Origin of the sequence: Micromonospora endolithica, assembly GCF_003626595.1 — a bacterium.
GTDB lineage: Bacteria > Actinomycetota > Actinomycetes > Mycobacteriales > Micromonosporaceae > Micromonospora > Micromonospora endolithica.
On record NZ_RBAK01000001.1, the window covers coordinates 1,141,582 to 1,254,455 of the forward strand.

Genomic DNA, 112,874 nt, shown 5'->3' on the forward strand with positions numbered 1-112,874 from the left:
AGACCGGCAAGAACGCCTACCGGTCCACCGAGATCAGCACCCCCAGCGCCGACGACAAGCAGACCGACAAGCTCCGCGACGACATCGTGCGCACCGTCGACGACGGCCGCGCCGTGGTCGCCAACATCGCCGGCACCGCCACCGACACCGACGGCACCACCCACGCCTTCGAAGGCGGCCACTACATCAGCGTCGTCGGCTACCGCGACAACGGCGAAACGGTCACCATCGCCGACTCCGCCAACCCCGACCAGGCCTCCTACCGGATGAGCATCGACAACCTCGCCGACTGGATCGCCACCCGCGGCTACATCTCCTGACCCACACCACCACCAAGGCCCGGCCCCCGATGGGGGCCGGGCCTTTCGGTGCCTCCGGGATGCCGGCCCGGACGCTCGGGTTCCTTGATATCGGGGTATCCGGGTGGGTGCGACACCCCGACATCACCGAAGGCGAGTCGATCTCCGACGGCCGGGGCCCCGGCCGTCCGGCGTGGCGCCGGGCGACCGGGGGTGTGCCGAGGCCGCCGGTCGGTGGTTCCCGATCAGGCCGGCAGGCCGCCGACCTGGGTGTTGATCCAGGACCGGATCGACGGCAGGTCGCCGTAGATGGACGGTCCGGTGGCGCAGGTCGAGTTGTTGTTGCCGGCGCGGCTGGTGGCGCCGATCAGGTTCCACACCCCGTTGATCCTGCGTACCTGCGGGCCGCCGGAGTCGCCGTAGCAGGCACCCGAGTTGCCGCCGGTGTTGTTCGTGCAGATCTCGTACGTGGCGTTGATGCCCGAGCAGCGGCTGTCCGACACGATCGAGGTGTCCAGCTCGTGCGCGGTCGTCGGCGCCGAGCCGCAGCCCCGGTAAGGGCAGGTGAGGCCCCAGCCGATGATCCGGGTGGCGGTGCCCACCGCGCCGGACGTGGTCGGGATCGGAGCCGGTGCGTACCCGACCGAGGTGGACAGTTGCAGCAGCTTGACGTCGATCGTGGGGTGGCTGACCGACCGGCTCACCCGGGCCACGGTGCCGCCGCTGGTGCGGTTGACGCTGCCGACGCGCACCGACGAGGGCGTGGAGCAGTGCCGGGCGGTGACCACCCAGTTGGCCTTGATCAGGGTGCCGGTGCAGCCGGAGGTGTAGACCAGCCACGGGTAGTTCTCGGTCGCCGGCCGGCCGCCGACCACCAGCGGGGTGACCTCGTCGTCCCACTCGTATGTCCCGGTGACCGTCGCCGACGCGGTCCGGCTGCCGGCGAACAGGGTGTTGACCCGGCTCGCCTCGGCGGCGCTGGGGTACGCGTTGCGGCACGAGACAGGTGCGCTGCTGCCGGACATCAGGTCGCTGCACAGCCCGGTGCGCCGGTCGGGCAGCCCGAGGATGTGCCCGATCTCGTGGGTGGCGATGCGGGTGCGGTCGTAACCCTGGTTGACGGCGGTCCAGCCCATCCAGACCCGGCCGGAGCCGAGGCCGGTGACCTGGGCCCGGGGCCACCCACTGTCGACGTAGATGGTGACGCTGCCCGGGGTGCGGGCGACCAGCCGGACGTTGCTGACCCGGCTGTTCCAGATCTGCGCGGCCTGGTCGAAGTTGGTGCGGAACTCGCCCGCGCGGCTCGCGTCGTAGTAGACGGTGCGGGCGGCGGAGGCGGGCGCTCCGGTGGCGACCTGCACCCCGGTCGCCGCCAGCACCGCCGCCAGCACGGCGCCGGCCGTACGCAGCAGTTGTCGTCGGATCATCACGCACTCCCCTGCGGTGATCGGCGGCACGGAACCGCCAGTCATTGATGTACATGGATATTAGATGGATGCTCCTCGATGTCCGACATCCCGGAACCGTCATAACTCCCCGGAACCCGTTCCGCTGACGGCGGTTACCCGACCGTTACCGGTCGGCGAAGCTCCGGTGCCACCACCGCCGGACGGTGGGCACACCACCGGGACACCGGGGGACGGACACGAGGAGGAGGACGACGATGCGGATCAGGAGTGTGGTGACGGTCCTGGCGATCGCGCTCGCCGGGCTGGTCGCCGGAAGCGGCACCGCGGGAGCCGGCACGGCGACGACCGGACCGGCCACGAGAGCCGGCGCGGCGTCGGCGTACTGCGGGATCACCTGGGGCAGCGCCGAGCGATCCGCCGGTGCGCTGAGCAGCGCCCCGCTGATCGCCGTACGCACCGGACGGCACGACTGCTTCGACCGGGTGGTGTTCGAGTTCGCCGGTCCGGTCGACGGTTGGTCGGTCGGCTACGGCGAGACCTGGACCGACGGCGAGGGGCTGGCCCTGTCGCCGTACACGGCCGGCGGTGCGCTGCTGCGGGTGTCGTTGCGGGCCCCGGCGTACGACGACGGGCACCTCGCGACCGTGCCGTACCGGGTCGGCGACCACGCGGTGAACGTGCTGCGGTACGACACGCTGCGCGACGTGGTGTTCGGCGGCAGCTTCGAGGGTTACACCACGTTCGCCGTCGGGGTGCGGGCCCGGTTGCCGTTCCGGGTGTTCGTCCTGGCCGGTCCGGGCACGCACAGTCGGATCGTCCTGGACGTGGCACACCGGTGGCAGGAGTGACCGACGCACCGGGCGGTCCCGCCACACCGGCCGTTCCGGCAGGTCACGGCGGGGCCGCCCGGGGCTACGCTGACGGCATGGACGGCCGCCTGCTGGTGGTCGAGGACGACGCCTCCATCCGGGAGGTCGCCGCCCTCGGATTGCGCCGGGCCGGGTTCCGGGTGGACACCGCCGTCGACGGGCGCGCCGGGCTGGCGGCGTGGCGGGCCCGGCCGGTCGACCTGGTCGTGCTCGACGTGATGCTGCCCGGCCTGGACGGCCTGGAGGTGTGCCGGGAGATCCGGCGCACCAGCCAGGTGCCGATCCTGATGCTCACCGCCCGCACCGACACCGTCGACGTGGTGGTGGGCCTGGAATGCGGCGCGGACGACTACCTGCGCAAGCCGTTCGACCTGCCGGAGCTGGTCGCCCGGGTCCGCTCGGTGTTACGCCGGGCCAGCGCGCCGGTGACCCGGACGACGATCGAGGTGGCCGGCCTGACCATCGACCCGGCGGGCTTCGTGGCCCACCGGCACGGCCGGGAGCTGTCCCTGACCGCCACCGAGTTCCGGTTGCTGCTGGAGCTGGCCCGCCGGCCGGGCCAGGTGTTCACCCGGGAGCTGCTGCTGGAGCTGGTGTGGCAGCACGGCTTCCTCGGCGACTCCCGGCTGGTCGACGTGGCGGTGCAGCGGCTGCGCGCGAAGGTCGAGGACGACCCGGCACGTCCCCGGCTGATCCGGACCGTGCGGGGCGCCGGCTACAAGCTGTCGCCGGTCTGAGCGGGGTGCCGGGGTGCGGGCGGCGGACGCGGTGGTGCCGGGCCGGCTGCGCCGCCGGCTGACCGTCGCGTTCCTCCTCGTCGCCGGCCTGTCCGCCGGGCTGCTCGCCGGCGGGTCGTACCTGCTGCTGCGGCAGGCCCGCTTCGACGGCTCGCTTGAGCGCGCCGCCGCCGACGCCCGCTACCAGCTCGTCCTGGCCGGGCAGTTCGTGCCGTTGACCGAGGGGCGGCGCACCGAGTTGCTGACCAGCTTCGAGGGCGGCGGCCGGCACGTGGTGCTGGTCGACGGCGAGGCGTACCCGTCGCACCCCGGGTACGCCCCGCCGCTGGGCGCGCGGTTGCGGGCGACGGTGGCCGCCGGCCAGCTCGGCTACGAGCGGACCGCACCGCCGGTCCGGCCCCGACTGCTCACCGTCGGCGGGCGGGTCCCCGGGTCGAGCGCCGAGCTGTACGTGGTCACCGTCGAGGACGACCTCGCCGCCGGCCTGGACCAGTTGCGCACCGCGCTGCTGGCCGGCTGGGCGCTGGTGATGCTGCTCGCCGGCGGGGTGGGACACCTGCTGGCCCGGCGGACGCTGGAACCGGTCGGCCGGGCCGGCCGGGCCGCCCGGGCGCTCACCGAGGGGCTGCTCGACACCCGGTTGCCGGTACGGGGCCGGGACGAGTTCAGCGCGTGGGCGGCCTCGTTCAACGAGATGGCCGAGGCGCTGGAGTCGAAGATCGAGGCGCTGTCCCGGGCCCGGGAACGGGAGCGACGGTTCACCGCCGACGTCGCGCACGAGCTGCGTACGCCGGTCACCGCCCTGGTGGGCGCGGCGTCGCTGCTGCGTGACCACCTGGACCGGCTGCCGGCCGACGCCCGGCGCCCGGCCGAGCTGCTGGTCGCCGACGTCATCCGGCTGCGTCGGCTGGTGGAGGACCTGATGGAGATCTCCCGGCTGGATGCCGGCCGGGAGGTCCTCGCGGTCGGCCCGGTGCGGGTCACCGACCTGCTGCGCGGCCTGGTCCGGCAGCGCGGCTGGGCGGACCGGGTCACGGTGGCCGGGCCGCCGGTCACGTTGTCCACCGACGCGCGCCGGTTGGAACGGGTCCTCGCGAACCTGGTCGCCAACGCCGTCGAGCACGGCGGCGGCGACGTCCGGGCCACGGTCACGCCGGCCGGGACGGGCGTCGCCGTCGCGGTCACCGACGAGGGGCCGGGTATCCCCGCCGACCAGTTGACCCGGATCTTCGACCGCTTCCACAAGGTGGACCCGGCCCGTTCCGGCCGGGGCAGCGGGCTGGGCCTGGCCATCGCCCGGGAGAACACCCGGCTGCTCGGTGGGTGGCTGCGGGTGCACAGCGAACTGGGCACCGGCACCCGGTTCACCCTGGAGCTGCCCGCCGCCGCGCCGGACCCGGGGGACGCGCCGTGAACCGCCGTACCGTCGCGGTGCTCGCGCTGCTCGCGCTGCTCGCGGGCTGTGCGCCGGACCGCGCCGGTTCGCTCGGTCCGGCGCCGACCGCCGCGCCGCCGACCGCCGCGAGCCCACCGGCCTCCTCGTCCGCGCCTCCGCCGGCCGCCACCGCGCCGTCGCGCACCGCTGCCCGCGCGACCCCGCCGGCACCGCCCACCGCCGGGCCGTCGCCGTCCCGGCCGGGCCCGGTCACGATCGAGCTGTGGTACGTCCGCGACGGGCGGATCACCCCGACCCGACGTACCCGACCGGCGACCGTGGCGACGTCGGCGCTGGCGCTGACCGAGCTGGCCCGTGGGCCGACGGCGGCCGAGGCGGCCGCCGGCCTGGCCACGTTCCTGCCGGCCGGCGTCGGCGTCACCCGGATCACCGACGGGGTGGCGGTGGTGGGCACGGTGCCGGTCGACGACGACCGGGCCCGCCGGCTCGCCGAGGCCCAGGTGGTGTGGACGCTGACCCAGTTCGCCACGGTCCGGTCGGTGCGGTTCGGCGCCGGCCCGGCGGTCGGCCGCGCCGGGTACGCCGACCTGCTGCCGCCGATCGTGGTGACCGCCCCGGCGATCGGCCAGCGGGTCGGCACGCCGGTCACGGTGACCGGCACCGCCGACGTGTTCGAGGCGACGGTCAGCGTGCGGGTGCTCGACGCCGCCGGTCGCGAGGTGGGCACCGCCTTCACCACCGCCACCTGCGGCACCGGCTGCCGGGGCGCGTTCCGGGTCGCGGTCGGATACCGGGTCGGCCGGGAGCAGCCCGGGACCGTCGAGGCGTACGAGGTGTCCCCCGCCGACGGATCCCGGACCAAGCTCGTCTCCGTCCCCGTGGTGCTGGGCGGGTGAGGCCGCCCCGCACGACCCCGTCCCGCCGCACCCACCACGTCGGCGACCACCACCCGTCGGACAGGGTGTCGGTCAACCCTTCACGCAGACCACCTGCTTGAGGTGGGCGACCACGTCGACCAGATCCTCCTGCTGCGCCATCACCTGGGTGATGTCCTTGTACGCGCCGGGGATCTCGTCGACCACCCCGGCGTCCTTGCGGCACTCCACCCCGGTGGTCTGCGCGGCCAGGTCAGCGGTGCTGTACGTCCGCTTCGCCTGCGCCCGGGACATCCGCCGCCCCGCGCCGTGCGACGCCGAGCAGTACGCGTCCGGGTTCCCCTTGCCCCGCACGATGTACGACCCGGTGCCCATCGAGCCGGGGATGATGCCCAGGTCACCGAGACCGGCCCGGATCGCCCCCTTGCGGGTGACCAGCACCTGCACCCCGTCGTAGGTCTCCTCGGCCACGTAGTTGTGGTGGCAGCTGATCGGCTCGTCGTAGGCCACCTGCGGGAACGCCTCCCGCACCACGCCGCACAGCAGGGCGAGCATGACCGCCCGGTTGCGCCGCGCGTACTCCTGCGCCCACCACAGGTCCCGGCGGTACGCCGCCATCTCCGGCGTGCCGGCGAGGAAGACCGCCAGGTCACGGTCGGGCAGGTCGGTGTTGTGCGGCAGCTGCCGCGCCACCGCCATGTGCCGCTCGGCCAGCTCCTTGCCGATGTTGCGGGAACCGGAGTGCAGCATCAGCCAGACCCGGCCGGCGTCCGGGCCGCCCTGCTCCAGGCAGACCTCGATGAAGTGGTTGCCGCCGCCGAGGGTGCCCATCTGGTGCTGGGCGCGGTGCTCCAGCTGGGCGACCCGGCGGTCCAGGGTGCCGAAGCGCCGCCAGAAGTCGTCCCAGCCGGCCTGCTCGAGTCCGCGTACCCGGCGCGGGTCGACCGGGTCGTCGCGCTTGGCGAAGCCGACCGGGATGGTCGCCTCGATCGCCGCGCGCAGGCCGGCCAGGTCGTCCGGCAGGTCGGCGGCGGTCAGCGAGGTACGCACCGCGGACATGCCGCAGCCGATGTCGACGCCCACCGCGGCCGGCGACACGGCCTGCCGCATCGCGATGACCGAGCCGACCGTGGCGCCCTTGCCGAAGTGCACGTCGGGCATGACGGCGACGCCCTCGACCCACGGCAGCGCGCCGATGTTGCGCAGCTGCCGCGCGGCCTGCGCCTCGATGGCGTACGGGTCGGTCCAGACCCGGACCGGCGCGCGGGTGCCCGCCAGTGGGGTGAAACCCATGGTCGTCTCCTCGTGTCGTCGGCGCGTCACCCGATTGTCGGGGCGCGACCGGAGATCATCGGCCCGTGCGGCGACAGCCGTGGCTACGGGCGGGTGGCGGAATCGGGGCGCGGGCGGGGTGACGCGGCACGGCGTCAGGCCGTCGCGTACCCCGGGCGCAAGAGCCGACCGCGTCGAGCGGCGCCCGGACAGGGGGCACCGGCGGGCACGGTCCGTGTGTCCGGCCTGCTGCTGCCTAGCGTCACGGCGTCCCTCCCCCGCGGCTCGTCGGTCGACGTGTGCCGACCACGCTAGGTCGGCCACCCGGTGACCGCAATGGATATTGGCGGCGGGCCCGGCGATAGGGTCGTGGCCATGCGGACCAAGCAGGAGCTGACCGAGGTCGTCCGACGGGACCGACGGGCCGCCCTGGTCATCAACGCCCGCTCCCGCCGGGGCCGCCACCTCTACGAACGCGCCCGCAAGCGGCTGGACGCGGCCGGTTTCGACCTGCTCGGGGAGTTCCCGGTGGACCGTCCCGGCCAGTTGGAGCGCACCCTCGCGACCGCGCTCGACCTGGGGCCGGACCTGCTCGTCGCGGGCGGCGGCGACGGCACGGTGAGCGCCGCGGCGCGGCTGCTCGCGCACACCGACGTCGCGCTGGGCCTGCTGCCGCTGGGCACCACGAACAACTTCGCGCGCACCGTCGGCGTCCCACTGGGCCTGGACGGCGCGGTGGCGGTGCTGACCGAGGGCAAGGTCATCGACGTCGACCTGGGGCTCGCCGGGGACGTGCCCTTCACCAACCACGTCGGGGTGGGCCTGTCGGCGGACATCATGCTCCGGACCCCGCCCCGGTTGAAGCGGGTGACCGGGCGGCTCGCCTACCCGGCGACCGCGCTGGCGCTGCTGACCCGGCACCGTCCGCTGCGGGCCACCGTGCGCGCCGGTGGTGGTGTGCACGAGTTCGTCACCCACCAGTTGTACGTGGCCAACGGCGGCTTCCACGCCGGCCGGCCGATCACCGCCGACGCGAACGCCGACGACCGCCTGCTGGTGGCGTACCCGGTGGGCGGGCCGACCCGGCGGGACCTGCTGCGGCACACGGCGCGCAACGTGGCGACCGGGCATCGGCGGACCCTCGGCGACGAGCCGTTCCTGGCCGTCGACGAGTTGTGGCTGGAGACCGACCGGCCGGCCGGGGTCGAGGTCGACGGCGAGCTGCACGGCCGTACGCCGGTGCACGTCGGGTTGGCCGCGAACGCGCTTCGGGTGATGGCACCGGTGGACAGCCCGGACCGCTGACCGGTCCGCCGGAGTCGCCGAGAGCGCTCCCATTCCTGCTCGGAGCGGATACCGGAAGAATGCTAAGACAAATAGACGGTCGACTATCTTTGATAGTCCACCGAAATTATCCGCGCGCAGTGGTGGCTAATGATTTCCGGGGGTAGTAGCAGACTCGACCGATTGATAGATCCACAAAGGATGGAGTGCATCATGTCAAGGTCAGTCCGCAACCTGACCCGGGCCCTGATCGCCACCGGCGCCACCGCCGCGACCGTGGCGGTGGCCGCCCCGCCGGCCAGCGCGGCCACCTACACCGGCTACAACCAGGGACCCTGCGCACAGGCCGCCGGCACGGCGTACCGCAGTCAGCTCAAGATTCCGGTCACCGAACTCAACGTGCCGCTGGTCAACTGGATCAACCAACCCGTCGGCTCGTTCAACGCGACCACCGCCTACATGACGATGAACGTCGAGTGGTGCACCAATGGCTCGCGGGTCACCTACGCGACCATCGCCCAGAGCAACGCCGACCGGACCACCGGCGGCGCGGCGTCCAACCTGGAGCGCAAGAGCTACCAGAAGGCCGGCACCCCGCCCACCGCGGTCGGGGGTCCCTACACGCTGGTCACGTCGGCGTCGTGGGGCCGCAACGCCACCGCGAACATCAGCGCCAACCCGTTCGGCATCGGCGGCCAGGCGAGTTTCGGCCTGGCCAACTTCACCTCGACGATGACCGTGAAGGTCTACCCGACCAACGGCACGGTGGAGTGCACCGGCACCTCCGGCGGCAACGCGGAGCCCTGCTCGCTGAACTACTGATCCGCCACCCGCGCGGCGCGCCCGGTTTCCGGCCGGGCGCGCCGCCCTCGGTGGGCAGGTGGGATCGCTGCGACAACGGGTATCCGGGGCGGATGAGGCCGGACCCGGACGCGGTGGACGTCGACCAGCCGCTGGCCGTGGACGTACCACCGGCGCCGCACGACGCCAGCGGCGAACGCGTACCGACGCGGGACCTGGCGGCGCTCGCGCCGGCCGCGCGGCCGGCGCGGCGCTGGACCCCGCGGCGGGTGGTGGCCACCCCGGCGGCGCTGGAGCATCCGCACGGCCGGCGGATCGTCGCCCGCGTCGAGGCCCTCGGCATCGAGGTCGAGCGGCTGCGCGCCAACCGCCTGACCGGTGTACGCGGGCAGACCGACCGGGAGACGTACGCGCGGGCGAAGTCCACCCTGGCGATCGTGGTGAGCCCACCCGCGCGGCGCACGCTGCAACCGATCGCCCCGAGCGCGGACTGGCGGTTCGACCTGGCCGAGGGGTGCCCGGCGCACTGCCAGTACTGCTATCTCGCCGGGTCGCTGACCGGCCCACCGGTCACCCGGGTCTACGCCGACCTGGACGGGATCCTCGCCGGCCTGGCCGACTACGCCGGCCGGGGCACGGTGACCAGCCGAAGCGCCGCGCGGGTCGAGGAGGGCACCACCTTCGAGGCGTCCTGCTACACCGACCCGCTGGCGCTTGAGCATCTGACCGGCAGCTGGCGGCGCGCGGTGGAGCACTTCGCCGCCTGGGACGCGCCGGTGCAACTGCGCTGGACCACCAAGTACGCCGACGTGGACACGTTCGTGGGGCTGCCGCACGCCGGGCGCACCCGGGTGCGGTTCAGCGTCAACGCCGCGCCGGTCAGCGAGCGGATGGAGGGTGGCACCGCCACCGTGCCGGACCGGCTCGCGGCGCTGCGCCGGCTGGCCCTGGACGGCTATCCGGTGGGGCTGACCGTCGCCCCGATCATCGCGGTGCCGGACTGGCGGCGCGAGTACGGCCTGCTCCTGGACCAGGTGGTGACGGCGGTCGCCGGGGTGCCGGAGCTGGACCTGACCGCCGAGCTGATCACCCACCGGTTCACTCCGGGCAGCAGGGAGGTGCTGCTCGGCTGGTATCCGCGTACCCGGCTGGAGATGGACGAGGCGACCCGCCGCCGCAAGTACGGCAAGTTCGGCGCGGTGAAGTACGTGTACCCGCGCGAGGTGATGACCGAGCTGCGCACCTGGTTCGAGCGGGAGCTCGTCGAGCGGGTGCCGGCCTGCCGGATCCTCTACTGGACCTGACCGGTGGCGTAGCATCGGCCGCCGTGGCCCTGATGCGTGTCGACTTCTTCTCCGAGGTGCTCGGTCTGAGCACGTCGATGACGGTGCTGCTGCCGCAGCGCACCTCGTCGCAGATCGGTCTCGCCGGCAACGCCCCGGCCGGCGACCCGCCGGTGCTCTACCTGCTGCACGGGCTCACCGACGACGACACCATCTGGCTGCGCCGCACCTCGATCGAGCGGTACGCGGCACCGCTCGGACTGGCCGTGGTCATGCCGCAGGCGGGCCGCAGCTTCTACTGCGACGAGGAGCACGGCAACCGGTACTGGACGTTCCTCAGCGAGGAACTGCCGGCGCTGTGCCACGACTTCTTCCGCCTCTCCGACGCCCGCGAGGACACCTTCGTCGCCGGCCTGTCGATGGGCGGCTACGGGGCGGTGAAGTGGGCGCTGCGCGATCCCGGCCGCTTCGCGGCGGCGGCCAGCCTCTCCGGCGCGCTGAACCTGGCGCACCGCCGGCACCACCCGGAGCGCCCGATCGACCCGGCGGTCTGGCACACCGTGTTCGGCGAGCGGAGTCCGGTCGGCACCGACGACGACACGGTGGCCCTGCTCGACCGGTACGGCGCGGACGGCGTCGAGGCGCCGGCGCTCTACGTCGCCTGCGGCACCGAGGACTTCCTGTACGACGACAACCAGCGCTTCGTGGAGGTCGCCCGGCGGCGGGGTGTCCCGGTCACCGTGGACTTCTCCCCCGGCGCGCACGACTGGGCGTACTGGGACGCCGGCATCCAGGACGTGCTGGCCTGGCTGCCGCTGCGACAGCGGCCGGCCGGCGGGACGTGAGTCCCGCCGGCCGGCCGTCGACCGTCAGCTCCGGCTGAGCAGCACCTTCAGCGCGCCGGTCTCCGCCGGGCTGGCGAACACGTCGTACGCCCGCATGATCTCGGCCAGCGGGAACCGGTGGGTCACCAGGTGCCCGGTGTCCAGCTGTCCGGCCACCAGCATGTCCAGCAGCCGGGGCGTCGTGTTCGTGTCCACCAGACCGGTGGTGATGGTGACGTTGCGGATCCACAGGTCCTCCAGGTGCAGCGTCGCCGGCCGGCCGTGCACGCCGACGTTGGCGACCCGACCGCCGGGGCGGACCAGCGTGGCGCACAGCTCGAAGGTGCCCGGTGTGCCGACCGCCTCGATCGCCACGTCAGCGCCGAGTCCGCCGGTCAGTTCGCGGACCACCGCGAGCGGGTCCTGCTCGGCGGCGACGGTGACGTCCGCGCCGAACTGCTTGGCCGCCTCCAGGCGGCTCGGCGCCTTGTCCACCACCACGATGTGCGCCGGCGAGAAGAGCTTCGCGGTCAGGATCGCGGCCAGCCCGATCGGCCCGGCCCCCACGATCACCACCGTGTCGCCGGGGGCGACCTGGCCGTTGCGCACGCCGACCTCGTACGAGGTGGGCAGGATGTCGGCGAGCAGCACCGCCGCCTCGTCGGACACCGAGGCCGGCAGCCGGTACGTGGACAGGTCGGCGAACGGGACCCGGGCGTACTCGGCCTGCACGCCGTCGACCGTGTGGCCGAGGATCCAGCCACCGCCGCCGAGGCACTGCCCGTAGCTGCCCTCCCGGCAGTAGCGGCACGTCCCGCACGCGGAGATGCAGGACACCAGGACGCGGTCACCGACGGACCGGTCGGTCACGCCGTCGCCGACCTCGACCACGGTGCCGACCGCCTCGTGGCCGAGCACCCGGCCGGGCCGCACCTCGGGCACGTCTCCACCGAGGATGTGCAGGTCGGTGCCGCAGATCGTCACGGCGTCCACCCGAATGATCGCGTCCCGGGGATCGAGGATGGTCGGGTGCGGGACCTCGGTCCAGGACCTCCTGCCGGGGCCGTCGTACACGAGTGCCTTCATGGCTGCTCCTTCCGCCGTCGTCACCCTTCACGCTGCCCCGCGACGGGGCGGGTGGGCAGGGTCGGACGGCCCGCCGGACCGGCCGGACGTCCCGGCGGGGCGTCAGCGGGGGTCAGCGGGCGGAGGCGCGGGCGACCGGCACGTCGAAGTAGGTGTCCGGGTAGGGCTCGTCGCGGTAGCGGTAGTGCCACCACTCGCGGTCGTAGTTGACGAACCCGGCCCCGGTCATCACCTCGCGCAGCAGGTCCCGGTTGGCGCGGGCGGTCGCGTCCACCGCCGGGCTGTCGGTGTGGGCCAGCGGGTCGAAGCAGTCGAAACCGGTGCCCATGTCGACGCTGTTGTCCGGGAACCGCCGCGCCCGGGGCGCGGTGCACGGCACGAGCGGTCGCGCCGGGTCGTACGCGGGCTGCTCGGGGGTGGGCACGTCGACCAGGGTCAGGTCGACGGTGCTGCCCCGGCTGTGCGCGGTCGGCGCGCCGAGGTAGCCCCGGTCGAACAGCTCCGACTTCGGCACCCGGGGGTAGAACTCGCCCTTGGTCTGCTCCTCGCCGGGACGCCGGCCCCACGCCACGAAGTCCTCGACGGCGCGCCGCGGGCGGTAGCAGTCGTACACCTTGAGGCCACGATCCCGGGCCAGCGCGGCGTCCTGCGCCCGGCGCAGCGCCGCCGCGGCGGGCCGGGTGAGCAGGCACAGCGGCTCGGCGTAGCCGGCGACGGGGCGGCCGACGAAGTTGTGCGCGGTGGCGTACCGGATGTCGGCGCGGATGCGCGGGTCGACGTCGGTGAGCACCACCAGGTCCGGGGCGGGGCCGGCGGTCGGCGCGGCGGTGGGCGTCGGTGCCGGCGGCGGATCCTGCTCCGACGCCGGGCGTGCGCAGCCGCCGCCGAGCGTGGCGAGCACGAGCAGCGCCGTGAGGTGGACTCCGGCCCCCGGCCGCCGCGTCGCCCGTAAACCGGCCATGAATCGATTTTACTCCGAAAGGTTTGCTTTTCCGGACAAGTCGGACGGTCGAGGTGAGACCAGAGAGGCGATCCCCTCGATCCGCTCGTCAGGGCCGGCCGTCGTACCGCCGCCGCGCCCGGTGCCGCATGACCAGGGCGAGCGCCAGCAGCAGCCCGCCGCCGGCCGCCGTGCCGAGCGCGGGCCAGGGCGACGTCCGGCGGCCGTCGAGCCGACCACTGGCGGCCGCCTGCCGGGCGTCGCCGGTGGCGGTCGGCAGCGGCGCGGCGGACGGGGAGGCGTCCAGCTCGCCGGGGTCGACCAGGCGGCCGACCGCCGCGGTGCGCGGCACCGAGAAGCCCCAGTCCAGCAACGCGGCGCCCTGCTCCCAACCCCGGGCCGGCCGCGGCTCCGCGCCGAGCAGCGTGACCACCAGGCGGCGGCCGTCGCGTTCGGCCGCCCCGACGTAGGTGTGCCGGGCGAGGTCGGTGAAGCCGGTCTTGCCGCCCAGCGCACCCGGGTAGCGGTCGACGAGCTGGTTCTCGTTCTGGATCTCGAAGCCCTTGGTGCGCTGCGCCGGCTGGGCGGGGATCCGGTGGGTCGCGGTCAGCGCGTACCGGCGGAACGTCGGGTCGGCGAAGCACTCCCGGGCGATCAACGCCAGGTCGTACGCGCTGGTGAACTGCCCCTCGCCGTCCAGCCCGGACGGGGTCACCGCGTGGGTCTGCCGCGCGCCCAGATGGCGCGCGTGCGCGTTCATCGCCCGGACCCCACCGGCCGCCCCGTCCGACCCGCCGCCGAGGCGGGCCAGCACGTTGGCCGCCTCGTTGCCGGACTGCAACAGCAGACCCAGCCAGACCGTCTCGACGCGGTAGCGGCCGCCGGCCACCAGCCCGACCGCCGAGGAGCCGGGTTCGATGTCCATGTCCTCGTCGGTGACCGTGACGACCTGGTTCGGGTCCAGCCGGGGCAGCATCGTCGCGGCGAGCAGCAGCTTCTGCACGCTGGCCGGCGTGCCGTACTCGTGTGGGCCGCACCCACCCAGCACCTGCCCGGTGTCCAGGTCCGCGACCAGCCACGACGTCGCGGTCACCCCGGGCGGCCGGGTGGCCCCGGCGGGGATGACCAGCCCGGCGGTGCCCAGTGCCGGACCGCCGACGACCCGCTCCGCCGGCACCGCCGGGGGCGGCGAGGGACGCGGCGGTCGGGACACCCGGGGTGCCGGCACGCGTGGGCACGGCGCGTCCGCCACGCGCGATCCCATCGGAGTACGCGCCGCCGGGTCCACCACGCCAGGCGCTCCGGGAGCCTTCGGGGACGTGGGCCGGTGCGTTCGCGCCGACGCCACGGCCGGGGTGACCGGGACCAGCAGGCCGGGCAGGAGAACGGCGGTCGCCGTGGCCGCCAGCAACCGAACTCTCATGCTCCTGACCCTAGTCGGCAAGATCGGCATGGTGGGCGTGGTTGGCCCGCCCGGCGATCCTCGCCGCGCCGCCCCGGTCGGCGTCGACAGGTCAGCGGGCGGGCCACCGGTCATGGATCGGCACAGATCCACCCTGAGGCGCCCGTCACCGGCCCACGGTCAGTGCCACCCCCTGGTGCCGGTTCAGCGTGCCGGGCGCGGTCAGGGCGACCCAGCCGCCTCGGATCAGGACCAGCTCGATCAGCTCGTCGACGGCGTCGTCGATCACGTCGGGGTGCTCGGCGTCAGTCGCCGGGACCAGGGTGTTCCCGTCGTCACTGAGCCGGGCCGGGTAGAACAGCGACTCGTCGACGGCGAGCATCTCCGGCCGGGCGGTCCGGGCGGCGAGCCAGGCGTCCGGCATGCCGGACGCGACCCTGCCCGCCGCGGCCCGTCGGTCGATCAGCGCGACCGCCTCGGCCTCCCGGCGGTGCAGATAGTCGTCGAGGGTTTCCCGGATCCGGGCCGACAGCACGGGCAGGGCGCTCGTCAGCAGGTTGCCCCGGACGACGCCCGCCAGCCGCCCACAGTTCACCGAGAGCTGCCGGAACGGACCGGTGACCCGGTCCTCCCCGACGATCACCAGCGGCGCCGGGTGCAGCCGGGCGTACGCGCCGAGCGCCGCATCGACCCGCCGGAGGTAGTCGGTGTCCGGGCCGGTCGGCCGGTCGGCCCGCCCGGGCCGGTCGGCCCGCCCCCGGCCGAGGGCCACCGGCCGCGCGGCACGAATCGGGAACGCGCGGGTGAGCGCGGGGAGCAGGCTGTCGGCCACGCCGTCGAAGAGACGGGCCTGTCCGGCGTTCAACGCGAGCACCAGGTGCCGGGGCGTCCGGTGCAGCGCCCGGACCAGGTCCCGGGTGGCGAAGGTGGGATCCACCACGGCCCGGTCCCGCACCGGCACCGGCAGCCGCACGAGGTCACCGGTGGACGCCGACGCGTACACGGCGAGCGCGGTGGCCGCCGGGCCCCGCCGCGCCTGGTCGACGAGGTCCCGCAACCGGCGTACGGCCGGCGCCGCCGCCTCCGGCCGCAACTCGGCGCGGACCCGCTCGACCGCCTGCCCGGCGAGGGCCTCCAGGCGCAGGAGGTCGGCGTGCGCCAGCTCGGCGGCCGGCGTGGTGGTCAGCAGCAGCGAGATCGCCGGGTACTCCCGGACGGCCTGCAGGGCGGTGATCTGGCCGGGGGATGGTACGGCGACCGCCGGGCGGCGCGGGGCGGAACGGATTCGGGTCGACATGTGCCCTCCTGTGGATCGGACCGGTCAGTAACCCCGCCAGGCCAGTTGCATGAGCAGGCGGCGGGCGTCGTCGGAGTGGGCGGCGGTGACGGTCACGTCGTAGCTGGCGGCGGCGAGGCGGCGGGTCGAGGTGAAGTCCCGTACGCCCCGGGTGGCGGCGTGAGCGACGCCGGCCGCGGCGGCGCCCCAGAGGGCGCCGGCCGCGGTGGTCACCGGCAGCACCAGCCACCACGCCTCGCGGGTGAACACGGACAGCAGCAGGCCGATGAGGACGCCGAGCCAGGCGCCGCTGGCCGCTCCGGCGGCGGCAGCCCGCGGGGTGGTCATCCGGCCGAGCACGGTCTCCACGAGCCGCAGGTCGGTGCCGACGATGGTGGCGTGCCGCACCGGGAAGCCGCTGTCGGAGAGGTGGTCCACGGCCCGCTGGGCGGCCGCGTACGTCGGGTAGGTGCCGACGGTTGCCCGGGCGGCGGTGTCCGGGTCCGTGGGCAGCGGCAGCTGGGTCATCGGATACCTCCGGGTGGCTCAGGAACCGACGGGCGTACGGGGGCCGGCGTCGCCGTCCGTCACCGGCGCGCGCCGGGTGGCGGCCAGGCTCCACACGATCGACACGGCGAGGGTGGCGACGATGACGCCGAGGGTGACCGGGATCGGCAGCTTCCCGACCGGCGTCTCCGACAGGATCAGCTTCACCCCGGCGAAGGCGAGCAGGACCGCCAGCCCGTAGTGCAGCTTGGTGAAGCGGCGCAGCAGCCCGGCCAGGCAGAAGTAGAGGCTGCGCAGGCCGAGCACGGCGAACGCGTTGGCGGTCCAGACGATGAACGTGCTGGTGGTGATCGCCAGCACGGCGGCCACCGAGTCGACGGCGAAGATCAGGTCGGTGGCCTCGACCGCGACCAGTACGACGAACAGCAGGGTGGCCACCCGTCGCCCGTCGCGGCGGACGAAGAACCGGTCGCCGTGGTAGCGGGCGTCGGTGGGGACGATCCGGCGGACCGCCCGGACCACCAGGTTCCGGTTGGGGTCGATCTCCTGGTCGTGCTGGAAGGCCATCTTCCAGCCGGTCCAGAGCAGGAAGGCACCGAAGACGTACGCGGTCCAGAAGAACGTCTCCAGCAGTTCCGCGCCGACGAAGATGAACACCAGGCGGAACAGCAGCGCGCCGACGACGCCCCAGAAGAGCACCTTGTGCTGGTACGCCGGGGGCACCGCGAAGTAGGTGAAGATCAGCGCGAAGACGAAGACGTTGTCGACCGAGAGCGCCTTCTCGATCAGGTATCCGGCGTAGTAGGTGCCGGCCGCCTCGTCGCCCTGCCACAGCCAGAGCACCACGCCGAAGGCGAGGCCGGCGGCGATCCAGACGGTCGACCAGATCGCGGCCTCGCGGAAGCCGATGACGTGGTTGTCGCGGTGCAGGAACAGGTCCACCGCGAGCATCAGGGCGATGGCGACGGTCAGCGCCACCCAGGCCCACCACGGGACAGGGAAGGACATCGGACTCCCTTCGACCGGCCGGCGTACGTCGCCGGCGAGCTGGCCGAAGGTCTCCCCGGACCGCCGTGGCGGCGGCCCGCACCGCCGGGACCCGGGTGGGTCCGTACTGACGGCGGCGCGTCCGGTGGCGGGTACTCCCCCTCGAACTACGCACCATTATTCACGAAGTGTGGTTCGCTTGTCTAGGGTCACGGTTCCCCGCGCCACCCCCGCGGCCGGGCAGCCGGGCGGTTGAACCTTTCCGCACCCGCCCCCGTATCCATCGACGCAAGCAGCGGACGGATCCGGATCGCCGTGGGAGCGATCCCGGGGATGTTCGCCGACGTTCCTCGGATGGACCGGCAAGGGTTCCACCGACCTGGCGCGGAGTCTCGCCGGCCCGCCGCCGTCGCCCTTCCACCCCCTCCGATCCGCACCGCGCCCGGGTACACCGACACCGTCGGTCCGCGCGCGGTCCCACCCCCAAAGGAGAGGTGCATGGTCACGCGTACACAGAAACAGGCCGTCCTCAAGCTCGGCGGTGTCGGCGCCGTCGCCGCCCTGCTGCTCGGGGCGGGACTACAGCTGGCCTCCGCCGGCGAGGACGACCGGGGTACGCGGGCCGCCACCGCGATCACGGTGAGCTGCCCGACGGTCGCCGACCGGCTCGGTGCGGTGCCGGCGGCCGCACGGGCGGGCGTGGACCAGGAGCTGCGCAACCTGGAACAGCAGATCGCCAACGTCAACGCCCGGCTGGCCCGGGAACCGGAGCAGGCCGCCAACCAGCTCAACGACATCGCCGGAAAACGCCGGGCGGTGCTCGACCGGATCCGGCTGAACATCACCCGGGTCGGCGGCACCGCCCCGGCCGGCCTGGAATCCCTCGCCGGCTGCGCGGCGAACGACGACGCCGGAAACGCCGGCAATGGAAACAACGCCGGCAACGGCGGCAATGGAAACGCCGACGCCGGTGGGAACGCGGGGAACGGCGACGCCGCCAACGGGAACCCCGCCGCCGTGCGTACGGTGAACTGCCCGAGCGTCAGCGACCGGCTGCCCGCGATCCCGGCCGGCGCGGCGGCCGGCGTCGAGCGGGAGTTGGCCAACCTGGACCGGGAGATCGCCAACGCCAACGCACGACTGGCCCGGCTGGCGGTCCGGCCGGAGGGCGGCCCGAACTTCGTCCAGAACGCCATTCTCGGGCCGCTGGCGAGCAAGCGGACCGCGGCCCTGGACCGCATCGAGATCAACATCAACCGGGCCGGTGGTCAGCGACCGAACCTGGACGCCCTGGCCACCTGCGGCCTGAACTGAAGATCCGTCAATACCCTGGGGACTTCCTCACAACCTGTTGTCCGCCACGTCACCGTCCGACTAGAACCGGAGCAACGATCGCCCGGATGTCCCGGCGTCGGTGGCGAGGTGATGACGGTGGCGCTGATCTCCTACGACGACGCCGACTCGGTGGCCTTCGCCGCCACCCGTGAGATACCCGCGCCCGGCCTGCACCACTGGCGGCGCGCGGTGCACCACCACCTGCGCGTCCGTGCCGGCACCACCCTGCTCGACCTCGGTGCCGGCACGGGCGTCTGGGCGTCGGCGTTCACCACCTGGTTCGGCGTACGGGTGGTGGCGGTGGAACCGGCGGTGGCCATGCGGGACCGCTGCGCGTACCGACCGCTGGTCGGCGGGGACGCGGGCGCGCTGCCCCTGGCCGATTCCAGCGTGGACGCGGCCTGGCTGTCCACCATGCTGCACCACGTGCCGGACCTCGACGCGGCGGCCCACGAGCTGCGCCGGGTGCTCCGGCCGGGCGCCCCGGTGCTGATCCGCTCGCCGTTTCCCGGCCGGCACCAGCGGATCGGGTTGTTCCACTGGTTCCCGGAGGCGGTGCGGGTGCTGCGCACCTACCCGGACCTGCCTCGGGTGCGCGCGGCGTTCGCCGCGGCCGGCTTCCCGGTCAGCAGCGTGGAGCCGGTCGCGCAGACCACCGCCCCGTCGCTGGCGGACTTCGCGCGGCACCTGGACCGGCGGGCCCACACGCCGCTGCAACTGATCAGCGACGACGAGTACGCCGCCGGGGTGGCCCGGCTGCACGCCGCCGCGCCGCACGCCACCGGGCCGGTCGTGGACCATCTCGACCTGCTCGTGCTGCGCTGAGCACGGCCGGAGCCTCCTCAGCCGGGCGGCGCCTCGCCCCGTTCCCGCAGGTAGTCGTAGAGCGCCGCCGAGGCGCGCAGCCGCCGTAGGCTGCGCCGGTGCAGGTCCTGCTCGCGCCGGGCCAGCTCGGCACGGACCCGCTGGGCGCTGCCGGTGGTGCGCAGCTCGTCCAGCACCGCCGCGACGATCTCCCACGGGTAGGCCCCCCGGCGCAGCAGGGTGACCACCTGCGCGGCGCGCAGCTCCGCCGCGTCGTACACCCGGTAGCCGGTGCCCGGCTCACGCACCGGACGCAGCAGGCCGCGCGCCTCCCACAGCCGCAACTGGGACGTTCGGACGCCGACCAGGTCGGCGACCGCGCCGATCCGCACTCCCCGGCGCGGCGCCGGTACGGCCACGGCCGGGCTGGCCACCACCGTCTCGAACGCGCCGAGCACACGCCGGATCTCGGCCCGCTCCCGGTCCAGTTCGGCATGGCCGCCGTCGAGCGCCGCCAGCGCCGCCGGCAGGTCACCCCGGTGCACCGCGGCCATGACCTCCCGGGTACGCGACCAGCCGTGCCCCTCGGCGAACCGGCGCGCGACGGTCAGCGCGCGGGCGTGCGCGGCGGTGAAGATCCGGTAGCCGGCCGGGGTCCGGGCGACCGGTGGCAGCACCCCGAGGTCCACGTAGTTGCGCACCTGCTGCACCGAGATCCCGACCGTGGCGGCCAGGTCGACCGCCCGCAGCCGATCGGGTTCCACCGTGCTCACCGGGCCACCCTACCGCTTCCATGTTCGTTTGAGACTTTCGGTTCACTTCCGGTCATCCCACGGTGCTGAGCGCGACCAAAGTCTCCACATGGGCGTGAATGAGAGAATTGAAAGTCGACCAGCTCACCGACGGCGGCGTCCGCCGCCCTGATCGCGAAGGGTCCGCATGCAGCAGCCAGCATCGTCCGCCGCCGACAGCCACGACATGATCGAGGTACGCGGCGCGCGGGAGAACAACCTCGACGCCGTCTCGGTCGACATCCCCAAGCGCCGGTTGACCGTCTTCACCGGGGTGTCCGGTTCCGGCAAGTCCTCGCTCGTCTTCGGCACCATCGCCGCGGAGTCCCAGCGGCTGATCAATGAGACCTACAGCGCCTTCCTCCAGACGTTCATGCCGAGCCTCGGTCGACCCGACGTCGACTCGCTGCGCAACCTCACCCCGGCGATCGTGGTCGACCAGGAGCGGATGGGGGCCAACTCCCGCTCGACGGTGGGCACCGCCACCGACGCGTACGCGATGCTGCGGATCGTCTTCAGCCGCCTCGGCCGGCCGCACGTCGGCGGGGCCGGCGCGTTCAGCTTCAACCTGGCCGAGGGCATGTGCCCGACCTGCGAGGGCCTCGGCCGGGTGTCCGACCTGGACGTGAACGAGCTGGTGGACGTGGAGCGCTCGCTCAACGACGGCGCGATCACGGTGCCCAACTTCGCCGTCGACTCGTGGTACTGGCAGACCATCGTCGGGTCCGGGCTCTTCGACCCGGACACGAAACTCCAGGACTACACCCCCGAGCAGTGGCAGGACCTCCTGCACAAGCCCGCCACGAAGATCAAGGTGGGCAGCAACAGCTGGACCTACGAGGGTCTGGTCGTCAAGGTGCGGCGGCTCTACCTGAGCAAGGACCGCGAGTCGATGCAGGGGCACATCCGCGCCTTCGTCGACCGGGCGGTCACGTTCACCACCTGCGCCGAGTGCGGGGGCACCCGGCTCAACGCCGCCGCCCGGTCCTCCCGCATCGCCGGCCGGAACATCGCCGACTGCGCGTCGATGCAGATCAGCGACCTGGCCGCGTTCGTCCGGGCGATCGCCGACCCGTCGGTGGCCCCGCTGGTGGAGTCACTGGGTGACCTGCTCGACTCGCTGGTGGAGATCGGCCTGGGCTACCTCAGCCTGGACCGCGAGTCGGCCACCCTGTCCGGCGGCGAGGCACAGCGGGTGAAGATGGTCCGGCACCTCGGCTCGCCGCTGAGCGACGTCACGTACGTCTTCGACGAGCCCACCGTCGGCCTGCACCCGCACGACATCGCCCGGATGAACGACCTGCTGCGGCGGCTGCGGGACAAGGGCAACACGGTGCTGGTGGTCGAGCACAAGCCGGAAACCATCGCCATCGCCGACCACGTGGTCGACCTGGGCCCCGGCGCGGGCAGCGCGGGCGGCCGGATCTGCTTCACCGGCGACGTGGCGGGGCTACGCCGCTCCGGGACGCTCACCGGCCGGCACCTGGACCACCGGGTCCGGCTGCGCGACCGGGTACGCCGGCCCACCGGCCAGCTGCCGATCCGCAACGCCGATCTGCACAACCTGCGCGACGTCAGCGTCGACCTGCCGCTGGGGGTGCTCACCGTGGTGACCGGGGTGGCCGGGTCGGGCAAGAGTTCACTCATCCACGGGTCGCTGCGCCGCCGCGAGGGGGTGGTCGTGGTCGACCAGTCCCCGATCCGGGGATCCCGGCGGAGCAACCCGGCCACCTACACCGGCCTGCTCGACCCGATTCGTACCGCCTTCGCCAAGGCCAACGGCGTGAAGGCCGCCCTGTTCAGCGCGAACTCGGAGGGCGCCTGCCCGACCTGCAAGGGCATCGGCCTGGTCTACACCGACCTGGCGATGACCGCCGGAGTCGCGTCGGTCTGCGAGCGCTGCGAGGGCCGTCGCTTCACCGACGAGGTGCTCACCTACCGGCTACGTGGCCGGAACATCAGCGAGGTGCTCGCGATGCCGGTCGACGCGGCCCGTGAATTCTTCCCCGGCGGCGCGGCGCGGGCGATCCTCGACCGGCTCGCCGACGTCGGGCTGAGCTACGTCACCCTCGGCCAGCCGCTGACCACCCTCTCCGGCGGTGAGCGGCAGCGGCTCAAGCTGGCCATCCAGATGGCCGAGAAGGCCAGCACGTACGTCCTCGACGAGCCCACCACCGGCCTGCACCTCGCCGACGTGGACCAGCTCCTCGCGCTGCTCGACCGCCTCGTCGACGGCGGCGACACGGTGATCGTCATCGAGCACCACCAGGCGGTGATGGCGCACGCGGACTGGCTGATCGACCTGGGCCCCGGAGCGGGGCACGACGGTGGCCGGGTCGTCTTCACCGGCACCCCGGCCGACCTGGTCGCACACGGCGACACGCTCACCGCCCAGCACCTGCGCGAGTACGTCCACCGCTGACGGGGCGGCGGGTCCCGGCGCCGGCCTGGTGGCACCGGGACCCGGCCCGCGCGGGAGGATCAGCCGAGGCGGCGCAGCCAGCGCCGCTGCCACGGTGTCTCCACCGCTCGCGGCCGGTAGTGCGCGCGTACCCACGGCACGGCCTGCGCGGCGGGCAGTCCGTCGAGGATGGCCAGCGCTGCCAGCGCCGTGCCGGTGCGGCCGGTGCCGCCCCGGCACGCCACCTCCACCCGTTCACCGTCGCGGGCCCGGTCCAGCGCCTCCCGCAGGGCGTCGAGCGCGTCGGCCCGGTCCAACGGGACCCAGAAGTCCGGCCACCGCACCCGCCGGTGCCGCCACGCCGGCACCGGGCCCTCCGCCAGCAGCAGGGTGAAGTCCGCCGGCCCGACCGGATCACCGAGGCGGCGTCCCCGCACGGCGGCACCACCGGGCAGCACGACCACCCCCGGCGAACCCGCCCATTCCTGTCCCTCAGCCACCGGTCACCCCTCCCGCTCCCGCCGTCGTCCCTCCCACCCTGCCAGGCCCGCCCCTCCCCCGCTCTCCCGTCCCCGCGATCTTGCACATTCGGTCGCCGGGTCGCCCCGACAAGCGCCTTTCGCGGAGACGACGACCGCAAGATCGCGGGAGCCTGGCGGGGCGGCGTGCTCAGTGGGCGCCGTCGTGGTCCCTTGGGGAGGGCGACGCGTCGGACCAGGCGCTGCGGTAGAGCGTGCCGCGGCCGGCCGGGTCGGGCACCCCGTGCGGGCCGGTGGGCGCCGGGTCCGACTCCACCGGGATGGCGGCGGCGCGCCGGGCGCGGATGACCCGGGACACCACGAACCAGCCGACGGCCGCGACGACGGCGAGGATCACCACCTTCTGGAGGGTGCCGGCGTACCCCTCGACCAGGTGCCAGTTGTCGCCGAGCAGGTAGCCGGCCATCACGAAGGTGGTGTTCCAGATCAGGCTGCCCAGCGTGGTGTAGAGGGCGAACGTGCGGATCGGCATCCGCTCCACCCCGGCCGGGATCGAGATGAGGCTGCGGAAGATCGGGATCATCCGCCCGAAGAACACCGCCTTGGTGCCGTGCCGCAGGAACCACTCCTCGGTGCGGTCGACGTCGCTGAGCTTCACCAGTGGCAGCCGCTCCACGATCGCCCGCGTCCGTTCCCGGCCCAGCGCGGCGCCGATCCAGTACAACGCGAGCGCGCCGACCAGCGACCCGAGCGTGGTCCAGAAGATCGCGCTGACCAGACTCATCCGGCCCTGGGCGGCGACGAAGCCGGCCAGCGGGAGGATCACCTCGCTGGGGATCGGCGGGAAGAGGTTCTCCAGGGCGACCGCCAGGCCCGCGCCGGGTCCACCCAACCGCTCGACCAGATCGGTGACGGCTCCGACCAGGCCGTCCTGGGGAGGCGCGGCCTCCCCGGTGGCGGTGCCGGCGGCGAGCAGCGCGTGCGCGGTACGAGACATGCCTACACGCTACGAACCGTTCCTGAGAGCCATTCACCAGGCCCACCGCCTAAGCTGCGGGGCATCGCGGGAGAGGAACCCATCGTGCGTACGCCATTGCGCCTCGTCGTCGCCCAGCCACCGTGCGTGGCGTACGACGTGGTCGCGAACGCGGCCCACCACGCCGCCGCGGTCCGGGCGGCGGGTGCCCGGGTGGTGGTGTTTCCCGAGCTGTCGCTGACCGGGTACGAGCTGGACGCCCCGGTCGTCGACGAGGACGACCCACGGTTGACCGCACTGGTCCGGGCGTGCGCCGACACCGGCACCCTCGCCCTGGCCGGCGCGCCGGTACGCGGCGACCACATCGCCACGCTCGCGGTGGACGGCACGGGAGCGCGGGTGGCGTACCGGAAGATGTTCCTCGGCGGGGCGGAGCCCGGCCGCTTCTCCCCCGGCACCGAGCCGGCGGTCCTGGACGTGGACGGTTGGCGCGTCGGCCTGGCGATCTGCAAGGACACCGGGGTGCCGGAGCAGGCGGCGCGGACGGTGGCCCTCGGCGTGGACGTGCTGGCCGCGTCCATGGTGGACGAGGCCCGGGACGCGGCGGTGCAGGACGATCGGGCGCGACTGATCGCCACCACCCACCGCGTGCACGTGGCGGTGGCGAGCTGCGCCGCGCCGACCGGAGGCGGCTTCGGCACGCCCGCCGGCCGGTCGGCGGTCTGGTCGCCGGAGGGAAGGGTCCTGGTACGGGCCGGTACCGAGCCGGGTGAGAGCGCCGGAGTCACCCTCGGCTGAGGACGGATCCGCCGCCGAGGGTGAGTGACCGCGATACCGGGGTCAGGTCGCCGGGACCTGCTGCTCGGCCCATTCGGCGACCCGCCGCGCGCTCTCCTCCTCGGAGAGGTCCTCGACCCGGGTCATGATCGACCACCGCACGCCGAACGGGTCCCGGATGCTGGCGTACCGGTCGCCGGACGCGAACGTGGACGGTGCCTCGCGAACGACGGCGCCGGCGGCCACCGCACGATCGACCACGGCGTCGACGTCCGGGCAGTAGAGGCCGATGGAGTAGCAGTCGCGATCCCCCTCGGGGGCGGCGACGAGCCCGAAGTCGGGCATCGGTTCCCCGAGTTGCAGCAGTCCGTGACCGAAGTCGAGGTCGGCGTGGGCCACCACACCACCCATCTCGGTCACCGCGACGACCCGCGCCCCGAAGATCTTGTGGTAGAAGTCGATGGCTCCGCGCGCGTCCGGGATGGCCAGGAAGGGAGTCAGGCTGGTGGCGCCGTGCGGCGTACCGTTCGTGGTGTGCTGGCCGTCGGCGGCTCGGCTGGTGGCAGTCATGGCCCGAATCGTAGGGACGCCCGGCGTGGACCGGCTTGAAGATTCGCGACAGGCGCCCGCCTGTTCCGGCCGCGCCGCCGGATCACCGCCGAACGGCCGGCGTTCTAGGATGTCCGGCGTGGCACTGCCCCCACCCCTCGCCTCCGGTCGGGACGCCGACGTCTACCCGCTCGACGACGACCGGGTCCTGCGCCGCTACCGCCTCGGCGGCGACGTCGCCGCCGAGGCGGCGGTGATGGACCACCTGCACGCGCGCGGCTACCCGGTTCCCCGCGTCCACCACGCGGCGGGTCCGGACCTCGTGCTCGACCGGTTGACCGGGCCGACGCTGGCCGAGGCGGTGCTCGGCGGCGCGGTGGACGCCGGACGGGCCGCCCGGATCCTGGCCGACCTGCACCGCCGGCTGCACGCCCTGCCCGCCCGTCGCGCGGCCGATCCCGCCGACCGGGTGCTGCACCTCGACCTGCATCCGCAGAACATCCTGCTCACCGCCGCCGGCCCGGTGGTCATCGACTGGGGCAACGCCACCGAGGGGCCACCCGGCCTGGACGTCGCGATGTCCGCGGTGATCCTCGCCGAGGTCGCCACCGAGGCCGACTCCCCGGTGTCCGGCCCGGCGCGGGACGTGCTCGTCGGCTACCTGGCGGAGACCGGGCCGCTGCCCCTGCTGGAGCGGAGCGTCGCGCTCCGGGCGGAGCTCGGACCCCTCGGTCCCGAGCGACTCGGGCAGGCGGCGGCCCTCGTCCGGCGGCTCGCCCCGACCGCCACCGGTGGACCGGCGTGACCGGCCCGCCGGTGCCGGGCCCGGCGGCGGGCGGACGTGGCCGGGTGGCCGGGCTGTGGCGGTACCCGGTGAAGTCGATGCGGGGTGAGCGGCTGACCGCCGTCGAGGTCGGCCCGGCCGGGCTGGCCGGAGACCGGACACTGGCCCTGCTCGACCGGCGCACCGGCCGGGTGGTCAGCGCGAAGGACCCGCGACGGTGGCGGTCCATGCTCGGCCTCCGGGCCACCGGCGGCGACCCGGTCCGGATCACCCTGCCGGACGGAAGCGTGGTGTCCGCCGCCGACGACGACCGGGACGAGCGGCTGTCCGCCGCGCTCGGCGCGCCGGTGACCGTGGTCGACACCCCGCCCGCCGGGGCCGTCCTGGACCGGGCCCGGCCCGAGGCGGTCCTGGCCGAGGGGATCACCGCCGAGGTGCCGGTGGAGGAGAGCCACCTCGGTGGGGCCGCACCGGGGACGTTCTTCGACTTCGCCCCGGTGCACCTGGTCACCTCCGCGAGCCTGGCCCGGGTGTCCGCGGAACTGCCCGGTGGGCCGGTCGACCCGATCCGGTACCGGCCGAACCTGCTGCTCGACGTGGACGCCGCCGCCGGGTTCGTGGAGAACGACTGGGTCGGGCGGGAGCTGCACGTCGGGCCGGAGCTGGTGCTGCGGGTGGTGGCGCCGACGCCGCGCTGTGCCGTACCGACGCTGGCGCACGGCACCCTGCCCGTCCAGGCCGACGCGCTCCGGGTGCCGGCCCGACTCAACCGGGTCGTCCCGGTGCCGCACCTTCCGGCGCAACCGTGCGTCGGCGCGTACGCGCTGGTGGTGCGGCCGGGGTGGGTGGAGCGGGGTGCGGTGGTGACGGTCGGCTGACCGTCGCTCAGTCGTCCCGGCCGCCGCGGGAGCCGGTGTCCACCCGGTCGAGCAGCGCGTCGAGCTGCGCCGCCACCGCCGGCGACAACCCCTCGTCCTCGACCGCCTCGACCACCTGCTCGCGCAGGTCCTCGAGCCGCTTGTCCCGGTCCTTCGGCCTGCTGCGGCTCAGGTCGACGAGGTCGTCGCGCAGCTTCTCGACCGTCTTCTGGTCGATCTCGCCGGTCTCCCGGGCCCGGGCCAGCAGGCCCACGAACTGCGCGGCCAGCTGCGGCAGGCTCACCTGCACCGGCCGACCGGTGACCGAAGGGGCGGGAGCGGCCGTGGTGGGTGCGGGCGGGGCGGAGCTGCGCGGGGTGCTGGCCGGCGCGCTGACCGTGGGGGTGGCCGGGCCGGCCGGACCGGCCGTGGTGGGCCGGTCGCCCAGGTCGCCGAGGGTCAGCGCCGCGACGAGCCCGACGATGAGCGCGAGGCCGGCCGCGACGAACACGGCGACCGGGCGGTCGGCGCGCCGACGCGCCGGTGACACCGGCACCGGGCGGGTGGCGCCGGGTGCCGGCGATGGGGCGACCCGGGCCGACCGGTCGACCAGGGTCGGCGGATGCGTCGCCCGGCCGGCCGGGATGCCGGCCGCCGGCCGGACGTCGGTGGGCGGTTCGACCGGCGGGACCGCGCCGAACCGGCTGGCGAGTCGGCCGGCGGTGGGCCGGCGCGCCGGATCGGCGTCGAGGCAGGCCAGGACGAGGTCGGCGACGGCGGCCGGGAGACCCGGCACGCGCGGCGGCGGCACCGGCGTGCGCCGGGCGTGCACGTCGAGGGCGTCCTCCCAGGTCTGCACCGGCAGCGGGGCCCGGCCGGTCAGGGCGCGGTAGAGCAGCGCGCCCAGGGCGTACACGTCGCTGGCCGGGTCGGGCGGGCCGGACCGCAGCCGTTCCGGCGCGAAGTAGGCGGGGGTGCCCATGAGCAGCTCACCGGTCTGCCCGGCGACCGGGTGGTGCGGCCCGGCGAGCGCGGCGATGCCGAAGTCGAGCACCTTCGCGCCGGTCCCGGTGAGCATGACGTTGCCCGGTTTGACGTCCCGGTGCACGACGCCGATGCGGTGGGCGGCGGCGAGGGCGTCGGCGACCTGCCCGGCCATCCGGACGGCCTCCGGCCAGGGCAGCGGACCGGCGTGGAGCCGGTCGGCGAGGTTGCGCCCGTCGACCAGTTCCATCACCAGGTAGGGCACCACGACGCCGCCGGCCAGGCTCGCTTCGCCGTAGTCGTACACCTGGGTGACGTGCGGGTGGCTCAGCCGGGCGGCGGCGCGGGCCTCGCGCCGGATGGTGGCCCGCAGCTGCGGGTCGGCGGCCAGTTCCCCGGCGAGGGCCTTCACCGCGACGGGCCGGCCCAGCACCTCGTCGTCGGCGCGCCAGACCTCGGACATCCCGCCGCGGCCGATGCGCTCGCGCAGGACGTACCGGTGGTGCAGCCGGAGGCTGGTGGTGAACGACGACATAGAGCCCCAGTGTGCCTGCCCCGCACCGCGGCCCACCACCCCGCCGGTCCGGTCTGCCACCCGGCGGCGCCGATGTCCCGGTTTCGACCGGCCTGCCGGGTGGCCGGGCTCACCCGGCGGGCCCGGCGATCGCGGTCAGGAGCAGCGTGGCGCGCGGGGCACCGGGGCGGGTTGGATGCGGTCCGCGACGCGTCGCAGGACGGCGGCGACGGCCAGGCGGGGCGCGGCGAGTGGCACGGCGCGCGGGCGTTCCGGCCGGACGGGGGCGTCCGGCCGCGCCGAGTTCACGTGCCGGAGCACCGCGTCGACGGCGAGGACGTAGCCGGTCGGCTGTTCCATGGTCATCTCCTCGGGACAGGTCCGGTGGAGGTCCGGACGACGAGTTCGGTGGGCAGCAGGACGTGTCCGGCGGCCGGGTCCTCGGGGGGGTCGAGCAGCAGTTCGGCCAGCCGTCGCCCCTTCTCCTCGGCGGGTTGGCGCACGGTGGTCAGACCCGCCTCGGCCGCCTCGGCGATGTCGTCGAAACCGGTCACCGCGCACGGTGGCCCGCCGGTCCCGGCGAGGGCGTCCAGGACGCCGAGGGCCAGCACGTCCGAGCAGGCCAGGATCGCCGTCGGACGATCGGGGCCGGCGAGGACCGCGGCGACCGCCGCGGCGGCGGCCGTCCGGCTGTTGCCGGCGGCGCTGAGCAGGGTCAGCTCCGGCCAGGCCACCCCGACCTCGGCGAACGCGTCGGCGAACCCGGCGAGCCGGCCGCGGGTGGTCGGGTGCGGCACGTCGGTGACGTCGGCGAGGCGCAGCTCCCCCGACGGGACGCCCGGCAGGACGGTGTCACCGAGCAGCGCGACCCGGCGGTGGCCGAGACCGACCACGTGCGCGGCGGCGGTGCGGGCGGCGGCCCGCTCGTCGATGCCGACGAACCGGTCCGCCGGGCCGGCGTCGGCCCGGGGGGCGGTGGTGACGAAGGGCAGGTTGCGGGCCCGGATCGCGTCCAGCGCCCAGCTCTCGTCGCCGGCGCAGTAGACGCAGAAGCCGTCGACGGCGGCGCTCTCCACGGCCCGCCGGGCACCGGGCGCGTCGTCCGGCAGCGGCACCAGCAGCAGGCTGGTGCCGTGCCGCTCGGCCGCGCCGGCGACGCCGGCCAGGAAGCGGACCGCGAAGGGGTCGGTGAAGGCGTACGACAGCTGCGAGGTGAACAGCACGCCGACCGCCCCGACGACGCCCCGGCGCAGGGACCGTGCGGTCGGGTCGGGGCCGGGGTAGCCGAGTTGCCGGGCGGCCTCCAGGATCCGCTCGCGGAGGGCGGTGGAGAGCTGGTCGGGCCGCGAGTAGGCGTTGGAGACGGTGCTCCGGGAGACGCCCACGGCATCGGCGACGGCCTGGAGTGTCGGCTTCACGGCACCCCCCTCTCGGCGTTCTGAATCGATTCAGTATCTGTATCGATTCAGAGACTAGCGGCAGTCACGGGGACCGGTCAATACCGGACGCCCGGCGGGAAACGCGGCACCCCGCCGGGCCGTGGGCCGGGCGGGGTGCGGTGGTGCGGCGTCAGCCCTTGCGGGCGACCGCTCCGTACATGCTGACCTCGGCCACCGAGGGACGCGGCTCGGGGGCGCCCTCCGCCCGCCACTCGGCGACCGAGGTGATGCCCGGCTCCACCACGTCCAACCCGTCGAAGAAGCGGGTGAACTCCGCCAGGCTGCGCAGATTGATCAGGCCGTGCGGGCCGCCGCCCCTGGCCGCCGCCTTCGCCTGCGCGGCCACCTCCGGGGGCAGGTAGTCGTGGGTGGCGTGTGAGGCGGCCAGGTAGCTGCCCGCGGGCAGCGCGTCGAGCAACCGGCGGACCACCGCGTAGGGGTCGTCGTCGTCCGGCACGAAGTGCAGGATCGCCACCAGCATCAACGCGACCGGCTGCGACGGGTCGATGGTGCGCAGCAGGTCGGGGTGGCCGAGGATCTTCTCCGGCTCCCGCAGGTCGGCGTCGATGTAGGAGGTGGCGCCCTCGGCGGAACTGGTCAGCAGCGCCCGGGCGTGCGCCAACACGATCGGGTCGTTGTCGACGTAGACCACCCGCGACTCGGGCGCGATCGACTGGGCGACCTCGTGGGTGTTGTCGGCGGTCGGGATGCCGGTGCCGATGTCGAGGAACTGCCGGATGCCCGCCTCCCGGGCCAGGTAGCCCACGGCCCGCTGGAGGAAACGGCGGTTCTCCAGGGCGGACGTGCGGATGGTCGGGAAGGCCGCCGCCATCGCGTCGCCGGACTCCCGGTCGGCCTGGAAGTTGTCCTTGCCGCCCAGCCAGTAGTTGTAGCGCCGGGCCGGATGGGCGACCGAGGTGTCGATGCGGTCGCTGGGGTGGGCCGGACCGGTCGTCTCCGGTGCATCGGTGGTCACAGCAGCCTCCACGGCTCTCGCGCCACCGCCGTCGGTGACGTCCGTCCACTGTCGCCGAACGCCAACATGCTAGCGCTCCGCCGCGCCGGATCGCGGCCCCCGAACCGGGTCACCGCGGGTAGAGGTCGTCCAGGACACGCTGGAGGATCTCCTGGGTACGCTCCGGAGGCTCGGCCTCCACGCAGAGCCGTTCCATCGCCACCGCGTAGTAGTCGAGGTCGTCGCGCTTGTCGAGGTAGAGCGCGCTGGTGAGCTGTTCGATGTAGACCACGTCGGGCAGCTCCGCGTCCCCGAAGCGCAGGATGGTGAACGCGCCGCCGGCGGCGGCGTGCCCGCCCGCGGCGAACGGGATGACCTGGAGGCGGATGTGTGGCGACTTGGTCGCCTCGATCAACGCCTGCACCTGACCGCGCATCACCTCGGGCCCGCCAATCGGCCGGCGCAGCGCGGCCTCGTCGAGCACCACCCACAGTTGCGGCGGGTTCTCCCGGCGCAGCAGGTGCTGACGCTGCATGCGCAGCTCGACCCGACGTTCGACCTCGCCGGGAGTGGCCCGGCCGTGACCGAGCAGCACCACCGCCCGCGCGTACTCCCGGGTCTGGAGCAGGCCCGGGACGAACTGGACCTCGTACGTGCGGACCAGGGCGGCGGCCGCCTCCAGCCCCAGGTATGCCTGGAACCAGCCGGGCAGCACGTCGCCGTACCGGTGCCACCAGCCCGGGCTGTTGGCGTCGCGGGCCAGCTTGAGTAGCGCCTCGCGCTCCTCGGGCGCGGTGACGCCGTAGAGGGTGAGCAGGTCGGCGACATCGCGTTCCTTGAAGCCGACCCGACCCAGCTCCATCCGGCTGATCTTGGACTCCGAGGAACGGATCTCCCAGCCGGCACCCTCCCGGGTGACCCCACTGGACTCGCGGAGCCGGCGCAGCTGGGCGCCGAGCAACATGCGCAGGACGGTCGGGCCGCTTGCCGGGGTGCCCTCGGCGGGAACCATCGTCACTGCCGCCCTCCGCACGCCGGTACCCACGCTGACCGGGTCACGACGACCCGGCCGACGTGTAAGCATGCCATGGACCGTCAGTGAGGTGAATGCCTTCCGGCCGGTGAATTGGTCCCGCGCACGGGACCGCAGGTCAGTCGAACAGGTGGTCGAAGTCGCCGTCGCGTGCGCCGAGGACGAAGGCCGCTATCTCGTCGACGGTGTAGATCAGCGCCGGCCCGTCCGGGTGCCGGGAGTTGCGCATCGCGATGCCGGCCCCGCCGGGCAGTTCGGCCAACTCGACGCAGTTGCCGCTCGGATTGCTCCGCCGGCTCTTCTGCCAGCGCAACGGAGGCAGCTGGTGGGTGGGTACGCCGTTCGGTGGCTGCTGCATGAGCGTCTTTCTCTTCGAGCACCCGCCGATGCCCCGGGGCCGCGGCTGGTGCCGGCGCGTCCGGGGTACGCATCGATGAAGCGCTTCCTGCACGTGCATCTGCTATTGCATCTGCATCGGACAGGGAGCATGATAACGCACGTGCGCGGTACCCATCCGTTCACTTTGAGTTACCTGAACCTGGCCTGCCACCAGGCAAAACACCGTTCGGCGCGGGGGCGTCGGCGGCCCCGGCGAGAACCGGGGACACCAGCTGACGGGAGGGGCTCGTGCCGGATCCGATGACCATCGCGTCCGGGATCTGTGCCGCGGGAGCCCTCGTCTCGACCTGGCAGCTACGTCGTCGCGCGGTCCGCGCCGAGACCGAGATCGGCCTGCTCCAGGCCGAGCTGGCCGCCGAGCGGCACGCCGCCAGCCACGACCCGCTCACCGGCCTGCCCAACCGCCGCGCCTTCTACCGCCTGGCGGCCACCCTGCTCGCCGACGCGGCCGACCGGCCGCTGATCGCGGTGGTGCTGGACCTCGACGACTTCAAGCAGATCAACGATCGCTACGGACACGCCGCCGGGGACCAGGTGCTGATCAGCGTGGCGGAACGGCTGGCCGCCTTCGCCGGGGACAACCTGGTGGCCCGGCTCGGCGGCGACGAGTTCGCCGGCCTGCTCACCAGCCCGACGGTCGACGGCCGGTGGTTGGAGCACGCCAGCCGCCGGCTCTGCGACACCCTCGCCGCGCCGATCCCGCTGGGCGGGTTCAGCCTCCGGGTGACCGCCTCGGTCGGCCTGGCGCCGGTGACCTGCCCGGGTCAGCTCACCGAGGCGCTCGACCGGGCGGACGCGGCCATGTACCGGGTCAAGAGCCTCGGGCCGGCGCGGTCCCGCCGGCAACTGGTCGACAGCTCCCCGCTGGTCGACTGACCGGCGGGGAGCTCACCGTCCGACCGGGACGGTACGGCTCAGCGCCAGCCGTAGCCGGCGCGCAGCGCCCGCCCCACCTTGTCGAACCGGGCCCGGTCGAGCACCGCGCCCTCCCGCCGGATGCTGTCCTCGCGCATCGTCAGCACCCGGTCCAGGCGTACCCAGCTGGGCCGGCTGTCCCGGTCCCACGATCCGGGCCCCAGGGCGAGCCAGTGCCGCTGGCCGTCCCGCTCGTCCTGGCTGGACAGCATCAACCCGAACAGGGTGCGGCTGTGCCGGCCGACCACCAGCACCGGCCGGTCCTTGCCCTGGCGCGGGTCGTCCTCGTAGGGCACCCAGGTCCAGACGACCTCACCGGGGTCCGCCTGCCCGTCCGGTTCCGGCGCGTACGTCAGCTCGCGCCGTTGCAGCCCGGCGACCTGGCGGCGCCGGGCGACCTGGGCCGGGGTGGGCCCGGTGCGCCGGGGCCGGGGGACGACCCCGCCGAGCCGTGCCGCCACGTTCCTCAGAAGACCTGCCACGCCGGGCAGCCTATCCGGCGTCCGGCGGGCATGATCGGCGGTATGACACCCGCCCTGCCGGACGACTTCCCGGTCATCGAGCGCCGCGCGGTACGGGTGGTGGTGCTCGACACCGACGACCGGGTGCTGCTCCTGCACACCCGGGACCCGGAGCACCCCCGGCTGGGCACCTGGTGGGAGCTGCCCGGCGGTGGCATGGACCCGGGCGAGACCTGTCTCGACACGGCGCTGCGGGAACTGCGCGAGGAAACCGGGATCGTGGCCCGGCCGGAGCAGGTGGGGCCGCCGACGTGGCGACGGCGGGCGAGCTTCGTGCACCGGCGGACCCGCCACCACCAGGACGAGGTGGTGGTCACGGTGCGGCTGGCCGGTCCGGGCCCGGAGGTGGACGAGGCGCACCGGCTGGCGTACGAGCAGGAGGACTACTTCGGCTTCCGCTGGTGGCCGCTCGCGGCGATCGTGCCCGGCCCGGAGCGGTTCTATCCCGGTCGCCTGCCGGAACTGCTGCCCGCGCTGCTGGCCGGGGAACCGGTCGACGAACCGTTCGAACTGTGGTCGTGACGCGCGGCGCGGCAGCGGGCACAGTGGGGCGATGACCGATCTCCGCTCCCCCGTAGCCCGGTACGCGTCCCGCCTGCACGCCGTCCTCGGCGACCGGCACCACGTCGCCTCCCCGCTCGGCGCCTGGCTGCTGTTGGCCCTGAGCGCTCCGGCGGCCACCGACCGGTCGCGCGACGACCTCGCCACGGTGCTCGGCATGGACGCCTCGGCCGCCGCCGACGCCGCCCGGGCGCTGCTGGACCGGCCGCACCCGCTGGTCGGCGCGGCGAGCGGCGTCTGGCACGGGACCGGGTGCGACGCCGGCCGGCTCGACGCGTGGCGGGCGACCCTGCCGGCCGGCACCGCCGTCGGTCCGCTGCCCGAGCCGGCCGAGTTGGACGCGTGGGCGCGGGAGCACAGCCTGGGCCTGATCGAGGAGTTCCCGATCCGGGTCGGGCCGGACCTGGTGCTGCTGCTGGCCAGCGCGCTGGCCACCCGGATCTCCTGGGCCGACCCGTTCGAGGTCGACGACGCGGCCGCGCTGGGCGCGGGCAGCCCGTGGGCCGGGCGTCTCGCCCGGGTGCTGCGTACGCCGCAGCGCGGGCACCACTGCTGGATCGCCAGCACACCGCGGGCCGGCGAGGTGATCGTGCACGCCGCGCCCGCCCGGCCGGCGGACGACGGCGCCGGACTCCTGGTGGTGTCGGTGGCCGCGCACCCGGACGTGCCGGCCGTGGACGTCCTGGCCGCCGCCCACGACATCGCCCTCCGGGCCGCCGACGCGCCGGACGGGCACCGCCCGGGATCGCTGTACGACCTGCCGCTCGGCGTCACTCCCCTGTGGACGTTGCGGGAGGAGGTCGTGCACACGAACGCTCCGGGCGGGCGCGACGAGCGGCTGGCGGCGGTGCTGCCGGCCTGGTCCGCCCGGGACACGCACGACCTGGCCACGGCGGAGCTGGGCTTCCCGGCCGCCGCCGAGGGTCTGGCCGACCTGCTCGGCGGGGGCCGGTTCGAGGTCGAGGTGAAGCAGGCGACCGCCGCCCGTTTCGGCCGGCACGGCTTCGAGGCAGCGGCCGTCACCGGCTTCGCGATGCGCACCAGCCTGCCCCCGGAGGGCGTGGTACGCGTCGCCGAGTTGCGCTTCGGCCACCCGTACGCGGCGGTCGCGGTGGCCACCGACCAGCCGTCCGACGCCCCGGCCGGCCCCTGGCACGGCGTCCCGGTCTTCTCGGCGTGGGTGGCCGAGCCGCAGGAGCTGACCGAGGCGGACCTGGCGGACCCGCCGACCGAGTGGTGAGCCGGGTCAGTCCTCGTACGGGGGCCGGGGTATCGGCTGGGTCATGCCGTCGAAGTCCCGGGGCAGCTGGGCCACCATCTCCCGGAACTCCTCGACGGTGACCGCCTCGCGGAGGGTGACGAGGACGGCCGCCGCGCCCACCCGGGCGGTCTCGTCGTCGACCCCCGCCCGCTCCCCCACCCGGCGCAGGAACTCCGTCGGTCCGCCGGCACCGGCCGGGCCGTCCAGGGCACCCGGACCCGGCTCGGCGAGGTAGGCACCGGTCTCGTCGGGCAGGTCTCCGGCCAGGTCGGCGACGTCACCGCCGGTCATCCGGTCGACCATGGTCTGCAACACGGCCCGGGAGACGACGGCCGCCTGCGCGGTCGGCAACCCGGAGCGGCGGGACACCGCGTCGACGAAAAGGGGAAACCGCACGTCACCCTCCAGTGGTCACCGGTGCCGCGCTTACCCAGGCCGGGTGCCGGCAAACGGCGACCGGCCGGCGGAGCGGTCCGCTCCGCCGGCCGGCCCCCCGGCGCTCCGACCGGGTGGTCAGCCGCCGGCCAGCGCGGCGGCCACGGAGCGCACCTGCTCGTAGCCGGTGGCCATGAGGAAGGTCGGCGCCCGGCCGTGGCTCTTCATCCCGACCGCGTGGTATCCCGGCTCCGGGTGGGTCAGCTCGGGCACGCCGTGCGGGGGCACGGTGCCGCAGGAGTGCTCGTTGGGGTCGATCAGCGGCGCCAGCGCACGGGTGGCGCCCAGCACCGGGTCCAGGTCCAGTCGCAGCTCGGCCGGTTGGGCGGCGGCGGCGAGACCGACCGGGCCGGCGCCGGTCACCACGACCGGAAGGTGTTCCATCGGTGTCTTCTCGTCGGGTTGGCAGGTACGGGTCAGTCGACGACGGTGCTGCGGCGTTCCAGCAGGACGACGTCCCGCCAGCCGCCGTGATGGCGGCCGACCCGCTCCCGTACGCCGACGGCGCGGAAGCCGGCGCGGCGGTGCAGCGCCAGGCTGGCGGTGTTCTCCGGGAAGACGCCGGACTGGATGGTCCAGATGCCGGCGGCCTCGGTGGTGGCGACCAGTTCGGCCAGCAGCAGCCGGGCGATCCCCTGGCCGCGTGCGGCCGGGTCGACGTAGACGGAGTGCTCGACCACCCCGGCGTACACCGGGCGGGTCGAGGTGGGCGAGACGGCGATCCAGCCGCGCACCGTGCCGGCGCCGTCCACGGCGACGAACCGGTGCTCGGGCAGCCGGGCGGCGTCGAAGGCGGCCCAGGTGGGCGCGGTGGTCTCGAAGCTGGCATGGCCGTCGTCCAGGCCGGTCTGGTAGATCGCCAGCACCCGGTCGGCGTCGGTGGGACGCATCGCCCGCAGGGAGATGTCGGCCATCGGTGCTCCGTTCTGCTCGGGCGGCGGGTGCGCCACTGTCTCGATGTCTCTCTAAGCAGACTTCCACGTTGATTCGACAAGTGCCACCTAGGCACATGTCGAAACAATCGTCGCCACTGTCGCTGGTCGACCTCACCGCGGACACCCCCTTGCTGTGCGCCGCTCGTCCGGCAACGCGTGCCGGCCGAGACGGTCGCCGTGCTCGCCCCCGCCTTCAAGGCCCTCGGCGACCCGGTCCGGCTCCGGCTGATGTCGATGATCGCTTCCGCCGAGGGCGGTGAGGCGTGCGTCTGCGACCTCACGCCGGCCTTCGGCCTGACCGGGCCGACCATCTCGCACCACCTTCGGCGACCCCTGCCCGGTGTTCCCCGGCAAGCGGTACGAGGACTGGAAGCTGACCGACCCGGCGGGCAAGGGCGTGGCGGTACGCCCGATCCGGGACGAGCTCCGGGCCCGGGTGGAGAAGCTGCTCGGTGAGTTGACGCCGGCGGGCGATCGCTGAGTCAGCCCGGCTCGGCCCCGTCCACGCCGTCGGCCCCGTCGTCGGGCTCGTTGTCGGCGAGGACGTCCAGCAGCAGGGCGGCGGTCCAGGCGAACGCCGGGGAGCCCAGCCCGGCGCCCGTGTCCGGGTGGAAGTACTCGTGGCAGCCGGCGCGCGCCACCAGGTCGATCATCGACCGGCGCAGCCCGGCGGCGAGGTCCGGCCGGCCGTGCGCACGCAGGCCCCGGTGCAGCAGCCAGGCCAGGTTGAGCCAGCTCGGGCCCCGCCAGTAGCGCAGCGGTTCGAAGTCCGGCGCGGTGCGGTCGTGGCTGGGCAGCGGGCGGTCCATCCGCCGGGCCAGCCCGAACCGCGCCGAGCAGGCCTCCTCCATCACCGTCGCGGCCGGCCCGGCGGGCAGGTCGGGCAGCAGCAGCGGCATCAGGCCGAGCGCGGTGCGGGCCGGGATCAGCCGGTCGGTGCGCAGGTCGCGGGGATGGAACGTGCCGGTCACCGGGTCGTAGAGCCGCCGCACCAGGGCCTCGGTGATCCGCGCCGCCCGCTGCCGGTGCGGGCCGGGGTCCGCGCCGAGGAGCGTCGCGATGTCGGCCAGGGCGTGCTCGGCGGCGCCGGCCGCCGCGTTGAGCAGCGGGCACTCCACCAACCACGGGTGCCGGCCAGCCAGGCCGTCGTCGGCGTACCGGTGGTCGCGGTAGGACGCCACGATCGCCACGTACCGCGCGTAGTCCAGGTCCGTGGGGCGGTGCGCGGCGTCGGCGTGCGCGGTGTCGTGCCGACGGTACGCGGACATGACGGCGGCGTCGGCGGGCACCGCCGCCATCGGCGCGTCCCAGGCGGGGCTGTTGTCGACCCCGGACTCCCACGGGTGCACGATCGCGGCCAGCCCGTCGCCGGCGACGTCCCGCGCGGTGGCCAGGTAACGCTGCTGGGCCAGCAGTCGCGGGTAGAGCCGGCGCAGTGCCGACCGGCCCCGCTCCGACGGCGCCCGGCGGTACGCCAGCAGCGCGGCCAACGCGTGCACCGGCGGCTGGATCAGCCCGGACGTGGCGACGGCCGGGGCCGCACCGGCCAGTGCGGAGTTCCAGAACTCGGGCCCCGGGAAGTACGAGCCGACCGGCAGCGCCGGGTTGAACACGATGTGCGGGACCCGCCCGTCGGCCCACTGCGCGTCGAACAGGCTGGTCAGCTCCGTCCAGGCGCGGTCGGGGTGCACGTGCGCCCAGCCGATCGCGATGAACGCCGAGTCCCAGCTCCACTGGTGTGGATACAGGGTGCGCGACGGCACGGTGTGGTCGTGCTCCCAGTTGCCCTCCAGGGTGGCCACCGCGAGCCGCCACAACCGCGCGGGATCGGCGCTGCCCGTGCTCGGCCCGGCCGCGACCCCGGGCCCGGTCATGCCGCCGCCGCCCGGGGTTGGGCGTGCCGGAGCACGGTGGCGGCCTGTTGCAGGGCCCGGACCGGGTCGCCGCGCAGCCGGCACTCCAACGCGAGCCAGCCCGGGTAGCCGATGTCGAGCAGGGTGCGGACCAGCTGGGGCCAGTCCAGATGCCCGGCGCCGGGCTGGTGGCGGTTGGAGTCGCTGACCTGGACGTGGCCCAGGTAGGGCGCGGCGGCGCGCAGGGCGGCGGGCACGTCGTCCTCCTCGATGTTCATGTGGAAGGTGTCGGCGACCACCCGGACCGAGGGCAGCCCCACGGCGGCGCAGAGCCCCACCGCGTCGTCGAGCCGGTTGACCATGTGGTCCTCGTAGCGGTTGAGGGGTTCCAGGAAGAGGGTGACCCCCTCCGCGCGGGCGTGCTCACCGAGCACGCCCAGGGCGTCGACGAGGACCTGCCGGTCACCGGCCGGCGACCGGGGCGGGTCGAACGGCGGCAGCCGGCGGGAGAACATCCCCCACGCGGCCGGCGTCATCGCGCCGACCCCGCCCAGCTCGGCGATCACCGACAGCTGGGAGCGCAGGTTGACCATCGCGTCCCGGGAGCGCTCGCGGTCGAAGTCGCCGATGAAGTGATCCATCTCCACGCAGACGGTGGGCATCACCACCCCGGCGGCCCGGGCCCGGCGCAGCTCGGGCAGCCGGGCGGCGAACGACAGGTCGCCCCGGCCGCGCAGTTCGACCGCGTCGAAGCCGAGCGCGGTGGCGAGGGCGTACTTGCGGATCAGGTCGGTGCCCGGCAGGAGTTGCTCCTGGCAGGCCAGCGGGATCGTCGTCATCAGAACCTCAGCACGACTTGGAGGACGTCACCGGCACCGCGGTCGAGCAGGGTCAGCGCGTCGGCCACCGCGCCGGCGTTCACCACGTGACTCACCAGCGGCAGCGGGTCGACGCTGCCCTCGGCAACCAGTTCCATGAAGGTGTCGGCCACCCGTTCGCCGGTCCAGCGACCGGCCATGCCCGGTGCCGGGGTCGACCCGGACACCTGCGCCGCCACCAACTGGATCCGGTTGTGGTGGAACTCCTCGCCCAGGCCGAGGCCGTCGGCCTGGCCCTGGTAGAAGCCGGCGGCCACGACCCGCCCGGCGTGGGCGGTGGCCCGGATCGCCTCGTGCAGCGCCGGGTAGGCGCCGGACAGCTCCAGGCACACGTCCGCGCCGCGACCGCCGGTGGCCGCGCGCAGCACCGCGGCGGCGGACTCGGCACCGGCGTCGACGACGGTACGCGCGCCGAGGCGACCGGCGTGCGTCAGCCGCTCGGGCACCCGGTCGACGGCGACCACCCGGGCGCCGGAGAGCGCCGCGAGCCGGGTGGCGAGCAGACCGATGACGCCCTGACCGAAGACGCCGACCCACTCGCCGAGGTGCAGGTCGCCGGCGAGCACGGCGGTGAGGGCGATCGCGCCGGGACGGGCGAACACCGCCGCGAGCGGATCGAGGCCGACCGGCAGCGGATGCGCGGCGGCGGCGGGGAGCACCGCCTCGGCCCGGTGTCCCCAGATGCCCCAGACGATCTGGCCGCGCTGCCGGTCCGCGACGTCCGGTGCCACCTCGACGATCTCGCCGACCTCCTCGTAGCCGAAACCGACCAGCGGGTAGGGCACGGAGGTCTGGCGCGGGACGAACATCCGGGTGACGTCGTCCCAGTCCTTGCTCAGTCGGGGATTGCTGCCCCGGTAGAGGGTCAGCTCGGTGCCGGCGGAGATGCCGGAATAGCAGGTGTGGACGCGCACCTGGCCGGGGCCGAGCGGGTCCGGTGGACAGGGCTCGAGGCTGATGCGCCGAGGCCCGGCGAGCGAGACAACCCAGTTGACCATGAGTCACATCCCGGTAGCACTGGGTTCCATCGTAGACAAAAAATCGGTATATGTCTTGTAATTGATCAATCGAAGGGGTTGAATCCGTCATGTACCCTTCGAGAGGAGTGCCATCGATGTCAGCACCTCCGATGCGGACGATCGCCGCCGCCCTGATCATGACACTGGCCGGGACCACCCTGCTGGCCTGCGGAGACGACGAGTCCGAAAGCGACACAAAGATCACGGTGTGGAGCCTGGAGGACGTGTCCGACCGGGTCACCGCCACCAAGGCGATCATCGCCGACTACACCGCGAAGACCGGCGTCGCCGTCGAGCTGGTGCCGGTCAGCGAGGACCAGTTCCCCTCACTCATCGCCACCAGCGCCGCCGCCGGCGAGCTGCCCGACGTGGTCGGGTCCGTCTCCCTCGCCGGCATCCGCACCCTGGCCGGCAACGAACTGCTGCACCCCTCGGCGAATGCGGAGGTCGTCGAGAAGCTGGGCCGCCAGACGTTCTCCCCCCGGGCACTGGAACTCACCGCCGAGGACGGCAAGCAGCTCTCCGTCCCGAGCGACGGCTGGGGCCAGTTGCTCGTCTACCGCAAGGACCTGTTCGACGCCGCCGGGCTGCCCGTCCCCGACACGTACGAGAAGATCGCCGCCGCGGCGGCCAAGCTGAACACCGGCGGCGTCGCCGGCATCACCGCGGCGACCGCCCCCGGCGACGTCTTCACCCAGCAGACCTTCGAGCACCTCGCGCTGGCCAACAACTGCCAGCTCACCGACGACTCGGGAGCGGTGAAACTGGACTCGCCCGAGTGCGTGGAGGCGTTCCGGTTCTACGGCGACCTGATGCGGACCAGCTCGGTGAAGGGCGCGCAGGACGTCGACACCACCCGGGCCACCTACTTCGCCGGCAAGGCGGCCATGCTGGTGTGGTCGCCGTTCATCCTGGACGAGCTGGCCGGCCTGCGCAACGACGCGAAACCCACCTGCCCGCAGTGCCAGGCCGATCCGGGATGGCTGGCGAAGAACAGCGGGTTCGTCACCGCGATCACCGGCCCCAATGGCAGCCAGCCCGCCCAGTACGGCGAGATCAGCTCGTGGGCCGTGCTCGACGGCGCCGGCGGTCCGGCCGGCTCCTTCGTGGAGTACATGCTCGGCGACGGCTACCCCCGCTGGTTCGGCATGTCGCCGGAGGGGCGCTTCCCGGTACGCAAGGGCACCGCCGAGGAGCCGGAGAAGTTCCTCACCGCCTGGAACACCAGCCAGGCCGGGGTGGACACGAAGAAGCCGCTGTCCGAGGTCTACGGCGACCAGGTGCTCGCCGAGCTGCGCCGCAGCCCGGACACCTTCACCCGCTGGGGCATCACCCAGGGCCAGGGCAAGCTCGTCGGGGCGATCCTCGGCGAGCTTCCGGTGCCCAAGGCGTTGAGCGACGTCGTCTCCGGCAAGACCGACGCCGCCGCGGCCGCCGAACGGGCCCACAAGGACGTGGAGGCGATCAAGGCGGGCGTCAATTGACCACCACCGCACCGGGCACCGGCCGCTCCCCCACCCGGGAGCGGCCGGCCCCGGCCCGCCGCCGGGGGCCGCTGACGCTGCGCCAGCGGGAGTCCCGCGCCGGACTCGCGCTGGTCGCGCCCACCCTGCTGGTCACGATCGCGGTGATCGGCATTCCGATCGTGTGGACGGTCGTGCTGGCCTTCCAGCGGGTCCGCCTGGCCACCCTGCGCAAGACCGGCCTGTTCGGCGAGTTCACCCTGGACAACATCGAACGGGTGTGGAACACCCCGGGCTTCTTCGACACGCTCTGGACCACCGTCGTCTACGCCGTCGGCAGCACCGCCGGCTCGATCGTCATCGGTCTCGCGGCGGCGCTGGTCGTCCGCCGCCCGTTCCGGGGTCGCACCCTGGTCCGCGCCTCGATGCTGCTGCCGTACGTGGCGCCGGTCGTCGCGGTCACCTTCGTCTGGCAGGTGATGCTCGACCCGCAGCTGGGCATCGTCAACGACTGGGGACGGCGGTTCCTCGGCTGGGACACCCCGGTCGCGTTCCTGTCCCAGGAGTCGACCGCGCTGGCCACCGTCATCGCCTTCGAGGCGTGGCGCTACTTTCCGTTCGCGTTCCTGTTCCTGCTCGCCCGCCTCCAGGCGGTGCCCGGCGAGTTGGAGGAGGCGTCCCGGGTCGACGGGGCCACCCCCACCCAGCGGTTCCGGCACATCCTGCTGCCGCAACTGCTGCCGGTGATCGCCCTGCTGGGCGTGCTGCGGTTCATCATGACGTTCAACAAGTTCGACGACGTCTACCTGCTCACCGGGGGCGCGGCCGGCACCGAGGTGGTCAGCGTCCGGGTCTACGAGTTCCTCACCGCGCGTACCGACATCGGGGCGGCGGCGGCGCAGGCGGTCGTGCTGGCCGTGGTCCTGGTCGTCTTCGTCGCGATCTACCTGCGCTTCTTCGGCGGACGGAGGGCCGACTGATGGACCGGGACCGGATCGAGACCGTCGGGCTGCGCTGGGTACGCCGCCTGGTGATCGCCGTCTTCCTGCTGGTGACCGCCTTCCCGTTCTACTACATGCTGGTGCTCTCGGTACGCCCCATCGAGCGCCTGCTGCTCGACCCCGGCTCGCTGGTCGTGGGGCTGGGCGAGCTGACCGTCGAGACGTACACCGAGGTGCTGAGGTCCACCGAGAACGGCGGTCAGGGATTCCTCACCTTCCTGCGCAACAGCGGCCTGGTCGCCGTCGCGGCGACCATCCTGACGCTGGTGGTGGCGATCCCCGGCGCGTACGCGGTGTCCCGGCTGCGGTTCTTCGGGCGGCGTCAGGTCAACGTGCTGTTCCTGGCGGTCTACCTGTTCCCGTCGATCGTCATCGCCATCCCGCTGTTCGTGATCTTCACCCGGGCCGGGCTACGCGGGTCGCTGTTCGGCCTGATCCTGGTCTACATCTCGCAGACCCTGCCGGTGTCGGTCTACATGCTGAAGAACTACTTCGAGACGATCCCGGTCAGCCTGGAGGAGTCCGCGGCGATCGACGGCGCGGGGCGGCTGGGCATCATCCGCCGGGTCAGCCTGCCGCTGGCCGCGCCGTCGATCATGGCGGTCGCCCTGTACGACTTCATGATCGCCTGGAACGAGTTCCTCTTCGCGCTGCTGTTCCTGGTCGACAAGCCGAACCGGTGGACGGTGTCGTTGGGCCTGGCGCAGCTCGCCGACGGGGTGGAGGTGCCCAAGACGGTGCTGATGGCCGGCTCGGTCATCCTCACCCTGCCCATCGTGATCCTCTTCTTCGCCAGCGAACGCCTGCTCACCGAGGGCCTGACCAGCGGCGCGGAGAAGGGCTGACCCTGCGAGATCGCGCGACAAGCGTGACGTGGTGGCCTCGTGACCGCCGCGAGGCCACCACGTCACCGATCGAGGGTGATCTTGCGCATCCCCGCCCGGGACGCGCCGACGGCCGGCGGGACGAGCGGTTACCGTGGCGCCATGGGCAAGCCGACCCGATGGGTGACCGAGACCGGTCCGGAACACACGCAGTGGTACATCGACCGGTTCCGCCGGCTGGCGGCCGACGGGGCGGACCTCGCCGGGGAGGCCCGGCTGGTCGACGCGATGGTCGCACCCGGCTCGCGGATCCTCGACGCCGGCTGCGGCACCGGCCGGGTCGCGGCGGCGCTCGCCGCACGCGGGCACACCGTGGTCGGGGTGGACGCCGACCCGGCGCTGGTCGAGGCGGCCCGGGCCGACTACCGGGGTCCGCACTGGCTGGTCGCCGACCTCGCCGAGCTGGACCTGGCGGCGGCCGGTGAGCCGGAGCCGTTCGACGCCGCGGTGGTCGCCGGCAACGTGATGGCGTTCGTGGCGCCCGGCACCGAGCCGGAGGTCCTCCGCCGCATCGCCGCGCACCTGCGGCCCGACGGGGTGGCGCTGGTCGGCTTCGGGCTCGACCGCGGCTACCGGCTGGCCGACTTCGACGACGACACCGACGCCGCCGGCCTGCGCCGGGAACACCGCTTCGCCACCTGGGACCTGCGTCCCTGGCACGAGGAGAGCGACTTCGCGGTCACCGTGCTGCGCCGCCCGGCCGACTGACCCACCCGCCGACCCCCGCACGCCGGGCCACCGGACGACCGCACCGCACGCCGTGCCGGCGGAGACCACGCCCGGCACGGGGCCCTTCACACGGGACCGACGAGCGGCTCGTCAGGCCGGGCCGGCGACCTGGCGGGCGGCGCCCGGATCGAGGGTCGCGCCGGCCGGCACCAGGCTGACCAGGCTCGCCGGCAGCCGCGCCGGCCGCACGCCGGAGTAGCCGAGCATGCCGAGCACGTCGCCGCCGGCCAGCACGTACCGTCGGCCCATGTCGGTGACCACGGACACCGCGCCGCCGGTCGCGCCCGGCGCGGCCACCGACTCCACGACGGCGCCGCGGCCCGGCTCCACCACCACGTGGTCGGCGAGCACCGACCCGCCGGTGGCATTGGCGGTCCGCGGGGCGGCGGTCAGATCCGGCAGCGGTACGCCCAGGCGCACCTCGGCCGCCCCGCCGTCGTCGCCGACCCGGGTGCAGAGCCCGCCGGCGTCCGGTACGGCCAGCTTCGGTGGCACGGTCGGGGGCGCGGTGGGCCCGGTCGGGGCCAGGTCGGGCCGCTTCGGCAGGGCGGCGAACCGCCCGAGGGTGATCGGTTCCGGCTCGCCCTGGCCGGTGCGGGCGAGCAGCAGGCCGGCCTGCAACTCGGTGATCCCGGCCAGGCCGTCGCGCAGCGCCACCGCGTACTGGCGGCCGCCGCCGGAGTTGCGCACCAGGTAGACGTCGCCGACCCGGGCTCCGTCGACCTCGGTGGACCGCTCCCCCTCGTCGGGCAGCACCAGCGGCGCCAGGTCGGTCCCGGCGGACAGCGTGTTGAGCAGGGCCGGTGCCACCGGCACCGCCTGGGCGCGGGTGGTGGCCAGGGCCGCGAGGACCCGGTCGGGATCGCGGACCAGGTGCCGGCGTTGTCGCCAGACGAGGTGCAGCGCCCCGTCCGGCTGGCGCAGCAGCAGCCCGTCCTCGCCGAGCGGCCGGCCGCCGTCGCCGGTGCCGCCGATCAGCAGCGCGGAGCGGGGCGCCGACCGGTCGGGGTCCAGGCCGGTCACCGAGCAGACCGTCCAGGGTGGGGAGGCCAGCCGCCCGGCGGCGGGCAGGGAGTCCGGCGCGTCGGCGATGCCCAGCGGCAGGCCGCGCGGCACGCCGTCGATCGAGCGACGGGACACCAGCACCGTCTTGGGCCGGTCCGCGCCGATGATCAGCAGCGCCGAGGCGTAGTTGAGCACCGGGTGCAGCTTCTCTTCCCGGTAGACGAACCGGGCCCCGGACTCCTTCTCGACGATCACCGCGCCGGTGTCCCGCCACTTGCTGCCGCCGCCGGCGAACAGCCCGTAGAGGGCGAAACCGCCCAGCACGATCACCGCGACCAGGACGCTGGCCAGACCCGCGCCGGCCAGCCGGCGGAACGGCGACTGCGCGGGGTCGGTCTCGCGCATCACCAGCGCGGCCACCGCCCGCTGGACGGTGAACTGGTAGGAGTGCAGCTGGTCCTGCCGCGACGGCATGGGGTCCCCTCGGCTCGCTGACGACCGGCACAGGATAAGCGCTCCGTCGATGTCCGAGGACCCTGCGTGCCGGCCGAGGCGGGCACGGGGGGAATGTGGGCCGGCCACCCCGGGTTGTCGATCGGTATACCCCCGGGGGTATGGTGGAGACCAGGAGGTGCGGACATGAAGCTTCGACCCGAGATGACCGGCGACGCGCTGACCCGTCTCAAGCGGGCACGCGGACAGCTCAACGCGGTGATCGAGATGATGGAGAGCGGCCAGGACTGCCGTGAGGTGCTGACCCAGCTCGCCGCGGTGTCCAAGGCCGTCGACCGGGCCGGATTCAAGATCATCGCCTCCGGCATGCGGCACTGCAACGCCGCGCGGGAGCGCGGCGAGGCCCCGGAGATGACCGAGGAGGAGCTGGAGAAGCTCTTCCTGGCCCTGGCCTGACCGACCCCGCACCGGCCTGACAGCCCGCCGTCGGCGTGCCGGCGGCGGGGACGGGTAACCGAGGCCGACGTATGTCCGATGAATACCCCCGGGGGTATGAGTGATTTGAAGGGATTGAGAGTTATGACAGTTCAGGTGTCCGTCATCGCCACCTCGTCGCTCGGCGACCGCAGCTACCTGGCCTCGGACGGGCAGGTGGCGGTGGTGGTCGATCCGCAGCGCGACATCGACCGGGTGCTCCACCTCGCCGGCGAACGGGGGGTCCGGATCACCCACGTGGTCGAGACCCACATCCACAACGACTACGTCTCCGGCGGCCTGGAACTCGCCCGGATCACCGGCGCGCACTACCTGGTGGCCGCCGCCGACGAGGTCGCGTTCGACCGGGTGCCGGCCCGCGACGGTGACACCGTGCCCGTCTCCGACGCGCTGCGACTGCGGGTCGTGGGCACCCCGGGCCACACCTTCCACCACCTGTCGTACGTGCTCGACGAGGCGACCGACGGCGGCTGGTCCCCGGTCGGGGTGTTCACCGGAGGATCGCTGCTGTTCGGCACCACCGGACGGACCGACCTGCTCGGTCAGCAGCACGCCCACGAACTCGCCCACCACCAGCACACCTCGGCCCGGCGGCTGGCGGACCTGCTGCCCGACGGCGCGCAGGTGTGGCCCACGCACGGCTTCGGCAGCTTCTGCTCGGCCAGCCAGGCCGACGCGCCCGAGTCGACCATCGGGCGGGAGCGGACGGCCAACCCGGTGCTGCGGCTGGCCGCCGACGACTTCGTCACCGAGACCCTGGCCGGTCTGGACGCGTACCCGGCCTACTACGCGCACATGGGCGTGGCCAACCTCGCCGGGCCGGCCCCGGTCGACCTCACGCCGGTGAGCCGGGCCGACGCCGCCGGGCTGCGGGAGCGGATCGCCGCCGGCCAGTGGGTGGTCGACCTGCGCCACCGCAAGGCGTACGCGGCCTCACACCTGGCCGGCACGGTCAGCCTCGGGCTCGACGGCCCGATGTCGACCTGGCTCGGTTGGCTGATCGACTGGGGAGTGCCGGTCACCCTCCTGGCGGAGACGCCGGAGCAGGTCGCCGCCGCCCAGCGCGAACTTGTCCGGATCGGCATCGACCGACCCGCCGCCCAGGCCACCGGAACGCCCGAGCGGTGGACCGACGACCCGGCCGAACTGCGCGAGCTGCCCGTGGCCGACTTCCCCGCCCTGGCCGCCGCGCAGGCCGGCCGGACCCCGGCCGGGTTGCCCGCACCGCAGGTCGTGCTCGACGTCCGGATGACCAACGAGTGGCGGGCCGGCCACGTCGACGGCGCGGTGCACGTACCGCTGCCGGACCTGCCGAAGCGGCTGGCCGACGTGCCGGCGGGCACCGTCTGGGTGCACTGCGGCTCCGGCTACCGCGCGTCCGCCGCCGCGTCGCTTCTGGTCAACGCGGGACGCGCGGTCGTCCTGATCGACGACGCGTTCGCCCGGGCGGAGCAGTCCGGCGTACGGATGACGCCGGGTTCCTGACCCCACCACTTTCCCAAGGAGATCGCATGACCAACCCCTCGACGCTCGACGCGGCCACCCTGCGCGAGCTGATCGCCTCCGGCCGGGCGCCCCGGCTGCTGGACGTACGCACCCCCGGGGAGTTCGAGACCGCGCACATCCCCGGCTCCTACAACGTGCCGCTGGACCTGCTCCGTGAGCACCGGGAGGAGTTGCGCCGCCACCTCGACGAGGACGTGGTGCTGATCTGCCGCTCCGGCGCCCGCGCCACCCAGGCCGGGCAGACCCTCGCCGGCGCCGGCCTGCCCCACCTGCGCGTGCTCGACGGCGGGATGACGGCCTGGCAGGCCGCCGCCGCGCCGCTCAACCAGGGCCGGCCCCGGTGGGACCTGGAACGGCAGGTCCGTCTGGTGGCCGGTGCCATCGTCCTGGTCAGCATCCTCGCCTCGGTGTTCGTCCCGGGCCTGAAGTGGGTCGCGGCGTTCATCGGCGCCGGCCTCACGTTCGCCGCTCTGACGAACACCTGCGCGATGGGCATGCTGCTCGGTCGGCTGCCCTACAACCGGGGTGCCAGCTGCGACCTGGACAGCATCGTGGGACAACTGCGCGACACCGCCGGGCGGCGCGGATGACCGGCGTCCTCGCGCTGACGCTGGCCGGCGCGGTGCTGATCGGGGTCAGCCTCGGCCTGCTCGGCGGCGGCGGTTCGATCCTCGCCGTACCGCTGCTGGTGTACGTCGCCGACCTGCCCGCCCGGGAGGCGATCGCCACCTCGCTGCTGGTCGTCGGCGTCACCAGCGCGGTCGGGGTCCTGCCGCACGCCCGCGCCCGCCGGGTGCGGTGGCGCACCGGTCTGGTCTTCGGCGCCGCCGGCATGGCCGGCGCGTACGCCGGCGGCCGGCTGGCCGCGTTCGTCCCGCCGGCGGTCCTGCTGACCGGCTTCGCCCTGATGATGCTCGTCACCGCCGCGGCGATGATCAGAGGTCGGCGGGACACCGCCGGCCGGCCGGTTCCGCACGAACTGCCGGTCCGGCGGGTCGTCGTCGACGGCGTCGTCGTCGGGCTGGTCACCGGCCTGGTCGGCGCCGGGGGCGGGTTCCTGGTGGTGCCCGCGCTGGCCCTGCTCGGCGGCCTGCCGATGCCGGTCGCGGTCGGCACCTCGCTGCTGGTCATCGCGATGAAGTCCTTCGCGGGACTGGCCGGTTACCTCGCCGACGTCAGCGTCGACTGGGGTCTGGCCGCCGCCGTGACCGCCGCCGCCGTGCTCGGCAGCCTCGCCGGTGGCCGGATCGCCGGCCGGATCCCGGAGACCGCGCTACGCCGGGCCTTCGGCGGGTTCGTGCTGGTGATGGGTGCCTTCGTCCTCGCCCGGCAGCTCCCCGCCGGAGTACGGTCCGACCCGGCGCTGTGGGTCGCGACGGCCGGCCTGGTCGGTACGGTCGCGGTGCTCGTCGTCCAGTGCCGTCGGGACCGGATCGGCCGGTTCGCCGCGCCGCTGTGTCGTGCGCTGCGCGTCGCCGCCGCGCGGTGAGAGGCTGCACCGGGCACCGGAGGGAGCACGAGATGGACAGCGAGGCCTGGGACCGGCGGTACGCCGCCGCGCCGGAGCTGGTGTGGACGGCCGAGCCGAACCGGTTCGTGGTGGCGGAGACCACCGACCTGACACCGGGCCGGGCGCTGGACCTCGCCGCCGGGGAGGGCCGCAACGCGGTCTGGCTGGCCGGGCGGGGCTGGACGGTAACCGCCGCCGACTTCTCCCCGGTGGCCGTCGCGCGGGGACGCGCGCTGGCGACCGACCGGGGCGTCGCGGTGGACTGGCGGATCGAGGACGTGACCGCCTGGACACCGGAGCCGGCCGGGTACGACCTGGTGCTGGTCGCGTACCTGCATCTGCTGCCGGAACACCTGGCGGGCGTGCTCGGCCGGGCCGGCGCGGCGGTCCGACCCGGCGGCCGGATCGTGGTCGTCGGTCACGACCGCGCGAACCTCGCCGGGGGCACCGGCGGGCCCCGAGACCCGGCGATCCTGCTCACCCCGGAGTCGGTCGTGGCCGCCCTGCACGGGCTGCGGGTCGAGCGGGCGGAGACCGCCCGGCGCCCGGTTACCGGCGCGGACGGCGCGACGGTGGACGCCCTGGACACGGTCGTCGTCGCGCGTCGCGCCGACGACCGGCGGCCCGGGGCCGGGGGTACCGCGTAACATCCCGCGGATGGGCGCGCGATTCGAGGAACTGGCCTGGCGGGAAACCCCGATCGGCGCCGTCAGCCTGCGCCGGCGCCGCGACCCGGCGCTGGGCGTCGAGGTGTACGAGGTGAAGCTCGACGACGAGTACCTGATGTCGAGCCTCTTCCCGGTCGCGGAGATCGAACTGGCCCGGCTGGGGCTGGCCGCGCTGTCCGGCGACGACCTGGACGTGGTGGTCGGCGGCCTCGGCCTCGGCTTCACCGCCCGCACCGCGTTGGACGACGACCGGGTCCGCTCGCTGGTGGTGGTCGAGGCGATCGAGGACGTCATCGACTGGCACCGGCGTGAGCTGCTCCCGTTCGCCGCCGGACTGGCCGCCGACCCGCGGACCCTCCTCGCGCGGGCGGACTTCTTCGCCGCCGTCGCCGAGGGCACCGGCTTCGACCCGGACGACCCCGGCCGACGGTTCCACGCCGTCCTGCTGGACGTCGACCACTCCCCCCGCAACGTGCTGCACCCCAGCCACGCCGGCTTCTACACGCCGGAGGGTCTGCGCCGGTTGGCCGGGCACCTGCACCCGGACGGGGTGTTCGCGCTGTGGTCGGACGACCCGCCGGACGCCGACTTCGAAGGGGTGCTCGGTGCCGTGTTCCGGTCCTCGCGGGCGCACGTGGTGCGCTTCCCCAACCCGCTGACCGGCGGCGAATCCGCCAACACGGTGTACGTCGCACACCGCTGAACAGGCGTTTTCCCCCTCCGGCGGGCATGTCGGCGACCGGATCGGGAAGGTGACACCCGCGCCGGGGAACCCCGGCGCGGTCTCGGGAGGTGGACATGCGGGCCATGCTCTGGGTCGTCGGCGTCGTCGCCGGCGTGCTGATCCTGCTCGGGCTGCTGCTGGAGGCGGTCCGCTGGCTGATCATCATCGGGGTGATCGCGCTCATCGCGGTCCTCGTGCTCGCGTTCCTCAAGGGGCGGCAGGCGGTCAACCAGCACTCAGCCCGGCGGCGCTGACGCGAAGGCGGCGGCCAGTTCCTCGGCGTACGTGGCGACCGGCTGCCCGTCGGCGGCGTACGCGACCAGCCGGCCGTGCGTCATGGTGGCCGACCGGAACGAGAAGACCCGGCTGCCGGGGTGGGCCTCCAGCAGCGGGATCCGCCGTGGCGGGCCACCGGGTGCGGAGTGGTACTCCAGCCGCGCCACGAGCGGGGACACCACCCCGTTGACGCGGACCTTCGTGGGCTCGGTCCGCACTCCGAAGGTCACCGGAGCACCGCTGTCGTACGCGGCGCAGCTCGCCGCGTCGCGGCAGACGAAGAAGTACCGGGGGTTGGTCGTGTCGGACAGCGCGTACGCCTTGAAGGTGGGGTCGGCGCCGGCCGGGAGCGGCTGGACGGCGAAGAAGGCCAGGGCGGCGACGGCGGTGGTGGCGACGCGCAGCCCGGCCCGCACCGGGGTGGCCCGGCGACGGACCCGCGTCGCCGCGACGGCCACGCCGCCGAACCCGGCCAGACAGAGCGTGGCGACACCGAGCGCCCGCGCGTTCTCCAGGAGGAACTGCACGCCGGGTCGGGTGGACACCGGCGCGAGCAGCACGCCGAGCGAGAAGACCATGGTGACCAGCAGCACGGCGCCGGCCACCCGCCGGGCGACACCGACGCCGCCGACCAGCAGCATCGCCGCGAGCACCGGCCAGATCTGGTGGTGGGTCCAGGAGACCGGGGACGCGGCGACGGTGGCGCAGCCGACCAGCACCGCGGCGTGCCCGGGGCGGCCGGCGCCCGCCAGGTGCCGGGCGCGCAGCAGCGCCACCCCGCACAGGACGGCGACCAGCGCCGCCCAGAGCCCCGGCAGCGCCGCCGGGTCCACGCCGAGTCGCAACAGCATGCCGTGCATCGACTGGTTGCCCAGCGAGGCCAGGTTGCCGATGCGGGAGGTCTCGCGCACCGCCTCGGTCCAGTACGTCAGGCTCTCCGCCGGCAGGACGGCGAGCCCGACCACGCCGCAGGCGAGAAACGCGGCGACCGTCCGGGCGGCGTCCCGGTAACGCCCGACGGCGACGAAGTAGACCACGAACAGCAGCGGGGTCAGCTTGATCGCGGCGGCGACCCCGACCAGAACACCGCGCAGCCGGGCGGGGACCGCGCCGGTCGCGTCGAGCAGGGCGAGCAGCACGATGAAGACGCTGACCTGACCGAAGCGGAGGTTGCTCTGCACCGGGGCGGAGAGCATGAGGGCGCAGGCGACCACCGGCACGACGAGCTGCCGGCGGGGTCCCGGCTGGGCCAGCACCCGGCCGACGGGAACCGCGATGGCGACCACCGCCAGGCAGGTCGCCGCCAGCCAGACGGCCTGCACGACCCCCTCCGCGACGGCGGCCACCGGCCAGAGCACCAGCGCGGCGAACGGCGGGTAGGTGAACGGGCCGCCGTTGTCGGCGACGAAGTCGTAGAGCGGCCGGCCGGCGTGCAGGTGCAGCAGCGCGCCCCGGTAGATGTGCAGGTCGGAGAGGCGATCCGGGCGGAGTGTCACCAGCCCGGCCGACCCGGCGGCGAGCAGGCTGAACAGCGACCACAGGGCCAGCACGCGTCGATCCCGCACAGCCGGAGTCTAGGTCGGGCCGGCGGCGCGGTGGGGGCCGTACGCGGTTACCTACGAGACCGTAGGTTACTGTTCGGTAAGCGGGGACCGGGAGGAGAGACATGGACCTGAGTGAACGACCCTGGCTGCGCAACTACGCACCCGACGTGCCGGCGACCATCCCGACGTCCGAGGAGTCCCTGGTCGACCTGCTGCGCGAGGCGGCCGACCGGTTCTCGTCCCACGACGCGCTGGATTTCTACGGCACCACCACCAGCTACGCCGACCTCGCCGATCAGGTGCGACGGGCGGCCGAGGCGCTGCGCCGGCTCGGCGTCGGGCGCGGTGACCGGGTCGCGCTGGTCCTGCCGAACTGCCCCCAGCACGTGGTCGCCTTCTACGCCGTGCTGCGCCTCGGGGCGGTGGTGGTGGAGCACAACCCGCTCTACACCGAGCAGGAACTCACCCACCAGCTCGCCGACCACGGCGCCCGCGTCGCGGTCGTCTGGGACCGGATGGCGCCGCTGGTCCTGCGTACCGCCGGGGCCACCGCCGTGGAGACGGTCCTGGCGGTCGACCTCAGCCGTGCCCTGCCCCGGCTCAAGCGGTGGGCGCTGCGGCTGCCGCTGCCGGCGGCCCGCGCCACCCGCGCGGCGATGACCGCGCCCGCGCCCGGCGCGCTGTCCTGGGAGCGGCAGGTCGCGGCCGCCGGGCCGCTGGCCGCCGACCACCCCGCGCCCGGCCCGGACGACACCGCGCTGCTCCAGTACACCGGCGGCACCACCGGAACCCCCAAGGGCGCCATCCTCACCCACCGCAACCTGCGGGCCAACGCCGCGCAGGGCCGCGCGTGGGTGCCGGGTCTGCGCGACGGCGCCGAGACGGTGTACGCGGTGCTGCCGCTGTTCCACGCCTACGGCCTGACGCTCTGCCTGACGTTCTCGGTGTCCATCGGTGCCACCCTGGTCCTCTTCCCGCGCTTCGACGTCGACCAGACCCTCGCCGCGGTACGCCGACGCCCGCCGACGTTCCTGCCCGCCGTGCCGCCGATCTACGAGAAGCTGGCCACCGCCGCCCGGGAGCGCGGAGTGGACCTCTCCTCGGCCCGGTACGCGATCTCCGGCGCGATGGCGCTGCCCCCGGCCACCGTGCGGCTGTGGGAGTCGGTCACCGGCGGCCTGCTGGTGGAGGGCTACGGAATGACCGAGACGTCCCCGGTGGCCCTGGGCAACCCGGTGTCGCCGGCCCGCCGGCCGGGCACCGTCGGCGTACCGTTCCCGTCGACCGAGATCCGCATCGTCGACCCGGAGGAGCCCACCCGGGACCGGGCGCCCGGTGAGCGGGGTGAGCTGCTGATCCGGGGCCCGCAGGTGTTCACCGGCTACTGGCGACGGCCGGAGGAGACGGCCGCCGTGCTGCTGCCCGACGGCTGGCTGCGTACCGGCGACATCGTGGTGATCGACGACGACGGGTTCGTCACCGTGGTGGACCGGATCAAGGAGCTGATCATCACCGGCGGCTTCAACGTGTACCCGTCGGAGGTGGAGGAGGCGCTGCGCCGCGTACCGGGTGTCCTGGACGCCGCGGCGGTCGGAATGCCCTGTGCCGGCGGGGGCGAGGAGGTCGTCGCGGCGGTCGTCCTGCACCGGGACTGCACCACCGACGAGGCGGGCATCCGGACGGCGTGCCGGACCCACCTGACCGGCTACAAGGTGCCGCGCCGCGTGGTCGTGGTGACGGACCTGCCCCGCTCGCAGATCGGCAAGGTCCTCCGCCGCGAGGTACGGGACCGCCTGCTGGCCGGCTGACCGCGCTCGGCGGTCGGCCCGCTCAGGCCCTTAGGGACCGTGGCCGCCGCGCCCGCCGCGCCGCCGTCGAGGCCGACTGGCCGGCCGAGCGCCGTCAGGCCGTACGCGCCCGCGTCCGCCAGCACCTGCTCGGCGGGACCTCCCCCGACCCGACGTAACCCGCCGGGTGGTCACGGCCACGACGAAGCGCCCGTGATCCTCATACCGGACTGACATCAGCACCCCAGTTGGCTAATGTCGTCGGCGTGGCCGCGTCGGTGAGAAAGCTGTCGATCTCGGCAGCGCCCCCCGTTGCGGCACGCCCGGCGAAGGCAGGCCGTTGACGAATCCGTGGCTTTCCGGGCCCGCGCCGGTGAAGCGGCTCGACCGAGCACGGCTTGAGGAGCGGATCCTCAACCTGCTGTCGTCGCAGAACATGTGCGTGCTCGCCACCACGGGCCCGGACGGGCCGCTGGCCACGCCGGTGCGTTACTGCCCGCTCGGCTTCGCGGTGCTCTTTACCGCCGCGCCGCAATCGCCGAAGATGCGTAACATCGCCGCCGACCCGCGCGTCTCCGTCGGCATCTTCGCACCGCTGGTCGGGCTGGCCAGCAGCCGAGGCGCTCAACTGTTCGGCACGGCCAGGGTGCTCGACCCGCCGCATCCCGACCGTGCGCACTACTGGACGGCGTTCCGCTGGGAGAACGAGCACGCCGAGCGGGGGCGACCGTTGTCCGAGCCGCCCCAGGACACGCTCGTGGTCGTCGAAGCGGAGCGGATCGTCTACACCGAGCACTGGTTACGACGTGAGGGTTTCGCGCCCCGACAGTTCTGGCGTCGGTGAGGTTGGTCCTACAGGAACAGAGTCGTCGACCCGGCCGGACTACGTAGCACCGCTGCGGACATACCGCTCATGCATGGCCTGGCGCAGCGGATCACCGCCGTCCGCCCGGACCAGATCAACGCAGGCGCCTCCTACGGCGAACTGGCCTGGGTCTGGGGTCAGGGAAGCGCACTCTACGGCGACACGTGGCCGCGCCGGCTGTGGTGTTCCGAAGCCGAGGTGGTGGCGTGGGCTGGGCCCTTCCTACCACGCCAGGTGAGACGCAACGACGGGTCGATCACGGACGTCACCGGGACCTCCCTGAGCTAGCTAGCAGGTCCATCCCGACCGTGCCGAACTGGTCGACAAGGTGGAGGAGGCGCTGCGCCGCGTACCGGGTGTCCTGGACGCCGCGGCGGTCGGACTGCCCTGTGCCGGCGGCGGCGAGGAGGTCGTCGCGGCGGTCGTCCTGCACCAGGACTGCACCACCGACGAGGCGGGCATCCGGACGGCGTGCCGGACCCACCTGACCGGCTACAAGGTGCCCCGCCGCGTGGTCGTGGTGACGGACCTGCCCCGCTCGCAGATCGGCAAGGTCCTCCCCAGTCCCGCCCAGGAGCCAGGACAGGTGCCTGCCGAGTTGGCGCGGATCGTCGGAGCACTCGATTTTGGCCCCTGGCCGGACATGACCTGGGTGGGCACGCGATAGTAGCTCCAGGTGAGGTGCCATCGTGGTCGGGCGCCCGGCCGAGTCGCTCGCTCAGCTCATGATTCACTCGACATCACTGGTGTCGGGGTGTCCAAGTGGGTACGACACCCCGATATCAGTGACATCGAGTGGATCTCGGCCGAACCGGGCCGGCCACGGGGTCCGGCCCGGTCAGAACCAGGTGTCGCGCGTGTCCAGGGTGGTCCGGTCGAGGCTCTCCAGCAGGTCGAACTGCGGGCCGGTGCGGGGCAGCTCGTACCGGAAGAAGTAGCGGGAGGCCTGCCGCTTGCCGGCGAGGAAGTCCTCGTCCGCCGTGCCCGCCGCCTCCACGGCCAGGAGCTGCTCCAGCCACATCCAGGCGACCACCACGTGCCCGACCGCTTCCAGGTAGACACTGGCGTTGGCCAGCGCCACCTGCGGGTCGCCGGTGCTCCACACCCGGCGGGTGACCAGGGCGACCCGGTCCAGGGCGGCGCCGAGCGCGCCGGCCAGCTCGGCGGCCTCCCCCTCGGCCTTCCACGCCCGGGTGACCGTGGCGCGGATCGTGTCGACCAGCAGGGACAGGCCCGCCCCGCCGGCCATGGTCACCTTCCGGCCGAGCAGGTCGAGCGCCTGGATGCCGTGGGTGCCCTCGTGGATCGCGTTGAGCCGGTTGTCCCGCCAGTGCTGTTCCACGTCGTAGTCACGGGTGTAGCCGTACCCGCCGTGCACCTGGATGGCCAGGTCGTTCGCGGCCAGGCACCACTGCGACGGCCAGCTCTTGGCGATCGGGGTGAGCATGTCCAGCAGCAGGTGGGCCCGTTGCCGGTCGGCCGGGTCCGGGGCGGTCCGCTCCTCGTCGAGCAGCCGTCCGCAGTAGAGGATCAGCGCGAGCGCGCCCTCCACGTAGCTCTTCTGCGCCAGCAGCATCCGCCGCACGTCGGCGTGGGCGATGATCGGCACCTGCGGCGCGGTGGGGTCCTTGTCGGCGACCGGCCGGCCCTGCGGGCGCTGCCGCGCGTACGCCAGGGATTTGAGGTAGCCGGTGTAGCCCAGCGCGGTCGCGCCGGCGCCCACGCCGATGCGGGCCTCGTTCATCATGTGGAACATCTGCGCCAGGCCCTGGTGCGGTTCGCCGACCAGGTAGCCGACCGCGCCGGGACGGCCGCCGGGCCGGTGTACGCCCTCGCCGAAGTTCAACAGCGTGTTGGTGGTGCCCCGGTAGCCGAGCTTGTGGTTCAGGCCGACCAGCACCACGTCGTTGCGGGCGCCGAGCGCGCCGTCACCGTCGAGCAGCACCTTCGGCACGATGAACAGTGAGATGCCCTTGACCCCGGGCGGGCCGCCGGGAATCCGGGCCAGCACCAGGTGGACGATGTTCTCGGCCAGCTCGTGGTCCCCACCGGAGATCCACATCTTGGTGCCGTACAGCCGGTGGGTGCCGTCGTCCTGCGGCTCGGCGCGGGTGGTGACGTCGGCGAGGGAGCTGCCGGCCTGCGGCTCGGACAGGCACATGGTGCCGAAGAAGCGGCCCTCCACCATCGGCCGGACCCAGGTGTCGACCTGCTCGGGGCTGCCGTGTGCCAGCAGCAGGTTGGCGTTGCCGAGGGTCAGGAAGGGGTACGCGGAGGTGCCCACGTTGGCCGCCTGGAACCAGGCGAAACAGGCGGCCTGTACGACGTGCGGCAGTTGCATCCCCCCGATCGACTCATCCATCGCGGCGGCCAGCAGGCCGGTCTGCGCGAAGGCGTCCAACGCCTCACCGACCTGCGGGATGATCCGTACCCGTCCGCCGTCCACGGTCGGCTCGGTGCGGTCGGCGGCCCGGTTGTGCGGGGCGAACCGCTCGGTGGCCACCCGCTCGGCGAGGTCCAGCACCGCGTCGAACGTCTCCCGGGAGTGCTCCGCGTAGCGGGGCCGCTCGGTCAGCCGGGTGACGTCCAGCCAGTCGTGCAGCAGGAACCGCAGGTCACGCCGGGACAGCAGGGTGGACGACACGGTGTCTCCTTCCGTCGGGTGGGCGGAGACGCCGGCCGCGGCGCAGCGGTGACGATGCCCTCCCCCAGGCCATCCTGGCCGATCGCCCCGGCAAACGCACCACCCCGCCCGGCCCGAAAATCCCACGCCCTCACGCCCGCCCGGACCCCCGCGATCTTGCACTTTGTGTCGCCGCAACTGGGACACAAGGCACCAATCGGCGACCGAAAGTGCAAGATCGCGGGCGGGGGTGGGTCAGCCGCGGCGGAGGGTGGTGACGGCTTCGGTCAGGTCTTCCTGGGTGATGGGGGCGGCGGGGGTGCCGGCCGTCGCCTCCCGCATCGCCTTGGCCAACTGCACCCGGCGCAGCACCTCGCGGATGTCCGCGCCGGTCAGCCCGGAGGCGAGCGCGGCCAGCGCGGCGGGGTCGACGTCGTCGGCGAACATCCGGAACCCCGGAGCGGCGTGCCGGTCGACCAGTTCCCGGATCATCTTCGCGATGATCTCCGCCCGCCCGGCCTCGTCCGGCGGCGGGATGGACAGCTTGACGTCGAACCGTCCGGACCGGACCAACGAGGCGTCCACCCGCTGCGGGAAGTTGGTGGTGGCCACGACGATGACGTTCGGGTTCTCCTCGATCAGCGTGTTCATCTCCTGCTTGAAGATCCCGGCCACCGCGTTGACCGCCTGACTGGCCGCGTCCCCGCCCGCGCCGGCGTAGCTGATGATGCTGTCGAACTCGTCGAACAACAGCACGGTGGGTTCCCGGTAGCGACGCGCCTCGCGGAAGATCTGCTTGATGTTGCGCTCCGAGCCACCGAGCCACTTGTCCAGGATCTCCGGGGTGCGGATCTCCTTGAAGTCCGCCCCGATCTCGTTGGCCAGCGCCCGCGCGAGCATGGTCTTGCCAGTGCCCGGCGGGCCGTACAACAGGATGCCCTGCGGCCGTCGCGCACCCCAGCGCGCCATCACGTCCGGGTGGCGGAACGAGATCGCGATCTCCCGGAACCGGGCGACCACCTCGTCCAGGCCACCGACCTGGTCCAGGGTGACGGTCTCGCTGCGCGGCGCCGCCGGACGCGCCGGCTGCGGCGCGGCCGGTGGACGATCCAGGACGTACGCCCGCCCGCGCAGCACCCGGGGCTCGGGGTCGTCCCCGGCGAGGTCCCGCACCACCTGGAGCGCCACCGCGACGGTGGCCCGCAGGTGCGCCGGGGTGACCGCGTCGACGGGCATCTCCACCCGTACGGTGACGGTCCGCCCGACCACCGCCGGCGCGTCGACGACCTCGGGGCGCAGGCCCAGCGCCTCCGCCTCGGCCAGCACCGCCGCGCCGGCCGGGTCGGCGACCGGCGGCCGGTCCACCACCGCCGTCGGAGGCGGGCCGTCCAGCCCGAGCCGCCGGGACGCCTCGGTGGCCATCCGGCCGACCCGCGCGGCCAGCGGCCCGGCGTCCACCCCGGTCCCGGCCAGCCGCCGGACCAGGAGCGCCCCGGCCGGGCTCAGCGCGTTGAGCGCGAGCCAGCCGAGGGCGGTGTCGGTCGCCCGGTCCACCGCGCCGGTACGGATCTCGGCGACCATCCGCAGCGTCCGGTCGGCGGTGTCGGGGCGCAGGGTGACCCGTACGCCGGTGACCGGTGGTGGGAAGTCGGTGCCCAGCCGCAGCACGACGGGCTCGGTCCGGGCCGCCGCCAGCAGTGCGACGGGGTCCACGATGGTGACCCGGGCGCCGAAGCGCTCCACGGTGTCCTGCTCGGGCATGATCTCCACCCTTCCGGCGGTCGGCCACCCCAGCCTGACACCCCCACCCCCACCGCGCCCACCGCACACGTCGGCCGGCCCGGCGGACCTTCACGTGACGCCGCACATCGACATACGACGACATGGGCTGTTCACCCGAGGTAGTCGCCGGACTACGGTGATCGGTATGAACGGCACACGGAAGCGCGCGGCAGGCGTGGACACCGATTGCCGACCGCGGTGAGCAGGAGCGGACTGTTCGCACGCCTCGTGCCCCTCGGGGTGTTCGGGCTGTTGCTGGCGGCGACGGGCACGTTCCTGGTCGTGGCGGAGGACGACTGGACCGGCCTGATACTCGTGGTGGGTGGTGTCCTGGTCGCCGCCATGGTCGGCCTCGTTCTCGCACTGTCGGTGCGGACCCGGGTGCCGACGACGAAGCCGCCTCCCGGGGTGGCGATCCGGTTCCGGGCTCGCCGCACCTTCTTCACCACGGCGACGCCGTTGTTGGTCATCCTCGTGATGGCCGCCGTGGTCGGTGCGTGGGTGCTGTGGGGCCCGCCTCTCGGCGTGGGCCGGGCGGTGCTGGCGGTGGTCGCCGCCGTGACGTGGGTGTTCTTCGTGCCTCCCGAGGGTGGCAGGCGCACCTACGCCGTCACGGCCGACGAGTTGGTGATCGAATCGGCGGACAGCCGGCGGAGCGTGCGCTGGGACGACGTCGAGAGCGTGTGGCATCGACCCTTCGTCGTCGTGGCCGGCGACGGCTTGCAGCACCGATATGACGACCGTCTGGAACTCACCACGACCGGAGGCACGCGGCCGCTCGTCGTGGTCGGCGCGCACCGTCAGGCGAGACTGTCGTTGATGATCGTCGACCTGAGCCGCGAGCACGTTCGGCGACGGCTGCTCGCCACCTTCGCCCGCGAGGGCCGGGTACAACTCGGCGAGCTGTCCGTGGACCACGACGGCGTCCAGGGTCCCGATGGCCGGCGGCTGCCCTGGGAAGCCGATTGGCGCGTGCGATCACAGGTCGACGAGCAGGGAGTTTCGCTCGTCGTGCGGGCACCGCAGGGGCAGACCGTCGCCGGGCGGGTGCCCGAGGAAGGTGTCGCGCGGGAGCTGTTGACCACGTTGCGGGATCAGTTCACGTCCGGGTAGGGCCTCGGTTCCGGCCGCCCCGGAACGGCTGCGCGCGCGCCCGTCGCGACGCGGCGGCGCCGCCGGGGCGGACGCCGCCGCGAGGGCGGGCCGGTCAGGCGCCGCTAGCGGCCAGGGCCGGGACGCGGCGCTCGTCGGCCGGAGCGGCCGGCATCGCGGTACGACGGTTGGGCAGCGAGAGCCGGATGACCTTCCACCAGGCGGAGGCCACCTGCTTGGGCAGCGGGCCGGTGGTGTACTTCAGCCCGTACCGGTCGAACAGCGCCCGTACCTCGGGGGCGATCTCCTGGTACCGCTTGCTCGGCAGGTCCGGGAAGAGGTGGTGCTCGATCTGGAACGACAGGTTGCCGGTCATGATGTGCATCAGCCGACTGCCGCTGATGTTGGCCGAGCCGAGCATCTGCCGCAGGTACCACTCGCCGCGCGTCTCGCCCTCGATGGAGGTCTTGGAGAACGTCTCCACCCCGTTCGGGAAGTGCCCGCACATGATCACCGAGTGGCTCCACACGTTGCGGATCATGTTGGCGGTGAAGGTCGCCGCGAGGGTGCTGAGGAAGGACGGGCCGGACAGCAGCGGGTGGATCACGTAGTCCTTGAGGACCTGGCGCCGGATCTTGCGGCCGACCGCGCGGGCCCGGGCCCGGAACTCCGGGGCCTTGTGCCGCCCCTTCTGCAGATTCCGGCCCAGTTCCAGGTCGTACGCGGCGATGCCGTACTCGAAGAAGCAGGCGTTGAGGAAGTTCCACAGCGGCTGGCCGAGGTGCATCGGGTGCCACTTCTGGTCCTCGTCGACGCGCATGATGCCGTACCCGAGGTCGTTGTCCTTGCCGAGCACGTTGGTGTACGTGTGGTGCAGCTGGTTGTGCGAGTGCTTCCACTGGTCGGCCGGGGAGACGTGGTCCCACTCCCAGGTGGTGGAGTGGATCTTCGGGTCGCGCATGAAGTCGTACTGGCCGTGCAGGATGTTGTGGCCGATCTCCATGTTCTCCAGGATCTTGGCGATCGACAGGCCGGCGGTGCCGATCAGCCAGGCCGGCGGGAAGAGCGAGAAGAGCAGCACCGCGCGGCTGCCCATCTCCAGGCTCCGCTGGGTCTTGATGACCTTGCGGATGTAGCGCGCGTCGCTCTCGCCCCGCTCGGCGAGGACCCGGTCGCGGAGCGCGTCGAGTTCCTTGCCGATGATCTCGATGTCCTCGGCGGTGAGGTGGCCGATCGGGTTGACGGGCTTCTTCTGGATCACGGTCACGTCGGTGTCTCCGATCAGTGGTCGATGTGGCACGGGCCGGCCGCGGCCGACACGCAGGTCTGGATGACGACGCCGTCGCCGGGAACCGCCGTGGTCAGGGCACCGTTGCGCAGGTCGCGGACCGCGCCGGAGCGCAGCGGCAGGACGCAGCCGAAGCAGATGCCCATCCGGCAGCCCGAGGGCATCAGCACCCCGGCGGCCTCACCGGCGTCCAGCAGCGGGGTCGCGCCGTCGGCCGCGACGGTGACCCCCGCGCGGCCGAAGGTGACGGTGCCGCCCTCGCCGGGGGTGACCACGACCGGCCGGAAACGCTCGGTGTGCAGAAGCTCGGCCCGGTCGGCGTCCGCCCAGTGCGCCTCCAGCGCGTCGAGCAGGCCGCGCGGCCCGCAGGCCCAGGTCTCCCGGTCCAGGTGGTCGGGGACGAGCGCGGCGAGGTCGTCGACGGTGAGCAGGCCGGCGCTGTCGGTGTGCCGTTCCACCAGCCGCAGGTCGCCGGCGTCGGCCAGGGCCCGCAGCTCGGCGCCGAAGATCACGTCGGCCGGGGTGGGCGCGGAGTGCACGACGACCACGTCCGCGCCGGCCAGGGCACCGGAGCGGAGGATGCCCATCACCGGCGTGACACCGCTGCCGGCGGTCACGAAGAGCACCCGTCGCGGTGCGGTGGCGGGTAGCACGAAGTCGCCCCGGGCCTGGTCGAGGTGGACCAGCGTCCCCGGGCGGGTACGGCGGACCAGGTGGTTGCTGACCACCCCGTCCGGGATGGCCTTCACGGTGATCGCGATCGGGCCGTTGCGCGGGCCGGGAGCGGACGTCACCGAGTAGGCGCGCCACTGGCGGACGCCGTCGACGTCGACGCCGAGGCGGACGTACTGGCCGGGGGTGTGGCCACGCCAGTCCCGGCCGGGGCGGATCACCAGGGTCGCCGCGTCGGCGGTCTCCGGGCGTACGGCCAGCACCCGCCCGCGCAGGTCGGCGCCGGCGCGCAGCGGGGCGACCAGGTCGAGGTAGTCGTCGGGCAGCAGTGGGGTGGTGACCGCCGCGGCGAGCCGCAGGATCCGGCCGCGCAGGGACGGGGTCGCGGTAGACCGAGGGACGGTGGTGGTCATAATCCGATGGTCGCGGCAGAATGGCATAAAAGCTTGCCCTTCCGAGGTGAACCGGGCCAACTGTTTTGTTCGGAGGTGACAAAGATGCCGGAAAGCTTCGAAGCGACCCGGCGCGCCGCCCACCTCGAACTCGACGCGCCGGTGGCCGGCGCGCTGCGCGACCGGCTGCCGGTGCTGGCCGCACGCACGGTCAGCGCCATCACCGCGGAGGTACCCAGCTATTCGGGCACCCTAACCGGCCAGATGCGCGCGAAGATCGAGAACGCGGTGCAGCTCGCGTTGGGCACGTTCCTCCAGCTCATCGAGTGCCCGCAGGGCGCCGGGCCGAGCACGCCGCTGGCCTCCGCGCTGGAGGCGGCGTACGCACTGGGCAGCGGCGAGGCCCGCTCGGGCCGGAGCATGGACGCGCTGCTGGCCGCGTACCGGGTCGGTGCCCGGGTGTCCTGGCGGGAGATGGCCACCACCACCGTCCAGGGCGGGCTGTCCGCCGCGACCGTCGCCGAGTTCGCCGAGCTGATGTTCGCCTACATCGACGAACTCTCCGCCGCCAGCGTGGCCGGGCACTCCGACGAGTTGGCAAGCGTCGGCCGGGCCCAACGCCGCAGCCTGGAACGCCTCGCCGGGCAACTGCTCGCCGGGGAGCCGGAGGAGACGCTGCTGCGCAGCGCCGACCGGGCCGGGTGGCCACCGCCGCAGACGCTCACCGTCGTACTCCTGCCCCGGGCCAACCTGCGGGCGGCGCTCGCGCTGCTGCCCGGGCACACCCTGGAGGGCGCCGACGACCTGCCGGAGGTCGGACCCGGCGAGGACCTGGCCGTGCTGCTGGTGCCGGACGCGCACGGCGACCGGCGGCGGCAGCTCGCCCGGACGCTGCGCGGGCGGCGCGCCGCGGTCGGCCCGGCCCGGCCGTGGACCGAGGCGTCGGCCTCCTACCGGCGGGTCACCCGGACCCTCGCCCTCGGCCTGCGGCCGCCCGCCGACGGCGCGCCGCTGGACACCGAGGAGCACCTCGCCGCACTGGTGCTCAGCGTGGACCCGGAGGGCCTGGCCGACCTGCGCGCCCGGGTGCTGGCGCCACTGGCGACGCTGCCGCCGGCCACCGCCGAACGGCTCACCGAGACCCTGCGGTCCTGGCTGCTGCACCACGGCCGGCGCGACGACGTCGCCGCCGACCTCTTCGTGCACCCGCAGACGGTGCGGTACCGGATGGCCAAACTCCGCGAGCTGTACGGCGACCGCCTGCACGACCCGGCCACCACCCTCGACCTCACCGTCGCCCTGGCCTTCCCGCCGCGGACGGACGTCGACGAGCGGGCCGACGCCTGACCGCCGGCCGCCGACGGGGTGTCCCCCGTCGGCGGCCGGCGACTCACCCCGCGTCAGCGGTCCCGGCGCAGGCCGATCCACTGGACCGCGGCGAACCCGGCCACGGCGGCGGCCTGCGCGGCGATCACGACGACGCCGACCATGGTCGGCGTGAACCACCCGCCGGCCAGCAGCACGACGCTGTCCACCGCCCAGATCAGGTTCACCACGACGACCACGGCGGCGGCGCGACGGTCGATCCTCGGGCGGGCGGCGAGCAGCCACAACGCGGCGGCGTAGCCGAGCAGGAAGATCCCCACCGGCACCAGCAGCGCGGTGGGCAGGCCGAGCGGATCGGCGACGAGAGCGGCGCCGGGCGCGAACGCGAGCCCGCTGGCGCCGGAGGCGAGCGCGTCGATCCGCAGGGCGAGGCGCAGCAGTGACCGGTCGGTCCCGGCGGTTACGGCGGTGCGGGCGGTCAGGTCGGCGGTCATGGTGGACTCCCTTTCGTCGTTCGGGAGCACCACCGTCGGCCGGAATCCGCTGCCAGGGCGACACCGGACGCTGCCATGTTCTGCCAGTTGACCGGAACAATCACCGCGGATCGGTCACAACCGGCTACGCAGGTCGGTGGCGACGAGTCGGGCGGCGGCGTTCTGCCAGTTGTGCAGGGTCCGCTCCGGCACGTCCCGCCGGAACCATCCGAGGGCCTCCCGGCCGGGGGTGTCCAGCCCGCGCGTCTCGACGTGCCGGCGGTAGGGACGGATGCCGACCACGTAGGAGAAGTAGAGCGCGTTGTAGTAACGCCACTCGGCGCTGGTGCCGAACTCCCCGTCCCGGGGCTTGAGCCGCACGATGCTCTCCAGCAGCAACCCCTTCAACTCGGCCGCCCGCTCCACCGGCTGGTCGTCGACACCCCGCGCGGCCAGTCGCTTGTCGATCTCCGGATGGGCGGTCAGCGGACTGGCGACCAGCCGCCCGAGGTCGCCGTAGTGGCTGAGTGCCCGGCGGGTGAGCCGGGCGAACTCCGCCTCGTCCAGCGCCGCCAGCCGGGTCGCGTCGTCACGGCGGGGCAGCGCGTCGGCAGCCGACCGCAGCTCGGCCCTGGTGCGCGCCACCGTTGGGGATCCGGTGAACACCAACCGGTCCAGGGCGTTCTGGAAGGGGCTGGCCAGCACCTGCACGGCGATCGCGGCGGCGACCGTGCCGAACAGCAGCGCCACCACCGCCGTACCGGCGCGAGGGGCGACCAGCAGCGCCACCGCCACCTGACCACCGAACAACGCCGTCGCCACGCCGGCGGCCAGGGCCGAGCGGGCCATGTCGGCGCGCAGCGTCTCCCCCTCGGCGAACGCGTCGAACGCGGCCACGGCGACGCCCAGCAGCGCCAGGTCCAGCCCGACGGCGCCGAGGGCGACGGCGCGGGGCAGCAGGTCACCCGGTAGCAGCACCAGGCTCAGACCGAGGCCGAGCAGGAGGGTGACCACCACGGTGACACCGGCCGGGCCGGCCGGACGCAGTGCCCGACGGTGCCGCAGCACCAGCACGTACACGCCGAGCAGCGGTAGGAGGACCGCCGCTCCGGCCACCGTCCGCGCCGGCGCCCCGGTGAGCGACCCGGTGGCGCCGAGGGCCACCAGGGTGGCCCCCAGCACCGGCGCGACGAGCCGCCACGCCCGGTCCAGCCGGGCCCGCAGCGCGACCGGTTCGGGCAGCAGGGCCAGGAGCACCCCGGTCCAGGCCAGGGCCGGCAGATGGGCCAGACCACCGCCGACCTCGGTCAGCCGCCGCGCGACCGCGCCCTGCGCCGCGACGGCCAGGCCGTCGCAGGCCAGCACCAGGGCGTACGCGAGCAGGCCCACCCCGGCACGGCACAGGACCGGCTGCCGAGGATTACGGGCGAGCAGGTAGAGACCGAGCCACCAGGCGAGGCCGAACGCGGTCACCGCGACGGCGGTCATGGCCGGTCCACACGTCGATCAGGCACCACGTCATGGTGCCGTACCCCACGAGGTGCGGACCGGCCCGGTGTGCCGTCAGTGTTGGTCGGGGACGAGCCGCACCCGGCGCAGCAGTTGCGCGTTGAGGGCCACCACGATCGTCGAGGCGGACATGAGCACCGCGCCGACCGCCGGGCTGAGGGTGAACCCGGCCCAGGCGAACACGCCGGCGGCGAGCGGGAGGGCCACCACGTTGTAGCCGGCCGCCCACGCGAGGTTCTGCACCATTTTCCGGTACGCCGCCCGGGACAGCCGGATGACGCCGGTGACCGCACGCGGGTCCGACGAGGCGAGGATCACCCCGGCGGACTCGATCGCCACGTCGGTGCCGGCGCCGATGGCCAGGCCGACGTCGGCACGGGCCAGGGCCGGCGCGTCGTTGACCCCGTCGCCGACCATGGCCACGGTCAGGCCCCGGCGCTGCAACTCGGCCACCGCACGGTCCTTGTCGGCGGGTAGGACCTCGGCGAAGACCTCGTCCACGCCGGGCCGGAACCCGAGGTCGGCGGCGACCGCCTCGGCGACCGTCCGGGCGTCTCCGGTGATCATCGCGATCTTCCGGATGCCCTGGGCGCGGAGTTCGGCGATGGCGGCGCGGGCCTCCGGCCGCACCTCGTCCTCCAGGGCCAACGCTCCGGCCACGACCGGTCGCCCGCCGTCGGGGAGTCGGACCAGGTGCAGCACCGCCGCACCCCGGGCGGACCAGCCGTCGGTGGCGGTGACCAGGTCGTCCGGCACGGTCACGTCCCACTCGCGCAGCAGCGCCGGCCCGCCGACCGCCCAGGTGGCGCCGTCGACCACGGCCTGCACGCCCCGGCCGGTCAGCGACCGGAACTCCCGGGCGGTGGCCCGCGGTCCCCGCTGTTCCGCCGCCGCGACGATCGCCCGGGCCAGCGGGTGTTCGCTGTCCGCCTCGACGGCGGCGGCCACCCGCAGCACCTCGTCCTCGGTGGATCCACCGGCGGCGGCGACGGCGGTGAGGGTGTGCGACCCCTTGGTGAGGGTGCCGGTCTTGTCGAACAGCACGGCGTCCACGGTCCGCATCCGCTCCAGTGCCAGCCGGTCCTTGACCAGGATGCCGGCCTTGGCGGAGACCGCCGTGGACAGGGCGATCACCAGCGGAATGGCCAGCCCGAGGGCGTGCGGGCAGGCGATCACCAGCACCGTCACGGTCCGGACCACCGACTGGTCGGCGTTTCCGAGTGCCCACCAGGTGACGAAGGTGACCAGCGCGGCGGTGGTGGCGACGTAGAACAGCAGCGCCGCGAAGCGGTCGGCGAGCACCTGCGCCCGTCCGCCGCCGGCCTGCGCCTGGGCGACCAGCCGGCCGATCCCGGCCAACGCGGTGTCCTCACCGACGGCGTCGACGCGGACCCGCAACGCCGAGTCGGTGGCGACCGTGCCGGCGACCACCCGGTCGGAGACGCCACGGGGCACCGGCCGGGACTCTCCGGTGATCATCGACTCGTCCAGCTCGGCGGCGCCGTCGACGATCCGCCCGTCGGCGGGTACCCGGGCACCAGAGCGGATCAGCACCACGTCGTCGACGCGCAGCTCGGTGACCGGCACCCGGGTTACCGTGCCGTCCTCGGCGATCCGCTCGGCGTCGTCGGGCAGCAGCGTGGCGAGGGCGGCGAGGGCACCCTGGGCCTGGCCGATCGCCTTCATCTCCTGCCAGTGGCCGAACAGCATGATGGTGACCAGCGCGGCCAGCTCCCACCAGAAGTCCAGGTCGAAGACACCGAGGCTGGTCGACAGCGAGGCCAGGTACGCGACCGTGATGGCCATCGAGATCAGCAGCATCATGCCCGGCGCCCGGTCGCGGATCTCGCGGACGGCGCCGACGAGGAACGCCCAACCGCCGTAGAGGAAGACCACCGAGCCGAGGACCGGGCCGACCAGGTCCCGCCCGGGGAAGTCCAGCGAGTAACCGAACCAGTCCATCACCATGTGGCTGGTGACCACGATCGGCACGGTCAGGGCGAGGCTCAGCCAGAACCGCCGGCGGAACTGCTCCGGGTCGTGCCCGGCGTGCTTGTCGTGCCCGGCGTCGTTGTCGCGGCCGGCGTGCCCGTCGTGGCCGCTCCGGTGCCGGTCGTGGCCGGCGTGCGTGTCCCGCCCGGCCGTGCCCGGCTCGACCGGGCGGTTCACCGCGTGCTCATGGTCCATCCCGTCCACCTCCATCAGCACCATATACCCCCCAGGGGTATATAGGCAACTACCCCCGAGGGGTACCGGCTCGACCGAGGACGGGTGTCTCGCGGCCCCTTTGCTCTGCTTCAACGGACGCAACGGTTATCGGCCCGATCCGTTGCGTGAGGTGAAGCAGAGCAAAGGGGCCGGGCGGGGTGTGTCCGGGTGACCCGGACCCGGCGCGCGCCGGCCGGCGGCGGGACGGCACGACGGGCGGCGGGACGGCACGACGGGCGGGTCAACCTCGACGGGCCAGCTCGCCGAACCACCGCCGGCCGGCGGCGAAGAGGGTTCGGACGTTCAGGCCCGCGGCGACCGCGACCCCGTGCGCCGCCACGGTGTCCAGCCGCGCCCACCGGAACGCCGCACCCGGACGCGGCTCGCCGTCGGCGTCGCGGGACACCAGCCGGGAGTGTCCGCGCCACAGCCCCGGCCCGGGCGCTTCCAGCTCCACCAGCACGGTCCCGTCCGCGCGGAGCAGGTCACGGCACCGCGCGAGCAGTGCCACCGGATCACCGCCGATGCCGATGTTGCCGTCCATCAGCAGCACGTGCGCCCACCGGCCCTCCGCGGGCAGGGGCGCGAACACGTCCCGCCGCAGCGCGACCACGCCACGGGACCGGGCCAGGCGCACCGCGTACGACGAGACGTCGACGCCGACCGCCGCGTGACCGGCGCGGGCCAGCGCGAGGGTGAGCCGGCCCGGCCCGCAGCCGACGTCCAGGGTGGGCCCGGCGCACCGGGCCACCACCGCCCGGGTCGCGGGCTCCGGCGGCCCGTGCCACCGGCGTACCGGCAACGCCCGGTGTCGCCCGTCGTCGTGCACCAGCCAGTGCGGGCCGGGCCGGTCCCGCAGGGCGGCGGCGAAGACGTCCCCGGCCCGGTCCCGGCGAGGTGTCCCGGCGGGGGCCGGCAGCAGGTCGTTGGTCACCGGAGGACACCGCCGACGGTACGGTCCAACGTCGCCACCGTGCCGGCGAAGCGGCTCGCCGGCACCTCGCGGGCGACCGCCAGCGCGTCGTCCCACCCGTCGACGTCGCGCAGCATCGGCAGGGGCGCCACCCGCAGTCCCTGATCGACGAGGGCGGCCCAGGTGCGCCGCCCGGTCTGCGGGGTGGACATCGGTACCGACCGCAGCACCGCCGCGTGCCGGGGATCGCGCAGGCCGACCGCCCACCAACCCCCGTCCCGGGCCCGCCCGAGCACCGCCTCGGCCCCGGTGAGCCGCCGGACCGCCGCGTGCAGCAACGGTGGGCTCACCTGCGGGGTGTCCATGCCGATCTGCACCACCGGACGGCCGGGGAACGCGGCAGCCACGTCGGCGTGGGCGTAAGCGAGCCGGTCACCGAGCCCGTCGCCGCGCTGCGCCAGCACCGTCCACCCCCGCACCGCGGCGGCCAGCGCGTCGCCGTCCTCGGCGTCGGCGAGGCGTCCCCGCAGGGCCAGCACGGGTGTCACCCCGGACGTCGCGCCGACCGCGTCGAGGGTGTCCCGCAGGGCCGCGGCGGCGACCCGGGCCGCCTGCGCCGGCGTGGCCGGCGGGCAGAGCCGGGTCTTGACCGCGCCCGGCAGCGGCGCCTTCGCCATCACCAGCAGAACGGTCATCGTCCGTCGCCCACGGTGCGCAGGACGCCGGCGAAGTCGCGGGTCGCCCGCCAGGTGCCCCGCACCGACCCGGACACCTTGGACCGGGTCCCGGCGGCGCGCGGGGCGTACCTGACGTCGCGCTCGTGGATCCGCCAGCCCGCCGCCGCCGCCCGGATCAGCAGCTCCAGGGGGTAGCCGAAGGCGCGGTCGGTGACGCCGAGGTCGAGCAGCGCGTCCCGGCGGGCGACCCGGACCGGGCTGAGGTCGTGCAGTGGTACGCCCCGGTGCCGCAGCAGCGCCGCGACCAGCGCGGTGCCGGCCCGCGCGTGCCACGGCCAGACCCCGGCGGCGACCGGGCGACGCCGCCCCACGCTCAGGTCGGCGGTGCCCGCGGCGACCGGGCCGACCAGGGCGGGCAGCTCGGCGGGGTCGAAGGAGCCGTCGGCGTCCAGCACGCAGACCAGCTCGGCCTCGGCCGCCTCCACGCCGGTGTGCACGGCGGCGCCGTAGCCGCGCCGGGGCTCGTGCACCACCCGGGCGCCGTACGCGGCGGCGACCTCCGGCGAGCCGTCCCGGGATCCGTTGTCGACCACGATCGCCCGGTAGCCGGGCGGCAGCGCGGTGAGCACGCCGGGCAGGGCGGCGGCCTCGTCGAGGCAGGGCAGCACCACGTCGATGGGTGTCGGCATACTGCCGACGCTAGGCCGCGTCGCCGCAGGTCGTGGGCGGATCCGACCTTACGGATCCCTTACCACCTGATCGGTTCTTACCGGACGGTGACATCTCCGGCGGTTCGGCTGTCGGCGGGCCGCCGATGGTCGTACCGTCCGGTCGACATGGAAGCGACCACCACCCGGCCCCGCGCCGCGGACCGCGCCCGCACGCGCCGCTCGCGCGCCGACCTGATCGTGCTCGGCGTGGAGGCGGCGCTGGTCGCCGCCGCGGTGGCCACCGGCGCGCTGCTCAACGCGCGCGGCGCCGGCCTGCACGCGGACGCCGCGCCGCTCTTCGCCACCTGGGGGCCGCACGCCGGCTGGGGTACGCCGGTCGCGGCGCTGGTCGCGCTCGCCGTGCTCGGCCCGGGCCTGGCCTGGGCGCGGACGGCCCGGTGGGTGCCGTTGCTCGGTGCGGCCTGGGCGGCCTCGGTCGGGTGGACCCTGGCCCTGGCCCTGGTGGACGGCTGGTCCACGGGACTCACCGAGAAGCTCACCCCACAGGCCGAGTACCTGCACGAGGTGCCCCGGGTCGACGACATCCCCGCCATGCTGGCCGGGTTCACCGGCCGGATCCTGGACTTCCAGCCGGAGTCCTGGTCCACCCACACCGCCGGGCACCCGCCGGGCGCACTGCTGATCTTCGTCTGGCTGGACCGGGTCGGGCTGGGCGGTGGCACCGCCGCCGCGCTGACCTGTGTGCTGGTCGGCGCGACCGTCGCCGTGTCGGTGCCGGTGGCGTTGCGGGCGCTGGGCGCCGTCGACGCCGCCCGCGCCGTGGTGCCGTTCCTGGTGCTGCTGCCCGGGGCGGTCTGGGTGGGCGCGTCGGCCGACGGGGTGTTCGCCGGGGTGGTCGCCGCCGGCCTGGCCCTGCTGGCGGTACCCGGCCGCGCGGCACCCGCCGCCGGCGGGCTGCTGCTCGGCTTCGCGCTGCACCTGTCGTACGGTTTCGTGCTGGTCGGGCTGCTGGCCCTCGCGGTGCTGGCGGTGCGCCCGGCGGGCCGGCTGCCCGCCCTGCTCGCCGGCGCGGCCGGGGTCACGGCGGTGGTGCTGGCCTTCGAGCTGGCCGGTTTCCGGTGGTGGGACGGGTACCACCTGGTGGTCGAGCGCTACTACCAGGGCTGGGCCGCCGACCGCCCGTACGCCTACTGGGTGTGGGCGAACCTGGCGGCGCTGCTGCTCAGCGCCGGTCCGGTGCTCGGGCCGGCACTGCTGCGGGCGGGCCGGGCGGGCGGCGCGGCGGTCCGGGCAGCCGCGACCGGCAGCCGGGCGGGCACCGCCGTCCGGCGGTGCGTCGTCGCGGCCCGGACCCTGCCGGGCGTGGTCGGGCCGACGGTCCTGCTGCCGCTGGCGGCGGCCGCGGCGGTCGTCGCGGCCGACCTGTCCGGACTGAGCAAGGCCGAGGTGGAGCGGATCTGGCTGCCCTTCACGGTCTGGCTGCTGGTCGCGACCGTCCACCTGCCGCCGGCGGGCCGCCGCTGGTGGCTCGCCGGTCAGGCGGCGACCGCGCTGGCGGTCAACCACCTGGTGTGGACGGTGTCCTGACCGGGCCGGCCGGGTGCGGTCAGACCGCCACCGCCGCCGGCTCCCGCAGCGGGTCGGTGGCGAACGCGGCCACGCCCTCGGCGAAGCCCACCCGGGCGGAGTAGCCGAGCAGCTCGGCCGCCCGCCGGGGATCCGCCACCACGTGCCGCACGTCGGCCGAGCGGGCGCCGCCGACGACCTCGGGGGCCGGCCCGCCCATGGTGGCGGCCAGGGTGGCGGCGAGGTCGCCGACCGTACGCGGTTCGCCGGAGCACACGTTGACCGGCACCAGATCCGCCGGCGGGGGCGTGTCCAGCGCGCACAGGTTGGCCCGCGCCACGTCGGTGACGTGGACGAAGTCGCGGCGCTGCCGCCCGTCCTCCAGCACCCGGGGCGGGCGCCCGCCGGCGAGGGCGGACCGGAAGATCGAGGCGACCCCGGCGTACGGGGTGTCGCGGGGCATCCGGGGGCCGTAGACGTTGTGGTAGCGCAGGGCCCACACCCCGCCCCCGGTCTGTCGCGCCCACGCGCCGGCCAGGTGCTCCTGGGCGAGCTTGGTGGCCGCGTAGGTGCTGCGCGGCTCCAGCGGCGCGTCCTCGGGCACCAGTTCGGGTGCCAGGGTGCCGCCGCAGTGCGGGCAGGTCGGGTCGTAACGGCCGGCGGCGAGGTCGGCGGAGCGGCGCGGGGCGGGGCGGACCACGCCGTGCCCCGCGCAGGAGTACCGCCCCTCGCCGTAGACCACCATCGAGCTGGCCAGCACCAGCCGGGTCACCCCGGCCCGGTGCATGGCGGCCAGCAGCACCGCGGTGCCGAGGTCGTTGTGGCTCGCGTACGCGGGCGCGTCGGCGGGGTCCAGCCCGTGGCCGACCATGGCGGCCTGGTGGCAGACCGCGTCGACGCCGTACAGCAGCCGGTCGAGCAGGTCGGGGTCCCGTACGTCGCCGATCACCGGCGCGTGCCGCCGGGACCACTCCGGCAGCTCGCCGTCGTGCGCCTCGGGCAGCAGGGCGTCCACCGCCACCACCTCGTGACCCCGGGTGGCGAGCAGGTCGGCGACGTGTGAGCCGATGAAACCGGCGGCGCCGGTGAGCAGTACCCGCATCCCGGCAGCGTAGGTCGGGCCGGAGGTGGTGACGGCCGGCTTCGAAGGCCCGTAAGGACCTCGCAACATTCGCCGGACGGTCACAGCGTCGGGTTGGTCGGCACCGGGCTGGCGTGGAAGAACCGGTCGGAGACGGCGACCGCGCTGATGATGAGGGACGCGACGACGGCCATGACGATCGGCGGGACCAACACCATGGTCGGTGCCACCAGGACCAGCACCAGCGCGCCCACGGCCAGCACCCGGCAGCGTCGGTGCTGGTCGACCGGTCGTTCCAGGAAGATCCGGCCGACCAGGAACAGCACCAGGCCGCCGAAGAGGACCGCCACCAGGGCCCAGTCGATCGGCGGTTCCGGATCCTCGATCACGTGCCCGAAGCCCACCGCGACACAGACGATTCCGGTGACCATGAGCAGCAGGCTGAAGCTCGCCCACTCCGACGGCCGCAGGGCGTCCCGGGCGTCACCGGTGGTCGCCGCCCGGCTCGGTCCGACGTGGGAGAAGTAGATCCGCCAGAACGCCACCACGGTCAGGAAGGCGGCGACCAGAGCGGCGGTCCGCTCGGTCGAGAGACCGGGATAGCTGATCGCGGCGCCGGTCTCGAGCAGCACCTCGGCAAGAGCGATCATGAAGAACTGGTTGTACCGCTCGGCGAGATGGTCCACCGAGAGCCGGTCGCCCCACTGCCAGGTGACCCCGAGCCCGGGGACGGGCCACCGGGTCGCGCTGCCGACGACCTCGATGGCCACCGCGGCGGTCCAGAGGATGCCGCGCCCGGTGCCGCCGCTGGCCCCGCCGGCGATCCAGAGCACGCCGGAGGCCGAGTGCCAGGTCAACGCCCGGAGCATGCCGCGCTGCCGGGGGTGGCCACGCAGCGCCAGCGTCAGGTAGAGCGGACGGCCGACCTGGATGGCGACGTACGTGCAGGAGAAGATCACTCCCCGCTCGCCGAACGCCTGGGGCAGCGACACCGCCAGCACCAGCGTGCCGAACATCGACAGCAGCAGAATGACCTGAAGGTCGGGGCGGCGCGGGTCGAACAGGCTCGTGGTCAGCGCGTTGAGCGACCAGACCAGCCACATCGCGACGAAGACCACCACGGTCTGCCCCGCCTCGGACAGCAGGGTGTCCCGGACGATGGTGAGGTCGTCCGAGATCCGGCCGGCGAGCCGGGCCAGGGCGAACACGTAGACGATGTCGAACAGCAGTTCGAGGACCGTCGCCCCGCGAGGACTCCGGCTGTCGCCGAGGCCGGCGACCCTGAGGCGCGGCATCATGTCCGCGTCAGGGCGATTTGTTCCCTCATCAGGATCAGTTCTACACGACGGGCGACCGGCCCGCGGCGACACCGGAGAGCATGACCCCCGCCGGAGCCCGCACCCCGCGCCGGTTGCCAGCGGACGCCCACGGTATCCATACTTGTGGATGTTATTGAGCCGGACACCGCATGGGCCCCGGGCAGCCCACCCGTTTCTCGGCACTCCGGAGGAACCCCCATGACAGCCAGATTCCGGCTGATCGGCGCCGCCCTGGTGGCCGCCGTGCTGACCGCCCTCGCGGCGCTGACCGGCGGCGCACCGGCCTCGGCCGCCACCTTGACCGAGGTGACCGGCTTCGGCACCAATCCGAGCAACCTGCGGATGTACCTGTACGTGCCGGACCGGGTGGCGCCCCGGCCGGGACTGCTGGTGGCGGTGCACTACTGCACCGGCAGCGGTCCGGCCCTGCACTCCGGCACCCAGTTCGCGTCCCTGGCCGACCGGTACGGCTACATCGTGGTCTACCCGTCGGTGACCCGCAGCAGCAAGTGCTTCGACGTCTCCTCGCCGCAGGCGCTGCGCCGCGACGGCGGCAGCGACCCGGTCGGGATCATGTCGATGGTCAACCACGTCCGGCAGCGCTACGACGTGGACCCGTCCCGGATCTTCGCCACCGGCGTGTCGTCCGGCGCGATGATGACCAACGTCCTGCTCGGGCTCTATCCCGACGTGTTCAGCGCGGGCGCGGCCTTCTCAGGCGTACCGTTCGGCTGCTTCGCCACCACCAACGGGTCCGAGTGGAACAGCGAGTGCGCCAACGGCCAGGTCACCCGCACCCCACAGGCCTGGGGCGACCTGGTGCGGGCCGCGTACCCGGGCTACACCGGCCGGCGGCCACGGATGCAGACCTGGCACGGCACCAACGACGAGACGTTGCGCTACCCGAACTTCACCGAGCAGATCAAGCAGTGGACCAACCTGCACGGGCTGGGTCAGACGCCGGCCTACACCGACTCCCCGCAGCCCGGATACACCCGCACCCGCTACGGCGGCAGTGGCGGCCAGGCTCCGGTCGAGGCGATCAGCATGCAGGGCGTCTCGCACAACCTGCCGGTCGACGCCGCCCAGGCGATCCGCTTCTTCGGCCTGGACACCACCACGCCGACGACCCCGCCGCCCACCACTCCGCCGCCGACCACGCCGCCGCCGACCACTCCGCCGCCGACCACCCCGCCGCCGACCTCGGCCGCCTGCCGGGTGGCGTACGCGGTGAACGCCTGGAACACCGGCCTGACCGCCTCGGTGACCGTGACCAACACCGGCGGCACGACGATCGACGGGTGGGGCCTGACCTTCACCCTGCCGCCGGGGCAGACCGTCACCAACGGCTGGAACGCCTCGTACGCCCCGACCAGCGGCGCGGTGACCGCCCGCAACGTCTCCTACAACGCGGTCCTGGCACCGAGCGCCTCGGTGACCATCGGCTTCCAGGCCACCCACACCGGTGACCCGGGCCGGCCGTCCTCGTTCACCCTCAACGGTTCCCCCTGCGTGAACGGCTGACCGCCGGCCGACCGGCCCGCCCGCTCCGGGCGGGCCGGTCGACGCCGGCGGGGCGAGACCGGTAAGGCTTCGGTAATGCGGCAAACCGGGCCCCGGCCCGCGCCGCCGATCTAGCCTTCGCAGTGGACGCCGCCGGCCGTGCGGCGCCCGCGCGAGGAGGAGCGGTGCGCAGCGACGACACCTCACCCGCCGGGCACCACCCGCCCGGGTACGGCTTCCCGCGGCGCGGTTGGCGGGCACTGGCCGAGCATCCGCCGCCGGGGGTCGGCACCGCCACCCGGGCGTGGCGCAGCCCGCTGCGCGGTCCCTGGCTGACCTCGGTGTACGGCCTGGTCCTGCTCGTCACGCTGCCGCTGGTGATCGTCACCGGGTTGCTCGACCACCTGGCGTACGGGCCCGCGTACGGCCAGGCGTTCCCGTACGACGTCGGGTGGCTGCGGCTGCCCGCGGTGGACTGGCCGACCCGGCCCTCGTGGCTGTTCCGGGTCACCCAGGGCCTGCACGTGACGCTCGGGATCATGCTGGTGCCGGTCGTACTGGCGAAACTGTGGTCGGTGATCCCCAAGCTGTTCGACTGGCCGCCGGCCCGCTCGGTGGCCCAGGTGCTGGAACGGCTCACGCTGCTCCTGCTGGTCGGTGGGATCCTCTTCGAGATCGCCACCGGGCTGCTGAACATGCAGTACGCGTACCTGTTCGGGTTCGACTTCTACACCGCGCACTACTTCGGCGCGTGGGTCTTCACCGCCGCGCTCGTCGCGCACGTGGCGCTCAAGCTGCCCCGGCTGGTCACCGCCCTGCGGTCCCGCCCGGTCGTCCGGGAGCTGACCGTCGGGCGGGCCGGTACCCGGCCGGAGCCGCCCGACCCGGACGGTCTGGTCGCCGCCGCGCCGGGCGACCCAACGATGAGCCGGCGTGGCGCGATCGCCCTGGTCGGCGGCCTGTCGGTGCTGCTCGGGGCGCTGACCGTCGGGCAGAGCCTGGACGGGGCGTGGCGGCGGACCGCGCTGCTGCTGCCCCGGGGCCGCCAGCCGGACGACGGTCCGACGGGCTTCCCGGTGAACCGGTCCGCGCTCGCCGCCGGGATCGACCCGGCCGACACCGGACCGGCCTGGCGGCTGACGTTGCGCGCCGGTGACCGGACGCGGGCCCTGGACCGGGCCGCGCTGCTCGCCCTGCCGCAGCACACCGCCCGCCTGCCGATCGCGTGCGTGGAGGGGTGGTCGACGTTGCAGACGTGGACCGGCGTACGGCTGCGCGACCTGGCCGCCCTGGTCGGAGCGGAGGACGTCGACGCGGCGCGGGTGCGGTCGCTGGAGCGGGCCGGCCTGTTCAACCGGGCCACCCTCGCGGCCAACCAGGTCCTCGACCCCGACTCGCTGCTCGCCCTGCGGGTCAACGGCGTCGACCTCACCCCGGACCACGGTTGGCCGGCACGCGTCATCGTGCCGGCGCTGCCCGGCGTGCACTGCACCAAGTGGGTGGCCTCGATCGAGTTCGACCGGGCGACGGCGTGAGGGCCGGGTACGGGGCGCCGCTGCGGCACCTGCTGCTGATGGCCGGCGCGTTCGCGGTCGCCGGCTGGGTGCTGGCGCGGATCGCCGGGGAGCCGACGGCCGGCCGGATGCTGCTGTGGTTCGTCGGCGCGGTGATCGCCCACGACCTCGTCCTGTTCCCCGTCTACGCGACGGCGGACCGGGCGCTGCGCGCCCGGCTGGCCGCCCCGGCGCGGGGGCCGTCCCCGCTGAACCACGTCCGGGTGCCGGCGCTGGCCGCCGGCCTGATCTTCCTGGTGTACCTGCCCGGTGTCCTGGGTCTCGGCCGGGACACCTACCGGGCGGCGACCGGGCTGGAACGGGAACCGCTGCTCGGCCGCTGGCTGCTGCTGACCGCCGCGCTCTTCCTGGCCAGTGGTCTGCTCTACGCGCTGCGCCGGTGGCGGGCGCACCACCTCCGCCGGGTTTGACGCGATATTAGGCGCACGGGCGGCACCGTCACCCGACTTCGCCGGAATGCGGGACGCGGAGCGGGACCGGCGGAAGTGTCACGGATCGGTGGGCTGCCCGGTCGTAGGTGACGACTCCGCGGCCACACCGGCTGTGGACGCAGACAGGGAGTGACAGCACATGAAGATCGTCGTCATCGGGGGCAGCGGACTCATCGGCTCCAAGCTCGTGACGATCCTGCGCCAGCGTGGGCACGAGGTCGTCGCGGCCTCCCCGAGCACCGGCGTCAACACGCTGACCGGGGAGGGCCTGGCCGCCGCGGTGGCCGGTGCCGCCGTCGTCGTCGACGTGTCCAACTCACCGTCGTTCGCCGACGACGCCGCCCGGGAGTTCTTCGAGACGTCGACCGGCAACCTGCTGGCCGCCGAGGCCGAGGCCGGCGTCGGCCACCACGTGGTCCTGTCCGTGGTGAACGCCGACCGCATCACCGACAGCGGGTACATGCGGGCGAAGGTCGTCCAGGAGAAGCTGGTCGCCTCCGGCGGGATCGGCTGGTCGGTGGTCCGCGCCACGCAGTTCTTCGAGTTCGTCGGCGCCATCCTCGACGGTTCGACCGACGGCGGCGTCGTACACCTGGCTCCGGTGCTGTTCCAGCCGGTCGCCGCCGACGACGTGGCGGCGACGCTGGCCGACGTCGCGCTCGGCGCGCCGGTCGGTGGCGTGGTCGACCTGGGCGGCCCGGAGCGGTTCCGCTTCGACGAGTTCGGCCGGGCCGCGCTGACGGCGGCCGGCGACGGCCGGGAGGTGCGCACCGATCCCGCCGCCGGCTATTTCGGCGCGAGCCTGGCAGAGGACTCCCTGGTGCCGTCCACCGGCGCCCGGACCGGCTCGGTCACCATCGACCAGTGGCGGGCGCGGAACGCGGACCGCTGACGACCGGCAGGGCCCGGGACGGCCGGCGTTCCGGGCCCACCGCCTAGGTTGGAGGACATGAGCAGCGACGCGGGCCCGGTGCCGGCCCGGGACCTGACCGAGTTCGTGACGGTACGGCCACGGCTCTTCGGCATCGCCTACCGGATGCTGGGCAGCGTCACCGAGGCCGAGGACGTCGTGCAGGACACCTGGATCCGCTGGCAGCGCGCCGACCGGGGATCGGTCCGCAACCCGGCGGCGTTCCTCACCACCACGACGACCCGGCTGGCCGTCAACGCGGCCACCTCGGCCCGGGCGACCCGCGAGACGTATGTCGGGCCGTGGCTGCCCGAGCCGGTGGACACCTCGGCCGACCCGACGCTGGGCGCCGAACGGGCCGAGGCGGTGGACGTGGCGGTCCTGCTGCTGCTGGAGAAGCTCACCCCGACCGAACGCGCGGCGTACGTGCTGCGGGAGGCGTTAAACTACTCGCACCGGCAGGTCGCCGAGGTCCTCGACACCACCGAGGCCAACGCCCGGCAACTGGTCAGCCGGGCCCGGCGGCACCTCGCCGCGCAGCGGTCGGCCCCCGCGCCAGCCGCCGAGCGGCGCCGGCTGGCCGAGGCGTTCCTCGCCGCCGCCCGCGACGGCGACCTGGCCGGACTGGAACGCCTGCTCACCCAGGACGTGCTGGCCCGCTCCGACGGCGGCGGCCGGGTCCGCGCCGCCCGCCTGGACATCCGGGGGCTCGCCCGGGTGTCCACGTTCCTGGACAACGTGCTGCGCAAGTACTGGCACTCCTCGACGTTCCGGCTGGTGGACACCAACGGCGCGGCCAGCGTGCTGGTCCTGGGCGCGGACGGGTCCCCGCAGACGCTGGTCACGCTGGACGCCTCCGCGCGGGGCGTCGAGCGGCTGCTGCTGGTGGCCAACCCGGACAAGCTGCGCGGATTCGCCACCTGACCGCCGGACACCGCGCCGTCCGGGACGGTGACTAGCCGCCGGTTCCGCGTACCGCCTCGATGATCGTCTCGGCCACCTCACCGGGCTGGGACACCGCCGTCACGTGCGACCCGCCGGCGATCTCCCGGACCCCCCGCGCGCCGGCCCGGTCGGCCATGAAGCGGTGCGCGGCGACCGGGATGTTGCGGTCGGCGTCGCCGAATACGAACCAGGACGGTAGCGAGCGCCAGGCCGGCGACGGGGCGGCCAGGTTCTCGCCCAGCGCCGCCTCGGTGATCGGGCGCTGGGTGCGGGCCATCAGCGCCGCGAGGTCGGTGGAGACGTCGGCGGCGAACTGCTGGTGGAAGGGCTCCTGCCCGATCGCCACCTCGTTGCCTCCGGTGGACACCGGGTAGGACACCAGGGTGTCGGCGAGCGTGCTGCCGGGGAACTGCCCGGACAGCGACAGCGCCGACTCGCCCAGGTCGGGGGCGAACGCGTTGACGTAGACCAGCGCCCGTACCGACTCGTCGTCGGTGGCCGCCGCGGTGATCACCATGCCGCCGTACGAGTGACCGACCAGGACCACCGGCCCGCCGATGCCCCGCATCACGTCCCGCACGTACGCGGCGTCGCTCGCCACGCCGCGCAGCGGGTTGGCGGCGGCCACCACCGGGTACGCGGCGCCGAGGTGTTCGATCACCCCGTTCCAGCTCGCGGACTCGGCGAACGCGCCGTGGACGAGGACGACGGTGGGCTGCTCAGCTGGCACGACGATCCGCTCCCTTGCCTCGGCGACGGTGGCGCGTGAGCACCCCGCCGGCCTCTACCGGTGCGGCTGATTACCCACCCGTCGAGGGTGAAACGTCCGATCGGACACCGTCGGCGCCCCGCAGCCCCGCAGCCCGGCGGCCCGGCGGGTCGGCGGGGCGGCGGGTCGGCGCGGAAGGGCCGAAATCCAGCGGCCGGACGGTTGACGCCGCACCGGCGCCAGGGGGAAGACTGGCTCGGTGGACATCGACGACTACCGGACGCACTCACCGCTCAGCGATCCCCGCCGGCACGCCGCCCTCCTCGACGCCGTACCGGCCGACATCGCCACGGTCGCCGCGACCGCCCGCAACGTGATCGTGCACTACCGCGCCGGCGGGGTGGACCTGCCGGTGGATCGCCAGCGCGAGGTGGACCTGCGGTGGGTGGACCGCATCCTGGACACCGACCAGTCCCGTGCGCCGCTGCCGCTGGCCGCCGCACGACCGGCCGCCGACCGGGTCGCCGGCTGCTGCCGGGACCACACGCTGCTGTCCGTCGGGGTGCTGCGTCAGCATGGCGTCCCGGCGCGCAGCCGGGTCGGCTTCGCCTCCTACTTCAAGCCCGGCTGGCACCACGACCACGTCCTGGTCGAATACTGGAACGGCGACCGTTGGGTGTGGGCCGACCCGGAGCTGGACCCGGCCGATCGACGGGCGTTCGACGGCTACGACATCGACCCGGCGGCGGGGCACTTCGACTCGGCGGCGCGGGTGTGGTCGGCGTACCGGGCCGGAACGGTCGACCCCGAGGTCTACGGCGTGGACGAGGGGCTGCCGATCCGCGGGGCCTGGTTCATCCACAACTACGTCCTGCTCGAGCTGGCCCACCGGCAGAAGGACGAACTGCTGCTGTGGGACGCCTTCGGCGCGATGACCGAGGACATCGCGCAGGCGGACCTCGCGCTCGTCGACGGGGTCGCCGCGCTGCTGCTCGCCGCGGACGACGGCGACCCGGCCGCGGAGAAGGAACTGGCCGACCGGTACGCGGCCGACGACCGGCTCCGCCCCGGCACCTCGATCCGCAGCATCTCCCCGGTCACCGACACCCCCGTCACGGTGGACCTGCGTCGGTGAGACGCCGCCGGCCGGCTACTCGAAGCGGGACGGGTCACCCGCGCCCCGGCGCAGGATCTCCGGCTCCGGTCCGGACAGGTCGACCACCGTGGTCGGCTCCTTGCCGCAGTCACCGGCGTCGACCACCGCGTCGAGGAGGTGGTCCAGCCGCTCCTTGATCTCCCAGCCCTGCGTCATCGGCTCCTCGTCACCGGGCAGCGAGAGGGTGCTCGACACCAGCGGCTCGCCCAGCTCGGCCAGCAGCGCCTGGACGACCGTGTGCCGGGGCACCCGGACGCCCACGGTGCGCTTGCGCGGGTGCAGCATCCGGCGGGGCACGTCGGGGGTGGCCGGCAGGATGAACGTGTAGCTGCCCGGGGTGGATGCCTTCAGCAGCCGGAACACCGCGTTGTTGACGTGGACGAACTGGCCCATCTGCGCGAAGTCCCGGCACACCAGGGTGAAGTGGTGCCGCTCGTCGAGGCGGCGGATGTCGCGGATCCGGTCCAGGCCGTCCCGGTTGCCGAGCCGGCAGCCGAACGCGAAGCACGAGTCGGTCGGGTACGCCACCAGCCCGCCGTCGCGGATCAGCTCGGCGATCTGGCGGACGGCCCGGGGCTGCGGGTTGTCCGGGTGCACGTCGTAGTACCTGGCCATGGGTCGAGACTAGGTCCTGCCCGGGCCGGTCGCCCAGCGCGGCCGTCACCCCGGCCGGGCCGGTGTGCCGGTCAGCGGCCGGCGATCGCGGCGGTCAGGGCAGCCACGGCCAGGGTGAGCCCGAGGGCCAGCACGGCGTACCGCCACGGCGCGTGTGGTGCCCGGCCGCCGCCGGGGCCATGACGGTAGGGGATCGCGGCGAAGGTGACCGCGGCGGCCACCGGTACCAGCGCCATCCACCCGTCCTGGACGGTCACCGCCCGGAAGAACACGACCGCCAGGACGGCGCCCACCACGATCCCGCCGAGCAGTGACCACAGTCCACGCTGATCCGGCCACACGATCCGCCCCATGGCACCGTCGTACCCGTCCCGACTTCCGTTCAACCGGTAACCGTCCGGGCCCGCGATGGTGCCCCCCCCCACTCGTCCGAGTAGGAGTGTGGTCGGGCACCACCGTGCCGCCGTGGTCGGCGGACCGGGCCGCCCCCGGGGCGGCGGTCAGACCGCCAGGGACTCGGCGGTACCGGGCGTCAGCCAGCGCAGGCTCTCCCGCACCGGGCCGGGGGCCGCGGCGAAGGCGGTCTCGATCGCGGACCGCCCCTCGGTGAAGTGGCTCCAGCCCTCGTAGTGCACCGGCAGGACCGTGTGGGCCTTGACCCGGGCGCACAGTTGCGCGCCCTCGGCGGCCGTCATCGTGTAACGCAGCGGTCCGGTCAGGCCGAACCGCACCGCCCCGAGGTGCAGCACCATCGTGCCCACGGTGAACCGGTCGGCCACCTGCCGTACCCCGGGGTGGACCACCGTGTCGCCGGTGATCCACAGCGCGCCGTACCGCTGCCCCGGCCAGCGCAGCACGAAGCCGGTCACCTCGCCGGCCACCGGTCGGCTCAGCGGCGGCCCGTGCCGGCACGGGGTCGCGGTGACCTCGATCGTCGGCCGGCCCGGGGCGGCCAACTCGGTGCCCTGCCAGGGCCGCAGCCCGGTGGGCGACCCGCCGAGCCGGCGCCCGCCCGCCACCGTGGTGACGACCCGGCCCACCGACGGCAGCAGGGCGCGACCGGCGTCGTCCAGGTTGTCGCCGTGGTGGTCGTGGGTCAGCAGGACCACGTCGAGGTGGCCGAGCGAGTCCGCCGGGACCGCCGGTCCGGCCAGCTTCCGCGACGACGTGCCCCAGCCGAACCGGTAGGTCCGGCCGGGGGCGTCGAACGTCGGATCGGTGAGGATCCGCCAGCCGGCCACCTCGATCAGCGTGGTCGGACCGCCGATGTGGGTGATCCGCAGGTCGCTCATCGCGCGTGCTGAAGGGCCCAGTCGAGCACCTCGTCGGCGATCCGTTCCCAACCCTCCTGGGCCGGGAGCAGGTGGGCGTAGCCCGCGTACTCCCGGTGTTCGGTGACGGTGTTCGACGTGTAGTGCCGCGCGTTCGACTTCTGGATCGCTGGCGGCATGATGTGGTCCTCCGAGCCGGAGACGAACAACAGCGGCGCCCGGTCGTCGTTGCGGTAGTCGACCCAGGTGTCCTGGTGGCCGGGCTGGAAGTTGGCCAGCACGCTGCCCCAGAGGATGCCGCCGTTGGCGGGGATGGCGTAGCGCTGCCAGAGCGCCCGGCCCTCCTGCTCGGTGAACGTGTTGGTGAACGCGTACTGCCACTGCTCGACGGTCAGCGGCACCACCTTGTGCCGGTTGGCCGGGCTCCGGAGCACCGGGAAGGTCGACTTGACCTGGGACAGCGGCACCACCCGGACGCCCTCGGTGGGCGCGGAGTTCAGGGCCACGCCGGCCGCACCGAAGCCGTGGTCGAGCAGGATCTGGGTGAACGCGCCGCCGGCCGAGTGCCCGATGATGATCGGCGGCGAGTCGAGCCCGTGGAGCAGGTTCTCGAAGTGGCTGATGATCTGCGGCACGGTGGAGTGCAGGATCGGGGTGGGGTCGGCGTTGAGCGCCTCCACCTCGACCTCGTAACCGGGGTAGGCGGGCGCGATGACCCGAAAACCCTTGCTCTGGTAATGGCTGATCCAGTGCTCCCAGCTGCGCGGGGTGACCCAGAAACCGTGGATCAGCACGATGGTGTCGGGTGCCATGTCGGGGAGTCCTTTCCGGACCGGAGCAGTCGGGCGCACGGTTGTGGACGGCACGGGAGGTCGGTGGCCGGGGCGGCGCTGCACTGGTAGGCATTATCGTCCGCGGCCGGCACGCCCGGCAGCCGAAACGCGTCCCGAACACCGGGCGAGCGGTGGCGCCGGGGGTCGTGGGTCGAGCGGCGTCGCGCCGTCGTCGTCGGACCTGGGCGTTAGCATCCCCACGATCGCCGACGGCAGGGAGGGCGGCATGGCCCAGGACGAGGCAATGACATTCGTCGACAGGGACCTGCGGCGTGCGCGGTTCCACCGGTCCACGCTCGGTCGTTCGCGGAAACGCTACGGCACCTGGTGTTCGCCACCGACGCATGGCTCGGCAAGGCGATTCTGAGGCTGCCGCAGCCCTTCCATCCGCTCGGGCAGCCGCACGCCGAATACGCGACCGACGGCTTCGACATGTCGATCTTCGTTCGGGCGCAGCCGACCTTCGCCCAGATACTCGCGGGCGCGTGCCCAGCGGCAGGCCATGGTGCGGGACTTTTTCGCGACCGTCACACCCGGACTGCTCGCCGAGCCCCGGCCGACCGCGTGGGCGCCCGAGCACGAGCAGCCCGTCCGACACTGTCTGCACGTGATCCTCGACGAGGAGTGGGAGCATCTCCGCTTCGCCCTCCGCGACCTCGACGCCCAGGTCGACTAGGGCGTGGCGGGCGGGTCCGCCACCTTCAGCGGCGGGCACCGCCCGATCGGCCTGGGCCGGTGCCGGAGGCGCGGTGACCGACGCGCGGAGCCCGGACGACCGGAGAGGTGCCCGCCCCGGGGCGGAAGTCCCGCGCCGCGCCGGCGACCAGTTCGTCGGAATCACCGGTGAGCGCCTGCCGGATGTGCGGCGGGATCAACTCCGACGTGGCCATCGCCATCCGCACCTGCACCGAGCGGTCGTCGAGCAGGCGTCGCAGATCCGCCTCGTCCAGCTCGACTGCGGCCACCAGCGCGGCACGGACGTCCACCACGGGATCCTGGGCGAGAGCAGTGCGCTGGGCGCTCGTGGTCCGCGGGTTGCGCGCGAGCCCCTTGCGGACGCGTGCGGTGCGGTCGGCCAGCAGGGCGGTGATCACTTCGGGGTCGTGGGTGCGGGTGGCGAGTCGTTCCCGTACCTCCGGTGAGACGTCGTCGACCAGCCGCGCGGCCAGCTCGGGCTCCAGGTCGTGGGTCTCCGCGAGGAGACCGCGAAGCTCCTTGTCGGGGGCCTGCGCCATCACCCGGCGGACCGACTCGTCGCAGGCCGGGTTGCCGGCGACCGCCCAGCGGACCCACCGGTCGGCGTCCTTGACCAGCCGCAGCAGATTGCCGACCGAGGTCGAGGGGTTGCGTGCCACGGCCTCCCGGACGTCACGATCATGGTCCCGGGTCAGCGGTCGCAGTGCCTGCGCGGGCGCGTCGGTGCGGGTCGCGACCGCCTTACGGACCACGGCCGACGGGTCGGACGCCAGGTCGATGAGGGCCAGCTGGGACGTGGTGGGGTCCTGCGCGACGGCGAGCCGCGCGTCGAGACCGCCGCCCGCCGCGACGTGCGCGGCGTCCCCGGACCCACTGTTGCGGTCGGACCCGCCGACGTCCTGCTGTTTCCCCATGGCCGTCATCATGTCACGGGTCGACCCGGCGACCGCGGGCCCGGACCGGCACCTCCCGTCAGGGGACGAACCGGACCTCGGGGAAGGCCGGGTGCGGGCCCTTGAGCAGCCGCTGCGGCCGGTGTCGCAGGTGCAGGTCGAAGAACGCGAGGGGGTACGCCTGCTGGATGCGGACCGCCCGGGTCGGGTCGAGGGTGCCGATCCAGCCCCGCAGTTCCTCGTCGCTCATCCCGGTGATCCTCGCCAGTTGCGGGATCAGCCACTGGAGGTCGCAGTACGACCCGTGGGCCGCGCCCCGGGCGTGCACGTCGAGTCGCCAGCCACGCAGACGCGACCAGGACTCCCGCACGCTCGGCTCGGCGGCCCGGGTGAAGTCGGCGGTCATCAGCATGAACGGCCGGTCGACGTCGGCGATCGGTGGGGACGACTCCATGGGACCGTCGAGAGCGAGCCCGGCCCGCACCCGCCGGTCGGTGTTCATCACGAGGGCGGTCGCGGTGGCGCCCTTCGACCAGCCGAACATGCCGATGCGGCGCAGGTCCAGCGCGGCGCCCAACCCGGCCGGCAGCGGACGGCGCCCGGCGTCGGGGTTGCGCCCGGCGGCGAGGTCGCCGACCCGGTCGAGAACGAACCGGACGTCGCGGGCGGAGTCCCACGGCGAGAACGGCAGGTCGTCGTCGGGGACGCCGAGCCGCCCGTCAGGGAATTCGCCGTACGCGTCGTACGTGTGATCCACCGTGACGACGGCGTAGCCGTGGCTGGCGAGTTCCTGGACCACGATGGTGGCCTCCGAGCGGTGTCCGTTGTTGCCGTGGGAGAACACGACGACGGGCAACCGGCCGGGTGCCCGGAGTGCCGGAGCGCCCACGCGGCCGGACGTCAGGGGCGCCGCCGCGACGTCGGCGTCGAATCCGGAGGACCCGAGCAGCGCACGCGTCGGCGCGGCGGGCAGCCAGGGGGCGCACGGATGACGACGGGCTCCCCTGGCGGCGGGGTACCAGACGCTGACCATCAGTTCGCGGTGGTGCCCGGGGCCGGCGACCGGATCCGGGCGGGATCCGTCCACGAGGTGCAGCGACACGGTGCCCACCGGGTGCGGCCCGGTGGGTCGGGGCAGCGTGAGTCGGGCCGGGCCGGGCGTGGCCCGCGCCGGGGCGGCCCCGCCACGGCCGGCACCGGCCAGCGGCACGGCCGCCCCGGTGGCGAGCGCCGCGGCGAGCAGGTGTCGGCGGGTCAGTGCGGTGGTCATCGGTCCTCCGGCTGATAGGTGGTCTCGACGCGGGCGGCGGCGATGATCGCGTACGGCAGCACCCGCGTTCCGAGTCCGCGCGCCCGGGCGGCGCGGGTGTAGTAGACGGCGGACATAGAATCAGTGGTCATGCCAATAGGTTTCCACAGCAAACCTATTGGCGCCAGCCCTTCACGACCCGTAGCGGGGCGGCGACGGCGACTCGGGTGGGCGGTGCCGGGCACGGATCGTGTCGGTGGCCGCGATGGCGGCCAGCACCAGAACGGCGGTGCCGGCCGCGGCCAGCGGTGGCAGGTGGACCATGGCCGGAGCGGCGGCGGCGAGCGCCAGGACACCGACCAGCCGGGCCCGGGACACGCGGGCGAAGACCGCGTGTTCGACCACGGCGCGCCCGGCCAGGAACAGCACCGGACCACCGAGGATGACGAGGATCCAGGCCGACTCGGTGCGCCCGAACGGATGTTTGATGACCAGTTCGTAGCCGACGGCGATGGTCACCGCGCCGGCCACCATGAGTCCGTGCGCGAGAAACGCCTCCCGCATGAGGCGGGTGGGCTCCGGCGCGACCTGGATCGCCTCGGGCAGCAGCCGACCCGCCTGGAAGACGTAGATCCGGAACAGCAGCACGGTGGTGCCGAACGAGACCGCGAACGCCACGGCGCCTCCGGGGTTCCGGAAGGAGGTGTCGCTGTAGACCGAGCCGGTGGTCAGGATCAGCTCGCCGAGGGCGATGATGAAGAACTGCCGGTAGCGCTCGGACATGTACTCGGCCAGGACGGGCCACTGCCGTGGGGTGGGCAGCGTCCAGGGCGCGGGGTAGAACAGCAGCGCCGCCGCGCAGTCGATGACGATCGCCAGCGTCCACAGCACCCCGCGCGCCGGATCCGGCAGGAGCGCTCCGGCGATCCACGGCACGGAGGACACCGCGAACCAGAGGAGCACTCCCGCGGCGCGACGTTGCGCTGGGTGCCCGCGCAGCGCCGGCACGATGACGACGCCGCGAACGATGTGGATCGCCACGTACGCGCCGGCGAAGGCCAAGCTCCCGACGCCGAAGGCCTGCGGCACCGCCACCGCCATGATCGAGGTACCGAGCATGGCCGCGTACACCATCAACTGGATTCGTGGTCGCCGCGGGTCGTACAGGTTGGTGACCCATGCCGTGACGAACCAGACCACCAGGAAGGCCAGCAGCAACAACAGCGTCTGGGCGGCTTCGACGAGGACCGTCCGCCGCCCGGTGAGGTCCTCGACCAGGCGGTGCGAGACCCGGTTGAGGGCGAAGACGAACACCAGGTCGAAGAAGAGTTCCAGCAGGATCGGCCGTGGCTGTTGCCTCGGCTTTCGCATCAGCGCCGCTGGCCCTGTCGACATGCGCCCGCCGTTTCTGCCAGCTTCGTCCATCCTTGCCGGTAGTGATATCACGTATGGCGGTTTGTCGAGGTAGACACCGCAAGAGTGCCGGCGACGGCACCGTCGACCGCTGCCACTTCATCGCCACCCCGACCGGCAGCCTCTACGACGGGTCGTGGCGGGCCGCGTTGCGGCCCCGGGCGTGCGGCACCGCGGTCTGTGACTGCCCATCGGGTACGTCTGGCCCGCTCCCTGACCGTGCGGGCCGGCGACCTCGCCGCGAAGCGGGTGGTGGGACGCGTCACTGAAGATCGACGAGTTGCGCCGGGACCTCGCAGATCAGCCCCACCGAGTTCATCCGGACGGCGAGCGGCTCGCCGTCCGCGGTGGGCACGACGAAGTGGGCGCCACGGCCGGCGGCCAGGTCGGCGGCGTACCGCTCGCGCACCTCGACGAGGTGCTCCCAGTCGGCCAGCCACGCCCGCGTCGGGCGATCCTCGGACAGCAGGGCAGGGTCCAGGTCACGTACCCGCGCCACCATGGCGGTCAGCGCGGCGTTCCGCTCCCGGATCGAGCGCACCCGCGTGTCGACGGGGGCGCCGGGAGGTGCCGCCTTCGCCGCCACGGCGGTGCGCATCGTGGCGCACGCGTCTTCCGCCACCTCGCTGACCGGCGGGTTGTCGATCAACGTGGGCCGATCGTGGTTCGCGTACGTCCACAGGCCGGCGCAGGACACGAGGAGGCCCAGGGCCGCGACGACACCGCCGACCCACCACCCCGCGCCCGCATGATGTCGCCCCTGTCAAGACAGGGGCGACCGCCGGCTCAGTTCCTGATCAGAAGGGGGGCGCGTCCTCGCCCATCAACGCCAGTACGACGCCGCCCTTCCCGCTCTTGAGGCCCTGCACCACGACCCTGCCGGTGCTGCCGTCGGGCAGCTCCAACGTGAAGGTCTTCCCGACCGCGTTCTTGGGGCCGTTGCCGGCGCTGTTGGCGGGTCGGAAGTCGCCGGCCCACGGGGGGATCCCACCCTTGCGGGCGGGCTCGGCGAAGAGCGCGGCGGTGCCGGGGGTCCTGGTGCCGTCCGACGAGAGGAGCACTGAGGCGCTGCGATAGGTAGCCATATGCGTCAAGGGTATCCCGGATGCCGCCCTTCGCGCTGAATGACATCGCTGCTACCGATCAGCCGGGGGCGTCGCCTCGGCCAGCAGTTCGGCCAGGTGGACGGCGCGGACGGTGGAGCGCCGCCGACGCAGCCCGGTCCGCAGCTGGCGCAGGCAGCCAGGGTTGACCGCGACGACGTAGTCGACGCCGGCGGCCTCGATCTCGTCGATCTTCGCGTCGATGATCCGGCGCGACTCCCGCGGCCGCAGCAGGGAGTACGTGCCGGCGGCACCGCAGCAGGCGGCGGCCGACGGAAGCTCCACGTGGTCGGCGACCCGGCGCAGCAACGCGCGGGGCTCGACGAAGACACCGAGGCCGTTGCGCAGGTGGCAGGAGTCCTGCAGGGCCACCCGGGCCCGCCGTCCGCCGAGGAGCACCTCGCCTTCGGGGGCACGGTCCGCCAGCCACTGCGACAGCTCGCGTACCCGGTCCCGACCGAGGACGGCGGCCAGGTGCGCGGCGCAGCCGCCGGAGGTGGTGACGATGGTGCCGGGCAACTCCGCGCCGAGGCGGTGGGCCATCCGTTCCCCGCCGGCCAGGTCACCGTTGTGCGCGTGCAGCGCCCCGCAACAACCCTGGGCGGTCGGCGCGGCGAGCCGCGGATCGAGGGCCTGCGCCGCCCGGCTGACCACGGGGAAGAGCACCCGCTCGAAGCACCCCAGCATGAGCTGCGTCGCCTCACCCGCGACCGGGACGGCGCGGGCGGCGGGCGGAACCGGTCCGGCGGGCCGTTCCGCGGGCGGGCGGGTCGGGTGGTCCCGGGGAGCGGCGGTCGCCGCCGTCACGCCCCGGGCGGCACGGCGGAGAAGTCCGAGCAGCCGCAGCAGTGTCCGCCGCTCGGCCACGAGCATCAGCGCCCGGGCCAACAGCGGACGCCGCCGGCCCCGCCACTGGTGCACCCGCCACTGTTCCAGCAGGCTGCCGTACTCCACCCCGGCCGGGCACACCGGCTCGCAGGCCCGGCAACCCAGGCAGAACGAGGACTGCTCGGCGAGGGTGTCGTCGTCGGCCGGCAGGGTGCCGTCCTGCAACGCCCTCATCAGCGTGATCCGCCCCCGCGGCGAGGACGCCTCGTCGCCGGTCATGGCGTACGTGGGGCAGGCCGGCAGGCAGAAGCCGCAGGAGATGCAGCGGGACAACTGCTCGGGGTGGAACACGTCGCCGGTCACGATCCCAGCTTTCCGGGGTTGAGGATGCCCGCCGGGTCGAAGGCGGTCTTGATCCGGCGGAGCAGGGCGAGCTGGTCGTCGCCGAGCCGGGCGGCGAGGAAGGGCAGCTTCGCCGCCCCCACACCGTGCTCGCCGGTGATGGTGCCGCCAAGGTCGAGGGCGGCGGCGAAGATGTCGGCGAAGGCCGCCTCGGCGCGGGCCACGGCAGCGCGGTCCGCCGCGGAGCCCAGGACGCAGGTGGGGTGCAGGTTGCCGTCGCCGGCGTGGCCGAAGGTGGCGATGGCGACCCCGTGCCGCTCGGCGATGGCCTCGATCCGGTCGACCATCTCGGCGATCCGGGGCCGGGGCACGGTGGCGTCCTCCAGGATGGTCACCCCGCCCCGGCGGGACAGCGCGGGCAGCGCACAGCGGCGGGCGGCCAGCAGGGCCTCGGCCTGGGCGACCTCGCGGGCCGTGGTGACCTCGATGGCGCCCGCGTCGACGCAGGCCGCGCTGATGCGCTCCAGGTTGGTCGCCACCGCCTCCGGCGGCCCGTCGTCGCCGAAGAGCAGCAGCGCCCCGGCGTCGGCGCGCAGCCCGAGGTGGGCGAAGTCCTCCACCGCGTCGATGCAGGCCCGGTCGAGGAACTCCAGGGTGGCCGGCACCACCCCGGCCCGGATCACCGCGGCGACGGCGTGCCCCGCGTCGGCCAGGGTCGGGAAGTACGCGACGCCGGTGTTGCTCGACGCCGGCGCCGGCAGCAGGGCCACGGTCGCCTCGGTGAGCACCGCGAGGGTGCCCTCGGAGCCGGTGAGCAGCCGGGTCAGGTCGTAGCCGGCGACGTCCTTCCACAGTCGGCCGCCGGTGCGGATCACCTCACCGGTGGGCAGCACCGCCTCCAGGCCCAGCACGTAGTTGCGGGTGACCCCGTACTTCAGGCCGCGCAGGCCGCCGGCGCAGGTGGCGATGGTGCCGCCGACGGTGGCCACCGTGCGGCTGCCCGGGTCCGGGGCCCAGAGCAGCCCCCGCGCGGCGGCGGCTTCGGCCAGGGCGGCGCTGGTCACGCCCGGCTGCGCCACCGCGAGCAGCTCGTCCGGGGCGACCTCCAGGATCCGGTTCAGCCGGGTCAGCACCAGCACGATGCCGCCGCGCAGCGGCACGGTGGCCGCGCACAGGTTGGAGCCGGCGCCGCGCGGCACCACCGGCACCGCGTGCCGGGTGGCCAGCGCGAGCACCGCGGCCACCTCGGCGGTGTCGGCCGGGAAGACCACCGCGTCCGGCTCGTGCCGGAACAGCGGGGTCGCGTCCCGGGCGTAGACGACGAGGTCACCGGCGGCGTCGTGTACGTGGGTCGCGCCCACGATGCCGCGCAGCTCGGCGAGCAGGGTTGCCGACAGTGCCACGGGTGTTGCCTCCCCAGGTGGTGCGCCCCCGCCCGGTGCGCCGGGCGGGGGCCGTGGGCGTTTCTACAGACCGACGACCGACCGGTCGGCGATCAGCACGGGCGAATCGTAGAGAGGCACCGAACGGAAGGTGTACGTGGTGCCGCTGACCGACCAGTTCGCGGCCGGGATGTCGAAGACCGCGCCGGTGCGCGGGTCGACGTAGACCGGATCGGCGAAACTGCCGGCGTTGAACGTGACGGTCACCGGCGTACGGGTGTTGCTCTCCGACGGCTTCGCGCCGCCGAACCACAGGGCGACGGCCTGCCGGCCGGTGCCGGCCTTGCGGAACGCGGCCACCGACACGGCGTTGCTGGTGTCGTCGGTGACGCTGTACCCGCTGATCGACGTCATGGTGCTGTCGATCAGCGCGGTGGTCGCCTGGATGGCGTAGTACGACGGCTTGGCGTAGCGGATCTTCTTGTCCGCGCCGGTCCGGAGCAGACCCTTCGAGTTGATCTTCGACGGGTAGTGCAGGTCGGAGATGCTGAACACGCTGGTGCTCACCCCTCGACCCAGGTCGGCGAAGGTGCGCCGGAGCATCCACTTCGACTGGCTCAGCTCGGTCCAGTCCAGGTCACCCAGCGCGCCGAAGCTGTCCGGCCGGCTCGGCGCGCCGTTCTCGCCCTGCCGCAGTCGCAGCCGGGTGGCGAAGCTGTCGGCGGTCACCCGGAGCAGCCGGACCTGCTCGTAGGAGGCGTCCGGGTTGGCGTTGTACGGGTGGTAGGTGATCCCGTCGACCAGCCCCAGTTTGCCCTGGTCCCGCACCCGGGTCAGCACCGTGTCGGCGTAGCTGCGCTCCACCCCGGCCAGTGCGCAGCACCAGATCACCGCGTTCGGCTGGACGGCCCGGATCCGGGTGGCGGTGCGGATCAGCAGGTCGGCGTAGGCCACCGGGTCGACACCGCCGAGGTTCGGCTCGTTCCAGATCTCCCACTCGGTGACCCGGTCGGCGTACCGGTTCGCCAGCGCGCTCACCCAGGCGTCCCAGGCGTTCAGCGCCTCGGTCGTGCTGGGGATCTGACCACCGAGACCGGCCCCGCCGCCGCCGGCGTAGAGCGGGTTGCCGTACGAGGTCTGCAACCAGGGCCGCACGCCCCGGGACACCGCGTCGTCGACGATGGTGTCCAGCCACGCCCAGTCGTAGCTGCCCTTGACCTTTTCGGTCTTGGCCCAGCCGGCCTGGAAGCGGGCCGAGGTGGCACCCAGCGGCCCGAGGTACGGCTTGTAGGACTGGTAGTCGGTGTAGTCGCGGTCCAGCGTCTCGGTGCCGATGACGATGGGGGACGTGCCGATCTGGGCGGCGCTGCGCGGGGCGACGGTGCCGATCTGCGGCCACGACACCGGGTTCGGCTCCGTCCTGGTCCGCACGTCGTCCACCCAGGCGGTGCCGGTGTCGGCGGTGGAGATGCCGACCTGCACCGACGCCAGGGTCGGGGTGGCCACCCGGAAGGCCAGGTTGGTGGCGCGGCGCTGCCCGTCGATCCAGACGCTGGCGGTGGCGGTACCCGGCCGGGCCACGATCCGGACGTCGTACCAGCGGTTGGCGGTGTAGGCGCCCAGGTCGACCCGGGTGGCGCCGTTGTAGGTGTAGAGGCGTCCGGTGGCGTCCAGGGCGACGGTCACGGTGTGCCCGGCCGTGGAGTCCAGGTGCAGGCCCACCACGGCGGTGGTCTGCGCGGCGCGCAGTCGGGCGTGGGCCACCACGGTCGCCGAGGTGGCCCCGTACGACCGGGTGGCGTTGATCCCGGCGGTGCCGGAGGTGTCGGTCAACCGCAGGCTGCGGTCGACGGTGCCGGCGACCTCGGCGACCACGGCCGTGCCACCACCACCGGCGGCGGTCCAGCCGGCGGGGGTGGCGCCGACGGCCGTGGTGTCGAAGGTGTCGTTCAGGTCGGCCGCGAGGGCCGGACCGGCCGGCACCGTGACGGTGGCGCCGACCAAGGCGGTGACCAGGGCCAGTTTCAGGGGTGTGCGTCGGGACACTGCGGTACCTCCGGGACGGGTGGTGGTGGGTGGTGGGTGGTGGTGGGTGTGGCGCTGACGTTCACCGGGCGTCGTCGACGCCCGCCCGGCTCTCGCCGTACGCCCGCAGGGTGTGCTCGTCGGGCGGGTACGTGCCGCGCAGCGGCGCGCCCGCCGCCACCCGCCGTTGCAGGAACGCCTCCAGCTCCTCCTGCTCCCGGGCCGGCCGGGCGATCACCGGCACCAGGTGGCGGGGCACGCAGACCACCCCGTCGGCGTCGCCGACCAGCACGTCGCCCGGGTAGACCGGTACTCCGGCGCAGCCGATCGGCACCTGGACGTCGACGGCGTGGTGCTGGGCCAGGTTGGTCATCGCCGCCGCGCCCGCCGCGAAGACCGGCATCCGCAGTTCCGCGATGCCTTCGATGTCGCGCAGCGTGCCGTCGGTGACCACGCCCGCGGCGCCCCGGCTGGCCAGGCGGGTCAGCAGGATGTGCCCGGCGGAGGCGGCGCGGCCCTGCCCCCGGCAGTCCATCACCAGCACCTGGCCGGGGTGCACGGATTCCACGGCGAGGCGCTGCGGGTGGTCGTAGTCGGCGAAGACGTCGAGGGTGTCGATGTCCTCCCGCGCCGGGATGTAGCGCAGCGTGAACGCCTCGCCGACCATCCGGGGCGCGTGCCGGCTCTGGCTGCCCAGGCCGGCCAGGAAGGTGTTGCGCAGCCCCAGTTTGAACAGCTGGGTGGTGATGGTGGCGGTACTGGCGGCGCCGAGCGCGGCCAGGTCGGCCGGGTCCAGCGGCACCAGGTCCGGGTGGCTCGCCGGCGCCGGGGCGGCGGCCGGCGGGAGCAGCGGGGCAGGGGGCGTGTGGGTCATGGTTGCTGGCCTTCTGCGGAGGTGGAGTCGAGGATCGGGTCGATCCCCGGTGGTCGTGCCTGCACGGAGAGCCCGCCGTCGACGGTGATCACCTGGCCGGTGACGTAGGCGGCGTCCGGAGAGGCGAGGAAGGAGACGACGGCGGCGACGTCGTCGCCGGTGCCGACCCGGCCGAGCGGGATCGGTGCCGCCCGGCGACGTTGGGTGGCCCGGTCGAGGGCGTCGAAGCGGTCGTTGGCGATCGCGCCGGGCGCGACGGCGTTGACCCGGATCCCGCGCGGGGCGAGGTCCAGGGCGATCGCCCGGGTGGCCGCCTCGACCGCGCCCTTGGTCGCGTCGTAGGCGATCGCGTGGCGGTGCGCCCGGGTCGCGCCGATCGAGGAGATGTTGACCACCGACCCGCCGGCGGGCATCACCCGGGCGGCGGCGACCGTGCAGAGGAACACCCCCCGCGCGTTGACCGCGAAGCTGTGGTCCCAGTCGGCGAGCGTCAGGTCACGCAGCGGCACCCGGCCGGACATCGGCACCGCCGCGTTGTTGACCAGGACGTCGATGCGGCCGTGCCGGTCGGTGACGGCCCGGGTCAGCGCCGCCACCGCCGCCGGGTCGGAGACGTCCCCCGGCGCCGCCATCGCGTCGGCGCCGAGGTCGGCCACGGCGGCGGCCAGTTCCTCGGGGTCGGGGCCGTTGACCGCCACGATCGCGCCGTCCGCGGCGAGCCGCCGGGCGATGGCCAGGCCGATGTTGCGCCCGCCCCCGGTGACCAGGGCGACCCGCCCGGCGAGCCGGGTCACCGGGCCACCGCCGCCAGGTCGGCCGACGGCGCGTCGGTGGGGCCGGCCGGCGCCCGGTCGACCACGTCCGTCGCGCTGGTGCTCGCCCAGGTCAGCGGGCCGGCACTGGCGGCGACCCGCTCCGGGTCGAGGGTCATGCCGAGGCCGGGCCCGGTCGGCACCCGCAGTCGGCCACCCACGTAGGTGACCGGTTCGCGGACCACGTCCCGGGTGTAGAGCAGCGGGCCGACCGGGTCGCTGGGCAGGGTCACCGACGGCATCGCCATCGCCACGTGCGCCGCCGCGGCGGTACCGATGGACATCTCCTGGGTGGTGCCGACCAGGCAGGACTTCCCGGCGGCCTCGGCGATGGCGAAGATCCGGCGGGCCGGGGTGATGCCGCCGATGGCGATGACACTGACGTTGAACACGTCCACCGCGTCGGCGGTGGCCAGGTCCAACGCCCACCGGAACCCGTAGACGTGCTCGCTGACCGGCACCGGCAACCGGTCCCGGGCGTGCGCCAGGCCCTTCAGGTCGTGGTGCGGCGCCGGCGACTCGACCAGGTCGAAGCCGACGTCGGCGACCCGGTCGACGAACCGGCACGCCGCCCGCGGATCCAGCAGGTTGGAGAAGTCCAGCGACTTGATCGTGATGGCGTCGCCGTGGCGGTCGCGGACCTGGCGCAGGAACCGCTCGTCGAGGTCGAGCCGACGCCCGACGTAGACCCGGAAGTGGTCGAAGCCCTCGGCGGCCCGGCGGGCGACCATCGCGAGGTTGCGCTCCACGTCGGAGTCGCGCTGCTGGCGGAAGACCGGGTACGCGATCGGCACCGAGTCGCGGACCGCCCCGCCGAGCAGGTCCACCACCCGTACGCCGAGGTGCTTGGCCGCCAGGTCCCACATCGCGATGTCCACGCCGCACTTGATGGTGCGGCTCTTGTCGTAGATGTAGCCGGCCTGGGGAAAGTTCTGCTCCAGCCGCCGCTCGACCTCGGTGATCTGCAACGGGTCGAGGCCCACCAGCAGTTCGTTGAGGGTGCCCTCCAGGTCGGGCACGTCCAGGTGGTAGCGGGGTAGGTGCTGGAAGTCGGACATCTCCCCCACACCGATCAGGCCGTCGGTGTCGGTGAGCAGCTCGACGAGCACGTGGCCGCAGGTGATGCTGCCGTGCCGGGGGGTGTTGACCGGGGTGAGGCGTACCCGGGTTATCGCGACCACGCGGCCGTCCTTCCGCTGGGGGCCTGGGTGGGGTGGCCGGGGGCCATCTCCAGCAGCAGGCGGGTGTACTCGTGGGTGGGACTGCCGTAGATCCGCTCGGCCGGTCCGTGCTCGACGATCCGGCCGTGGCGCATCACCGCGATGTCGTGCGCCACCGACCGCACGACGGCCAGGTCGTGGGTGATGAACAGGTACGACAGGTCGTGTTCGCGTTGCAGGTCGGCCAGGAGGTTGAGCACCTGCGCCTGGATCGACACGTCCAGGGCGCTGACCGCCTCGTCGCAGACGATGAGCCGCGGCCGGGGGCCGAGCGCCCGGGCGATGGCGATGCGCTGCCGCTGCCCACCGGAGAAGGCGGCCGGATGCCGGTCCAGGGCGGCGGCGTCCAGCCCGACCTGTTCCAGCAGCCGCACCAGTTCCGTGCGGGACGCGTCGAGCCGGTGTACCCGCAGCGGTTCGGCCAGGATCTGCGCCACCGTCATCCGGGGGTCGAGGCTGGCGTACGGGTTCTGGAAGACCACCTGCACCTCGCGCTGCAGTCGGCGCAACTGCTCCCGGTCGGGACGGGTCACGTCGATGCCGGAGTACGAGACGGTGCCACCGGTGGGCCGTTCCAGCCGGAGCAGGGTGCGGGTGAGGCTGGTCTTGCCCGAGCCGGACTCGCCGACCAGGGCGAGGGTCCGCCCCGGCCAGAGCCGCAGGCTCACCCCGTCGACCGCCCTGACCCGGTCGACGACCCGGCGCAGCAGCCCCCGACGCACCGGATAGTGCAGCACCACCTCGTCGAACTCGGCCACCGGTTCGCCGGTCGGCTCGCCGGCGCTGGTCGGGTCGTGTTCGGCGGCGACCGGCCCGGGCAGTGGCGCCTCCGGGTGGTGGCAGGCCGCCAACTGGTCCGGCGCGTGCGGTCGCAGTGCCGGCCGTTCGTCGCGGCAGACGTCGAGCGCCACCGGGCAGCGGGGTGCGAACGCGCACCCGGGCGCCGCGACGGCGAGGTCCGGCGGGTGCCCGCCGATCGCGACGAGGCGTTGTCGGGCCGGGGCGTCGAGCCGGGGCGTCGCGGCCAGCAGTGCCCGGGTGTAGGGCATCCGGGGATCGCCGAGGACCTGGCCGGTCGGTCCGGTCTCCACCACCCGGCCCGCGTACATCACCGCGACCCGGTCGGCGTGGGTGGCGACGGTGCCCAGGTCGTGGGTGATCAGGATCAGCCCCATGCCGAGGTCCCGGCGCAGCGTGTCGAGCATGTCCAGGATCTCGGCCTGCACCGCCACGTCCAGCGCGGTGGTCGGCTCGTCGGCGATGAGCAGTTGTGGCCCGGCGGCCAGCGCCAACGCGATGGCGGCGCGCTGCCGCATGCCGCCGGAGAGCTGGTGCGGGTACTGCTCCAGCCGGGTGCCGGGCTGCGGCAGCCGGGCCAGTTCGAGGGCGGCCAGGGCGCGCTCGCGGGCGGCGGCCCGGCCGACCGGTTCGTGCGCCCGGATGGCGTCGGCGATCTGGGTGCCCAGGGTGAGCAGCGGGTTCAGCGCGGTGCTCGGATCCTGGAAGACCATCGCGACCCTCCGGCCGCGCACCGACCGCCAGCCCCGGGCGTCCAGGCTGGTCAGGTCGGTGTCGCCGAGGCGGATCGTGCCGGTGGTGCGGCAGGCCGGCGGCCGGGGGGTGAGTCCCAGGACGCTGAGCGCGGTGACGGTCTTGCCGGAGCCGGACTCCCCCACCACCGCGAGGGTCTCGCCGGCGTCGACGTGCAGGTCGACGCCGGTTACCGCGGGCACCGGTCGGGAGTCGGGGTTGAAGGTGACGGTGAGGTGCTCGACGGAGAGCAGGGGCATCGGAATCACCGCCTCAGGACGCCAACGCGGCCTCGTCGAGGCGCCACTGGCCGTCGACGTCGAGCACGATGCCGCTGAGCTTGGCGCTGTGGATCAGCGGGGACTTCGGCTGGTGCAGGAAGACCCAGTAGTTCTCGTCGACGATGCGCTTCTGCACCTCGACGTACGCCTGCTTGCGGACCGCCCGGTCCTCGCTCGCGGCGGCGGTGTCCAGCAACCGGTCGAGGGTGCTGTCGGCCAACCCGGACCAGTTGTTGGAGCCCCTGCTGGAGAAGTACGGGTCGAACGACAGCGACGGGTCCAGCCGGGGAATGTCGATCACCAGCAGGGCGGCGTCGAAGTCCTGCTTGCGCATCCGGTCGAGCTGGGTCTGCGCCTCCAGGACCTCGACCTTGGGCGCGAAGCCGGCGGCGGTGAGCTGGGACTGGAGCAACTCGGCGATGGTCGGGTCGGGGGCGCGCCGTCGGGCGACGACGGTGATCGGCACCGGCGTACCGCCGAGGGCGGTCTTGGCCCCAGCCGGGTCGAGCGCGGGGGGCGTGATCGACGGGTCGTAGAACCAGTCCTTGGCGGTGGCGAAGGAGGGCGCCAGGTCGTACTGGCCGCCGGCGGCGGCCTTGCCCACGCCCTCGCGGTCGATGGCCATGGCGAACGCCGCGCGGACCTTCGGGTCGTTGAAGGGTGCCCGGGTGACGTTCAGCGCGACGTAGTAGGACCGGCGCACCCCGGTGTCGGTCATGGTGATCTGCTTGTCGCCGGCGAGCTGGTTGAACTCCTCCGGCGGCAGGGTCCGCACGAGTTGCACGCCGCCGGTGGTGACCTCGGCGCGCAACACCTTGGTGTCGGTGACGAAGCGGAACACCACCTGCTCGAGCCGGGGCAGTGCGGATCCGTCGGTGGCCCGGCGCCAGTACGTCGGGTTGCGCTTGCCGGTCAGTTGCACCTTGGAGCGCCAGGCGTCGAAGACGAACGGCCCCGTGCCGACCGGCTTGCGGCCGTAGTCGCCGGCCTTCACCGCGGTCGGGGAGGCCATCATGCCGGGTTCGTGGGCGAGGTGGATCAGCAGCAGCGGGTCGGACGCCTTGAGGGTCAGCCGCAGCGTCCTGGCGTCGACCACGTCGACGGAGCCGACGTTCTTCAACGCGGCGGCCTTGGTCGACCGGGTGGCCGGGTCGATGACGCGCCGCAGGTTGAACGCGGCGGCCTCGGCGTCGAACGGGGTGCCGTCGTGGAAGGTGACACCTTCGCGCAGGGTGAAGGTGACGGTCCTGCCGTCCTCGGTCCACCTGTCGGCCAGTGCCGGGACGAACGAGCCGTCGCGGTCCTGGCGCAGCAGGGTGTCGTAGAAGAGGTTGAGCACGTTGCGGTCGGAGGAGATCGCGCTGCTCAGGGCGGGGTCGAGGGTGGTCGGCTCGTTGTCGAAGCCGACGGTGAGGGTGCCGCCGCGGCCTTTGCCGCCGGCGGTGCCGCTGTCGGAGCCGCAGGCGGCCAGGCTCACCGCGGCGAGTGCGCCGACGGTGCCGCCGAGCAGCGCGCGCCGGCTGAGCAGGGCAGGGTGCACCGAGGGTGTGTCCATGGTGGTTCCCTTCGGAGGGGGTGTGGTGTGGGGGTGGTGGAGCTACCGCCCCGGGGTGAGGTCCGGGCGGTGCGCGTCGAACGCGTCACGGAGCGCGTCGGCGAGCAGGTTGAACGCGGCGATGGTGAGGAGGATGGCGAGGCCGGGGAAGACGCTGAGCGACCAACTGGCGTCGAGGTGGTCGGTGCCGGCCGCCACCATGGCACCCCAGCTGGGTTGCGGGGGCTGGACGCCGAGACCGAGGAAGCTCAGTGAGGCCTCGGCGATGATCGCGGTGGAGGCCTGCAGGGCGGCGAAGACGCCGAGCGTGCCGGCCAGGTGCGGGAGCAGGTGCCGGCGCAGCAGCGCCGGGGTGGGCACGCCGACGATGTGGGCGGCGGAGACCCATTCCCGGGTACGCAGCGAGAGCACCTCGCCACGGACGACCCGGGCGAACCGGGGGGTGGCGACCACCGCGATGGCGATCAGCGCGTTACGCAGCCCGGGCCCGAGAGCGGCGACGACAGTCAGCGCCAGCACCAACAGCGGGAAGGCGAGCAGTCCGTCGACGGTACGCATCAGCAGCGCGTCGATCCAGCCGCCCCGGTAGCCGGCCACGAGGCCGAGCAGGGTGCCCAGGACGAGGGCCAGGCCGACGGCGACGGTGGCCACCGCCAGCGTCACGGCGGCGCCGTCGACGATGCGGGCGAGCACGTCCCGTCCCAGTTCGTCGGTGCCGAGCAGGTGCCGGGCGCTGGGACCGGTGAGCAGACGGTCGGTGTCGGTGGCCGCGCTGCGGTCGCCCAGCAGCGGGCTGGCGACGGCGGCGACCGCCACCGTGGCGAGGACCGGGAGGGCGAAGCGGGCGCGCCGGTCGCGCAGCAGCCGGGTGAGCACGGGCCGGCGCGCGTCCCGGGTGGTGGTGGTCTCGGTGGCCATGACGACCTCCTCTCAGTACGTGATGCGCGGGTCGAGCCAGGCGTAGACGAGGTCGGTGACCAGGTTGACCAGCAGCACGAAGGTGACGACGACGAGCACGGCGCCCTGCACGACCGGAAGGTCGCGGCTGAAGATGCCGTTGACGATCAGCGTGCCCATGCCGGGCAGGGTGAAGATCGTCTCGGTGACCACGGTGGCGCTCATCAGCGCGCCGATCTGCAGGGCGGTGACGGTCACCACCGGCACCAGGGCGTTGCGCAGCGCGTAGACGGTGACGATCCGGCGGCGGCGCAGCCCGGTGGCCTCGGCGGTGCGGATGTAGTCCTCGCCGAGCGCGGCCAGCAGGGAGCCCCGCGTCTGCCGCAGGACCACCGCGACCACGGTGGACCCGACGGTGATGGCGGGCAGCACCATCCGGACCAGGTTGCCGGCCGGGTCCTCGGTGAAGGGCACGTAGCCCGAGGGTGGCACGACCCGCAGCCAGATCGCGAAGACCAGGATCAGCAGGGCGGCCAGGTAGAAGTGCGGGGTGGAGAGCGCCAGCACGCCGAGGCCGGTCAGCGCCGAGTCGGTGGCGGTGCGTCGGCGCACCGCCGCGAGCACCCCGGCCGGGATGCCGATCAGCACCGCGAGCAGCAGCGCGATCAGGCCCAGCTCCACGGTGGCGGGCAGCCGGTCGACGATCACCCCGGCGACCGGTTCGTCGGTGAGCCAGGAACGGCCGAGGTCGCCGGTGAGCACGCCGCCGATCCAGTCCAGGAACTGTCGCCACAGCGGGGTGTCGAGGCCGAGGTCGGCGCGGAGCGCGGCGCGGTCGGCGGCGCTGGCCTCCTGGCCCAGGATCTCGGTGGTCGGGTCGCCGGGCAGCAGGCGCAGCAGCAGGAACAACACCACCGAGACGACGAACAGCACGGGGATCAGTTGCGCGAGCCGGCGAACCAGGTATCCGATCATGCGGCGGGCACCTCCTGCCGGCCCCGCGCGGACTGCCGCAGCCAGTCGAGGCGGTCGGTCGGCATCAGGTCGTAGGCGTAGAGAACGAAGGCGTCGGCACCGGCGCGCAGCGCGACGTCGTAGGCGGTGGTGAACCGGTCCCGCCGGGGCGTGGCGGCCACCGCGCCGCTCCAGGCGGCGCTGAGTTCGCGGGTGCACGGTCGGGCGGCGGCCAGGTCGGCGGCGAGTGCCGGCAGGTCACCGTGCAGGTTGGACACGGTGAGTCCGGTGGTCAGCGCGCCGAGGCCGGCGAGGTCGCCGCCGGCCTTGCCGTCGGTGGCGTAAGGATCGGCGGTGGCCCGCAGCGACACCGGCGTGTCGCCGGCGGCCGCCACGGCCGCGGCGACCAGCCTGCGGACCACGGCCGCACGCACCGCCAGCACGACGTCGTGCAGCGGCCGGCCGAGCGCGGCGACGGCGTCCGTGGCGGGTTCCGGCGCGGCCGGCCGGGGTTCGGCCAGTTGGCCACGGACGACCGCGCGGACCCGTTCGGCCAGCGCGGTGGGGTCGACGCCGGCGGCGGTGAACTCGGTGCCGCAGGCGGCGCAGAGGCAGAGTGAGAGCAGCCACCGGTCCGCCGGGCGCAGCGCGACACCGATCTTGTCGTGCGCGCCCTGGTGGGCCCAGCCGAGGTAGCCGAACGCCTCGAGGTCCAGCCCGGTCACGCCGGGGACGGCGGCGGCCCGCCGGACCAGGTCGGCGGCGTGCTCGACCACCTCGGGACGGGCCGGGCAGAGCGCGTGCCGGTAGGGGTGGCCGAAGGCGTTGCGCAGGGCCAGGTCGGGTCGGGTGGTCGCCACCGCGGAGCGGTGCAGCCCGACCAACCAGGCCACCGTCCGCACGCCGGCGGCGGTCAGCGCGGCGGTGGCCGGGCCGGCCAGGTCGGCCACCAGTGGCGGGTCGAGCCGACCGGCCGGTCCGGCCGGGCCGAACCACCGGCCGGCGTCCAGGTCGGCCACCGCGCCCGCGTCACTGGTGCTGAGCAGCCAGCGTCCGCTGTGGTACGCGTAGGCCAGCCGCACCGTGGCCACACCGGCCGCGGCGAGCCGGGCGGCCTGCGCGACGGGGTCGGCCCGGAACGAGACCGGGTGGGCGTACGTCCCGGGTCTCATCGGGCGTCCTGTTCGTCGAGGACGGCGGTGATGGTGGTCAGCGCGTTCTCGATGTGTTCGCGGGTCAGCCGCTCGGCCAGCGCCGCGTCGCCCCGCTCGGCGGCGTCGAGCATCGCCTCGTGCTCGGCGGCCTCCCGGACGAAGGTCGCCCGCAGTCGCCAACCGGCGGTGGCCACGAACGCGGTCAGGTCCTGCAACTGGTCGAGGAAACCGCAGAGGAACGGGTTGCCGCAGGCCAGGTAGAGCTCGCGGTGGAAGCGCCGGTTGGCGATGCCCAGCCCGGCGGTCTCGCCGGAGCTCACCAGCACCGCCGCGTCGACCAACGCGGCGCGGGCGGCGACGAAGGAGCCGGCCTGGTGGCTGGCCAGCCGGACCGCGGCCGGCTCGACCGCGGCGCGCGCGGTGTAGAGCTGGCGCACCGTGTCGGCGTCGATCCGGCGGACGCTGACCCCCTGGTAGGCGTTGATCTCGACCAGGCCGCTGGAGTGCAGTTGCTTGAGTGCCTCCCGGACCGGGGTCTTGGAGACACCGAGCAGCTCGGCGAGCTCCCGCTCGACCAGCGGCCGGCCCGGTGCGAGGGTGCCGTCCAGGATGGCGCGGCGTAGCGCGTCGCGGACCCGGTCGGCTCGGGAGGCGGGCTGCTCCAGCGCCAGGGTGGCACCGGTGGGCGCTGCGGGGTCCACAGTGGGAGGAAGCGATCGCGGCATGCCAGTATCGTGGTATACCACGATGCCGCAGACAAGCCTTCGGAGCGGAAATTCTTCATTTTCCGCTGACCAGCTGGTCACCCCCGCGTAACAGGAGCAGCCGTGACCCCTCCCGTTCCCACCGCCACCCCGCCCGTCACCACCACCGTCGTCGCCGAGGCGGTGGCGGCGGCCCGGGCCGCCGCCCCGATCCTCGCCCGCGACCCACTCCCCGCCCGGGCCGGTCGGCTGCGGGCGGCCGCCGACGCGCTGGACGGGTCCCGCGCCGAGATCGTCGCGCTCGCCGACACCGAGACCCACCTCGGCGAGGCCCGTCTCACCGGTGAGCTGGCCCGCACCACCGGGCAGCTGCGGCTCTTCGCCGACGCCGTCGAGGAGGGCTCCTTCCTGGACATCACGATCGACCACGCCGACCCGGGGGCGACGCCGGTCCCCCGCCCCGACGTGCGCCGGATGATGCGCCCCCTCGGGCCGGTGGCCGTCTTCGCGGCCAGCAACTTCCCGCTGGCGTTCTCGGTCGCCGGCGGTGACACCGCCGCCGCGCTCGCCGCCGGTTGCCCGGTCGTGGTCAAGGCGCACGAGGGACACCCGCGCCTGTCCGACCTGGTCGGCCGGGTGCTCGCCGACCTGCTGCCGCCCGGTGCCGTGACCGTGCTGCACGGGCGGGCGGCCGGCCGGGACCTGGTCACCGACCCGGCCGTGCGGGCGGTCGGGTTCACCGGCTCGGAGGCCGGCGGTCGGGCCCTGTTCGACCTGGCCACCGCCCGGCCGGACCCGATCCCGTTCTACGGGGAACTGGGCTCGGTGAACCCGGTGGTGGTCACCCCCGCCGCCCTCGCCGCCCGGGGCGCCGCGATCGCGGCGGCGTACGTCGCCTCGTACACCCTGGGTCTTGGGCAGTTCTGCACCAAGCCCGGCCTGCTCTTCCTACCGGCCGGGCACGGCCTGGAGCCGGCGCTGGTCGAGGCGGTGCGGGCGGTGGCGCCGGGCCCGCTGCTCGGGGAATGGATCCGCGGCGGCTTCGACCGGGCCGCCGCCGCGCTGGCCGGGATCCCCGGCGTCCGGTCGCTGGTGCCTCCGACCGCCGGCAGCGGGATCACCGCCACCCCCGCCCTGCTCGCCGTGCCCGCCGCCCGGTTCCTGGCCGAGCCGGCCGCCGCCCGCGAGTGTTTCGGCCCGGCGTCGCTGATCGTCGAGTACGCGGACCCGGTCGAGCTGCTGGCCGCCCTGAACACCGTGCCCGGAGCGCTGACCGCCACCGTGCACACCGAACCGGGCCACGACGTGGACCTGGTCCGCGTGGTGCTCGACGTGTCCGCCGAGCGGGCCGGACGGGTCGTCCTCAACGGCTGGCCGACCGGCGTGGCGGTGACCTGGGCGATGCACCACGGTGGGCCGTGGCCGGCCACCACCGCGCCGCTGCACACCAGCGTGGGAGTGGCCGCGATCCGCCGGTTCCTGCGCCCGGTCGCCTACCAGGACGTCCCCGCCGAGCTGCTGCCCGAGGCACTGCGCGAGGACAATCCGCTCCGCCTGCCACGCCGGGTGGACGGGGTGCTGACCGCACGCCCGGGCGCCCCGTCCGCCTGAACCGCCGGCGGCGTCGCCCGCCGTCCGGGCGGCGGCGGCGACGGTCGCCGACGCCGCTTCGCCCGGGCGGAGCGCGCCCCGTCGGCGCGGAGGTGGGCCGGTCCGCCGGTGGTCGATCAGACGACCGGCGGACCGACTTCAGTGGATCTCGGTGGTGGTCCAGCGCGGGGAGGCGTTGGTGACCGGGACGGTGTCACCGACCAGTGTGGTCTTCGCCTGGATGTCCCGTCGCGCGCTGGTGCCGACCCAGAGTTCGACCTCGCCGGGCTCCACGACGCGGGTGAGCGTACGGTCGGAGAAGGCCAGGCGGGTGGTGGGGACGGTCAGCTCGACCGTGACGGACCGGCCGGGTTCCAGGTGGACCCGCCGGTATCCGAGCAGCTGCGCCACCGGCCGGGTCACCGAGGCCACCAGGTCACGACCGTAGAGCTGGACGACGTCGTCGCCGGCGACCGCGCCGGTGTTCGTCACCCGCACCGTCACGCCGATCGCCCCGTGGGTGGGCACCGTGCTGGGCACGGTGAGATCGGTGTACGCGAACGTCGTGTAGGACAGGCCGTGGCCGAACGGCGCCACGGGCGTCGCCGGGAGGTTGGTCACCTCGTTTCCGGTACCGAGGGTGGGGTGCAGGTAGGAGTACGGCTGCGCGCCGGCCGACCCGGGCAGGGTGACCGGCAACCTGCCCGACGGGTTGACCCGCCCGGACAGCACGCCCGCGATCGCCCCGGCGCCCTCCTCGCCGGGGAAGAACGCCTGCACCACCGCCGCGCAGCGCGACAGCGCCCAGCCGAGGGCGTACGGCCGGCCGGTGAGCAGCACGAGGACCACCGGCGTACCGGTGGCCAGCACCGCCTGCACCAGTTCGCGCTGGACGCCGGGCAGTTCCAGGTCATCCCGGTCGCAGCCCTCGCCGACCGTACCGCGGCCGAAGAGGCCGGCGTGGTCGCCGACGACCAGGACGGCCACCTCCGCGGCGGCGGCCGTGGCGACCGCCTCGTCGAAGCCGGACCGGTCGTCGGTGTCCACCTCGCAGCCGGGTGCCCAGCTGACGAGATCGGCGCCGAACTCGACCCGCACGGCGTCCAGCACGGTCGGCACCTCGATCCCGGTCTCCACCCCGGGATGCTGGACGAGCACGTGGTTGAGGAACGAGTAGCACCCGAAGAGCGCACCCTGCCGATCGGCGTTCGGGCCGATGACCGCCACCCGTCGCCCCACCGGCAGCGGCAACGCGTCCTGGTTGGCGACCAGCACGATCGATTCCTCGGCGAGTCGCCGGGCGATCGACCGGTGCTCCGGTGAGTCGAGGTCGATCGCCTCGGGCGGCTCGTCGGTGAAGGTCGCGTCGAGCAGCCCCAGGTCCCGCTTCTGGCGCAGCACCCGCAGCACCGCCCGGTCGACGAGCGCCTCGTCGAGCCGGCCCGCCCGCACCGACTTCCGCAGGGTCAGATAGGCGTCGCCGGTCGGCAGCTCGACGTCGACACCGGCGGTGAGCGCCTGACCGGCCGCCTCCGCGTGGTCGCCCGCCACGTGGTGCAGCAGGTTGAGGAACGCCACCCCGTAGTAGTCGGCCACCACCGTGCCGTCGAAGCCCCACCGATCGCGCAGCACGCCGGTCAGCATCGTCGGGTCGGCGGCCACGGGCACCCCGTCGATCTCGGCGTACGAGTGCATGACGCTGCGCGCGTCGCCGTCGAGGATCGCCATCTCGAACGGCACGAGCAGCACGTCGGCCAGTTCCCGGGGGCCGGCGTGCACCGGGGCGAAGTTGCGCCCGGCACGCGAGGCGGAGTAGCCGACGAAGTGCTTGAGGGTGGCGTGCACCCCCTGCGACTGGAGGCCACGCACGTACGACGTGCCGAGGGTGCCGACCAGGTACGGGTCCTCGGCGATGCACTCGTCGACCCGGCCCCAGCGGGGGTCACGGATCACGTCGAGCACCGGTGAGAGCCCCTGGTGGATGCCCAGCGCCCGCATCGAGGCCCCGATCGCCGCGGCCATCTCGGTGACCAGTTCGGGGTCGAACGCCGCGCCCCAGGCCAGTGGAGTGGGGAAGGTGGCCGCCTTCCACGCCGACAGTCCGGTGAGGCACTCCTCGTGGACGATCGCCGGGATACCGAGCCGGGTGTTCGTGACCAGGCCCCGCTGGAACTCCCACAGCCAGGACGCGCGTGCCGCCGCCTCCAGGGGGCGGGTGCCGTAGGCGCGGGTGAGGTGACCGAGCCCGTGCCGGACGAAGTCGTCGAGCGTGACGGCGTCGCCGAACTCCCCCTGCAGCGGCGCGACCGCCTCGCCGTCCTCCTTCTCCCAGAACCCGACGAGCTGGGCGATCTTCTCCTCGATCGTCATCCGGCTGAGCAGCTCGCGTAGCCGCGCCTCGCCGTCGCGCCCGTCCGGTCGGTGGTGGTCCGGACCTGCCTGAGCCGGTAACGGCCCGTCCACCACCGTGTGGACCTCAGTCATGCTGTGCCTTCCTCTGGTTGTGCCCGTACCGCTGCCACTCAGCCCTTGACCGCACCCTGTAGGCCGCCGACGATCTGCTTCTCCGCGAGCGTGAAGAAGAGCAGTGCCGGCAGCATCGCCAGCGAGGTGAAGGCAAGGACGCCGGCGGTGTCGGTGGTGTACTGGCTGGAGAAGTTCTGCACTCCCAGCGGCAGGGTGTGCAGGTTGACGTCGCCGAGGACGAGCAGCGGCAGCAGGAACGCGTTCCAGCTCGCCACGAACGCGAGGACGCCGACGGTGACCAGCGCGGGCCGCGACAGCGGCATCGCGACGCGCCACAGGAATCCGAGCCGACTCGCACCGTCGATGGCCGCGGCGTCCTCCAACTCCCTCGGGATGGCGGACAGGAAGGGACGCAGGATCACGATCGTCAGCGGCAGTGAGAAGGCGACCTGCGGGAGGATCACCGCGTAGTAGGAGTTGACCAGGTTCAGGTCACGCAGCATGAGGTAGAGCGGCAGGATCGCCGCTCCGGCCGGGAACAGCAGGCCGAGGGTGAAGAAGGTGTAGAGCCCCTCCCGCCCGCGGAAGGTGTAGCGGGCGAGCACGAACGCGGCGGCCAGCCCGAGCACGACGACGGCGAGCGTGGTGCCGAGGGCGATGACCGCGCTGTTGAACGCCTGCTGCCAGAAGTTGCTCTGGGTCAGCACCCTGGCGTAGTTGTCCCAGACGATCGGGTCGGGCAGGCCGGCCGGGTCGGCGACGATCTGCGGGGTGGTGCGGAAACCGCCGACGATCACGTAGATGACCGGGGCGATCGACACGGCCGCGACCGCGAGCGCGAGCGCGTAGGTGAGCGGCGTGCCCCAGGACGCCGGACGGCGCCCGGTGGGCCGGGAGAGAGCGGAGTTCACGGCCATCGTCACTTCGCCTTTCCGGTGATGGCGCCCGCGATGTCGCGGCGCAGCAGGAACCGCTGGAACAGCAGTGCCGCCACGAAGGAGATGGCGAACAGGATCACGGCCACGGCGTTGCCGTAGCCCCACAGCCGGGCGAAGAACCCGTTGTCCACCATGTAGGTCGCCATGGTGGCCGACGCCCCGAGCGACCGGACCGCGGGCACCGAGGTCACCCAGATGATGTCGAACACCTGAAGTGAGCCGATCATGGACAGGAACATCCAGATCCGGATCGTCGGGCCGAGCAGCGGGATCGTGACGTGCCGCTGGATCTGCCACCAGCTCGCGCCGTCGATGGCCGCCGCCTCGGTCAGCTCGTCGGGCACGTTGGACAGGCCGGCGAGCAGCAGGATGATGGCGAAGCCGACGTACTTCCAGGTGAGGACGGCCAGCAGGGTCCAGATGACCACGTCCAGGTCCGCGAGCCAGGCCTGCACCAGGCCGCCCAGTCCCAGGGACCGCAGCAGCGCGTCGACCGTGCCGTCGCCGGTCAGCAGCAGCTTCCACATGATGCCGACGGTGACCTCGGCGAGCACGTACGGCACGAACACCAGCAGGCGGAACACGGCGCGCCCACGGAAGCGACGGTTGAGCAGCAGGGCGATGCCCAGTGCGATCGGGCCCTGGATCAGCAGCGACCCGAACACGATGATGGCGTTGTTGCGTAACGCGTCGAGGAAGATCGGGTCCTGGAAGGCGAGGGTGTAGTTCCGCAGGCCGACGAACTCGGTGGGGGGTCCGACGCCGCGCCACCGGAACAGGCTGTAGTAGACCGCGAAGCCCATCGGCACCAGCACGAACATCACGTAGATGAGCACGGCCGGCGTGGTCAGCCCGATGATCTCGTACCACTTGCGGCGGGTCTCGGCTCGGCGGGCGGACGCGTGCGCGGCCGCGCGCCCGGTCGTTCGGGGGCCCGCCGGCGACGCGGAAGCGCCGCCGGCGGGCATACGGATCTGGTTGGTGGAGGTCACTTGCTTGCGGCCGCCTTCATCGCCGAGACGACCTGCTCAGGCGTCCCGTTGCCGGCGAAGATGGCGACGATGGCGTCGTTCATCGCGGTGCCGACGGTGCTGCCGAAGGCCGTGTCCAGCCAGAGCTGGACGTAGCTCGCCCCGGAGGTGGCCTCCAGGATGGACTTCAGCGCCGGGTCCTTGACGGCGTCCGCCGCGCCCTTGGCCACCGGCAGGCCGGTGCCGGTCTCGGCGTAGCCCTTCTGCACCTCCGGGCTCACGATGTACTTGAGGAACTCGACGCACTCGGCCGGGGCGCTCTTGGCACAGGAGAAGCCGTCGCCACCACCGAGGGCCGCCTTCGGGTCACCCGGCGAACCGGAGATCGCCGGCACCGGGAACCAGCCGAGGAACGACGCGAGCTTCGCCTTGTCCGTGGCAACGGTGTCCAGCGTGCCGCGGTTCCAGTCGCCCATCAGCTCCATCGCGGCCTTGCCGTTGGCGAGCATGCCGTTGGCGCTGGTCGGGTCGTTCTGGCCCGGCGTGGCGATGAAGTTGGGCTGGAACGGCTTGGTGTCGATGAACGCCTTCAGGTCCTGGCCGGCCTTGACGAAGCACGGGTCGTCGAAGACCCGCTCCGTGGAGGCCTTCTTCAGAGTGTCGACCGAGCAGGCGCGCAGGGCGAGGTTGTACCACCAGTGCGCGGCCGGCCACTTGTCACCGGCGCCCACGGCGATCGGGACGACATTGATGGCCTTGAGCTTGGTGACGGCGGCGTTGAGTTCTTCGAGGGTGGTCGGCGGCGCCGCGATGCCCGCCTTGGCGAACATGTCCTTGTTGTACCAGATGCCCTCGATGCCCATCCGGAACGGCAGGCCGTACTGCTTGCCGTTCACCTGCCAGATCTCGGCGGCGCTACCGATGTCGGCGACCTCGGCCTTGGACTGGTCGGTGATGTCCTTCAGGTAGTCGGCCTCCACCTGCTCGCGCATCTCACCGCCGCCCCACGCCTGGAAGATGTCCGGCGGGTCGTTGCTCAGCAGCGCGGCGGGCAGCCGGGTGCGCTGGAGCTGGTTGGTCTCGATCGCCTCGATCTCGATCGTGACGCTGGGGTGCAGTGCGGAGAAGTCCTTGGCGACCTTCTCCCAGTAGGTCTTGCCGGGCCCGTCCTGCGAGGCGTTGTGCCACCAGGTCAGGGTCACCGGGTTCTTGTACAGCTCAGTCTCGGGGGAAGCCTCGTCGTCGCCGCCGCTGTTGCATCCGGTAACAACGAGAACACTTGTCATAAACAGTGCCAGGACGGCACCTCTACGGCGCTTCATCGCCATCGATGTCTCCTCGACTAGTCAGTCGCGGTACTCGGCCTGCGGGGGAGTTTTACAGTCATGTAACTCTATGTCAATCGGTATCGATAACGTTTTCGAGTCGCTCGTGACGCGCCCCGGGTGGCAGCCCTATCATCATCGGCGTGGTGTTCCCGCAGCGCGTCAAGATGTCGGATGTCGCACGTACCGCCGGCGTCTCGGTCGCGACCGTATCGAAGGTCGTCAATGGGCGGTACGGCGTCGCCCAGGCGACCGTGGAGCGCGTCCAGCAGGTCATCCACGAACTCGGTTACGAGGCCAGCCTGGGGGCGCAGAGCCTGCGCAGCCACCGCACCAACGTGCTCGGCATCCTGGTCGCCGAGTTCGAGCCGTTCTCGACCGAGTTGCTCAAGGGGGCGTCCCGGGAGGTCGCGGGCAGCGGATACCAACTGCTGGCCTACTCCAGCGGCGACGGCGAGGGTGCCGCCATCGGATGGGAAAGGCGCTCCCTGGCCCGCCTGTCCGGCACGCTCATCGACGGG

108 protein-coding genes and 4 pseudogenes (2 of these 112 only partly in view) are annotated in these 112,874 nt (G+C 73.8%); 46 read left to right on the forward strand and 66 right to left on the reverse strand.

From position 1 onward, the window contains the following. On the forward strand, positions 1-320 hold the end of the coding sequence (locus tag D7223_RS05170) for a C39 family peptidase (protein ID WP_120725265.1). 334 nt of this gene lie to the left of the window's left edge; only the last 320 of its 654 coding nucleotides appear in the window; its start codon lies off the left edge, out of view; its stop codon occupies positions 318-320. A gap of 224 nt (positions 321-544) precedes the next feature. Here D7223_RS05170 and D7223_RS05175 read toward each other — a convergent pair whose 3' ends face one another. Beyond that, positions 545-1,726, reverse strand: coding sequence for a snapalysin family zinc-dependent metalloprotease (locus tag D7223_RS05175; RefSeq protein ID WP_120725802.1), 1,182 nt, complete (start codon positions 1,724-1,726; stop codon positions 545-547). A 236-nt stretch (positions 1,727-1,962) separates the two neighbouring features. On the opposite strand from D7223_RS05175, the gene D7223_RS05180 reads away from it, so the two are divergent. The 4 genes from D7223_RS05180 to D7223_RS05195 all read left to right on the forward strand — a co-directional run bounded on the left by D7223_RS05180 (position 1,963) and on the right by D7223_RS05195 (position 5,606). Further along, on the forward strand, positions 1,963-2,556 hold the full coding sequence (locus D7223_RS05180; protein WP_186832228.1) for an AMIN-like domain-containing (lipo)protein: 594 nt from the start codon (positions 1,963-1,965) through the stop codon (positions 2,554-2,556). Positions 2,557-2,633: 77 nt separating this feature from the next. Then, a complete protein-coding gene (locus D7223_RS05185; protein ID WP_120725807.1) occupies positions 2,634-3,314 on the forward strand; it encodes a response regulator transcription factor in 681 nt (226 codons plus the stop codon). A 13-nt stretch (positions 3,315-3,327) separates the two neighbouring features. Next, the gene (locus D7223_RS05190; RefSeq protein WP_120725267.1) at positions 3,328-4,728 is read left to right on the forward strand and encodes a sensor histidine kinase; all 1,401 of its coding nucleotides are present in this window, start codon (positions 3,328-3,330) and stop codon (positions 4,726-4,728) included. After that, positions 4,725-5,606 carry a Gmad2 immunoglobulin-like domain-containing protein gene (locus D7223_RS05195; RefSeq protein ID WP_238161578.1) on the forward strand — a complete coding sequence of 294 codons (882 nt, stop codon included), beginning with the start codon at positions 4,725-4,727 and terminating at the stop codon, positions 5,604-5,606. Before D7223_RS05190 ends, D7223_RS05195 begins: the two co-directional genes overlap by 4 nt. A gap of 72 nt (positions 5,607-5,678) precedes the next feature. On the opposite strand, the gene D7223_RS05200 is transcribed toward D7223_RS05195, so the two are convergent. Further along, entirely contained in the window at positions 5,679-6,878 is a 1,200-nt protein-coding gene (locus tag D7223_RS05200) for an RtcB family protein (protein ID WP_120725269.1), read from the reverse strand. A 354-nt stretch (positions 6,879-7,232) separates the two neighbouring features. On the opposite strand from D7223_RS05200, the gene D7223_RS05205 reads away from it, so the two are divergent. The 4 genes from D7223_RS05205 (at position 7,233) to D7223_RS05220 (ending at position 11,070) form a co-directional block, all read left to right on the forward strand. Next, positions 7,233-8,162, forward strand: coding sequence for a diacylglycerol/lipid kinase family protein (locus tag D7223_RS05205; RefSeq protein ID WP_120725272.1), 930 nt, complete (start codon positions 7,233-7,235; stop codon positions 8,160-8,162). 192 nt (positions 8,163-8,354) lie between these two features. Beyond that, positions 8,355-8,963: a hypothetical protein gene (locus D7223_RS05210; protein WP_120725274.1), complete on the forward strand. Its 609-nt coding sequence runs from the start codon at positions 8,355-8,357 to the stop codon at positions 8,961-8,963. Positions 8,964-9,055: 92 nt separating this feature from the next. After that, positions 9,056-10,246, forward strand: a complete 1,191-nt coding sequence (locus D7223_RS05215) for a spore photoproduct lyase family protein (protein WP_202864579.1) — start codon at positions 9,056-9,058, stop codon at positions 10,244-10,246. 23 nt (positions 10,247-10,269) lie between these two features. Next, entirely contained in the window at positions 10,270-11,070 is an 801-nt protein-coding gene (locus tag D7223_RS05220) for an alpha/beta hydrolase (RefSeq protein ID WP_120725276.1), read from the forward strand. 24 nt (positions 11,071-11,094) lie between these two features. Here the strand turns inward: D7223_RS05220 and D7223_RS05225 are convergent, their stop codons facing one another. The 6 genes from D7223_RS05225 to D7223_RS05250 all read right to left on the reverse strand — a co-directional run bounded on the left by D7223_RS05225 (position 11,095) and on the right by D7223_RS05250 (position 17,268). Continuing rightward, entirely contained in the window at positions 11,095-12,135 is a 1,041-nt protein-coding gene (locus D7223_RS05225; RefSeq protein ID WP_120725278.1) for a zinc-dependent alcohol dehydrogenase family protein, read from the reverse strand. A 112-nt stretch (positions 12,136-12,247) separates the two neighbouring features. Further along, positions 12,248-13,096, reverse strand: coding sequence for a M15 family metallopeptidase (locus D7223_RS05230; RefSeq protein WP_120725280.1), 849 nt, complete (start codon positions 13,094-13,096; stop codon positions 12,248-12,250). An 88-nt stretch (positions 13,097-13,184) separates the two neighbouring features. Next, positions 13,185-14,498 (reverse strand): D-alanyl-D-alanine carboxypeptidase family protein, encoded by a 1,314-nt coding sequence (locus tag D7223_RS05235; RefSeq protein ID WP_120725282.1) that lies wholly within the window; start codon positions 14,496-14,498, stop codon positions 13,185-13,187. Positions 14,499-14,643: 145 nt separating this feature from the next. After that, a complete protein-coding gene (locus D7223_RS05240) occupies positions 14,644-15,774 on the reverse strand; it encodes a baeRF3 domain-containing protein (RefSeq protein ID WP_120725284.1) in 1,131 nt (376 codons plus the stop codon). A 24-nt stretch (positions 15,775-15,798) separates the two neighbouring features. Beyond that, entirely contained in the window at positions 15,799-16,281 is a 483-nt protein-coding gene (locus D7223_RS05245; protein ID WP_120725286.1) for a YflT domain-containing protein, read from the reverse strand. Positions 16,282-16,299: 18 nt separating this feature from the next. Beyond that, positions 16,300-17,268 carry a TerC family protein gene (locus tag D7223_RS05250; RefSeq protein ID WP_120725288.1) on the reverse strand — a complete coding sequence of 323 codons (969 nt, stop codon included), beginning with the start codon at positions 17,266-17,268 and terminating at the stop codon, positions 16,300-16,302. A gap of 477 nt (positions 17,269-17,745) precedes the next feature. On the opposite strand from D7223_RS05250, the gene D7223_RS05255 reads away from it, so the two are divergent. Together D7223_RS05255 and D7223_RS05260 are read left to right on the forward strand one after the other, a co-directional pair. Then, on the forward strand, positions 17,746-18,561 hold the full coding sequence (locus D7223_RS05255) for a hypothetical protein (RefSeq protein WP_120725290.1): 816 nt from the start codon (positions 17,746-17,748) through the stop codon (positions 18,559-18,561). Between the two features lie 117 nt (positions 18,562-18,678). Then, on the forward strand, positions 18,679-19,407 hold the full coding sequence (locus D7223_RS05260; protein WP_120725814.1) for a class I SAM-dependent methyltransferase: 729 nt from the start codon (positions 18,679-18,681) through the stop codon (positions 19,405-19,407). 17 nt (positions 19,408-19,424) lie between these two features. On the opposite strand, the gene D7223_RS05265 is transcribed toward D7223_RS05260, so the two are convergent. Beyond that, a complete protein-coding gene (locus tag D7223_RS05265; RefSeq protein ID WP_202864580.1) occupies positions 19,425-20,159 on the reverse strand; it encodes a MerR family DNA-binding transcriptional regulator in 735 nt (244 codons plus the stop codon). A gap of 166 nt (positions 20,160-20,325) precedes the next feature. On the opposite strand from D7223_RS05265, the gene D7223_RS05270 reads away from it, so the two are divergent. After that, positions 20,326-22,599 (forward strand): ATP-binding cassette domain-containing protein, encoded by a 2,274-nt coding sequence (locus tag D7223_RS05270; protein ID WP_120725292.1) that lies wholly within the window; start codon positions 20,326-20,328, stop codon positions 22,597-22,599. 59 nt (positions 22,600-22,658) lie between these two features. On the opposite strand, the gene D7223_RS05275 is transcribed toward D7223_RS05270, so the two are convergent. Next, entirely contained in the window at positions 22,659-23,078 is a 420-nt protein-coding gene (locus tag D7223_RS05275) for a protein-tyrosine phosphatase family protein (RefSeq protein ID WP_120725294.1), read from the reverse strand. A gap of 169 nt (positions 23,079-23,247) precedes the next feature. Next, complete coding sequence (locus tag D7223_RS05280; RefSeq protein WP_120725296.1) at positions 23,248-24,054, reverse strand: DedA family protein; 807 nt, start codon at positions 24,052-24,054, stop codon at positions 23,248-23,250. A gap of 84 nt (positions 24,055-24,138) precedes the next feature. Between D7223_RS05280 and D7223_RS05285 the strand changes: the two genes are divergently transcribed. After that, positions 24,139-24,831 carry a carbon-nitrogen hydrolase family protein gene (locus D7223_RS05285; protein WP_120725298.1) on the forward strand — a complete coding sequence of 231 codons (693 nt, stop codon included), beginning with the start codon at positions 24,139-24,141 and terminating at the stop codon, positions 24,829-24,831. 42 nt (positions 24,832-24,873) lie between these two features. Here the strand turns inward: D7223_RS05285 and D7223_RS05290 are convergent, their stop codons facing one another. Then, positions 24,874-25,380: a VOC family protein gene (locus D7223_RS05290; protein WP_120725300.1), complete on the reverse strand. Its 507-nt coding sequence runs from the start codon at positions 25,378-25,380 to the stop codon at positions 24,874-24,876. A gap of 118 nt (positions 25,381-25,498) precedes the next feature. On the opposite strand from D7223_RS05290, the gene D7223_RS05295 reads away from it, so the two are divergent. Together D7223_RS05295 and D7223_RS05300 are read left to right on the forward strand one after the other, a co-directional pair. Further along, on the forward strand, positions 25,499-26,164 hold the full coding sequence (locus D7223_RS05295) for a phosphotransferase (RefSeq protein WP_238161588.1): 666 nt from the start codon (positions 25,499-25,501) through the stop codon (positions 26,162-26,164). Beyond that, positions 26,161-27,021 carry an MOSC domain-containing protein gene (locus tag D7223_RS05300; protein ID WP_238161593.1) on the forward strand — a complete coding sequence of 287 codons (861 nt, stop codon included), beginning with the start codon at positions 26,161-26,163 and terminating at the stop codon, positions 27,019-27,021. Before D7223_RS05295 ends, D7223_RS05300 begins: the two co-directional genes overlap by 4 nt. 7 nt (positions 27,022-27,028) lie before the next feature. Here the strand turns inward: D7223_RS05300 and D7223_RS05305 are convergent, their stop codons facing one another. The 6 genes from D7223_RS05305 to D7223_RS05330 form a co-directional block, all read right to left on the reverse strand. Beyond that, positions 27,029-28,519 carry a serine/threonine-protein kinase gene (locus D7223_RS05305; RefSeq protein ID WP_120725304.1) on the reverse strand — a complete coding sequence of 497 codons (1,491 nt, stop codon included), beginning with the start codon at positions 28,517-28,519 and terminating at the stop codon, positions 27,029-27,031. A 135-nt stretch (positions 28,520-28,654) separates the two neighbouring features. Continuing rightward, positions 28,655-28,858 (reverse strand): hypothetical protein, encoded by a 204-nt coding sequence (locus D7223_RS05310; RefSeq protein ID WP_120725306.1) that lies wholly within the window; start codon positions 28,856-28,858, stop codon positions 28,655-28,657. Positions 28,859-28,860: 2 nt separating this feature from the next. Further along, positions 28,861-29,916, reverse strand: a complete 1,056-nt coding sequence (locus tag D7223_RS05315; protein ID WP_120725308.1) for a LacI family DNA-binding transcriptional regulator — start codon at positions 29,914-29,916, stop codon at positions 28,861-28,863. 151 nt (positions 29,917-30,067) lie between these two features. Next, the gene (locus D7223_RS05320; RefSeq protein ID WP_120725311.1) at positions 30,068-30,913 is read right to left on the reverse strand and encodes an SAM-dependent methyltransferase; all 846 of its coding nucleotides are present in this window, start codon (positions 30,911-30,913) and stop codon (positions 30,068-30,070) included. 109 nt (positions 30,914-31,022) lie between these two features. Further along, positions 31,023-31,910 (reverse strand): helix-turn-helix domain-containing protein, encoded by an 888-nt coding sequence (locus tag D7223_RS05325; protein ID WP_120725313.1) that lies wholly within the window; start codon positions 31,908-31,910, stop codon positions 31,023-31,025. Between the two features lie 133 nt (positions 31,911-32,043). Continuing rightward, positions 32,044-32,283 carry a DUF397 domain-containing protein gene (locus D7223_RS05330; protein WP_120725315.1) on the reverse strand — a complete coding sequence of 80 codons (240 nt, stop codon included), beginning with the start codon at positions 32,281-32,283 and terminating at the stop codon, positions 32,044-32,046. Between the two features lie 269 nt (positions 32,284-32,552). Here D7223_RS05330 and D7223_RS05335 point away from each other — a divergent pair, with 269 nt between their 5' ends. After that, positions 32,553-33,200, forward strand: a complete 648-nt coding sequence (locus D7223_RS05335; protein WP_120725317.1) for a GGDEF domain-containing protein — start codon at positions 32,553-32,555, stop codon at positions 33,198-33,200. 38 nt (positions 33,201-33,238) lie between these two features. Here the strand turns inward: D7223_RS05335 and D7223_RS05340 are convergent, their stop codons facing one another. Beyond that, the gene (locus D7223_RS05340; protein ID WP_120725319.1) at positions 33,239-33,721 is read right to left on the reverse strand and encodes a type II toxin-antitoxin system PemK/MazF family toxin; all 483 of its coding nucleotides are present in this window, start codon (positions 33,719-33,721) and stop codon (positions 33,239-33,241) included. Between the two features lie 42 nt (positions 33,722-33,763). On the opposite strand from D7223_RS05340, the gene D7223_RS05345 reads away from it, so the two are divergent. Together D7223_RS05345 and D7223_RS05350 are read left to right on the forward strand one after the other, a co-directional pair. Then, positions 33,764-34,282 (forward strand): NUDIX hydrolase, encoded by a 519-nt coding sequence (locus tag D7223_RS05345; RefSeq protein WP_120725321.1) that lies wholly within the window; start codon positions 33,764-33,766, stop codon positions 34,280-34,282. A 31-nt stretch (positions 34,283-34,313) separates the two neighbouring features. Then, positions 34,314-35,561: a hypothetical protein gene (locus D7223_RS05350; RefSeq protein ID WP_120725323.1), complete on the forward strand. Its 1,248-nt coding sequence runs from the start codon at positions 34,314-34,316 to the stop codon at positions 35,559-35,561. A 6-nt stretch (positions 35,562-35,567) separates the two neighbouring features. Here D7223_RS05350 and D7223_RS05355 read toward each other — a convergent pair whose 3' ends face one another. The 3 genes and pseudogenes from D7223_RS05355 to D7223_RS05365 form a co-directional block, all read right to left on the reverse strand. Beyond that, positions 35,568-35,978 carry a DUF2267 domain-containing protein gene (locus D7223_RS05355; protein ID WP_120725325.1) on the reverse strand — a complete coding sequence of 137 codons (411 nt, stop codon included), beginning with the start codon at positions 35,976-35,978 and terminating at the stop codon, positions 35,568-35,570. 117 nt (positions 35,979-36,095) lie between these two features. Beyond that, a pseudogene (locus D7223_RS05360) lies at positions 36,096-36,332 on the reverse strand (flavoprotein); the annotation flags it as partial. 101 nt (positions 36,333-36,433) lie between these two features. Next, positions 36,434-36,931: a GNAT family N-acetyltransferase gene (locus tag D7223_RS05365; protein ID WP_120725327.1), complete on the reverse strand. Its 498-nt coding sequence runs from the start codon at positions 36,929-36,931 to the stop codon at positions 36,434-36,436. A 95-nt stretch (positions 36,932-37,026) separates the two neighbouring features. Here D7223_RS05365 and D7223_RS33390 point away from each other — a divergent pair. After that, positions 37,027-37,279, forward strand: a pseudogene (locus D7223_RS33390) (ArsR/SmtB family transcription factor); the annotation flags it as partial. Continuing rightward, a pseudogene (locus D7223_RS33395) lies at positions 37,278-37,433 on the forward strand (phosphatase); the annotation flags it as partial. The pseudogenes D7223_RS33390 and D7223_RS33395, both read left to right, overlap by 2 nt. A 1-nt stretch (position 37,434) precedes the next feature. Here the strand turns inward: D7223_RS33395 and D7223_RS05375 are convergent. From D7223_RS05375 to D7223_RS05385, 3 genes are read right to left on the reverse strand one after another with little or no spacing between them, the layout of a single operon-like run. Next, entirely contained in the window at positions 37,435-38,826 is a 1,392-nt protein-coding gene (locus D7223_RS05375; protein WP_120725331.1) for an MGH1-like glycoside hydrolase domain-containing protein, read from the reverse strand. After that, positions 38,823-39,644 carry a sugar phosphate isomerase/epimerase family protein gene (locus D7223_RS05380; RefSeq protein WP_120725333.1) on the reverse strand — a complete coding sequence of 274 codons (822 nt, stop codon included), beginning with the start codon at positions 39,642-39,644 and terminating at the stop codon, positions 38,823-38,825. Before D7223_RS05380 ends, D7223_RS05375 begins: the two co-directional genes overlap by 4 nt. Further along, positions 39,644-40,681 (reverse strand): zinc-binding dehydrogenase, encoded by a 1,038-nt coding sequence (locus D7223_RS05385; RefSeq protein WP_120725335.1) that lies wholly within the window; start codon positions 40,679-40,681, stop codon positions 39,644-39,646. Before D7223_RS05385 ends, D7223_RS05380 begins: the two co-directional genes overlap by 1 nt. 116 nt (positions 40,682-40,797) lie before the next feature. Between D7223_RS05385 and D7223_RS05390 the strand changes: the two genes are divergently transcribed. From D7223_RS05390 to D7223_RS05405, 4 genes are all read left to right on the forward strand, one after another. Next, positions 40,798-42,186, forward strand: coding sequence for an ABC transporter substrate-binding protein (locus D7223_RS05390; protein WP_120725337.1), 1,389 nt, complete (start codon positions 40,798-40,800; stop codon positions 42,184-42,186). Continuing rightward, complete coding sequence (locus tag D7223_RS05395; RefSeq protein WP_120725339.1) at positions 42,183-43,145, forward strand: carbohydrate ABC transporter permease; 963 nt, start codon at positions 42,183-42,185, stop codon at positions 43,143-43,145. Before D7223_RS05390 ends, D7223_RS05395 begins: the two co-directional genes overlap by 4 nt. Further along, a complete protein-coding gene (locus D7223_RS05400) occupies positions 43,145-44,011 on the forward strand; it encodes a carbohydrate ABC transporter permease (protein WP_120725341.1) in 867 nt (288 codons plus the stop codon). The genes D7223_RS05395 and D7223_RS05400 overlap by 1 nt, the downstream gene beginning before the upstream one ends. A gap of 141 nt (positions 44,012-44,152) precedes the next feature. Further along, positions 44,153-44,758 (forward strand): class I SAM-dependent methyltransferase, encoded by a 606-nt coding sequence (locus D7223_RS05405; protein WP_120725821.1) that lies wholly within the window; start codon positions 44,153-44,155, stop codon positions 44,756-44,758. Positions 44,759-44,869: 111 nt separating this feature from the next. Here the strand turns inward: D7223_RS05405 and eccB are convergent, their stop codons facing one another. Continuing rightward, the gene (gene eccB, locus D7223_RS05410; RefSeq protein ID WP_120725343.1) at positions 44,870-46,258 is read right to left on the reverse strand and encodes a type VII secretion protein EccB; all 1,389 of its coding nucleotides are present in this window, start codon (positions 46,256-46,258) and stop codon (positions 44,870-44,872) included. A gap of 165 nt (positions 46,259-46,423) precedes the next feature. Between eccB and D7223_RS05415 the strand changes: the two genes are divergently transcribed. The 7 genes from D7223_RS05415 (at position 46,424) to D7223_RS05445 (ending at position 51,394) form a co-directional block, all read left to right on the forward strand. After that, positions 46,424-46,693 carry a metal-sensitive transcriptional regulator gene (locus D7223_RS05415; protein ID WP_120725345.1) on the forward strand — a complete coding sequence of 90 codons (270 nt, stop codon included), beginning with the start codon at positions 46,424-46,426 and terminating at the stop codon, positions 46,691-46,693. Between the two features lie 123 nt (positions 46,694-46,816). Next, entirely contained in the window at positions 46,817-48,217 is a 1,401-nt protein-coding gene (locus D7223_RS05420; RefSeq protein WP_120725347.1) for an MBL fold metallo-hydrolase, read from the forward strand. 26 nt (positions 48,218-48,243) lie between these two features. Next, entirely contained in the window at positions 48,244-48,828 is a 585-nt protein-coding gene (locus D7223_RS05425) for a rhodanese-like domain-containing protein (protein WP_120725349.1), read from the forward strand. Then, positions 48,825-49,727 (forward strand): sulfite exporter TauE/SafE family protein, encoded by a 903-nt coding sequence (locus D7223_RS05430; RefSeq protein WP_120725351.1) that lies wholly within the window; start codon positions 48,825-48,827, stop codon positions 49,725-49,727. Before D7223_RS05425 ends, D7223_RS05430 begins: the two co-directional genes overlap by 4 nt. Positions 49,728-49,759: 32 nt before the next feature. Then, entirely contained in the window at positions 49,760-50,395 is a 636-nt protein-coding gene (locus D7223_RS05435) for a class I SAM-dependent methyltransferase (protein WP_120725353.1), read from the forward strand. Positions 50,396-50,405: 10 nt separating this feature from the next. Further along, positions 50,406-51,119: a polyamine aminopropyltransferase gene (locus D7223_RS05440; RefSeq protein WP_120725355.1), complete on the forward strand. Its 714-nt coding sequence runs from the start codon at positions 50,406-50,408 to the stop codon at positions 51,117-51,119. Positions 51,120-51,214: 95 nt separating this feature from the next. Beyond that, positions 51,215-51,394 carry a hypothetical protein gene (locus D7223_RS05445; protein ID WP_120725357.1) on the forward strand — a complete coding sequence of 60 codons (180 nt, stop codon included), beginning with the start codon at positions 51,215-51,217 and terminating at the stop codon, positions 51,392-51,394. Here the strand turns inward: D7223_RS05445 and D7223_RS05450 are convergent. After that, positions 51,377-52,981 carry a glycosyltransferase 87 family protein gene (locus tag D7223_RS05450; RefSeq protein WP_120725359.1) on the reverse strand — a complete coding sequence of 535 codons (1,605 nt, stop codon included), beginning with the start codon at positions 52,979-52,981 and terminating at the stop codon, positions 51,377-51,379. The two genes, D7223_RS05445 and D7223_RS05450, sit on opposite strands and share 18 nt — an antisense overlap. Positions 52,982-53,082: 101 nt before the next feature. On the opposite strand from D7223_RS05450, the gene D7223_RS05455 reads away from it, so the two are divergent. The 3 genes and pseudogenes from D7223_RS05455 to D7223_RS05470 form a co-directional block, all read left to right on the forward strand. Beyond that, positions 53,083-54,768 carry a long-chain-fatty-acid--CoA ligase gene (locus D7223_RS05455; RefSeq protein WP_120725361.1) on the forward strand — a complete coding sequence of 562 codons (1,686 nt, stop codon included), beginning with the start codon at positions 53,083-53,085 and terminating at the stop codon, positions 54,766-54,768. Between the two features lie 352 nt (positions 54,769-55,120). Further along, a complete protein-coding gene (locus D7223_RS05460; RefSeq protein WP_238161596.1) occupies positions 55,121-55,591 on the forward strand; it encodes a pyridoxamine 5'-phosphate oxidase family protein in 471 nt (156 codons plus the stop codon). Positions 55,592-55,937: 346 nt separating this feature from the next. Beyond that, positions 55,938-56,171 (forward strand): annotated as a pseudogene (locus D7223_RS05470) (AMP-binding enzyme); the annotation flags it as partial. Between the two features lie 279 nt (positions 56,172-56,450). Here D7223_RS05470 and D7223_RS05475 read toward each other — a convergent pair. Next, complete coding sequence (locus tag D7223_RS05475; RefSeq protein WP_120725367.1) at positions 56,451-58,256, reverse strand: acyl-CoA dehydrogenase; 1,806 nt, start codon at positions 58,254-58,256, stop codon at positions 56,451-56,453. A gap of 234 nt (positions 58,257-58,490) precedes the next feature. Further along, the gene (locus D7223_RS33920; protein WP_120725823.1) at positions 58,491-59,996 is read right to left on the reverse strand and encodes an ATP-binding protein; all 1,506 of its coding nucleotides are present in this window, start codon (positions 59,994-59,996) and stop codon (positions 58,491-58,493) included. A 207-nt stretch (positions 59,997-60,203) separates the two neighbouring features. On the opposite strand from D7223_RS33920, the gene D7223_RS05485 reads away from it, so the two are divergent. Continuing rightward, a complete protein-coding gene (locus D7223_RS05485) occupies positions 60,204-61,130 on the forward strand; it encodes a hypothetical protein (protein ID WP_147252530.1) in 927 nt (308 codons plus the stop codon). Between the two features lie 94 nt (positions 61,131-61,224). Here D7223_RS05485 and D7223_RS05490 read toward each other — a convergent pair whose 3' ends face one another. Together D7223_RS05490 and D7223_RS05495 are read right to left on the reverse strand one after the other, a co-directional pair. Next, on the reverse strand, positions 61,225-62,376 hold the full coding sequence (locus D7223_RS05490) for a fatty acid desaturase family protein (RefSeq protein ID WP_120725371.1): 1,152 nt from the start codon (positions 62,374-62,376) through the stop codon (positions 61,225-61,227). Between the two features lie 14 nt (positions 62,377-62,390). After that, positions 62,391-63,482 carry a ferredoxin reductase gene (locus D7223_RS05495; RefSeq protein WP_120725373.1) on the reverse strand — a complete coding sequence of 364 codons (1,092 nt, stop codon included), beginning with the start codon at positions 63,480-63,482 and terminating at the stop codon, positions 62,391-62,393. 84 nt (positions 63,483-63,566) lie between these two features. Here D7223_RS05495 and D7223_RS05500 point away from each other — a divergent pair, with 84 nt between their 5' ends. Continuing rightward, a complete protein-coding gene (locus tag D7223_RS05500; protein ID WP_120725375.1) occupies positions 63,567-64,808 on the forward strand; it encodes a PucR family transcriptional regulator in 1,242 nt (413 codons plus the stop codon). Positions 64,809-64,861: 53 nt separating this feature from the next. Here the strand turns inward: D7223_RS05500 and D7223_RS05505 are convergent, their stop codons facing one another. The 6 genes from D7223_RS05505 to D7223_RS05530 form a co-directional block, all read right to left on the reverse strand. Next, positions 64,862-65,281: a hypothetical protein gene (locus D7223_RS05505; RefSeq protein ID WP_120725398.1), complete on the reverse strand. Its 420-nt coding sequence runs from the start codon at positions 65,279-65,281 to the stop codon at positions 64,862-64,864. 114 nt (positions 65,282-65,395) lie between these two features. Further along, the gene (locus D7223_RS05510) at positions 65,396-66,748 is read right to left on the reverse strand and encodes a hypothetical protein (protein ID WP_120725400.1); all 1,353 of its coding nucleotides are present in this window, start codon (positions 66,746-66,748) and stop codon (positions 65,396-65,398) included. 75 nt (positions 66,749-66,823) lie between these two features. Next, positions 66,824-68,956 carry a heavy metal translocating P-type ATPase gene (locus tag D7223_RS05515; protein ID WP_120725825.1) on the reverse strand — a complete coding sequence of 711 codons (2,133 nt, stop codon included), beginning with the start codon at positions 68,954-68,956 and terminating at the stop codon, positions 66,824-66,826. Positions 68,957-69,218: 262 nt separating this feature from the next. Beyond that, complete coding sequence (locus tag D7223_RS05520) at positions 69,219-69,911, reverse strand: class I SAM-dependent methyltransferase (protein ID WP_120725402.1); 693 nt, start codon at positions 69,909-69,911, stop codon at positions 69,219-69,221. Next, entirely contained in the window at positions 69,908-70,585 is a 678-nt protein-coding gene (locus D7223_RS05525) for a TIGR04282 family arsenosugar biosynthesis glycosyltransferase (RefSeq protein WP_120725404.1), read from the reverse strand. The genes D7223_RS05520 and D7223_RS05525 overlap by 4 nt, the downstream gene beginning before the upstream one ends. Then, positions 70,582-71,256 carry a glycosyltransferase family 2 protein gene (locus D7223_RS05530; RefSeq protein ID WP_120725406.1) on the reverse strand — a complete coding sequence of 225 codons (675 nt, stop codon included), beginning with the start codon at positions 71,254-71,256 and terminating at the stop codon, positions 70,582-70,584. The genes D7223_RS05525 and D7223_RS05530 overlap by 4 nt, the downstream gene beginning before the upstream one ends. 147 nt (positions 71,257-71,403) lie before the next feature. Between D7223_RS05530 and D7223_RS05535 the strand changes: the two genes are divergently transcribed. After that, complete coding sequence (locus tag D7223_RS05535) at positions 71,404-72,825, forward strand: hypothetical protein (protein WP_120725408.1); 1,422 nt, start codon at positions 71,404-71,406, stop codon at positions 72,823-72,825. 19 nt (positions 72,826-72,844) lie between these two features. Here the strand turns inward: D7223_RS05535 and D7223_RS05540 are convergent, their stop codons facing one another. Further along, on the reverse strand, positions 72,845-73,906 hold the full coding sequence (locus D7223_RS05540; RefSeq protein WP_120725410.1) for an NAD-dependent epimerase/dehydratase family protein: 1,062 nt from the start codon (positions 73,904-73,906) through the stop codon (positions 72,845-72,847). Between the two features lie 80 nt (positions 73,907-73,986). Further along, positions 73,987-75,180, reverse strand: a complete 1,194-nt coding sequence (locus tag D7223_RS05545) for a low temperature requirement protein A (protein ID WP_158610820.1) — start codon at positions 75,178-75,180, stop codon at positions 73,987-73,989. A gap of 222 nt (positions 75,181-75,402) precedes the next feature. On the opposite strand from D7223_RS05545, the gene D7223_RS05550 reads away from it, so the two are divergent. The 5 genes from D7223_RS05550 to sigJ all read left to right on the forward strand — a co-directional run bounded on the left by D7223_RS05550 (position 75,403) and on the right by sigJ (position 80,546). Further along, a complete protein-coding gene (locus D7223_RS05550) occupies positions 75,403-76,728 on the forward strand; it encodes an extracellular catalytic domain type 1 short-chain-length polyhydroxyalkanoate depolymerase (RefSeq protein WP_120725414.1) in 1,326 nt (441 codons plus the stop codon). Between the two features lie 164 nt (positions 76,729-76,892). Continuing rightward, positions 76,893-78,242, forward strand: coding sequence for a molybdopterin-dependent oxidoreductase (locus D7223_RS05555; protein ID WP_186832230.1), 1,350 nt, complete (start codon positions 76,893-76,895; stop codon positions 78,240-78,242). Next, positions 78,239-78,691 carry a hypothetical protein gene (locus tag D7223_RS05560; RefSeq protein ID WP_120725416.1) on the forward strand — a complete coding sequence of 151 codons (453 nt, stop codon included), beginning with the start codon at positions 78,239-78,241 and terminating at the stop codon, positions 78,689-78,691. Before D7223_RS05555 ends, D7223_RS05560 begins: the two co-directional genes overlap by 4 nt. Positions 78,692-78,851: 160 nt before the next feature. Continuing rightward, positions 78,852-79,604 carry an SDR family oxidoreductase gene (locus D7223_RS05565; protein WP_120725417.1) on the forward strand — a complete coding sequence of 251 codons (753 nt, stop codon included), beginning with the start codon at positions 78,852-78,854 and terminating at the stop codon, positions 79,602-79,604. Between the two features lie 57 nt (positions 79,605-79,661). Beyond that, positions 79,662-80,546, forward strand: coding sequence for an RNA polymerase sigma factor SigJ (gene sigJ / locus D7223_RS05570; protein WP_120725420.1), 885 nt, complete (start codon positions 79,662-79,664; stop codon positions 80,544-80,546). Positions 80,547-80,577: 31 nt separating this feature from the next. On the opposite strand, the gene D7223_RS05575 is transcribed toward sigJ, so the two are convergent. Next, on the reverse strand, positions 80,578-81,297 hold the full coding sequence (locus tag D7223_RS05575) for an alpha/beta fold hydrolase (protein ID WP_120725422.1): 720 nt from the start codon (positions 81,295-81,297) through the stop codon (positions 80,578-80,580). Between the two features lie 238 nt (positions 81,298-81,535). Between D7223_RS05575 and D7223_RS05580 the strand changes: the two genes are divergently transcribed. Next, entirely contained in the window at positions 81,536-82,411 is an 876-nt protein-coding gene (locus tag D7223_RS05580) for a transglutaminase-like domain-containing protein (RefSeq protein WP_120725424.1), read from the forward strand. Between the two features lie 15 nt (positions 82,412-82,426). On the opposite strand, the gene D7223_RS05585 is transcribed toward D7223_RS05580, so the two are convergent. From D7223_RS05585 to D7223_RS05600, 4 genes are all read right to left on the reverse strand, one after another. Then, positions 82,427-83,047: an L-threonylcarbamoyladenylate synthase gene (locus D7223_RS05585; RefSeq protein WP_120725427.1), complete on the reverse strand. Its 621-nt coding sequence runs from the start codon at positions 83,045-83,047 to the stop codon at positions 82,427-82,429. A 71-nt stretch (positions 83,048-83,118) separates the two neighbouring features. Further along, positions 83,119-83,400: a hypothetical protein gene (locus tag D7223_RS05590; protein ID WP_147252531.1), complete on the reverse strand. Its 282-nt coding sequence runs from the start codon at positions 83,398-83,400 to the stop codon at positions 83,119-83,121. Between the two features lie 147 nt (positions 83,401-83,547). Continuing rightward, entirely contained in the window at positions 83,548-84,339 is a 792-nt protein-coding gene (locus tag D7223_RS05595) for an MBL fold metallo-hydrolase (protein WP_120725431.1), read from the reverse strand. Then, positions 84,336-85,130 (reverse strand): alpha/beta hydrolase, encoded by a 795-nt coding sequence (locus tag D7223_RS05600; protein WP_120725433.1) that lies wholly within the window; start codon positions 85,128-85,130, stop codon positions 84,336-84,338. The genes D7223_RS05595 and D7223_RS05600 overlap by 4 nt, the downstream gene beginning before the upstream one ends. 526 nt (positions 85,131-85,656) lie before the next feature. Between D7223_RS05600 and D7223_RS34100 the strand changes: the two genes are divergently transcribed. Continuing rightward, positions 85,657-85,827 carry a hypothetical protein gene (locus tag D7223_RS34100; RefSeq protein ID WP_202864582.1) on the forward strand — a complete coding sequence of 57 codons (171 nt, stop codon included), beginning with the start codon at positions 85,657-85,659 and terminating at the stop codon, positions 85,825-85,827. 25 nt (positions 85,828-85,852) lie between these two features. On the opposite strand, the gene D7223_RS05610 is transcribed toward D7223_RS34100, so the two are convergent. The 18 genes from D7223_RS05610 to D7223_RS05695 all read right to left on the reverse strand — a co-directional run bounded on the left by D7223_RS05610 (position 85,853) and on the right by D7223_RS05695 (position 105,060). Then, positions 85,853-86,761, reverse strand: coding sequence for a hypothetical protein (locus D7223_RS05610; protein WP_158610821.1), 909 nt, complete (start codon positions 86,759-86,761; stop codon positions 85,853-85,855). A 58-nt stretch (positions 86,762-86,819) separates the two neighbouring features. Then, positions 86,820-88,010: an alpha/beta hydrolase family protein gene (locus D7223_RS05615; RefSeq protein WP_120725437.1), complete on the reverse strand. Its 1,191-nt coding sequence runs from the start codon at positions 88,008-88,010 to the stop codon at positions 86,820-86,822. Further along, positions 88,007-88,141, reverse strand: coding sequence for a hypothetical protein (locus D7223_RS33930; RefSeq protein ID WP_272948668.1), 135 nt, complete (start codon positions 88,139-88,141; stop codon positions 88,007-88,009). Before D7223_RS33930 ends, D7223_RS05615 begins: the two co-directional genes overlap by 4 nt. Before the next feature lie 40 nt (positions 88,142-88,181). Beyond that, a complete protein-coding gene (locus D7223_RS05620; protein ID WP_120725439.1) occupies positions 88,182-89,360 on the reverse strand; it encodes a low temperature requirement protein A in 1,179 nt (392 codons plus the stop codon). Between the two features lie 304 nt (positions 89,361-89,664). Beyond that, complete coding sequence (locus tag D7223_RS05630; RefSeq protein WP_147252532.1) at positions 89,665-90,051, reverse strand: hypothetical protein; 387 nt, start codon at positions 90,049-90,051, stop codon at positions 89,665-89,667. 148 nt (positions 90,052-90,199) lie between these two features. Further along, positions 90,200-90,487 carry a hypothetical protein gene (locus tag D7223_RS05635; protein ID WP_238161599.1) on the reverse strand — a complete coding sequence of 96 codons (288 nt, stop codon included), beginning with the start codon at positions 90,485-90,487 and terminating at the stop codon, positions 90,200-90,202. Positions 90,488-90,538: 51 nt separating this feature from the next. Beyond that, the gene (locus tag D7223_RS05640) at positions 90,539-91,696 is read right to left on the reverse strand and encodes a (Fe-S)-binding protein (RefSeq protein WP_202864583.1); all 1,158 of its coding nucleotides are present in this window, start codon (positions 91,694-91,696) and stop codon (positions 90,539-90,541) included. Beyond that, the gene (locus D7223_RS05645) at positions 91,693-93,078 is read right to left on the reverse strand and encodes an FAD-binding oxidoreductase (protein WP_120725446.1); all 1,386 of its coding nucleotides are present in this window, start codon (positions 93,076-93,078) and stop codon (positions 91,693-91,695) included. The genes D7223_RS05640 and D7223_RS05645 overlap by 4 nt, the downstream gene beginning before the upstream one ends. A 63-nt stretch (positions 93,079-93,141) precedes the next feature. After that, on the reverse strand, positions 93,142-95,103 hold the full coding sequence (locus D7223_RS33935) for a glycoside hydrolase family protein (RefSeq protein ID WP_120725448.1): 1,962 nt from the start codon (positions 95,101-95,103) through the stop codon (positions 93,142-93,144). Between the two features lie 61 nt (positions 95,104-95,164). Beyond that, positions 95,165-95,956 carry a ribonuclease activity regulator RraA gene (locus tag D7223_RS05655; protein ID WP_120725450.1) on the reverse strand — a complete coding sequence of 264 codons (792 nt, stop codon included), beginning with the start codon at positions 95,954-95,956 and terminating at the stop codon, positions 95,165-95,167. Next, positions 95,953-96,750: an SDR family NAD(P)-dependent oxidoreductase gene (locus D7223_RS05660; protein ID WP_120725452.1), complete on the reverse strand. Its 798-nt coding sequence runs from the start codon at positions 96,748-96,750 to the stop codon at positions 95,953-95,955. Before D7223_RS05660 ends, D7223_RS05655 begins: the two co-directional genes overlap by 4 nt. Further along, positions 96,747-97,949 carry a mandelate racemase/muconate lactonizing enzyme family protein gene (locus D7223_RS05665; RefSeq protein WP_120725454.1) on the reverse strand — a complete coding sequence of 401 codons (1,203 nt, stop codon included), beginning with the start codon at positions 97,947-97,949 and terminating at the stop codon, positions 96,747-96,749. Before D7223_RS05665 ends, D7223_RS05660 begins: the two co-directional genes overlap by 4 nt. Further along, positions 97,937-99,778 (reverse strand): dipeptide ABC transporter ATP-binding protein, encoded by a 1,842-nt coding sequence (locus D7223_RS05670; protein WP_120725456.1) that lies wholly within the window; start codon positions 99,776-99,778, stop codon positions 97,937-97,939. The genes D7223_RS05665 and D7223_RS05670 overlap by 13 nt, the downstream gene beginning before the upstream one ends. 13 nt (positions 99,779-99,791) lie before the next feature. Next, entirely contained in the window at positions 99,792-101,354 is a 1,563-nt protein-coding gene (locus D7223_RS05675) for an ABC transporter substrate-binding protein (protein WP_120725459.1), read from the reverse strand. A gap of 42 nt (positions 101,355-101,396) precedes the next feature. Continuing rightward, positions 101,397-102,272, reverse strand: a complete 876-nt coding sequence (locus D7223_RS05680) for an ABC transporter permease (RefSeq protein ID WP_120725461.1) — start codon at positions 102,270-102,272, stop codon at positions 101,397-101,399. Between the two features lie 12 nt (positions 102,273-102,284). After that, positions 102,285-103,226 carry an ABC transporter permease gene (locus D7223_RS05685; protein ID WP_120725463.1) on the reverse strand — a complete coding sequence of 314 codons (942 nt, stop codon included), beginning with the start codon at positions 103,224-103,226 and terminating at the stop codon, positions 102,285-102,287. Then, a complete protein-coding gene (locus D7223_RS05690; protein WP_120725465.1) occupies positions 103,223-104,377 on the reverse strand; it encodes a hypothetical protein in 1,155 nt (384 codons plus the stop codon). Before D7223_RS05690 ends, D7223_RS05685 begins: the two co-directional genes overlap by 4 nt. After that, positions 104,374-105,060 (reverse strand): GntR family transcriptional regulator, encoded by a 687-nt coding sequence (locus tag D7223_RS05695; protein ID WP_238161601.1) that lies wholly within the window; start codon positions 105,058-105,060, stop codon positions 104,374-104,376. Before D7223_RS05695 ends, D7223_RS05690 begins: the two co-directional genes overlap by 4 nt. A 126-nt stretch (positions 105,061-105,186) precedes the next feature. Here D7223_RS05695 and D7223_RS05700 point away from each other — a divergent pair, with 126 nt between their 5' ends. Beyond that, positions 105,187-106,674, forward strand: coding sequence for an aldehyde dehydrogenase (NADP(+)) (locus tag D7223_RS05700; RefSeq protein ID WP_120725469.1), 1,488 nt, complete (start codon positions 105,187-105,189; stop codon positions 106,672-106,674). A 138-nt stretch (positions 106,675-106,812) separates the two neighbouring features. On the opposite strand, the gene D7223_RS05705 is transcribed toward D7223_RS05700, so the two are convergent. Genes D7223_RS05705 through D7223_RS05720 form a run of 4 tightly spaced genes read right to left on the reverse strand, consistent with a single transcriptional unit; the run spans position 106,813 to position 112,356 of the window. Continuing rightward, positions 106,813-109,137, reverse strand: coding sequence for a beta-xylosidase/alpha-l-arabinosidase (locus D7223_RS05705; RefSeq protein WP_120725471.1), 2,325 nt, complete (start codon positions 109,135-109,137; stop codon positions 106,813-106,815). Positions 109,138-109,175: 38 nt separating this feature from the next. Further along, positions 109,176-110,042 (reverse strand): carbohydrate ABC transporter permease, encoded by an 867-nt coding sequence (locus D7223_RS05710; protein WP_120725473.1) that lies wholly within the window; start codon positions 110,040-110,042, stop codon positions 109,176-109,178. After that, on the reverse strand, positions 110,039-111,049 hold the full coding sequence (locus tag D7223_RS05715; protein WP_120725476.1) for a carbohydrate ABC transporter permease: 1,011 nt from the start codon (positions 111,047-111,049) through the stop codon (positions 110,039-110,041). Before D7223_RS05715 ends, D7223_RS05710 begins: the two co-directional genes overlap by 4 nt. Continuing rightward, positions 111,046-112,356 carry an extracellular solute-binding protein gene (locus D7223_RS05720; RefSeq protein ID WP_120725478.1) on the reverse strand — a complete coding sequence of 437 codons (1,311 nt, stop codon included), beginning with the start codon at positions 112,354-112,356 and terminating at the stop codon, positions 111,046-111,048. The genes D7223_RS05715 and D7223_RS05720 overlap by 4 nt, the downstream gene beginning before the upstream one ends. A gap of 140 nt (positions 112,357-112,496) precedes the next feature. Here D7223_RS05720 and D7223_RS05725 point away from each other — a divergent pair, with 140 nt between their 5' ends. Further along, positions 112,497-112,874, forward strand: the start of a protein-coding gene (locus D7223_RS05725; protein WP_120725480.1) for a LacI family DNA-binding transcriptional regulator. The gene runs 627 nt beyond the window's last position; only the first 378 of its 1,005 coding nucleotides appear in the window; the start codon lies at positions 112,497-112,499; its stop codon lies beyond the right edge, outside the window.

Coding starts and splice junctions, on each gene's coding strand:
- D7223_RS05175 (WP_120725802.1), bottom strand. CDS start 1,726: ATGATCCGACGACAACTGCTGCGTACGGCCGGCGCCGTGCTGGCGGCG.
- D7223_RS05180 (WP_186832228.1), top strand. CDS start 1,963: ATGCGGATCAGGAGTGTGGTGACGGTCCTGGCGATCGCGCTCGCCGGG.
- D7223_RS05185 (WP_120725807.1), top strand. CDS start 2,634: ATGGACGGCCGCCTGCTGGTGGTCGAGGACGACGCCTCCATCCGGGAG.
- D7223_RS05200 (WP_120725269.1), bottom strand. CDS start 6,878: ATGGGTTTCACCCCACTGGCGGGCACCCGCGCGCCGGTCCGGGTCTGG.
- D7223_RS05205 (WP_120725272.1), top strand. CDS start 7,233: ATGCGGACCAAGCAGGAGCTGACCGAGGTCGTCCGACGGGACCGACGG.
- D7223_RS05210 (WP_120725274.1), top strand. CDS start 8,355: ATGTCAAGGTCAGTCCGCAACCTGACCCGGGCCCTGATCGCCACCGGC.
- D7223_RS05215 (WP_202864579.1), top strand. CDS start 9,056: ATGAGGCCGGACCCGGACGCGGTGGACGTCGACCAGCCGCTGGCCGTG.
- D7223_RS05225 (WP_120725278.1), bottom strand. CDS start 12,135: ATGAAGGCACTCGTGTACGACGGCCCCGGCAGGAGGTCCTGGACCGAG.
- D7223_RS05230 (WP_120725280.1), bottom strand. CDS start 13,096: ATGGCCGGTTTACGGGCGACGCGGCGGCCGGGGGCCGGAGTCCACCTC.
- D7223_RS05235 (WP_120725282.1), bottom strand. CDS start 14,498: ATGAGAGTTCGGTTGCTGGCGGCCACGGCGACCGCCGTTCTCCTGCCC.
- D7223_RS05240 (WP_120725284.1), bottom strand. CDS start 15,774: ATGTCGACCCGAATCCGTTCCGCCCCGCGCCGCCCGGCGGTCGCCGTA.
- D7223_RS05245 (WP_120725286.1), bottom strand. CDS start 16,281: ATGACCCAGCTGCCGCTGCCCACGGACCCGGACACCGCCGCCCGGGCA.
- D7223_RS05250 (WP_120725288.1), bottom strand. CDS start 17,268: ATGTCCTTCCCTGTCCCGTGGTGGGCCTGGGTGGCGCTGACCGTCGCC.
- D7223_RS05255 (WP_120725290.1), top strand. CDS start 17,746: ATGGTCACGCGTACACAGAAACAGGCCGTCCTCAAGCTCGGCGGTGTC.
- D7223_RS05270 (WP_120725292.1), top strand. CDS start 20,326: ATGCAGCAGCCAGCATCGTCCGCCGCCGACAGCCACGACATGATCGAG.
- D7223_RS05280 (WP_120725296.1), bottom strand. CDS start 24,054: ATGTCTCGTACCGCGCACGCGCTGCTCGCCGCCGGCACCGCCACCGGG.
- D7223_RS05290 (WP_120725300.1), bottom strand. CDS start 25,380: ATGACTGCCACCAGCCGAGCCGCCGACGGCCAGCACACCACGAACGGT.
- D7223_RS05305 (WP_120725304.1), bottom strand. CDS start 28,519: ATGTCGTCGTTCACCACCAGCCTCCGGCTGCACCACCGGTACGTCCTG.
- D7223_RS05310 (WP_120725306.1), bottom strand. CDS start 28,858: ATGGAACAGCCGACCGGCTACGTCCTCGCCGTCGACGCGGTGCTCCGG.
- D7223_RS05330 (WP_120725315.1), bottom strand. CDS start 32,283: ATGCAGCAGCCACCGAACGGCGTACCCACCCACCAGCTGCCTCCGTTG.
- D7223_RS05345 (WP_120725321.1), top strand. CDS start 33,764: ATGACACCCGCCCTGCCGGACGACTTCCCGGTCATCGAGCGCCGCGCG.
- D7223_RS05350 (WP_120725323.1), top strand. CDS start 34,314: ATGACCGATCTCCGCTCCCCCGTAGCCCGGTACGCGTCCCGCCTGCAC.
- D7223_RS05365 (WP_120725327.1), bottom strand. CDS start 36,931: ATGGCCGACATCTCCCTGCGGGCGATGCGTCCCACCGACGCCGACCGG.
- D7223_RS05375 (WP_120725331.1), bottom strand. CDS start 38,826: ATGACCGGGCCCGGGGTCGCGGCCGGGCCGAGCACGGGCAGCGCCGAT.
- D7223_RS05380 (WP_120725333.1), bottom strand. CDS start 39,644: ATGACGACGATCCCGCTGGCCTGCCAGGAGCAACTCCTGCCGGGCACC.
- D7223_RS05385 (WP_120725335.1), bottom strand. CDS start 40,681: ATGGTCAACTGGGTTGTCTCGCTCGCCGGGCCTCGGCGCATCAGCCTC.
- D7223_RS05390 (WP_120725337.1), top strand. CDS start 40,798: ATGTCAGCACCTCCGATGCGGACGATCGCCGCCGCCCTGATCATGACA.
- D7223_RS05400 (WP_120725341.1), top strand. CDS start 43,145: ATGGACCGGGACCGGATCGAGACCGTCGGGCTGCGCTGGGTACGCCGC.
- D7223_RS05405 (WP_120725821.1), top strand. CDS start 44,153: ATGGGCAAGCCGACCCGATGGGTGACCGAGACCGGTCCGGAACACACG.
- eccB (WP_120725343.1), bottom strand. CDS start 46,258: ATGCCGTCGCGGCAGGACCAGCTGCACTCCTACCAGTTCACCGTCCAG.
- D7223_RS05415 (WP_120725345.1), top strand. CDS start 46,424: ATGAAGCTTCGACCCGAGATGACCGGCGACGCGCTGACCCGTCTCAAG.
- D7223_RS05420 (WP_120725347.1), top strand. CDS start 46,817: ATGACAGTTCAGGTGTCCGTCATCGCCACCTCGTCGCTCGGCGACCGC.
- D7223_RS05425 (WP_120725349.1), top strand. CDS start 48,244: ATGACCAACCCCTCGACGCTCGACGCGGCCACCCTGCGCGAGCTGATC.
- D7223_RS05430 (WP_120725351.1), top strand. CDS start 48,825: ATGACCGGCGTCCTCGCGCTGACGCTGGCCGGCGCGGTGCTGATCGGG.
- D7223_RS05435 (WP_120725353.1), top strand. CDS start 49,760: ATGGACAGCGAGGCCTGGGACCGGCGGTACGCCGCCGCGCCGGAGCTG.
- D7223_RS05440 (WP_120725355.1), top strand. CDS start 50,406: ATGGGCGCGCGATTCGAGGAACTGGCCTGGCGGGAAACCCCGATCGGC.
- D7223_RS05445 (WP_120725357.1), top strand. CDS start 51,215: ATGCGGGCCATGCTCTGGGTCGTCGGCGTCGTCGCCGGCGTGCTGATC.
- D7223_RS05455 (WP_120725361.1), top strand. CDS start 53,083: ATGGACCTGAGTGAACGACCCTGGCTGCGCAACTACGCACCCGACGTG.
- D7223_RS33920 (WP_120725823.1), bottom strand. CDS start 59,996: ATGCCCGAGCAGGACACCGTGGAGCGCTTCGGCGCCCGGGTCACCATC.
- D7223_RS05495 (WP_120725373.1), bottom strand. CDS start 63,482: ATGACCACCACCGTCCCTCGGTCTACCGCGACCCCGTCCCTGCGCGGC.
- D7223_RS05500 (WP_120725375.1), top strand. CDS start 63,567: ATGCCGGAAAGCTTCGAAGCGACCCGGCGCGCCGCCCACCTCGAACTC.
- D7223_RS05505 (WP_120725398.1), bottom strand. CDS start 65,281: ATGACCGCCGACCTGACCGCCCGCACCGCCGTAACCGCCGGGACCGAC.
- D7223_RS05510 (WP_120725400.1), bottom strand. CDS start 66,748: ATGACCGCCGTCGCGGTGACCGCGTTCGGCCTCGCCTGGTGGCTCGGT.
- D7223_RS05515 (WP_120725825.1), bottom strand. CDS start 68,956: ATGGACCATGAGCACGCGGTGAACCGCCCGGTCGAGCCGGGCACGGCC.
- D7223_RS05525 (WP_120725404.1), bottom strand. CDS start 70,585: ATGACCGTTCTGCTGGTGATGGCGAAGGCGCCGCTGCCGGGCGCGGTC.
- D7223_RS05530 (WP_120725406.1), bottom strand. CDS start 71,256: ATGCCGACACCCATCGACGTGGTGCTGCCCTGCCTCGACGAGGCCGCC.
- D7223_RS05535 (WP_120725408.1), top strand. CDS start 71,404: ATGGAAGCGACCACCACCCGGCCCCGCGCCGCGGACCGCGCCCGCACG.
- D7223_RS05540 (WP_120725410.1), bottom strand. CDS start 73,906: ATGCGGGTACTGCTCACCGGCGCCGCCGGTTTCATCGGCTCACACGTC.
- D7223_RS05545 (WP_158610820.1), bottom strand. CDS start 75,180: ATGCCGCGCCTCAGGGTCGCCGGCCTCGGCGACAGCCGGAGTCCTCGC.
- D7223_RS05550 (WP_120725414.1), top strand. CDS start 75,403: ATGACAGCCAGATTCCGGCTGATCGGCGCCGCCCTGGTGGCCGCCGTG.
- D7223_RS05565 (WP_120725417.1), top strand. CDS start 78,852: ATGAAGATCGTCGTCATCGGGGGCAGCGGACTCATCGGCTCCAAGCTC.
- sigJ (WP_120725420.1), top strand. CDS start 79,662: ATGAGCAGCGACGCGGGCCCGGTGCCGGCCCGGGACCTGACCGAGTTC.
- D7223_RS05585 (WP_120725427.1), bottom strand. CDS start 83,047: ATGGCCAGGTACTACGACGTGCACCCGGACAACCCGCAGCCCCGGGCC.
- D7223_RS05590 (WP_147252531.1), bottom strand. CDS start 83,400: ATGGGGCGGATCGTGTGGCCGGATCAGCGTGGACTGTGGTCACTGCTC.
- D7223_RS05595 (WP_120725431.1), bottom strand. CDS start 84,339: ATGAGCGACCTGCGGATCACCCACATCGGCGGTCCGACCACGCTGATC.
- D7223_RS05600 (WP_120725433.1), bottom strand. CDS start 85,130: ATGGCACCCGACACCATCGTGCTGATCCACGGTTTCTGGGTCACCCCG.
- D7223_RS05610 (WP_158610821.1), bottom strand. CDS start 86,761: ATGGGGAAACAGCAGGACGTCGGCGGGTCCGACCGCAACAGTGGGTCC.
- D7223_RS05615 (WP_120725437.1), bottom strand. CDS start 88,010: ATGACCACCGCACTGACCCGCCGACACCTGCTCGCCGCGGCGCTCGCC.
- D7223_RS33930 (WP_272948668.1), bottom strand. CDS start 88,141: ATGACCACTGATTCTATGTCCGCCGTCTACTACACCCGCGCCGCCCGG.
- D7223_RS05620 (WP_120725439.1), bottom strand. CDS start 89,360: ATGCGAAAGCCGAGGCAACAGCCACGGCCGATCCTGCTGGAACTCTTC.
- D7223_RS05635 (WP_238161599.1), bottom strand. CDS start 90,487: ATGGCTACCTATCGCAGCGCCTCAGTGCTCCTCTCGTCGGACGGCACC.
- D7223_RS05655 (WP_120725450.1), bottom strand. CDS start 95,956: ATGACCCACACGCCCCCTGCCCCGCTGCTCCCGCCGGCCGCCGCCCCG.
- D7223_RS05670 (WP_120725456.1), bottom strand. CDS start 99,778: ATGCCCCTGCTCTCCGTCGAGCACCTCACCGTCACCTTCAACCCCGAC.
- D7223_RS05675 (WP_120725459.1), bottom strand. CDS start 101,354: ATGGACACACCCTCGGTGCACCCTGCCCTGCTCAGCCGGCGCGCGCTG.
- D7223_RS05680 (WP_120725461.1), bottom strand. CDS start 102,272: ATGGCCACCGAGACCACCACCACCCGGGACGCGCGCCGGCCCGTGCTC.
- D7223_RS05685 (WP_120725463.1), bottom strand. CDS start 103,226: ATGATCGGATACCTGGTTCGCCGGCTCGCGCAACTGATCCCCGTGCTG.
- D7223_RS05690 (WP_120725465.1), bottom strand. CDS start 104,377: ATGAGACCCGGGACGTACGCCCACCCGGTCTCGTTCCGGGCCGACCCC.
- D7223_RS05705 (WP_120725471.1), bottom strand. CDS start 109,137: ATGACTGAGGTCCACACGGTGGTGGACGGGCCGTTACCGGCTCAGGCA.
- D7223_RS05720 (WP_120725478.1), bottom strand. CDS start 112,356: ATGGCGATGAAGCGCCGTAGAGGTGCCGTCCTGGCACTGTTTATGACA.